At 69.0% G+C, this 105,427-nt stretch carries 107 protein-coding genes and 1 tRNA gene (1 of these 108 only partly in view); 62 read left to right on the plus strand and 46 right to left on the minus strand.

Annotated elements, in window-relative coordinates:
- The 5 genes in view from QSK30_RS06025 to QSK30_RS06045 are tightly spaced (at most 43 nt apart) and all read left to right on the plus strand, a layout consistent with a single transcriptional unit that may run on beyond the window.
- On the plus strand, window positions 1–293 hold the 3' portion of the coding sequence (locus QSK30_RS06025; RefSeq protein ID WP_285500218.1) for a hypothetical protein. It extends 7 nt beyond the left edge of the window; the window shows 293 of its 300 coding nt (coding positions 8–300); its start codon lies beyond the left edge, outside the window; its stop codon occupies window positions 291–293.
- Window positions 294–302: 9 nt separating this feature from the next.
- Entirely contained in the window at window positions 303–1,484 is a 1,182-nt protein-coding gene (locus QSK30_RS06030) for a transglycosylase SLT domain-containing protein (protein WP_285500220.1), read from the plus strand.
- Window positions 1,485–1,516: 32 nt separating this feature from the next.
- On the plus strand, window positions 1,517–2,692 hold the full coding sequence (locus QSK30_RS06035; protein WP_285500222.1) for a pyridoxal phosphate-dependent aminotransferase: 1,176 nt from the start codon (window positions 1,517–1,519) through the stop codon (window positions 2,690–2,692).
- Window positions 2,693–2,735: 43 nt separating this feature from the next.
- Window positions 2,736–2,909, plus strand: coding sequence for a hypothetical protein (locus QSK30_RS06040; RefSeq protein ID WP_285500223.1), 174 nt, complete (start codon window positions 2,736–2,738; stop codon window positions 2,907–2,909).
- A 42-nt stretch (window positions 2,910–2,951) separates the two neighbouring features.
- A complete protein-coding gene (locus QSK30_RS06045) occupies window positions 2,952–3,731 on the plus strand; it encodes a potassium channel family protein (RefSeq protein WP_285500225.1) in 780 nt (259 codons plus the stop codon).
- On the opposite strand, the gene QSK30_RS06050 is transcribed toward QSK30_RS06045, so the two are convergent.
- The gene (locus QSK30_RS06050) at window positions 3,697–4,734 is read right to left on the minus strand and encodes a threonine aldolase family protein (protein ID WP_285500227.1); all 1,038 of its coding nucleotides are present in this window, start codon (window positions 4,732–4,734) and stop codon (window positions 3,697–3,699) included. The two genes, QSK30_RS06045 and QSK30_RS06050, sit on opposite strands and share 35 nt — an antisense overlap.
- A 135-nt stretch (window positions 4,735–4,869) precedes the next feature.
- On the opposite strand from QSK30_RS06050, the gene QSK30_RS06055 reads away from it, so the two are divergent.
- The 9 genes from QSK30_RS06055 to QSK30_RS06095 all read left to right on the plus strand — a co-directional run bounded on the left by QSK30_RS06055 (window position 4,870) and on the right by QSK30_RS06095 (window position 11,656).
- Window positions 4,870–5,388 (plus strand): SigE family RNA polymerase sigma factor, encoded by a 519-nt coding sequence (locus QSK30_RS06055; protein ID WP_285500228.1) that lies wholly within the window; start codon window positions 4,870–4,872, stop codon window positions 5,386–5,388.
- Between the two features lie 17 nt (window positions 5,389–5,405).
- Window positions 5,406–6,170, plus strand: coding sequence for a hypothetical protein (locus tag QSK30_RS06060; RefSeq protein ID WP_285500229.1), 765 nt, complete (start codon window positions 5,406–5,408; stop codon window positions 6,168–6,170).
- Between the two features lie 59 nt (window positions 6,171–6,229).
- A complete protein-coding gene (locus tag QSK30_RS06065) occupies window positions 6,230–6,817 on the plus strand; it encodes a TetR/AcrR family transcriptional regulator (RefSeq protein ID WP_285500230.1) in 588 nt (195 codons plus the stop codon).
- 11 nt (window positions 6,818–6,828) lie between these two features.
- A complete protein-coding gene (gene purB / locus QSK30_RS06070) occupies window positions 6,829–8,271 on the plus strand; it encodes an adenylosuccinate lyase (protein WP_285500233.1) in 1,443 nt (480 codons plus the stop codon).
- Window positions 8,272–8,453: 182 nt separating this feature from the next.
- Complete coding sequence (locus QSK30_RS06075) at window positions 8,454–9,254, plus strand: ABC transporter substrate-binding protein (RefSeq protein WP_285500235.1); 801 nt, start codon at window positions 8,454–8,456, stop codon at window positions 9,252–9,254.
- The gene (locus QSK30_RS06080) at window positions 9,254–9,997 is read left to right on the plus strand and encodes an amino acid ABC transporter permease (protein WP_285500238.1); all 744 of its coding nucleotides are present in this window, start codon (window positions 9,254–9,256) and stop codon (window positions 9,995–9,997) included. Before QSK30_RS06075 ends, QSK30_RS06080 begins: the two co-directional genes overlap by 1 nt.
- On the plus strand, window positions 9,969–10,697 hold the full coding sequence (locus QSK30_RS06085; protein WP_285500241.1) for an amino acid ABC transporter ATP-binding protein: 729 nt from the start codon (window positions 9,969–9,971) through the stop codon (window positions 10,695–10,697). The genes QSK30_RS06080 and QSK30_RS06085 overlap by 29 nt, the downstream gene beginning before the upstream one ends.
- 18 nt (window positions 10,698–10,715) lie before the next feature.
- Window positions 10,716–11,534, plus strand: a complete 819-nt coding sequence (locus QSK30_RS06090; protein ID WP_285500243.1) for an MOSC domain-containing protein — start codon at window positions 10,716–10,718, stop codon at window positions 11,532–11,534.
- A 38-nt stretch (window positions 11,535–11,572) separates the two neighbouring features.
- Window positions 11,573–11,656, plus strand: a tRNA-Leu gene (locus QSK30_RS06095).
- Here QSK30_RS06095 and QSK30_RS06100 read toward each other — a convergent pair.
- From QSK30_RS06100 to QSK30_RS06120, 5 genes are all read right to left on the minus strand, one after another.
- Window positions 11,638–13,392: a recombinase family protein gene (locus tag QSK30_RS06100; protein WP_285500245.1), complete on the minus strand. Its 1,755-nt coding sequence runs from the start codon at window positions 13,390–13,392 to the stop codon at window positions 11,638–11,640. The two genes, QSK30_RS06095 and QSK30_RS06100, sit on opposite strands and share 19 nt — an antisense overlap.
- 255 nt (window positions 13,393–13,647) lie before the next feature.
- Window positions 13,648–15,414 carry a hypothetical protein gene (locus QSK30_RS06105; RefSeq protein ID WP_285500247.1) on the minus strand — a complete coding sequence of 589 codons (1,767 nt, stop codon included), beginning with the start codon at window positions 15,412–15,414 and terminating at the stop codon, window positions 13,648–13,650.
- 335 nt (window positions 15,415–15,749) lie between these two features.
- On the minus strand, window positions 15,750–15,962 hold the full coding sequence (locus QSK30_RS06110) for a hypothetical protein (protein ID WP_285500249.1): 213 nt from the start codon (window positions 15,960–15,962) through the stop codon (window positions 15,750–15,752).
- 174 nt (window positions 15,963–16,136) lie between these two features.
- Entirely contained in the window at window positions 16,137–16,838 is a 702-nt protein-coding gene (locus tag QSK30_RS06115) for a creatininase family protein (RefSeq protein WP_285500251.1), read from the minus strand.
- Between the two features lie 21 nt (window positions 16,839–16,859).
- A complete protein-coding gene (locus QSK30_RS06120) occupies window positions 16,860–18,134 on the minus strand; it encodes a helix-turn-helix domain-containing protein (protein WP_285500252.1) in 1,275 nt (424 codons plus the stop codon).
- Window positions 18,135–18,410: 276 nt separating this feature from the next.
- On the opposite strand from QSK30_RS06120, the gene QSK30_RS06125 reads away from it, so the two are divergent.
- The 5 genes from QSK30_RS06125 to QSK30_RS06145 all read left to right on the plus strand — a co-directional run bounded on the left by QSK30_RS06125 (window position 18,411) and on the right by QSK30_RS06145 (window position 21,168).
- Window positions 18,411–18,779: a helix-turn-helix domain-containing protein gene (locus QSK30_RS06125; RefSeq protein ID WP_285500253.1), complete on the plus strand. Its 369-nt coding sequence runs from the start codon at window positions 18,411–18,413 to the stop codon at window positions 18,777–18,779.
- A 217-nt stretch (window positions 18,780–18,996) separates the two neighbouring features.
- Entirely contained in the window at window positions 18,997–19,284 is a 288-nt protein-coding gene (locus QSK30_RS06130; protein WP_285500254.1) for a hypothetical protein, read from the plus strand.
- 524 nt (window positions 19,285–19,808) lie between these two features.
- Window positions 19,809–19,979, plus strand: coding sequence for a hypothetical protein (locus QSK30_RS06135; protein WP_285500255.1), 171 nt, complete (start codon window positions 19,809–19,811; stop codon window positions 19,977–19,979).
- Between the two features lie 401 nt (window positions 19,980–20,380).
- Window positions 20,381–20,647 (plus strand): hypothetical protein, encoded by a 267-nt coding sequence (locus QSK30_RS06140; protein ID WP_285500256.1) that lies wholly within the window; start codon window positions 20,381–20,383, stop codon window positions 20,645–20,647.
- A 122-nt stretch (window positions 20,648–20,769) separates the two neighbouring features.
- On the plus strand, window positions 20,770–21,168 hold the full coding sequence (locus QSK30_RS06145; protein WP_285500257.1) for a helix-turn-helix domain-containing protein: 399 nt from the start codon (window positions 20,770–20,772) through the stop codon (window positions 21,166–21,168).
- 209 nt (window positions 21,169–21,377) lie between these two features.
- Here QSK30_RS06145 and QSK30_RS06150 read toward each other — a convergent pair whose 3' ends face one another.
- The 5 genes from QSK30_RS06150 to QSK30_RS06170 all read right to left on the minus strand — a co-directional run bounded on the left by QSK30_RS06150 (window position 21,378) and on the right by QSK30_RS06170 (window position 27,818).
- Window positions 21,378–23,162, minus strand: a complete 1,785-nt coding sequence (locus tag QSK30_RS06150) for an ATP-binding protein (protein WP_285500258.1) — start codon at window positions 23,160–23,162, stop codon at window positions 21,378–21,380.
- A 730-nt stretch (window positions 23,163–23,892) separates the two neighbouring features.
- The gene (locus QSK30_RS06155) at window positions 23,893–24,924 is read right to left on the minus strand and encodes a glycosyltransferase family 4 protein (RefSeq protein WP_285500260.1); all 1,032 of its coding nucleotides are present in this window, start codon (window positions 24,922–24,924) and stop codon (window positions 23,893–23,895) included.
- On the minus strand, window positions 24,921–26,108 hold the full coding sequence (locus QSK30_RS06160; protein ID WP_285500262.1) for a glycosyltransferase: 1,188 nt from the start codon (window positions 26,106–26,108) through the stop codon (window positions 24,921–24,923). Before QSK30_RS06160 ends, QSK30_RS06155 begins: the two co-directional genes overlap by 4 nt.
- 51 nt (window positions 26,109–26,159) lie before the next feature.
- Window positions 26,160–27,179, minus strand: coding sequence for an IS630 family transposase (locus tag QSK30_RS06165; RefSeq protein ID WP_285500264.1), 1,020 nt, complete (start codon window positions 27,177–27,179; stop codon window positions 26,160–26,162).
- A 36-nt stretch (window positions 27,180–27,215) separates the two neighbouring features.
- Window positions 27,216–27,818, minus strand: a complete 603-nt coding sequence (locus QSK30_RS06170; RefSeq protein WP_285500266.1) for a hypothetical protein — start codon at window positions 27,816–27,818, stop codon at window positions 27,216–27,218.
- A gap of 979 nt (window positions 27,819–28,797) precedes the next feature.
- Between QSK30_RS06170 and QSK30_RS06175 the strand changes: the two genes are divergently transcribed.
- Window positions 28,798–29,274: a hypothetical protein gene (locus QSK30_RS06175; protein WP_285500268.1), complete on the plus strand. Its 477-nt coding sequence runs from the start codon at window positions 28,798–28,800 to the stop codon at window positions 29,272–29,274.
- Between the two features lie 93 nt (window positions 29,275–29,367).
- Here the strand turns inward: QSK30_RS06175 and QSK30_RS06180 are convergent, their stop codons facing one another.
- A complete protein-coding gene (locus QSK30_RS06180; RefSeq protein ID WP_285500270.1) occupies window positions 29,368–29,739 on the minus strand; it encodes a hypothetical protein in 372 nt (123 codons plus the stop codon).
- 332 nt (window positions 29,740–30,071) lie between these two features.
- Between QSK30_RS06180 and QSK30_RS06185 the strand changes: the two genes are divergently transcribed.
- On the plus strand, window positions 30,072–31,025 hold the full coding sequence (locus QSK30_RS06185) for a hypothetical protein (RefSeq protein ID WP_285500271.1): 954 nt from the start codon (window positions 30,072–30,074) through the stop codon (window positions 31,023–31,025).
- Here the strand turns inward: QSK30_RS06185 and QSK30_RS06190 are convergent.
- Genes QSK30_RS06190 through QSK30_RS06210 form a run of 5 tightly spaced genes read right to left on the minus strand, consistent with a single transcriptional unit; the run spans window position 31,022 to window position 36,783 of the window.
- The gene (locus QSK30_RS06190; RefSeq protein ID WP_285500273.1) at window positions 31,022–31,363 is read right to left on the minus strand and encodes an Imm50 family immunity protein; all 342 of its coding nucleotides are present in this window, start codon (window positions 31,361–31,363) and stop codon (window positions 31,022–31,024) included. The two genes, QSK30_RS06185 and QSK30_RS06190, sit on opposite strands and share 4 nt — an antisense overlap.
- Window positions 31,353–31,835 carry an Imm50 family immunity protein gene (locus tag QSK30_RS06195; protein ID WP_285500274.1) on the minus strand — a complete coding sequence of 161 codons (483 nt, stop codon included), beginning with the start codon at window positions 31,833–31,835 and terminating at the stop codon, window positions 31,353–31,355. The genes QSK30_RS06190 and QSK30_RS06195 overlap by 11 nt, the downstream gene beginning before the upstream one ends.
- The gene (locus tag QSK30_RS06200) at window positions 31,789–36,018 is read right to left on the minus strand and encodes a DUF6531 domain-containing protein (RefSeq protein WP_285500276.1); all 4,230 of its coding nucleotides are present in this window, start codon (window positions 36,016–36,018) and stop codon (window positions 31,789–31,791) included. The genes QSK30_RS06195 and QSK30_RS06200 overlap by 47 nt, the downstream gene beginning before the upstream one ends.
- Window positions 36,015–36,323 (minus strand): type VII secretion target, encoded by a 309-nt coding sequence (locus QSK30_RS06205; RefSeq protein ID WP_285500278.1) that lies wholly within the window; start codon window positions 36,321–36,323, stop codon window positions 36,015–36,017. The genes QSK30_RS06200 and QSK30_RS06205 overlap by 4 nt, the downstream gene beginning before the upstream one ends.
- Window positions 36,316–36,783 carry a YbaB/EbfC family nucleoid-associated protein gene (locus QSK30_RS06210; RefSeq protein WP_285500280.1) on the minus strand — a complete coding sequence of 156 codons (468 nt, stop codon included), beginning with the start codon at window positions 36,781–36,783 and terminating at the stop codon, window positions 36,316–36,318. The genes QSK30_RS06205 and QSK30_RS06210 overlap by 8 nt, the downstream gene beginning before the upstream one ends.
- 125 nt (window positions 36,784–36,908) lie before the next feature.
- Here QSK30_RS06210 and QSK30_RS06215 point away from each other — a divergent pair, with 125 nt between their 5' ends.
- Window positions 36,909–37,208 carry a hypothetical protein gene (locus tag QSK30_RS06215; RefSeq protein ID WP_285500282.1) on the plus strand — a complete coding sequence of 100 codons (300 nt, stop codon included), beginning with the start codon at window positions 36,909–36,911 and terminating at the stop codon, window positions 37,206–37,208.
- Window positions 37,209–37,554: 346 nt separating this feature from the next.
- On the opposite strand, the gene QSK30_RS06220 is transcribed toward QSK30_RS06215, so the two are convergent.
- Together QSK30_RS06220 and QSK30_RS06225 are read right to left on the minus strand one after the other, a co-directional pair.
- Window positions 37,555–38,700 (minus strand): serine hydrolase domain-containing protein, encoded by a 1,146-nt coding sequence (locus QSK30_RS06220; protein ID WP_285500284.1) that lies wholly within the window; start codon window positions 38,698–38,700, stop codon window positions 37,555–37,557.
- Between the two features lie 136 nt (window positions 38,701–38,836).
- Complete coding sequence (locus QSK30_RS06225; RefSeq protein WP_285500286.1) at window positions 38,837–39,301, minus strand: GNAT family N-acetyltransferase; 465 nt, start codon at window positions 39,299–39,301, stop codon at window positions 38,837–38,839.
- Window positions 39,302–39,506: 205 nt separating this feature from the next.
- Between QSK30_RS06225 and QSK30_RS06230 the strand changes: the two genes are divergently transcribed.
- A complete protein-coding gene (locus tag QSK30_RS06230; protein ID WP_285500287.1) occupies window positions 39,507–40,151 on the plus strand; it encodes a lytic polysaccharide monooxygenase auxiliary activity family 9 protein in 645 nt (214 codons plus the stop codon).
- Between the two features lie 127 nt (window positions 40,152–40,278).
- On the opposite strand, the gene QSK30_RS06235 is transcribed toward QSK30_RS06230, so the two are convergent.
- Window positions 40,279–41,355: a hypothetical protein gene (locus tag QSK30_RS06235; RefSeq protein WP_285500289.1), complete on the minus strand. Its 1,077-nt coding sequence runs from the start codon at window positions 41,353–41,355 to the stop codon at window positions 40,279–40,281.
- A 169-nt stretch (window positions 41,356–41,524) separates the two neighbouring features.
- Here QSK30_RS06235 and QSK30_RS06240 point away from each other — a divergent pair, with 169 nt between their 5' ends.
- Both QSK30_RS06240 and QSK30_RS06245 read left to right on the plus strand, forming a co-directional pair.
- Window positions 41,525–43,045 carry a M48 family metallopeptidase gene (locus tag QSK30_RS06240; protein WP_285500290.1) on the plus strand — a complete coding sequence of 507 codons (1,521 nt, stop codon included), beginning with the start codon at window positions 41,525–41,527 and terminating at the stop codon, window positions 43,043–43,045.
- Between the two features lie 57 nt (window positions 43,046–43,102).
- The gene (locus QSK30_RS06245; RefSeq protein ID WP_285500291.1) at window positions 43,103–44,119 is read left to right on the plus strand and encodes a DUF4034 domain-containing protein; all 1,017 of its coding nucleotides are present in this window, start codon (window positions 43,103–43,105) and stop codon (window positions 44,117–44,119) included.
- On the opposite strand, the gene QSK30_RS06250 is transcribed toward QSK30_RS06245, so the two are convergent.
- Together QSK30_RS06250 and QSK30_RS06255 are read right to left on the minus strand one after the other, a co-directional pair.
- Window positions 44,107–44,601, minus strand: coding sequence for a protein NO VEIN domain-containing protein (locus tag QSK30_RS06250; protein WP_285500293.1), 495 nt, complete (start codon window positions 44,599–44,601; stop codon window positions 44,107–44,109). The genes QSK30_RS06245 and QSK30_RS06250 overlap by 13 nt on opposite strands.
- 195 nt (window positions 44,602–44,796) lie before the next feature.
- The gene (locus QSK30_RS06255; RefSeq protein ID WP_285500295.1) at window positions 44,797–45,126 is read right to left on the minus strand and encodes a hypothetical protein; all 330 of its coding nucleotides are present in this window, start codon (window positions 45,124–45,126) and stop codon (window positions 44,797–44,799) included.
- A gap of 357 nt (window positions 45,127–45,483) precedes the next feature.
- Between QSK30_RS06255 and QSK30_RS06260 the strand changes: the two genes are divergently transcribed.
- Window positions 45,484–46,689: a S1 family peptidase gene (locus tag QSK30_RS06260; protein WP_285500297.1), complete on the plus strand. Its 1,206-nt coding sequence runs from the start codon at window positions 45,484–45,486 to the stop codon at window positions 46,687–46,689.
- A 107-nt stretch (window positions 46,690–46,796) separates the two neighbouring features.
- A complete protein-coding gene (locus tag QSK30_RS06265; protein WP_285500299.1) occupies window positions 46,797–47,744 on the plus strand; it encodes a helix-turn-helix domain-containing protein in 948 nt (315 codons plus the stop codon).
- A 10-nt stretch (window positions 47,745–47,754) separates the two neighbouring features.
- Here the strand turns inward: QSK30_RS06265 and QSK30_RS06270 are convergent, their stop codons facing one another.
- Together QSK30_RS06270 and QSK30_RS06275 are read right to left on the minus strand one after the other, a co-directional pair.
- Window positions 47,755–48,450: a DUF2334 domain-containing protein gene (locus QSK30_RS06270; RefSeq protein WP_285500300.1), complete on the minus strand. Its 696-nt coding sequence runs from the start codon at window positions 48,448–48,450 to the stop codon at window positions 47,755–47,757.
- Between the two features lie 50 nt (window positions 48,451–48,500).
- Window positions 48,501–49,382, minus strand: coding sequence for a phosphoribosylaminoimidazolesuccinocarboxamide synthase (locus tag QSK30_RS06275; protein WP_285500302.1), 882 nt, complete (start codon window positions 49,380–49,382; stop codon window positions 48,501–48,503).
- Between the two features lie 38 nt (window positions 49,383–49,420).
- Here QSK30_RS06275 and QSK30_RS06280 point away from each other — a divergent pair, with 38 nt between their 5' ends.
- Window positions 49,421–50,212 (plus strand): SAM hydrolase/SAM-dependent halogenase family protein, encoded by a 792-nt coding sequence (locus QSK30_RS06280; RefSeq protein WP_285500303.1) that lies wholly within the window; start codon window positions 49,421–49,423, stop codon window positions 50,210–50,212.
- A 245-nt stretch (window positions 50,213–50,457) separates the two neighbouring features.
- Here QSK30_RS06280 and QSK30_RS06285 read toward each other — a convergent pair whose 3' ends face one another.
- From QSK30_RS06285 to QSK30_RS06295, 3 genes are all read right to left on the minus strand, one after another.
- The gene (locus QSK30_RS06285) at window positions 50,458–52,215 is read right to left on the minus strand and encodes a S8 family peptidase (RefSeq protein ID WP_285500304.1); all 1,758 of its coding nucleotides are present in this window, start codon (window positions 52,213–52,215) and stop codon (window positions 50,458–50,460) included.
- A 185-nt stretch (window positions 52,216–52,400) separates the two neighbouring features.
- Complete coding sequence (locus tag QSK30_RS06290) at window positions 52,401–54,161, minus strand: S8 family peptidase (protein WP_285500306.1); 1,761 nt, start codon at window positions 54,159–54,161, stop codon at window positions 52,401–52,403.
- A gap of 129 nt (window positions 54,162–54,290) precedes the next feature.
- Window positions 54,291–54,935 (minus strand): MBL fold metallo-hydrolase, encoded by a 645-nt coding sequence (locus QSK30_RS06295; RefSeq protein ID WP_285500308.1) that lies wholly within the window; start codon window positions 54,933–54,935, stop codon window positions 54,291–54,293.
- A 50-nt stretch (window positions 54,936–54,985) separates the two neighbouring features.
- Here QSK30_RS06295 and QSK30_RS06300 point away from each other — a divergent pair, with 50 nt between their 5' ends.
- From QSK30_RS06300 to QSK30_RS06315, 4 genes are all read left to right on the plus strand, one after another.
- Window positions 54,986–56,461, plus strand: a complete 1,476-nt coding sequence (locus tag QSK30_RS06300) for an aldehyde dehydrogenase family protein (RefSeq protein WP_285500311.1) — start codon at window positions 54,986–54,988, stop codon at window positions 56,459–56,461.
- Window positions 56,462–56,475: 14 nt separating this feature from the next.
- Window positions 56,476–57,522 (plus strand): DNA-processing protein DprA, encoded by a 1,047-nt coding sequence (locus tag QSK30_RS06305; protein WP_285500313.1) that lies wholly within the window; start codon window positions 56,476–56,478, stop codon window positions 57,520–57,522.
- Entirely contained in the window at window positions 57,519–58,319 is an 801-nt protein-coding gene (locus tag QSK30_RS06310; RefSeq protein ID WP_285500315.1) for a hypothetical protein, read from the plus strand. Before QSK30_RS06305 ends, QSK30_RS06310 begins: the two co-directional genes overlap by 4 nt.
- Window positions 58,320–58,391: 72 nt before the next feature.
- The gene (locus tag QSK30_RS06315; RefSeq protein WP_285500316.1) at window positions 58,392–58,805 is read left to right on the plus strand and encodes a hypothetical protein; all 414 of its coding nucleotides are present in this window, start codon (window positions 58,392–58,394) and stop codon (window positions 58,803–58,805) included.
- Here QSK30_RS06315 and QSK30_RS06320 read toward each other — a convergent pair.
- Window positions 58,792–60,366, minus strand: a complete 1,575-nt coding sequence (locus QSK30_RS06320) for a GMC family oxidoreductase (RefSeq protein ID WP_285500318.1) — start codon at window positions 60,364–60,366, stop codon at window positions 58,792–58,794. The genes QSK30_RS06315 and QSK30_RS06320 overlap by 14 nt on opposite strands.
- A 49-nt stretch (window positions 60,367–60,415) precedes the next feature.
- Entirely contained in the window at window positions 60,416–61,408 is a 993-nt protein-coding gene (locus tag QSK30_RS06325; protein ID WP_285500320.1) for an NAD-dependent epimerase/dehydratase family protein, read from the minus strand.
- A 111-nt stretch (window positions 61,409–61,519) separates the two neighbouring features.
- Here QSK30_RS06325 and QSK30_RS06330 point away from each other — a divergent pair, with 111 nt between their 5' ends.
- The 5 genes from QSK30_RS06330 (at window position 61,520) to QSK30_RS06350 (ending at window position 66,284) form a co-directional block, all read left to right on the plus strand.
- Window positions 61,520–62,062, plus strand: coding sequence for a hypothetical protein (locus tag QSK30_RS06330; RefSeq protein ID WP_285500321.1), 543 nt, complete (start codon window positions 61,520–61,522; stop codon window positions 62,060–62,062).
- A gap of 222 nt (window positions 62,063–62,284) precedes the next feature.
- Window positions 62,285–62,524: a phosphoribosylformylglycinamidine synthase subunit PurS gene (gene purS / locus QSK30_RS06335; protein ID WP_285500322.1), complete on the plus strand. Its 240-nt coding sequence runs from the start codon at window positions 62,285–62,287 to the stop codon at window positions 62,522–62,524.
- A complete protein-coding gene (gene purQ, locus QSK30_RS06340) occupies window positions 62,521–63,192 on the plus strand; it encodes a phosphoribosylformylglycinamidine synthase subunit PurQ (protein ID WP_285500323.1) in 672 nt (223 codons plus the stop codon). The genes purS and purQ overlap by 4 nt, the downstream gene beginning before the upstream one ends.
- Entirely contained in the window at window positions 63,189–65,462 is a 2,274-nt protein-coding gene (purL, locus tag QSK30_RS06345) for a phosphoribosylformylglycinamidine synthase subunit PurL (protein WP_285500324.1), read from the plus strand. The genes purQ and purL overlap by 4 nt, the downstream gene beginning before the upstream one ends.
- A 3-nt stretch (window positions 65,463–65,465) precedes the next feature.
- Window positions 65,466–66,284: a hypothetical protein gene (locus QSK30_RS06350; protein ID WP_285500325.1), complete on the plus strand. Its 819-nt coding sequence runs from the start codon at window positions 65,466–65,468 to the stop codon at window positions 66,282–66,284.
- Between the two features lie 53 nt (window positions 66,285–66,337).
- Here QSK30_RS06350 and QSK30_RS06355 read toward each other — a convergent pair whose 3' ends face one another.
- The 6 genes from QSK30_RS06355 to QSK30_RS06380 form a co-directional block, all read right to left on the minus strand.
- On the minus strand, window positions 66,338–67,165 hold the full coding sequence (locus QSK30_RS06355) for a hypothetical protein (RefSeq protein WP_285500327.1): 828 nt from the start codon (window positions 67,163–67,165) through the stop codon (window positions 66,338–66,340).
- Window positions 67,162–68,493 (minus strand): alpha/beta hydrolase family protein, encoded by a 1,332-nt coding sequence (locus QSK30_RS06360; RefSeq protein ID WP_285500329.1) that lies wholly within the window; start codon window positions 68,491–68,493, stop codon window positions 67,162–67,164. Before QSK30_RS06360 ends, QSK30_RS06355 begins: the two co-directional genes overlap by 4 nt.
- Entirely contained in the window at window positions 68,490–69,281 is a 792-nt protein-coding gene (locus tag QSK30_RS06365; protein WP_285500331.1) for an ESX secretion-associated protein EspG, read from the minus strand. The genes QSK30_RS06360 and QSK30_RS06365 overlap by 4 nt, the downstream gene beginning before the upstream one ends.
- Window positions 69,282–69,800 (minus strand): WXG100 family type VII secretion target, encoded by a 519-nt coding sequence (locus tag QSK30_RS06370; protein WP_285500333.1) that lies wholly within the window; start codon window positions 69,798–69,800, stop codon window positions 69,282–69,284.
- A 70-nt stretch (window positions 69,801–69,870) separates the two neighbouring features.
- On the minus strand, window positions 69,871–70,740 hold the full coding sequence (locus tag QSK30_RS06375; protein WP_352231545.1) for a pentapeptide repeat-containing protein: 870 nt from the start codon (window positions 70,738–70,740) through the stop codon (window positions 69,871–69,873).
- Between the two features lie 51 nt (window positions 70,741–70,791).
- Window positions 70,792–71,595 carry a lysozyme gene (locus QSK30_RS06380; RefSeq protein WP_502871796.1) on the minus strand — a complete coding sequence of 268 codons (804 nt, stop codon included), beginning with the start codon at window positions 71,593–71,595 and terminating at the stop codon, window positions 70,792–70,794.
- Window positions 71,596–71,900: 305 nt separating this feature from the next.
- On the opposite strand from QSK30_RS06380, the gene QSK30_RS06385 reads away from it, so the two are divergent.
- The gene (locus tag QSK30_RS06385; protein ID WP_285500334.1) at window positions 71,901–73,991 is read left to right on the plus strand and encodes a putative bifunctional diguanylate cyclase/phosphodiesterase; all 2,091 of its coding nucleotides are present in this window, start codon (window positions 71,901–71,903) and stop codon (window positions 73,989–73,991) included.
- A 114-nt stretch (window positions 73,992–74,105) separates the two neighbouring features.
- Here the strand turns inward: QSK30_RS06385 and QSK30_RS06390 are convergent, their stop codons facing one another.
- Entirely contained in the window at window positions 74,106–74,516 is a 411-nt protein-coding gene (locus tag QSK30_RS06390) for an SRPBCC family protein (RefSeq protein ID WP_285500337.1), read from the minus strand.
- A gap of 60 nt (window positions 74,517–74,576) precedes the next feature.
- Here QSK30_RS06390 and QSK30_RS06395 point away from each other — a divergent pair, with 60 nt between their 5' ends.
- On the plus strand, window positions 74,577–75,176 hold the full coding sequence (locus QSK30_RS06395; RefSeq protein WP_285500339.1) for a CGNR zinc finger domain-containing protein: 600 nt from the start codon (window positions 74,577–74,579) through the stop codon (window positions 75,174–75,176).
- Window positions 75,177–75,285: 109 nt separating this feature from the next.
- On the opposite strand, the gene QSK30_RS06400 is transcribed toward QSK30_RS06395, so the two are convergent.
- Window positions 75,286–75,624, minus strand: a complete 339-nt coding sequence (locus tag QSK30_RS06400) for a hypothetical protein (RefSeq protein ID WP_285500341.1) — start codon at window positions 75,622–75,624, stop codon at window positions 75,286–75,288.
- Window positions 75,625–75,728: 104 nt separating this feature from the next.
- On the opposite strand from QSK30_RS06400, the gene QSK30_RS06405 reads away from it, so the two are divergent.
- Together QSK30_RS06405 and QSK30_RS06410 are read left to right on the plus strand one after the other, a co-directional pair.
- On the plus strand, window positions 75,729–76,607 hold the full coding sequence (locus tag QSK30_RS06405) for a helix-turn-helix domain-containing protein (protein ID WP_285500343.1): 879 nt from the start codon (window positions 75,729–75,731) through the stop codon (window positions 76,605–76,607).
- Window positions 76,594–76,836, plus strand: a complete 243-nt coding sequence (locus QSK30_RS06410) for a DUF397 domain-containing protein (protein WP_285500345.1) — start codon at window positions 76,594–76,596, stop codon at window positions 76,834–76,836. Before QSK30_RS06405 ends, QSK30_RS06410 begins: the two co-directional genes overlap by 14 nt.
- 19 nt (window positions 76,837–76,855) lie before the next feature.
- On the opposite strand, the gene QSK30_RS06415 is transcribed toward QSK30_RS06410, so the two are convergent.
- Window positions 76,856–77,401 (minus strand): type VII secretion system-associated protein, encoded by a 546-nt coding sequence (locus tag QSK30_RS06415; RefSeq protein WP_285500347.1) that lies wholly within the window; start codon window positions 77,399–77,401, stop codon window positions 76,856–76,858.
- A 189-nt stretch (window positions 77,402–77,590) separates the two neighbouring features.
- Here QSK30_RS06415 and QSK30_RS06420 point away from each other — a divergent pair, with 189 nt between their 5' ends.
- From QSK30_RS06420 to QSK30_RS06455, 8 genes are all read left to right on the plus strand, one after another.
- The gene (locus QSK30_RS06420; protein ID WP_285500349.1) at window positions 77,591–77,971 is read left to right on the plus strand and encodes a transcriptional regulator; all 381 of its coding nucleotides are present in this window, start codon (window positions 77,591–77,593) and stop codon (window positions 77,969–77,971) included.
- A gap of 92 nt (window positions 77,972–78,063) precedes the next feature.
- Complete coding sequence (locus QSK30_RS06425) at window positions 78,064–79,398, plus strand: PPE domain-containing protein (RefSeq protein ID WP_285500351.1); 1,335 nt, start codon at window positions 78,064–78,066, stop codon at window positions 79,396–79,398.
- Complete coding sequence (locus tag QSK30_RS06430) at window positions 79,398–80,210, plus strand: ESX secretion-associated protein EspG (RefSeq protein WP_285500353.1); 813 nt, start codon at window positions 79,398–79,400, stop codon at window positions 80,208–80,210. Before QSK30_RS06425 ends, QSK30_RS06430 begins: the two co-directional genes overlap by 1 nt.
- A 1-nt stretch (window position 80,211) precedes the next feature.
- Window positions 80,212–80,586, plus strand: coding sequence for a sterol carrier family protein (locus QSK30_RS06435; protein WP_285500354.1), 375 nt, complete (start codon window positions 80,212–80,214; stop codon window positions 80,584–80,586).
- Between the two features lie 165 nt (window positions 80,587–80,751).
- Window positions 80,752–81,063 carry a hypothetical protein gene (locus tag QSK30_RS06440; protein WP_285500355.1) on the plus strand — a complete coding sequence of 104 codons (312 nt, stop codon included), beginning with the start codon at window positions 80,752–80,754 and terminating at the stop codon, window positions 81,061–81,063.
- On the plus strand, window positions 81,063–82,352 hold the full coding sequence (locus QSK30_RS06445; RefSeq protein ID WP_285500357.1) for a hypothetical protein: 1,290 nt from the start codon (window positions 81,063–81,065) through the stop codon (window positions 82,350–82,352). Before QSK30_RS06440 ends, QSK30_RS06445 begins: the two co-directional genes overlap by 1 nt.
- Window positions 82,349–82,786: a hypothetical protein gene (locus QSK30_RS06450; RefSeq protein ID WP_285500359.1), complete on the plus strand. Its 438-nt coding sequence runs from the start codon at window positions 82,349–82,351 to the stop codon at window positions 82,784–82,786. The genes QSK30_RS06445 and QSK30_RS06450 overlap by 4 nt, the downstream gene beginning before the upstream one ends.
- Window positions 82,768–84,369 (plus strand): hypothetical protein, encoded by a 1,602-nt coding sequence (locus tag QSK30_RS06455; RefSeq protein WP_285500361.1) that lies wholly within the window; start codon window positions 82,768–82,770, stop codon window positions 84,367–84,369. Before QSK30_RS06450 ends, QSK30_RS06455 begins: the two co-directional genes overlap by 19 nt.
- Here the strand turns inward: QSK30_RS06455 and QSK30_RS06460 are convergent, their stop codons facing one another.
- The gene (locus QSK30_RS06460) at window positions 84,370–85,044 is read right to left on the minus strand and encodes a TVP38/TMEM64 family protein (protein WP_285500363.1); all 675 of its coding nucleotides are present in this window, start codon (window positions 85,042–85,044) and stop codon (window positions 84,370–84,372) included.
- A 118-nt stretch (window positions 85,045–85,162) separates the two neighbouring features.
- Here QSK30_RS06460 and purF point away from each other — a divergent pair, with 118 nt between their 5' ends.
- The 6 genes from purF (at window position 85,163) to QSK30_RS06490 (ending at window position 91,053) form a co-directional block, all read left to right on the plus strand.
- Window positions 85,163–86,695 (plus strand): amidophosphoribosyltransferase, encoded by a 1,533-nt coding sequence (gene purF / locus QSK30_RS06465; RefSeq protein ID WP_502871797.1) that lies wholly within the window; start codon window positions 85,163–85,165, stop codon window positions 86,693–86,695.
- 51 nt (window positions 86,696–86,746) lie between these two features.
- A complete protein-coding gene (purM, locus tag QSK30_RS06470) occupies window positions 86,747–87,835 on the plus strand; it encodes a phosphoribosylformylglycinamidine cyclo-ligase (RefSeq protein ID WP_285500366.1) in 1,089 nt (362 codons plus the stop codon).
- Between the two features lie 208 nt (window positions 87,836–88,043).
- The gene (locus QSK30_RS06475) at window positions 88,044–88,553 is read left to right on the plus strand and encodes a SigE family RNA polymerase sigma factor (RefSeq protein ID WP_285500368.1); all 510 of its coding nucleotides are present in this window, start codon (window positions 88,044–88,046) and stop codon (window positions 88,551–88,553) included.
- Window positions 88,550–89,374, plus strand: coding sequence for a hypothetical protein (locus tag QSK30_RS06480; RefSeq protein ID WP_285500370.1), 825 nt, complete (start codon window positions 88,550–88,552; stop codon window positions 89,372–89,374). Before QSK30_RS06475 ends, QSK30_RS06480 begins: the two co-directional genes overlap by 4 nt.
- 18 nt (window positions 89,375–89,392) lie before the next feature.
- Window positions 89,393–89,833, plus strand: coding sequence for an alternative ribosome rescue aminoacyl-tRNA hydrolase ArfB (arfB, locus tag QSK30_RS06485; RefSeq protein ID WP_285500372.1), 441 nt, complete (start codon window positions 89,393–89,395; stop codon window positions 89,831–89,833).
- A 155-nt stretch (window positions 89,834–89,988) separates the two neighbouring features.
- Entirely contained in the window at window positions 89,989–91,053 is a 1,065-nt protein-coding gene (locus tag QSK30_RS06490; RefSeq protein WP_285500375.1) for an NADH:flavin oxidoreductase/NADH oxidase, read from the plus strand.
- Window positions 91,054–91,173: 120 nt separating this feature from the next.
- Here the strand turns inward: QSK30_RS06490 and QSK30_RS06495 are convergent, their stop codons facing one another.
- Window positions 91,174–91,359 (minus strand): DUF3073 domain-containing protein, encoded by a 186-nt coding sequence (locus QSK30_RS06495; protein WP_285500376.1) that lies wholly within the window; start codon window positions 91,357–91,359, stop codon window positions 91,174–91,176.
- 196 nt (window positions 91,360–91,555) lie between these two features.
- Here QSK30_RS06495 and QSK30_RS06500 point away from each other — a divergent pair, with 196 nt between their 5' ends.
- The 3 genes from QSK30_RS06500 to QSK30_RS06510 all read left to right on the plus strand — a co-directional run bounded on the left by QSK30_RS06500 (window position 91,556) and on the right by QSK30_RS06510 (window position 95,548).
- Entirely contained in the window at window positions 91,556–92,446 is an 891-nt protein-coding gene (locus tag QSK30_RS06500; RefSeq protein ID WP_285500377.1) for a DUF8083 family protein, read from the plus strand.
- 472 nt (window positions 92,447–92,918) lie between these two features.
- Window positions 92,919–93,119 carry a hypothetical protein gene (locus QSK30_RS06505; RefSeq protein ID WP_285500378.1) on the plus strand — a complete coding sequence of 67 codons (201 nt, stop codon included), beginning with the start codon at window positions 92,919–92,921 and terminating at the stop codon, window positions 93,117–93,119.
- Window positions 93,116–95,548 (plus strand): substrate-binding domain-containing protein, encoded by a 2,433-nt coding sequence (locus QSK30_RS06510; protein ID WP_285500379.1) that lies wholly within the window; start codon window positions 93,116–93,118, stop codon window positions 95,546–95,548. Before QSK30_RS06505 ends, QSK30_RS06510 begins: the two co-directional genes overlap by 4 nt.
- A 59-nt stretch (window positions 95,549–95,607) precedes the next feature.
- On the opposite strand, the gene QSK30_RS06515 is transcribed toward QSK30_RS06510, so the two are convergent.
- The 3 genes from QSK30_RS06515 to QSK30_RS06525 are packed head-to-tail and all read right to left on the minus strand — an operon-like array spanning window position 95,608 to window position 98,049.
- A complete protein-coding gene (locus QSK30_RS06515; RefSeq protein WP_285500380.1) occupies window positions 95,608–96,558 on the minus strand; it encodes an asparaginase in 951 nt (316 codons plus the stop codon).
- 8 nt (window positions 96,559–96,566) lie between these two features.
- Window positions 96,567–97,145 (minus strand): RsiG family protein, encoded by a 579-nt coding sequence (locus QSK30_RS06520; protein ID WP_285500382.1) that lies wholly within the window; start codon window positions 97,143–97,145, stop codon window positions 96,567–96,569.
- Window positions 97,146–97,200: 55 nt separating this feature from the next.
- A complete protein-coding gene (locus QSK30_RS06525; protein WP_285500383.1) occupies window positions 97,201–98,049 on the minus strand; it encodes a beta-keto acid cleavage family enzyme in 849 nt (282 codons plus the stop codon).
- A gap of 98 nt (window positions 98,050–98,147) precedes the next feature.
- Between QSK30_RS06525 and QSK30_RS06530 the strand changes: the two genes are divergently transcribed.
- A complete protein-coding gene (locus QSK30_RS06530) occupies window positions 98,148–99,461 on the plus strand; it encodes a helix-turn-helix domain-containing protein (RefSeq protein ID WP_285500423.1) in 1,314 nt (437 codons plus the stop codon).
- 355 nt (window positions 99,462–99,816) lie between these two features.
- Here the strand turns inward: QSK30_RS06530 and QSK30_RS06535 are convergent, their stop codons facing one another.
- Window positions 99,817–101,211: an NsdA family TPR-like regulatory protein gene (locus tag QSK30_RS06535; RefSeq protein ID WP_285500384.1), complete on the minus strand. Its 1,395-nt coding sequence runs from the start codon at window positions 101,209–101,211 to the stop codon at window positions 99,817–99,819.
- A 452-nt stretch (window positions 101,212–101,663) separates the two neighbouring features.
- Between QSK30_RS06535 and QSK30_RS06540 the strand changes: the two genes are divergently transcribed.
- Entirely contained in the window at window positions 101,664–102,044 is a 381-nt protein-coding gene (locus QSK30_RS06540; RefSeq protein ID WP_285500386.1) for a hypothetical protein, read from the plus strand.
- Window positions 102,044–102,823: a helix-turn-helix domain-containing protein gene (locus QSK30_RS06545; protein WP_285500387.1), complete on the plus strand. Its 780-nt coding sequence runs from the start codon at window positions 102,044–102,046 to the stop codon at window positions 102,821–102,823. Before QSK30_RS06540 ends, QSK30_RS06545 begins: the two co-directional genes overlap by 1 nt.
- A gap of 9 nt (window positions 102,824–102,832) precedes the next feature.
- Here QSK30_RS06545 and ygfZ read toward each other — a convergent pair whose 3' ends face one another.
- On the minus strand, window positions 102,833–103,954 hold the full coding sequence (gene ygfZ, locus QSK30_RS06550; protein WP_285500389.1) for a CAF17-like 4Fe-4S cluster assembly/insertion protein YgfZ: 1,122 nt from the start codon (window positions 103,952–103,954) through the stop codon (window positions 102,833–102,835).
- The gene (locus tag QSK30_RS06555) at window positions 103,951–104,331 is read right to left on the minus strand and encodes a Fur family transcriptional regulator (RefSeq protein ID WP_285500425.1); all 381 of its coding nucleotides are present in this window, start codon (window positions 104,329–104,331) and stop codon (window positions 103,951–103,953) included. Before QSK30_RS06555 ends, ygfZ begins: the two co-directional genes overlap by 4 nt.
- A gap of 107 nt (window positions 104,332–104,438) precedes the next feature.
- On the opposite strand from QSK30_RS06555, the gene QSK30_RS06560 reads away from it, so the two are divergent.
- Window positions 104,439–105,281 carry an aminodeoxychorismate lyase gene (locus tag QSK30_RS06560; protein ID WP_285500391.1) on the plus strand — a complete coding sequence of 281 codons (843 nt, stop codon included), beginning with the start codon at window positions 104,439–104,441 and terminating at the stop codon, window positions 105,279–105,281.
- Window positions 105,282–105,427 lie beyond the last annotated feature (146 nt).

Consider the following 105,427-nt stretch of genomic DNA (forward strand, 5'->3'; position numbering starts at 1 on the left):
GCGCCAACTACAACCTGCAGGCCATCGAGCAGTGCCGCGCCGCCGTCGCGGGCCAGACCGGTCCGATGGCCGCGGCGGGCGACGACCTCCCGCGCGACGCCGACGGTGCGGTGTTCGGTGAGCTGCCCAGCTCGGCCGCGTTGGCCGCCGCCGTGCGGGCCCTGGCGCAGACCGCGAGCGACGAGCTCGACCGCGCGGGCGCGCTGCTGGGCAACGTCGACCGCGCGCTCGACTCGATCGGCCAGTCGGTGGTCAACAGCGAGCACGCGTCCACCCAGTCGATGACGGTGTAGGGGGAAACCGTGACTGCGAGGGATTCGGCGGCAGGTCTGGGCGGTGTGCCCGCGGAACTGGCCGAGACGGCGACCAAGGTCTACAAGGCGCAGCCCGCCGCCATCGGCGACCTGGGCGCGAAGTTCACCACGGCGGGCACCGCGAGCACGGAGGCGGCGGGCAAGCTCGACGGCTCGGTCAAGCAGCTCGACGGTGCCTGGCAGGGCACCTCGGCGGACGGGTTCGTGGCCTACATGGGCACGTTCGCGAAGGCGGAGACCTCGCTCAACGAGGCCCTCACCGCCGCGGCCAATGACCTGAAGACCGCGGCTACCGGTATCCAGGGCGCCCGCGACGCGCTGGAGGGCATCTTCGGCGAGCTGTACGACAACGCCCAAGGCTGGCTCAACGCCCACACGGACGCCACCGCCGACGAGAAGCGCGCCTACGTGGACGGACTCGCGAGTGGTTACCGAGGCCGCGTCACTGAACAGATCGACAACGCCGAACGCGCCGTGAGCACGGCCGTGTCAGCGCTGAATGGACGCGCGGGCGCGATCAGCCCCAAGTTCTCCGCGATCCCCGACCCGAACACCCAGGCCTTCACCCCGGCCCCCGGCAAGAAGATCGACTGGACCCCGACCCCGGCGGGCTCCACGGCACCGGCGACCGCCGAGCCCAAGGCCCAGTCCCCCGCCGACGCGGTTGTCGGCAGCTCCCAGGGCTCCCCCGAGGGCAGCTCTCAAGGTTCCCACGGCGGTGGGGGCGGCGGCGGTACGCACAGCGGCGGTGGGGGCGGCGGTCACAGCGGTGGCCTGGGTTCCAGCGGCGGCCCGCCCGCGGGCCCACCGCCCGGCAACGTCCAGGAGTGGATCAGGCAGGCCATCGCCGAGCTGCGGGCGCGCGGCATCAACGTCACCGAGGCCGACGCCCAGATCATCTGGGAGATCATCCAGCACGAGTCCGGCGGCAACCCCAACGCGATCAACAACTGGGACTCCAACGCCGCCAAGGGCACCCCGTCCAAGGGCCTCATGCAGTGCATCGACCCCACGTTCAACAGCTACGCCATCCCCGGCCACGGCAACATCTGGAACCCGGTCGACAACATCTGCGCGGGCGTCAACTACGCCATCTCGCGCTACGGCTCGCTGTCGAACGTCCCCGGCATCAAGGCCACCCACGGCGGCGGCGGGTACGTGGGCTACTGATCGCCGGACGACCCCGGGCCTAGTCTGGCCCCATGCACGCCCTGCTCAAGGTCGCCCAGCGCGCGAACGTCCAGCCCTTCCACGTCATGGACGTCGTCTCCGCCGCCCACGCGCGGCAGCGCACGCACGGTGACGTCATCTCCCTGGCCGCCGGGCAGCCGTCCACCGGGGCGCCGCAGGCCGTCCGGATCGCCGCCGCCGAGGCGCTGGGCAGCCAGACCCTGGGCTACACCGAGCAGCTCGGGATCCCCGAGCTGCGGGAAGCCCTCGCGGGCCACTACGCGAACCGCTACTCCCTGGACGTCGACCCGAGGGACGTGGTCATCACCACCGGCTCGTCCGGCGGGTTCCTCCTGGCGTTCCTGTCCGCGTTCGACGCGGGCGACCGGGTGGCCCTGGCCCGCCCCGGCTACCCCGCGTACCGCAACATCCTCAGCGCCCTGGGGTGTGAGGTCGTCGAGCTCCCCTGTGACGAGCGCACCCGCTTCCAGCCGACCGTCGAGATGCTCGACGAGCTCGGCCACCTCGACGGCCTGGTGGTGGCCAGCCCGGCCAACCCGACCGGGACCGTGCTCGCCGCCGCCGAGCTGGCCGCGATCGCCGGGTGGTGCGCCGAGCGCGGGGTCCAGCTGGTCAGCGACGAGATCTACCACGGCATCTCCTACGGCGCCGAGACCGCGAGCGCGTGGCAGTTCTCCCGCGAGGCCCTGGTCGTCAACTCCTTCTCGAAGTACTTCGGGATGACCGGCTGGCGCCTCGGCTGGTTGTTGGCCCCGCAGCGGCTGCACCGGGCGATCGACTGCCTGACCGGCAACTTCACCATCTGCGCCCCGACCATCTCCCAGCACGCCGCGGTGGCCGCCTTCGACGCCGAGACCTACACCGAGCTGGACGCGCACGTGGCCCGCTACGCCGCCAACCGCGAGCTCCTCCTCGGCGGCCTCACCCGGTTGGGGATCGACAAGATCGCCCCGGCCGACGGCGCCTTCTACGCCTACGCCGACGTCTCGCACCTGACGCACGACTCGATGAGCTTCTGCCAGCGGCTGCTGGCCGACACCGGGCTGGCCATCGTGCCCGGGATCGACTTCGACCCCGAGGAGGGTGGTCGGTTTGTCCGGTTCTCCTTCGCCGGGTCGGCGGCGGACATCCAGGGCGGGCTCGACCGGCTCGCCGGCTGGCTACCGGGAACGATTCCCGCTGAATAGACGTTGACCAGCAGAGAAAGCGTTTTCGGGGAGGACGACGAGCATGGTTCTCAAGGTCATCGGCGCGATCATCGTCATCTGGATCGCGTTCAGCGTCATCGGTTTCGTGTTCAAGGCGATCGGCACCCTGCTGATCGTGGCGGCGATCGCGACGGTGGGGGTCGCGGCCTACGGCGCCATCAAGGGCCGGGCGGCCAACCGGCAGATCCGTCGCTGACAACGCTGGTCAGACCGGGTGCGCCCGGGTGAGGATGTCGGCGTGTCCGACAAGCCCGCACCCGGCGACCGCCGGTACGACCCGCTCGAGCCCCGGCTCATGGCCTGGGAGTCGCGCACCGACCTGCCGTTGACCGGTCTGGCGCTGGCCTTCCTGGCCGCCTACGCCTGGCAGGTGCTCGACGGTGGCGCCTCGCCGACGCTGCGCTGGTGGCTGGAGATCTGGCTGTGGGTGGTCTGGGGTGTGTTCGCCGTGGACTACCTCGTCCGGCTGACGCTGGCGCACCGCAAGTGGCGGTTCGTCTGGCGCCACCTGTTCGACCTGGCCGTGGTGGCGCTGCCGATGGTCCGGCAGCTGCGCGCGCTCCGGTTGATCACCGTGTTCAAGGTGATCAACCGCCGGATCGGCAACAGCTTCCGCGGTCAGATCGGCGTCTACGTGGCCGGGACCACCCTGATGGTGGCGTTCGGCGCCTCGTTGGCGGTGCTCGACGCGGAGCGCAGCCACCCGGACGCCAGCATCACTACTTTCGGTGACGCGCTGTGGTGGACGCTGACCACGATCTCCACCGTCGGCTACGGCGACCGCTACCCGATCACCGTCGAGGGCAGGCTGGTCGCCGCGGCGCTGATGGTCGGCGGGATCGCCCTGCTCGGTGTGGTCACCGGCGTGATCGCGTCCTGGTTCGTGGAGAAGATCGCGGGCGCCGAGCAGTCCATAGAGGACACCACCCGGGGTGAGATCAGCGCGCTGCGCGCGGAGATCGCCGCGCTGCGCGCCGACCTGCTCAAGCAGCCGGAACCGGGTCCGACGCCGCGGTGACCCGGCGCAGTGCCTCGGCGATGTCGTGCGCGGGAACATCACGGTGGGTGACGAACCGCACCCCGCCGGGCACAGCCGTGGCCAGCACGCCGACCCGGTCGAGCGACTGCAGCGCCGCCCCGGTGTCCGGCACCGCGGCGATCACGATGTTGGTCTGCGGCCGGACGACCTGCCAGCCCAGCTCGGCCAGCCCGAGCGCCAGCGTGGTGGCGTTGACGTGGTCCTGGGCGAGGTCCTCGATCCGCTCCAGCGCCAGCAGCCCGGCCGCGGCCAGCACGCCGCCTTGGCGGACGCCGCCGCCGAGCATCTTGCGCACCCGGCGGGCCTCGGTGACGAAGGCCTTCGACCCGGCGACCAGCGAGCCCACCGGCGCGCCCAGCCCCTTGCTCAGGCACACCTGAACGGTGTCCACACCCACCGTGAGGGCCGCGGGCGGCACCCCCAGGGCGACCGAGGCGTTCCACAGCCGGGCGCCGTCGAGGTGCACCAGCAGGTTCGCCTCGCTGGCCGCGGAGACCAGCTTCGCGTGCTCGTCCGGCGGGGTGACCGTGCCGCCCGCGAAGTTGTGCGTGTTCTCCAGGCACAGCAGCCGGGTGGTGAGCGCGTAGTAGGGCGCCGAGTTCCCGGCGAACGCGCGGACGTCCTCGACCGACACCCGCCCGGGTCCCTCGGTCCACGGCAGTGCGTGCGGCATGCCCCCGGCCAGCCACGCCGCGCTGCCCAGCTCGGCCTCGAGCACGTGCGCGGCCGCCGAGGCCAGGAACCGGTCGCCCCGGCGCAGGTGCAGGAACAGCGCGATCAGGTTGCCCATCGTCCCGCTCGGCACCCACAGCGCCGCCGCCATGCCCAGCCGGGCCGCGGTCTCCTCCTCGAGTCTGCGCATCGTGGGGTCGTGGTCGAGCACGTCGTCGCCGACCTCGGCGGCGGACATGGCCACCCGCATCTTCTCGTCGGGCTGTGTCACGGTGTCCGAGCGGAGGTCGATCCGGCGTCCTGTGGTCACGATCCGATCACACCACAGTGGCCGGTGTTCGGCTGGTGGCGGGGGTGGCGTATGTCTCTGCGGTACCGGCGTGCAACCGTTAGGCGGGGCACGTCCGTCCCCTACCCGTAGACAAGACGAGCGGAGAGAGTCCGCGTGGACCAACGCGAGGAGCAGGAGTTCGCGGAGTACTTCGCAGCTCGGCGGGACGCCGTGCGAAGAACCGCGTACATGCTCTGCGGCGACTGGCACCGGGCGGACGACCTCGCCCAGACGGCGTTCGTCGCGTTGCACCGCCGGTGGCGCAAGATCCGGGACCGCGGGGCCCTGGACGCCTACGTCCGCAGGTCGGTGGTGCGGGCGATGATCGACGAGACCCGCAGGCCGTGGCGGCGGGAGCGGCACGTCGAGGAGGTGCCGGAGGTGGCCACCTCCGACGCCGAGGTCGGCGAGACCGTGGCGAACCGGTCGGCGCTGCTCGGCGGGTTGGCGAAGGTGCCGCCGCGCCAGCGCGCCGTGCTGGTGCTGCGGTTCCTGGAAGGGCTGGACGTGGCAGGCACGGCACAGGCGCTGAAGTGTTCGGAGGGGACCGTGAAGAGCCAGACCGCCCGCGGGCTCGCCACGCTGCGCTCCGTGCTGGGCGACGCCGTGGACGACCTGCGGTCGACTTCGTGACGGGGAGGTGGATGTAGGTGGACGAGCACAAGATCTCCGAGCTGTTCAACGACGCGGTCCGCGACGTGCCACCGCCCTCGTTCGGCGTGCCGGAGGTGAGCGCGGAGTCGGCGAGGTTGACCCGAAAGAGGAACGGTCTGCTGGCCGGATCGGCGCTAGGATTCGCGGTGCTGGCAGGGGCTGTCGTCACCGGCGTCGCGCTGTGGTCTGGACCTTCTGAATCGGGTTCAGGTAACGATTCGGCCGCGCTGGCGCCGATGTCCGTCTCGGAAAGTAACGGCGACCCTGCTCCGAACGAGGTACCGACTGACGCTCCGCGCATCGCGGAGCAGACCGACCCTGGCTCTCCGTCGTCGACGCCCAAGCAGGGGGGCTCGACGACCGGAGATGCCGGCACTAGTGCCGGCGGCACCCCTGGTGGGTGCGGATCAGCGGACCGGGAGCTCGCTGCTGCCCTCGCGGGCGAGCTCCCGTCCGCTGTTTCCCGGGGCGATGTGGTCGCGTCCCCGCTCTCGTGTCCCACAGGTTCCCGTTCGGGCGCCTTCGCGGTCGCCGACGGCCCGCGCAAGGGCCTGGTCTCGATCATGGTCACCCCCAAGGGCGTCGCCCCGATGCAGCAACCGCCGTGGGCCGACCGCCCGGCCTCCGAGGGCGTCGTGGTCCAGGCGAAGTCCGGTGCCACCATCGTGCTCGAGGTCGAGGCGGTCCCCGGTTCGGCGGCCCCGCCGATCGACGCCGGTGTGCTGCGCGACATCGGGTCGAAGCTGGCGCCGCGGTACTGATCGGCACCTGGCACGATTCGGCCCGACATGACTTCCGGAACCAGGGCACTCGGGGCAGCATGACCGCCAGCACCCCCAAGGGCGAGCGCCGCAGGCAGGCGCTGCTCGAGGCGGCCGCGCAGCTGCTCGTCGAGGGTGGCTTCGAGGCCGTGCGGCACCGCTCGGTCGCCGAGCGCGCCGGGCTGCCGCTGGCGTCCACCACGTACTACTTCGAGTCGCTCGACGAGCTGATCGGCGCCGCGCTGGAGTTCCACGGTCGCTCGGAGCTGGCCAGGGGCCGGGCCGTGCTCGACCGGCTGGCCGAGGCCCCGCGCGAGCTCGACCGGCTGGTCGAACTGGTCCTCGACCAGCTGCTCGGGCCCTCGGGCGCCAACGACGCCGAGGCCGTGCTGCTGCGCTACGAGCGGCTGGTGGCCACCGGGCGGCGGCCGTACCTGCGGCCGCTGATGATCGAGCTGGGCGTCGAGCTGCGCGCGCTGCTGCAGGAGACCTGCGCGCGGGCGGGCGTCGAGCTGGACAAGACGCGGCTGGAGCAGCTGATCGCGCTGGTCGACGGCGCGGTGGTCAACGCGCTCATCGAGGCCGACCCGGACCCGCGCGCGGCGGCCAGGCGGATGCTGCGGGGAGTGCTGGAAGAGCCCCGGTAAGCTGGGCAGACGTGACCGCCGCTGCTCAGAAACCCAGCATCCCCAACGTCCTCGCAGGCCGCTACGCCTCCGCCGAGCTGGCCCGGCTGTGGTCGCCGGAGGAGAAGGTCCGGCTGGAGCGCGAGCTGTGGCTGGCTGTGCTCACCGCGCAGGCCGAGCTCGGCGTCGAGGTCCCCGCAGGTGCGGTCGAGGACTACCGGCGGGTGCTGCCCGAGGTAGACCTGGCGAGCATCGCCGAGCGCGAGCGGGTCACCCGGCACGACGTGAAGGCCCGCATCGAGGAGTTCAACGCCCAGGCGGGCCACGAGCAGGTGCACAAGGGCATGACCTCGCGCGACCTGACCGAGAACGTCGAGCAGCTGCAGGTCCGCCGCTCGCTGGAGCTGGTGCGGGTGCGCACCGCCGCGGTGCTGGCCCGGCTGGCCCGGCTGGCCGCCGAGCACGCCGACCTGGTGCTGACCGGCCGGTCGCACAACGTCGCGGCGCAGGCCACCACGCTGGGCAAGCGGTTCGCCACCGCCGCCGACGAGCTGCTGGTCGCCTTCACCCGGCTCGACGAGCTGGTGGCCCGGTACCCGTTGCGCGGCATCAAGGGCCCGGTGGGCACCGCCCAGGACATGCTCGACTTGCTCGGCGGCGACGCCGACAAGCTGGCCGAGCTGGAGCGCCGGGTCGCCGAGCACCTGGGGTTCCAGGCGCACTTCGTCAGCGTCGGTCAGGTCTACCCGCGCTCGCTCGACTACGACGTGGTGTCCACTCTGGTCCAACTGGCGGCGGCGCCGTCCAGCCTGGCCAAGACGATCCGGCTGATGGCCGGGCACGAGCTGGTCACCGAGGGCTTCAAGCCGGGCCAGGTCGGCTCGTCCGCCATGCCGCACAAGATGAACACGCGCTCGTGCGAGCGGGTCAACGGGCTCGCGGTCATCCTGCGCGGGTACGCCTCGATGGTCGGCGAGCTGGCGGGCGACCAGTGGAACGAGGGCGACGTCTCGTGCTCGGTGGTCCGCCGCGTCGCGCTGCCGGACGCGTTCTTCGCCCTCGACGGGCTGCTGGAGACCTTCCTCACGGTGCTCGACGAGTTCGGCGCCTACCCGGCGGTGATCGCCCGCGAGCTCGACCGGTACCTGCCGTTCCTGGCCACCACCAAGGTGTTGATCGCCTCGGTGCAGGCCGGGGTCGGTCGGGAGACCGCGCACGAGGCGATCAAGGAGAACGCCGTCGCGGTGGCGCTGGCGATGCGCGAGCAGGGCGCGGCGCGCAACGACCTGCTCGACCGGCTGGCCGCCGACGAGCGGATCCCGTTGGACCGCACCGCGTTGGACGCGCTGCTGGCCGATCGGCTGCCGTTCACCGGGGTGGCCGCGGCCCAGGTGGCCGAGGTCGTCAAGCGGGTGGACGCGGTGCTGGCGCGGTTCCCGGAGGCGGCGGCCTACGTGCCGGGCGCCATCCTGTAGCGGGTCTGTAGCGGGGGTCACGCAGTTCGGTTCCCGCCATGTGAGAGAACGGCCGCTTCTTCGCTTCAGCGGCCGGGGGTGCATACCGTCGGTGACGAACGCCCGGGACGAACGAGGTCCAGACCGGACCGGTCCCGGGCGTGAACTGACGTGCCACCAGCACATGGAGCAGAGAAAGACTGATGAGAACCTCATTGCTGCGCGTAGTCGCGCTCGCCGTTGCCGGGATCACCGCCACGACCGCGCTGACCGCGTGCGGGAGTGACGACGCACCCGCGGGCGCCGCCCCGCAGGTGCTGCGCATCGGCACTCTCGGTGACGCCCCGCCGAACATCTACCAGGAGAACGGCGTCTACACCGGGTTCGACAACGAGCTGATCAAGGTGATCGCGGAGAAGGCGGGCCTGAAGACCGAGTTCGTCGGCACCGACTTCTCCGCGCTGCTCGGCCAGGTCGCCAACCGGACCTTCGACGTGGGCTCGTCGGCGATCGCGCAGACCGAGGAGCGGAAGAAGACGGTCGACTTCTCCGACCCCTACAACTACGAGTACATCAGCATCCTGTCCAAGAAGGGCTCCACGATCACCGACGTGAAGTCGTTGGACGGCAAGCGGGTCGGGGTGATCCAGGCAACGGTCGGCGACAAGTACCTGGGCACCAACGTGCCGGGCGCGCAGGTCGTGCGCTTCCCCAGCTACGACACCGCGATCGCGGGCCTGCGCACCGGCAGCGTCGAGGGCTGGGTGGTCGACCTGTCCATCGCCGAGAAGTACACGAAGGACGACCCGACGCTGGCGATCACCGGCACCATCGAGGCCAAGGACCTGCCGCACGGTTTCGCCGTGCGCAAGGGCAACGACGAGCTGCGGGCCAAGCTGAACGACGGCCTGCGCGCGGCGATCGCCGACGGCACCTGGCAGCGGCTGCACGACAAGTTCATCCCGAGCGTGCCGGTGGCCGACCGCTTCAAGCCCAAGTCCTGATGTCGGAGCTGCTCGACACCTTCCTGAACTGGGACTACATCGCGCAGGTCCTGCCCGACCTGCTGCGCACCGGCTTGGCGAACACGTTGGTGCTGGCGGGTTTCTCGGCGGTGTTCGGCACGGTGCTCGGGCTCGGGCTGGCGGTGCTGGGGCTGTCCCGGCACCGCTGGCTGCGCTGGCCCGCGCGGGTGTACACCGATGTCTTCCGCGGCCTGCCCGCGATCGTGACGATCCTGCTGGTGGGGCAGGGGCTCGCGATCGTGGCCAGGCCGCTGGTGGGGACGGACCCGTACCCGCTGGGCATCCTGGCGCTGAGCCTGATCGCGGCGGCCTACATCGGCGAGATCTTCCGCGCGGGCATCCAGAGCGTGGACAAGGGCCAGTCCGAGGCGGCCAGGGCGCTGGGCATGACGCACACCGCCACGATGGCCAGGGTCGTCGTCCCGCAGGGGGTTCGGCGGGTGCTGCCCGCGCTGGTCAACCAGTTCATCTCGCTGATCAAGGACTCCAGCCTGGTGTACTTCCTGGGGTTGCTGGCCTCGCAGCGCGAGCTGTTCCGGATCGGGCAGGACCTGGCGTCCAACACCGGGAACCTCTCCCCGCTGGTCGCCGCGGGCCTGGTGTACCTGGTGATCACGGTGCCGCTGACGCACCTGGTCAACTCCATCGACCGCCGCCTGCGCGAGGGCAAACCGGTGCCCGGAGGTGATTCCCTTGACGAGCTCGAGCCTGCGCGTGCGTGACGTGCACCTGTCCTTCGGTTCCCTGGAGGTCTTGCGGGGCGTCGACCTGGAGGTGCCGCGCGGCACGACGACGTGCGTCATCGGGCCGTCCGGCTCGGGCAAGTCGACCCTGCTGCGCGCGATCAACCAGTTGGAACGCCCGTCGCGCGGCGACGTGCTGCTCGACGACGAGAGCGTGATCTCGTCGGACCCGGACCGGTTGCGGCGGCGGATCGGGATGGTGTTCCAGCACTTCAACCTGTTCGGGCACCGCACGGTCCTGGACAACCTGGTGCTCCCGCTCCGGTCGGTGCTCCGTCTGTCCAAAGAGGAGGCTCGGGATCGGGCGCTGCGGTACCTGGGCGACGTCGGCCTGGCCGAGAAGGCCCCGTACCGCCCGGCCGCGCTGTCCGGCGGCCAGCGCCAGCGGGTCGCGATCGCCCGGGCGCTGGCGATGGGCCCGGAGGTGATGCTGTTCGACGAGGCGACCAGCGCGCTGGACCCGGAGCTGGTCAAGGGCGTGCTGGCGCTGATGGCGGAGCTGTCCTCGAGCGGGATGACCATGGTCGTGGTCACCCACGAGATGGGCTTCGCCCGCGAGGTGTCCGACCAGGTCGCGTTCATGGACCACGGGCGGGTCGTCGAGGCCGGGCCACCGGAGCGGGTGTTCTCCTCGGCGGAGAGCCCACGGCTGCGAAACTTCCTGGCGCAAGTGCTGTGACCGGGTAGTTTGGGTGGTGTGCCGACTGTCTCCGCGCTGACGTACTACCCGGTCAAGGGCTTCCGCGGCGTACCGCTGACGCGGGCGGAGGCGGTCGAGACCGGCCTGCGCGACGACCGCCTGCTGATGGTGGTCGACGCCGCCGACGGCACGTTCGTCAGCCAGCGCAAACTCCCCGCCATGGCCGCCGTCCAGGCGAGGGTGGTGGGGGGCGTGCTGGTGCTGGCGCTCCCCGGCATGCCCGACGCCGAGATCGAGATCACCCCCGACGGCCCCCAGCGCGAGGTCAGCCTGTTCAACAAGTGGTTCGGACCGGCGGTCGACCAGGGCGACGCCGCGGCCAAGTGGTGCACAACGGCCCTGGACCGCGACGTCCGCCTGGTCCGCGTCCCCCCGACCCACGACCGCCCGGGTTGGGGCACCCACCCAGGCAAGGTCGGCTTCGGTGACGCACACGCGGTCCTGCTGACCTCAGAGTCCTCTTTGGAGGGCCTGAACACCCGAATCACCGAGGCAGGCGCCGACCCGGTACCGATGGACCGCTTCCGCCCCAACATCGTCGTATCGGGCTGGCCCGACCCGCACATTGAGGACACGGTGCTCAAGCTGACGGTCGGAACGGTGGAACTGGGCTACTCGGTCCGCGCCATCCGCTGCGCGGTCCCAACAGTGGACCAGACGACGGGCGCCAAGCGCGGCCCCGAACCCACCCGAACCCTCGCGACCTACCGCCGAGACCCCGACTACCCCGGCGTCAGCTTCGGCGCCAAGTTCGCCGTCCTAACCCCGGGCACCCTGTCCGTGGGCGACGAGATCCAGGTAACCCACTGGCAGTAACCCACCCCCACGGGTTGTGTAGAATCGCCACAACACCGGTCCGGGTGGCGGAATGGCAGACGCGCTAGCTTGAGGTGCTAGTGCCCTTAACGGGCGTGGGGGTTCAAGTCCCCCCTCGGACACTCTCGTTAACCACACGGGGTGAGGCCGTCACATCGATGGCCTTTTCTGTGTGGTCGTACCGCAGTCGCAGCCGCAGGTCCGCGTACAGTTTGGCCAGGCTGGCAGGTCTCGCGTCGCCGATCACGCCGCTGACATCGCCGAGTGAGTCGATCATCGCGTAGACCTCGGCCTCGTCGATCGTCGCGGTCGTTGGAAGGTTCGCCAACTCGGCCCGTGCGGTCTGTCGTTGCGCATGGGCCTCGTTGACCGCCTCGACCAGCGCCGCGGGCTCCATCCCGGCGGCTATCGCGTCTTGGTAGCGCCGTAGCCGCCCCTCAGCGTCCGCAAGCCGCTTGCGTACCGCTTCGTGCTGGCTGTCCGGGTGGCCGTCTTGGGAGCCGAGCAGAGACCGGACGAGGTGGCCCACGTTGTCCCTGGCGAACAGGGTGCCGATCCACTCGTTCAACCTCGGAACGACAACGTCCTCACGCAAGTTCACCGTCTTCGGGTGACCGGCCAACGCAGGTGACCCGGGGGCCATCGTCCGCGCGATGCACCGGTAGTAGCTGCCGTCACGGATCGCCTCGCCCTGCATCTTCCGCTCACAGATCGCGCACCGGATCAACCCCCGCAGCAGGTACGTGCGCTTGCCCGTAGTCCGGGTCCGCTCCAACCTCGCGATCCCGGACATCCCACCCGCACCACGCGAACGGCGGACAAGCTGAGCCTGGGTGAACGTCTCCACCGACACGATCTCCGGATGAGCCTGCGTCCGCGACCGCACGACCCGATCCGGCGACGCCTTCCGGAACCGCGTCACATGCCCCGCGGCCACATCGTCCGGGTCCGCCAACATCTCGTGCTTGGCCGACCGACCGAACACCGCGAATCCCGTGTACTTCGGATTCTCCAGAATCGACCGAACCGTCCCACCCTGCCACCCATCGGCCAACCGGTGACGATTCTGCTCCGGCCGCAAAGCCGAAGGACACGGGATACCGTCGCGGTTCAACCCCGCAGCGATGGCCCGATCCCCGTTGCCTTCCACGTACTCCGCGTAGATCCGCCGAACCACCCCGGCCGCGACCTCGTCCACCTCCAGCCGCCGCAGTCGAAACCCCTCGGCCGCTTTGCGCGGGTTCGGATGCGGACCAGCATCGACCACCAGATAGCCATACGGGGTCCGCCCACCCTGGTGTCGACCCTCGTTGACCACCTGAGCGTCCATCGCAGCCCGCACCCGAGCCTGAACGTGCTGCCGCTCGGACTCGCTCATCCCCCCGAGCACGCTCATCAACATCTTGTGCGAGGGATTGCGCGGATCGAACCTCCCACCCAGCTCAGGAACCCACAGATCCACTCCATACGCGGCAAACCGTGGTGCGATCAGCGAGAACTGATTCCCGAACCAACACCGAGTGCCCTCACCCACCACCAGCGCGTCCCATGTCCGCTGAGGGTCCTTGAGCGCCGCGAGCAACTTGGAAGCGGCCTCCCGCCGCTCCCAAGGCACAGACCGCGACTGCCCGATGTCGAAGAACTCCGCTACCACCCGACCACCCAGCGGCCCCACGAACTTCTCCGCGTTACCCAATTGCCATCCGCGGGAGGTCTCAGGATCCTGGTTGTCCTCCGTCGAACACCGCCCGTAGAAGGCGAGCGCACCGATGCGATCGTCGGTCACATGGGCCGCGATCTCGATCCCCATCAGCTCATCGAGCGTCGCCCACGGGTTCCCGCTGGTCTCAGCAGTCATGGCCAGCACCTTCCGATGGCCCCGCCAGGGCCTCGACAGTGGTCAGCTCAACCAGTATGCCCAGCAACGTCCGACACGCCTGCGGATTCAACACAGGAGGGTGATCCGGAACCCGCACCACGACCGGATCCCTCGGCCCACCACACCGCCCCGCCAGCGAGGCACCTACCCGCCTACCGCCCTGGTCGGCGCCTGTCTCGGCAGGTCTGCCACCACCTCTACCAGCCTCTACCCGGTAGACCCCACGACGGCCGCTCATCGCGCACCACCGCCAGCCTGCAAGCCCGCCAAAGCGGCATCGATCGCACCCCGGCGATACCCGTTGCGGTTACGGCTGTCGATCTTCACCTGCCCCGGGCGCACATCCAACGGCGCCAGCAGCGCCGCCAAGTCCTCAGCCGTCCACCCCGCATACCGCCTGTCCACACCGGCCAACCTGGACAGCAGCGTGTCCGTCCACAACCGATCATCAGACCCGAAAGCCGCCAGGACATCCGCCACCCCGCCCCGGTCAACCTCCACCGCCGGTAGTTCCGCCAGCGCCCGCGTGTCCGCGTCGATGCGCGGCAACCCATGCGCAGCCCGGTGCGTCCCGTTGAGCCGCGCCCGCTCAGCCGGCACCAACCGGATCTTGTTCAAGATCGGATCGCGCGACCCCGCCGCGTGCACGTAGCAGACCCCGGCATCCTCCGGTGTTTCCCCCGTCGCGGGGTTGAGACGATCCGGCCGCCACCCCTCCGCGCCCATGTTCGCCCCGAGCACCAGGCGCACATCCGCGTGTCGGCACGCGTGCATGATCTTCAGCACGGTGATCTCCGCGATGGCCGCGCCCAACGCGTCTGATGTGGCCTCACTGGCGGCCAACACCAACGTGATCCGCGCCTTCCGGCCCAGCCGGATCAAGTCCACCGCGAGCGACTTCGCCCGATCCGACAACCGCGGGTACTCATCACAGAACACCACCACCGCCGGACGGTCTGCGGTCGCGTCCCACGCTTCGCCCATCCCCAAGCGCGACAACAGCTTCGGCCGCCCCTGAGCCATCGCCAGCGCCTCGGCGAACCCCGCCTCAATCCCCCGCTCGTCCCGCTCGCAGCGCGCGACAGCCCCGCCCAATGCCTCCAGACCGTTCCCGGCAGGGTCGAAGTCCCACACCACCGCGTCCACACACGCCGACACCGCGTCGGCGAGGGTCCGCATGGTCTGCGACTTACCAGCACCCGGGCCGCCGATCACCACGCCGTGCACCCCGTACAGCGAGAGCCGCAAATCCTCCCCACTCATCCGCACCCCCACCGGGTGCGCGTCCCGGATCGACAACGACCCCGGCCGATGATCAGGCGCGGGCGCCAACCCGGCGAACGGATCACGCTCGGCGAGCCGGAGCACCACCCGCGCCCGCCGCTCCCGATCCGGAGCAGCCAGCACCCCACCCGAGGGCAGATCCAACGTCGTCTCCAACTCGGCGACCTTGCCCACCAACGCCGCCGGAGTACCGCGCCGCAGGACAACAGCCGTCTCCCATCCCCAGGGCTGGCGCCTGGCCCCCTCCACAGACCGCAGCTCGATCCCCTCAGCCGCCACCGCCCGCGCCACACACTCAGCCGCCTGAGCACGGGTGTGGGCATCCGCGATCGGATACGGCTCATCCGGCGGACGCTCGACCGCAGGCGCGTCCCCCACCCCGGCAGGCCGCGGACGCCTCGACCGCCCGACCAGCGCGAACACCACCACGACAAGGCCACCTGCGGCCCACGCAACCAGCGGATACCTGTGCATCAGCACCCGCCCGCCGACCACCACGACCAGGCCCAACACCCCGAAGACCGTCAACCGCCGATAGGCCGTCCGCCGCCACGCGTCACGGGCGTTCTTCACCCGCCGCGCCCGCGCGCCCTCACCTTCCAGCTCGCGCACCAGCGGCCCGTACTCGCGATAAGCCAGGAGATACCGACCGATAATCCCGGCAAGCCACAGACCACCCAGCACAGCCAGGCCCATGGCCCGCAGCGCACCCGGCACACCCCGCAGGATGACCCACCGACCGCCGCTGACCAGCCCACGCCACCCCAGCCGCACCGCCCGCCCCGGCGCCACGAGAACAAGCCATCCGACGCCATCACGACACCACGGCCCCACTAGCCGCCACACCGGCCTGCCGACCTTGGCGAAAATTGCTGCCACTGCCCGCAGGCCCCGCTGAGCCAGGGTCCAACCCCGCCACCTGCGCATCGCTCGGCAGGCGATGACCGGGTACGCCAGGCCGGGCCAATAGGTCACCCACAGGCACCACACCCGCGCCAACCAGGCCACAGCCGACAGCCATGCCTGCGCCAGCGCGTCACGCGCCCGGCCTCTCATACGGCATCACCGGCACCGAAGAGGTAGACCGCCGCCTGGTCCACCTCACCCGCGTAGGCACTGGCGACCTCTACGACCCTCGCCGCTTCCACCGCGATCTGCCGATACAGCCACGCACCCTGACCGGCGTCACCGGCGACGTTCTCCAGTTCCTCCCCGAGGTAGCCCAGGTGGAACAGACGGCACTGCAAGATTTCCCAGCGTTCCATGATGGTTGTTCTCCGCTTTGTCGGTTCGAACCAGCGGATTCGCCAGCTCGTAGAACCGAGTAAACGGGTCGATCGACCACCATTTCAGGGAATACGCGCATGCCTTGTATGCGCGGCCAGAATGAACTACCAACGCATAATCATCATGCGCGCGAGGCATGCGCCGCGGCCGGGCTAGTCCATAAAGGCGTCAAGCAACGTAGAGAACGATTCAGTCAGAGAATCGAGCGCCCGATAGCCCTTCTCCGCGGTCGCCAGTGAAGGTCGCCCGATGATGCCAGACTTCGTGTACCCACCCATCCCGGTCAGGTGCAGGTGCGGCCGGTCAGGCGCGTCATGGTCGGCATCACGGTAGGTATCGCGAACCAACTCAGGATGCGTGTACAGGAGAATCGACGTCTCCCACTCACCGCCGTGCATGTCTTCGTCAGCCGTAGTCACCATGCCAGCAGCATCGCGGGCTGCGGCGATGTCGCTCTTTCCTGGGAACAGCGCCACCGATCGGCCGGAGACGTTGGCTTCCTGAGCGATATTGGACAGCACGTAGTTGCCACCATGTCCGTTCACCAGCACCAGTCGGGAAATGTCCGACCGTGCCAGCGATGCCCGAACATCAGCAATGACAGAAATGAGTGTCTGAGCGCTCACGCTGACTGTCCCGGTGAACCCTTCGTGCTCGTGCGAACAAGAGATCGTCACAGGCGGCAGGCGGAACAACGAATACCGATCCGCGATCCGAGCGGCGATCACTTCGGCCACAATCGTGTCGGTCGCCAATGGCAGATGGTCACCGTGCTGTTCGAAGCTGCCCACCGGGAGAACGGCGATCCGCGCACCGCGATTTGCCTCGTCAACGGACGTTGCCCCGGTGATCATGTGCACCCTCGTTCGCAGACTCTAAGACCTCAGCGATTTTACCAGGCGATCTACCTGCACCGATTCATCCTCGGCCCCGACGGCCCGCAACGCCGCAGGTACGCGGGCCAACTGACTGATGATCCGGTGAGAGCGCGTCTCCCTGGCGATGGCCGCAGAGTTGCGAGCCACCTGCACCGCATACTCGGCCTGCGACTCCACCGCATGCGCCAACGACAACCGCGCCAGGCATAGTCCCAGATCCCGCCGGAACTCGGCCTGCCAGCCGGCGAGTCCCTGCCGCAACGAGTCAATCGCCTCCTGCGGACGGCCCAACTCAACCCAGCACTGAGCCGCTTCCATCTCCAGATACTCGGGAGTGCAGTAGTGCCCCAGATCCACCACAGAATCCGTGCTCCGCTCCGCCAGCTTAAACGCCGCCGCCAACGCCTCGGCGCACCTGACAGCATCACCTTTCTGCGCATACGCGTGAGCTTGCTGCCGCAAGGCCAACGCTCGTAGACGTGGCGACAGCCGACCAGACTCCGACAACGCCGAGTTGGCCAACTTCAACGCCAAATCGAACCGCCCCGCATCAGTGGCGATGTTGCTACGTCGCATCAGGATGTACGAAGCGAGCGCTTCATCCTCCGCCTCCTGCGCGAAGTCCAGCGCCTCGCCCGAAGCTTGCATCGCACTGGTCAGCGATCCCGTGTCCTGGTAGATCCATCCAGCGAATTCCGCATATCGAGCACCGACACGTAGAAGCTGCGCCCTATCCTTACCGCGAGCGTCGCGCAACAGGTCCTCGATGAACCGTAGTTGTTGAGGGACGACCTGGACCAACGAATGCGGCCCAGCCAAGTTATCGGTGCTCGCGTAGAAGTCGAGGGTCTTCAACAAGCTGTCCGCGATCGCTGAACCGGTGTTGATGCTCGCCGCAGGAACCAGTGGACCATCCGGCAACACCAAGACCTCTTCCGACCGTGGCAGGGGTATCGAGTCGGTGTCATCCGGCAGCGAGAACCACAACAGGTCCGCCGGCATCTTCAACGCCTTCGCGTAGTGCACCAACTTGTCCATCGTGTCGACACGATTCTGCCCCGACTCGATACGACTCACTTGCGACTGCGTGACCGTCCCCAACCAGCGGCTCACCGTCTCCTGCGGCAACGGCTTGTGCCCATGTGCCGGGTGGTACCGGTACGCCCGAACCACCGCTCCCATGCTCCGGGTCGCGAACGCGTCTCGCATCTGGTCCGTGTGCCAGAAGTCCAACCCCAGGTCAGGCGCATGATCAGTGCCGATACCGCTCACCTGACGACACGGCGCGCACATGCTCGTGCGGCTGTCCCGGGCCAGCCTGCCCCCGCACCTCATGCAGTACCGGCCGGACATCCGTCCCCCTGCCGTTGCCACGCACAACCACCAGCTCACGCCGCTGCCAACCTCACCATAACCCCGGGTACTCGCCTATATGCGCGCTACGCATAAAAATCATGCGTTAGTGGTGCAACATCAACTTTTCGCCACTCCTAGCGTTCGAATTGAGTCCGCACCAGCGCGGACCGCACCAGCCGAACAGGACGGCAGATGCCCCACGACACCCAAGCCGTGCGCGACTACCGCATCGCACTCGGCCTCACCCTCACCCAGTGCCGTACCGACCGCGGCTACAGCTTCCGCGAACTCACCGAATTGACCAACATCCCCGAACAAACCATCCGCAGCTACGAGCGTGGCGGAACCCAGCCAACCCTAGATCGGCTGCTCACCCTCGCGCGAGCGTTGCGAACCCAACCGTTCGCGATCCTCATGACGACATCCGAGTACGTATTCCGCGCCAACGGGCGCTCGACTCAGCCTCTGGAAGTCATCTCCACAGACCGTCTGAGACTCCATGCCGTCCTGCTCTTCTGCGGCCTCACCCCCGACCAAATTCAGCCCTTCGAGGACCGCTGACCAGGCAAAATTCGCTCCGAGCCGATGCCGTACGTAGATCCAACTGCCCGACCGAGGACCGTTGGCATCTGCTGCTTGTAGCGCAACGCGGACACACCACCAAGACCACGTCGACCACCTGAGCGTCCGCTCCGGTCGGCCACATCGCAGCACCCGGCGCCCACCCATGCCCCGGCCCAGGCGCCGGGTGCTGCCTCTCGCACACAGGTAACTCAACATGACCACGACCTGCACCGCGGCCGTCACGACGCCACCACCCCCAGAGACCGTGTTCGTCTGCGGCAACCTCATCGACGTCGCTGTCTACGCCCGAACTCTTTCCGAGCGGGTCCTCACCGGCACTCTCACGAACGACGACGTCGACAACCTCGAACACGCCTACACCCTCGCCATCAATGCCTGTCGATGGCTCGCAGCCAACCCCACGAACCCTCTGACTCACCACCTCATTGAGCGAAAGATGGCTCATGGCGACCACACAAGCCCTCGCAGGCTACTCGGATGACGGCTGGAATGAGGAAAACGAACTCTGCGCAAACCTCTCGACGGCTAACCACGCCATAGCCCGCTACATCATTCGCCACCTCGACGCTGACGCCGGACGCAAAAGCCCCACCCCAGCCTCAGACGAACTCCAACTCGGGCGAGAGCTAATTGATCTCGGAAACCGACTCACGGCACGTGCTCGCGGTCGCGCCGCAGATTCCGTCTGGAACACATACGATTCAGCCAGGCCAGCAAGGGACCAAGACTAAAACTCGTCCAGCACCCGATTCCCGAAACAGAAACCCTCCTGAGTGCTGCAATCTGATCACGGAGTTGAAATCATGAGCGGCTTTGTGTGCCCAGGACATGCGACCAGTGGAGGCGCCATCGTGAGGTCGCCAGAGGAACCAGCCGAGACCGGTACACCGGTGTCCCCCTACGGCGGGGGACACCTTCGTCCTGGCCCAGAAGCCGCGGACCACCGCCGAGGTCCTGTGCACGGGCGTCGAGTCCACGTACTGGCCGGACAGCGTGCCCGCTCTGATGGACCACATGCGCGACCTGGTCGACTACACCGACCAGGTCATCGCCAGCCTGAGTGAGGTCCCACCACTGGGCAACGTCAACGCGATCGACGGCCTGGACTCCACGGCCTACTACGTCATGGAGGCCCTGCGCTGGCTCCAGGTCCACCAAGCCAAGCCGACCGCCTGACCCGCGCACAGGTCGGCCACATAGGCAGCACCCGACACCCAGCCCACCACCCACGGTGTCGGGTGCTGCCTCCCTACAAGACCTGCACCAGTACCCAGCTGGACACGTTCGCGCGCGACCCAATCAGCCCGACCAGAGCCCTCGACAGGGACCACGGGACACCACTGAGCCACCCGTCCCACCCCAGAACGCGCACGTAGAGCCGACCTTTGCCCGTCTCAGCCCGTCCGGCCCCGGCCACCAGCGCGGACACCGCAGGACACCCTCCACAACGCCACCCCGCGCAGCCCACACCGGGCTTAGCACTGACCAACCCCAACCGGACCGCAACCGACAAGTCCCTCGACCGATGCCCATCGGTTCACAGCCACCGACCCCACAGAACAACCCACGGAGAAACTATGAACCTGATGATGAGCGAAGGCGTCGCCGTCGACGTCTCCGTGATCGTGGACTTCTGCCCGATCACCTACACCCTGTACCCCGACACCGTCGAACTGGACTTCCACACCTCAACCGGCCTAACCATCACCCTCACCCCGGACGGCCTGAACAACCTCATCGACCAAGCGACCACCGCCCGCGCAGAACTCCACCAGTCGCACGCCACGGACCCCGACCACGAGTCACCAACGGAGGGACCCGACATCACCCCCTGCCTCGCCTGAGCCCCGGCAACCGCGCCTGACTAAGCCCCTGCACGTCGACCTCACTGAGGTCAACAGCAGGGGCAATGTCATACCCAGCCAACGTCATCTAGATCCACGTCAACAGAGCACCTGGAGGAACCATGCCGCAAGGATGGTCGGCTGTAGCAGAAGTCATCAACCACCGAATGAAAGCACTCGGCTGGCGACAGCGTGATCTCGCCGAGAAATCCAAACTCTCGCTAACAACGATCCGCGAACTACAAACCCATACGATTGAACGCAGTCGGAGCCCCCGCACCCTCCAAGCCCTCTCAACCACCCTCGGGCTCCACCCTGGCCATCTACAAGCCGTGCTCCAAGGTATGAGGCCGCCGACCTTGAACGAACGGCCCATAAACAACGACTATGTGACAACCCGTCTAGTCCAATTCGAAAGAATGATCGTGGGCAATAATCGGCGTCTCGAAGACATGCTTGCCCAGTTGGCAGTCATCACTGACGCCTTAGAACAAAACGGGGCATTGCGCGCCCATCTCTGAAAATGGCGTAGCCCGCAGAGTCTTGATGGTCTGGACATGCGCCCGAGAATATCTGCCCACAAATGTGCGAATCCATCATGCATTTTGTACACGCCATACAAACAGCTATACAAACTGCGCGTCTACCACCATCGACCCGCCATCTGGGCCCCTGTAATCTTTGCACGCTGTATCTAGGTGAATCTAGATAGGTGAGTTACCGAGCAAGCCTACGTGACCGAGTTGCTGGTCGTCAACGCTTCAAGCTTGTTGAGGACGGCCGCGAACCTCGCAAAATCCTCCGAGATGCCATTCTCGCAAACATAGTTGCAAAGTTTGGTTTTGTCCAGCGACTGAAATGTGTGAAAGTCGCCATTCGGCTTCCTTATTTCTCGTAGAGTCCACATATCTTCTGTAATGAGTCGCTCAGGCAAGAGGTTCTCCACCCCCGCCTGTATGATCTTGTTGTCGGCATTGGTCGGCATTGCACGCACGTACAGCTCGGACCCTAGGTCTTCGTCCTGCTTGTTCGTGTCATTATCGAAGAGCAGAACAACAGTCCTGCTCTTCAAGTAGGGATTACCTTTTAGTAACGTGGTCGCTTTATTGAGGGCCTCCTTGCCGGTATTGGATGCTTGCCCTGTCTCTCCCTTAGAACCCACCCACTGAAACTCCATCTTCTCAAGAAGTTCCGAACGTCCGAGCTTGCGTGCAGCACAAGTTAGATACTGCGGGTCAGTCTCCCCTTCACATAGAACAAGCACCCTTTTGCTGGCGCTGTTTGTTCTATCGAGCACGGCGGCATTAAAGGCTGACGTTTCACGCATTACGTCGAAGGCTTTCTCGAACTCCGAGAACGCTTCCGCTTGAATCGGATTCCCAGACGGCAGTTCAATTAGCGATACATTCTCCTGGTACGCACGCCCGATACCCAAGACAAACATTGGTGAATGGGCGGAGGCTAGGAACTGGACCTTTGGAAACATCGCCAGTAGTTGCGGCAAAGCTCGATATTGCAGATCGGTGTGCAGATGTGAATCAACTTCGTCGATAACGCAGATTGAGCGAATTGATGTACTGTGTGACCCATTAGTAGTCATATCGCCGTATCGCATCAGTGTGCCAAATATGCTTAGCAAAGAAGCTTGGCCTGTCGACAAGGAATTGAGTGGAAGTATTACATCGTTAAGGGCATATGCGAGATTCGGACTATTATGACGACTAAGATATGCGAACCTGGCCGTCTCGTCATTCATGATGATTTTCATCATGGCATTAAGCTGGGTAAAGGTCAGTTGCGACATTCGGGCGCTCGGGATGTTTCCGATGGCAACGTCATAGTAGTCATCGCCTATCCGAGCCGGCGCGAAGTCAACCCTCGCATCCAGGGCGACGGATAGGAGCCATGGAACGAACTCGTCGAGAGCCTGCTGAACATATATCGGTTTCCTGAGCTGATTTTTGAACCGCTGTGTGATGTTATGTCGAACTGGTGGAATGGAGTCTGAGTTCATCCAGTTGGGTAGTTCGAACCTGCTTGCGGGAATGTATAGAACTGAGCTTTCGTTGAGAACCTTTTCCACGGTTTCGGATGGCATAGAGAAGGTCTTCTGATCAACTTGTCCTAGAGGAATACCGGAACATCGTTCTGGAACCCCATCTACAAAATCTTGAGTCACATTCCCGGTAACCTCTTGGTACTCATAGCTGGCGCCGTTGTGCGTGAAGTTCAGGAACGCCAAGCTGGCGTCTTGTCCGTACTTGCGTACCTGAGACGAAATTACACGGAAATATGCTCTGCCTGCCGTCGTCGTTCGGGAAACATCGTGATAGAAGATGGATGCACATTCATAGAAGGCGTCGCCAACGATAGAGAGAAGATGAGTCTTTCCTGAACCGTTTGCACCTACGAAGATAACAGGAAATGGCACCTCCGTTTCCGGATCAACTGGAACGTCGTATTCGAACTCCGAAATCGGACCGATGTTCTTGATGTAGATCTGTCGCAGGTACATCGTATGTCGCAGTCTCCGTGTAATCGCGATTGAGTTTGAAGAGTATACGTGATGCACGATTGAGGTGCTACTCGAACGGCCCTCCCACTTGGACCGAGGTCGGCCTAGTAACAGAGTCAATAAGCCGTCACCGGATTGCACGGAAATCTCGATTTCGTAAGAGTGAAGGCTGTGACCTGACGAAGAAGGGGCGCCAACTCGAAAGTCAAGTTCTTCAGGTGCCCCGCGCACGGATCGACCTGGACAACCTCACAACAGGTCGAGCCGTGTGGCTAGTGCGAAACTCGCTCCTCGGACACGTTCACTACCCCTACCAGGCCGGATGGTCATCTCGGCCGTCCGGCCTTCGGCGTCGTAGAGCATTTGCGCGAAAGCAACATTCGCTTGCGGCTGCTGCCTTCCTCCACAGTCCATCGGCCCGACCGACCACGCCCCAGGCGCGGGTCAGCTTCTTGCGCAACCCGACCGTACCGGTGGCTAGAGAGATCGGGCCGTCCAGCAGAAGCAGCCCGACCCCGGCCACCCGGACAGCCGCGGCGACGCCAGCAACGCCCGCAGCAGCAACGTATCCCGCGCTGCCAGCCAGGCCAACATCAGATCGAGCGCGGGCTCGTACTTGTGGTTCCGCGCGTGATCGACACCGGAACGCGGCCGCCACCGCTCTTTCAGCACCACCGCTTCGTGCCATGGTGATGGTAGCGCGCATGATGATTCCCACGTTGTCTTCCGATCAAGCTTCGATGGAAGCTCGGTATCTTTTGTCAATCAACTCTTGGTAAAAGTCAGCCAATTCGTTCGCTGCTTGTGAGGATGAATGCAAGCTGGCGATCTCTCCTGATCGTCTCACCATCTCCAGATATAACGTCGGCTTGGTAAGCAGCCGCCGGATCTGTGTAGTGAACGACGCATCGGTGGCGGCGAGGTACAGGCCCGGGTATAGATGTCGATAGCAGTCGATATCCCGCAGTACAAGTGGCAGCCCTGCTGACGCGGCCTCAAGCACGGAGATAGGTGCGTGCTCCTGGTGACTAGGGTGAAAGTAGACGTCGGCGGCGGCATAGTACAGCTGCACGGTCGCCCTAGGGAGTTGACCTAGGTGAGTCACATTTCCCGGACCAGACCGGACGAGCTCGCGCATTTTCCGATAGTCTGCGGTGAGCGGCCCGAAAGGGAACCCTCCAACCCACAGAAAGCAAGCTTCGGGCACTTCTGTAGCGGCGTGGTGAAAAGAGTTTACGGCTTTGCGGGGTTGCACCTGTCCCACTGAAAGTACGATACATTCTTTATCGCCAATTCCAAGCATTGCCCGTGCCTGCGTGCGCGACGGAAGGACACGTGGGGAAATCCCAGTTCTGAGAACAATGATCTCGCTGGTCACACCTTCCCGCCGAAGTTCTGCTACCTGGCCGCCATTCAACGACAGGACGACATCTGCACGGTTGTAGAACCATCGCAAGTATGGTCGGAAAAGCGAGGCGAGCAGTTGACCTCCAATCACGCTGCCAACAAGTGAATCCGCAGTGATGTGAGCGGTCACCACACTCGAATTCGCGCGTAACAGTGCCGCCAGCGACACAGGACCAACTGTATGGATATGTGTGACGTCCGCTTGGCGAAGACCATTCGTGACAACCGACAGATCCGACAAGGTGCCCAATGCGTCAACGCTGTCGGCAAATGCCGAATGCACGCCGTGTCCTTGCACTGTAAAAGCGGACTCCGAAACTACGTTCACCGTGATAGGCGGGTTTTCAACGGTCACAGATAACCTTTCAATACTTGATGGTAGAGAATGGTCAGCTTGGCGCCTTGCCTCTCAATGGAGTGGCGAGCTGCCAGAGCCTTTCCAACTCGATTCGCTTGCGCTGCCCAGTTTCCATGTTGTCGTCGGTCAAGTGTCGACATGAGTGCGACAGCCAGAGCTACCGGATCAGGTAGGCAGAGGGTTGTGTTGCGCTTATCTGCCACCAAGCTTTGCAGCTTTTCATCAACCAAAACCAGAGGTAGTCCGGCATGAGCTGCTTCGTGCAGAACCAAGCCCTGCGTATCGGTCAGCGAGGGAAATACGAACAAGTCTGCACGAGCGTAGAGGTTGCCGAGGTCGTCGGGGCCCAGTTCTCCGGTAAGGATCAGATTCTGTGCACGGCGAAGGCGCCGTCGTATACCGCGCCCGCTCCGATAGTCGCCCGCCAGAACAAGTGTTGCGTTGGGTCTACAAATTCGCACGATGTCATAAGCATCCAGTAGCAGATCAATGCCCTTCTCGGGGGAAATTCGCCCGACATAGAGCAGCATCGGACCGCGAATCTTTAGGGTAGACTCCGAACTATAGACTGAGGGAACTACCGGGTCGACGCCGACAGGAACGATTCTTATCGGAGTATCTAATGGCAGTTCGCGAAGCTTCTTGGCAATCTTATACGAAGGTGCTACCACCAGGTCGGCCGTGCTAAGCAAAGCCACTGTGAAGCTATCAGATGTGTTAGCTTGACGCCCCAAATCGGGAGAGCTGCAGATCATACGAGCCACTTGATGCCAGAAGATCAACAGTGGCTTCATAAATCGATAATATTCCAGGTATGCTTTTACGTCGGTATGCCATGTAATAACTAATGGCGTTGCGGTACTGCGGGCGAAATGAATTCCAAGCAAGCTAACCGGTCCCCACCCATGGACATGCACGACGTTGGGCCTGAAACGCCGCAGAGCATTTAGGCACGAGTGAAACCCTCGGCCAATGGCTACATACGGATGAATCCCAGGTAACCGGAACGATGGAAGCAGGAACTCAGTCCCCCCCATACTGGGCGCCGCCTGCCCGGCGGGCGCCACAATGGCTACCTCATATCCTGTAGCTGTCAAGTAGTCCCGAAGCTGCTCTACCGCGATAGCGACGCCATTGCGGACTGGCTTGTAACTGTCAGTGATCAGAGCTATTTTTTTCATTATCTACTTCCAGGATACCAACAAGAAATCTTGGTAGTGGACGCTTATCGCTCACAGGAGGATATAGGCCAGGTTTGGATCCTTGAAGAATCCTCGAATGATCTCCGGGAATTCTTGTAGTCGTTGGAAGGCGTTGAGGACGGTTGATGTCATCTCGTCTCTTGTCTTGGCCGCGCTGCGTCCGACGTTGTGGGTCTTGATGTTCCGCCAGACCCACTCGTCCGGGTTGAGTTCCGGTGAATAGGCGGGCAGTCGGATGATCCGTAGCCTGCCCTCGGTGGATTCGACGTACTCCATGACGGCTTTCGAGTGGTGGTAGCCGACCCTGTCGACGACAAGCCAGACAGGCGCGTCGGTGTCGTGCAGGACCTGGGCGCAGAACCGGATGAACGCCGCACTGTTGAACGTGCCCTCGACAAGGTCGAAATGGATGTCATCGGCGGTGCTGACAGCGGAGACCATATTGATCGTGAACCGGTCGCCGGTCTTGACCACCGCGGGTGTCCTCCCGACCGGCGCCCACGTGGTGCCGGCGTGGTAGTCCGAGCGCACGGCCGCCTCGTTGGCGAAGAAGATCCTCGCGCCGGCCGCGTCGGCCTCCGCTCGTAACGCGGGGAACACGCTGGTCCGCCACCGGGCGACATCCTCACGACTCTGCTGATACGCCCGATAGACCGGACGCTGCGGCGACAAACCCATTCTCGCCAACAGTCGACCCACCGCCGGAAGACTCAACTCGACCTCGAACCGAGCCGCGATCAACCGCCGCACGATATCCCGCGTCCACAACGCGAACCGGAAACCGTGCATACGAGGGTCGCCACCCACGATCACCCCGTACAACTCGGCGACCTGCACATCAGCCAATTTCCGAGGACGACCCGACGCCCTCTTACCGCGAAGCGCACCCTCGCCCGCCGCCCGAAAATCCGCCACCCACTTGAACACCGTCGACCGACCGATACCCAACGCCGCCGCGATCACATCTGGACTCACACCAGATTCCACCTGCCGCACCACACGAATCCCCAACTCGTCCAAACCCGCACGCGGCAACCGCTTCCCACTCATCCCATCAGCATGCCACACAAAACACTCCAAGATCCACTAAGTTATGATCTTGTTAGTAGGAGCCCAGGAGTCTTCTGCAACTCGTTGGGCTTCATTTTCGGCCTCCGCGTTTTCTCGAATAGCCAATCTCACGCCGAAAAGTGCGAGTGCGAGAGTAGTGAGATACCCTATTAGTACGAGGTATCGGGTCAAACTCTGCTGCCACAATTGGAAAACCGCCCACCCGCCGCCGACTGCCGTACTCAACCAAATGATTCCGACAAGGCCAAGGGTCCAGATAACACTTGTTCGTCTTGCATATCCGGCGGCCACGCGGCTCTGACCAACGAGAAGGGGGTAGCCGAACTCTGTCTGCAACCGAGCCTCGAGCGCTTGACGGTGCCCGCTGTGCATTCCAGCGTCCGTGTAGATCTGGATCATATAAATCAGAATTATCAATATGGTGACCGGCAACGCGAGGAGGACAGTCTTCTGGTTTTGAAACAGGCCCAAGGTGAGCCCAATTCCTAAGAATGCGCCAGTCACTGCGACGAAACGCTCAGCCGCAGCGTGCCTTTCCGCAATTGCATCGCCGAGCCTAGCAGCCTCAGAAATCAATGCCTGCAGAGCAATCTTTTGCTTCTCTTCTTTGTCAATCAATATCACACCTCGCTTTCATTTCAATGCTTCGGCGATACACCTACTCGCCAACTCTGCCCGTCAGGCGAACGCGAAATAGCGTAACAGAGAATCTCAAATGCCGACCATGCATCGACGACTCCAAACAACCCTCCCAGGTTTTCTCTTCGACTAGTGAACGCCTGAAGATGAGAAATTTATTAGTTTCTCCTACAAATAGTTGATGGCCGGGTGTGTGGGTGCAAGACGGGCAGTGTCCATTTGCTGCCCGTCGTAAGTGCTGCTACCGGTGGACCCTACCACTGCCGATGATATATCATGGGTGGTGCGCTGTCAGTTTATGTTGATTTCACGTGCAGAAGGCTGTCACTGAGTTGGCCTGTTCGAACGGTTCACGGTCACTGGAAGAGTAAGCCCCGGCGACTGGACTTCTGCACACAACCTCCTTGGGTCCACGTCCGGCAAGCGCACCGAGGGGGGTTGGGGCGGCACGACGCGGCCAAATTGGCTGAGGTCGAGACCCGGGTGGCGCACGACTGCCCGAGGACCTTCGCGCGCTGTCTCTTGATGGCCAACGACTTCAGCGAGTCCGGTTTGCTTGGTCGGTACAGCCACGCCAAGCTCAAATGGGTTGAACCCCGAGGAGACCTGGCTAGAGCCGCTGTTCGAACAGAGCCCCGTGTACGCGGTCTGGCCGTCCGGCCGAGTCAAGCGTGTCAGTGGTAGTCCGTGAGGTGGATCAAGTTCGGCGAGAACGCAGGCAGTAACCTCCTTGTTGACCTCGATCCGGACGTGCACGGCTCACGCGGCCAAGTGATCGAGTAAGGCGGGGACTTCGGCGGCGCCCCCGTCTGGTGGCTGCGTCGGTGCGCGACATGGTGGTCGTTGCCGCCCAGCGGGAAGGGCGATACGAGGTGGCGGAGGGCGCGCTGTATCCCGAGGCGGCCTTCAACACCGGATCCATCGAACCGCACAGCACGGTGTTACCGGCGTGCTTACCGTGGTCGAGGATCCCTGGGAGGCTCAAGAGGCCTATCTCAACGGCGCGTTTGAAGCTGACCTCGCCGACCTGGCGCAGCTTTCTCGGCTGATGTCGCTTCGGGTGGACCGGGCGGGGCGGGTCGTCGGCGACGCGCGGCAGCTGCCCTTGCTGGAATTGTTGAGCGTCGACGCGGCTGTGGTGGAACTTGCAGGCACAGGCGATCACACCGCGCTGTGGGACCTTTCGTTGCGTGGGGTGCGGCACCCCGTGCCCTCCCCCGGCCTGCGTGGATTGACCCGGCTCGCGATCGCCGGCGTGGACGTACCGGATGTCGAATCGTTGCACGTGCCCAATGTCTTGGTCGCCGACGCCGACCAGGTCGACCCGCTGCTTCGCGGGCAAGCTCGAGCATCTGGATGCCTTGTCGATCGACGGCCGTTCCTCGCTGACCGACGTGGTGCGGCTGCGCGAACAACTCACCGGCGAGCAGACTGAGGTGCTGCACATAAGCGGAAGGTTCTAGCTTGAGCGGGGATGTCCACACCGGGGGCTGACTCCGACCGCGCCACGGTCCAGGAGATGGAAACACTAGCGTCGGCGCTTGCGCAGCGCTTTTGATCGACGGATGCCTGGGCGCCGGGTTCGGGGCATGGCCCGCAGGATGAGGGTTTCAGGTCGGGGCTCGGGCAGGAACCTGGACAGGCGGTCGCCCGCCAGGAAGCCGAGCGTCAAGGCTGCGCCCGGGATTCCCATCATCAAGGCGAACAGCAATCCGCTGTCGTGTCTGAAGGGGAAGTCCGCCGCCAGGACTTCAGTGGTGGTGCCGCCGGATGTGGTGCGGCCATCGTTGCGTAGCTGGACTTCGACGGTGCCGCGCAGCTCGTGGGCTGAATGGACCCGCTTGGTGATGGCCTCTTGTTCGCCGTCCCAACGCGCCAGCGCGTCGCAGGTCGTCGCCATCCACAGGTATGCCGGGCTACTCGAGCAAGACCGCACCTCGGCCGTGCCGGTGCGTTCGACGTTCCGTTCCGCCTAAGTTGTCAGCCCAGGTGTTGCACCGCGATGAACGCCCAGATCCCCGCCAGCATGAAGACGACACCCACCACGACGGCCGGCCCGATGCGCGTCTGGTGCACGCTCAATGTCCTCCTCCAGGTTGAACCCTCGCCGTAATCGGGCGAACTCAAGGTTGGTACTGCCGTGGTCTAATTGTTCTGCTGACAACAGAGATCGAGACCAACGGGTCCGCTGGCGGGTACCGACGAACCTGCTGGCGTCGACAAGGAGCGACTGTGCCTCGTTACGCCTACGTGTACGTCGGCCAACCGGCGCGTGCCAACTTCGGCGTTGGCATGGACAGCCTCACGTGGGGATGGAAAAAGGACTCGCACGGCAGTGAGGTCGACGCCGCGATGGCCGTTCTCCGGGACCCGCGGAACGCGAGTTACCTGGTCTTCGCCCAAGGGCTGCGGACATCGAACCCGCCGGTGGGATGGCCGCGGACACCCGCGGGTGATCCGGCGTGGACGAGGGCGTCCCTGGACGCAATCACCCTTGCCCGAGTCACCGGGCCGCTCCGTGAAGAACATGAGCCGCTGTGGTCGGATGACCTCTACCCGTTTCGGGTGTCATTGGGATCGGTCGTTGAGTTGCCTGCGCTCCCGCACAGCGCGTTGGCCCCCGAGGCGATGACCGCTGTCCGCAACGCGGCGCTGCGGCGTGGGTTGCCCGTGCTGGGGCCGGTCCCCGTCGACGATGTCGAGCTCGGCACCGATGACTCCGCCCAGTTCAATGCGCTGGTTCCCGACCGGCTGCTCAACGGCTTGGACGGTCTGGACGGCCTCGCGTTGGCGCTCGTTCGGCGGGAGCAGAAGTGGCTCAGGCGCCAGGTGTTCGGTGAAGCCCCCGCGATCCCCTGCAGCTTGTGCCACCGGGAGTTGCCGGTCTCGCTGCTGCGGCTGGCTCACATCAAGCGGCGGGCCGACGCGACGCCCGTGGAGCGCTTGAACGCGGCCAACACCATGCCCGCGTGCACCCTCGGGTGTGACGAGTTGTTCGAACGCGGCTACCTGCTGGTCGATGAGCAGGGGCAGATACACCGGAATGCCGCGGCCCCGACGGTGACGGTGGACCTCAACATCGCGTTGTCCGAACTCGACGGGCGGCACGTCTTCGGCTACCGCCACGCGTCCGCGTCGTTCTTCGCCGCTCACGCCGCCCGGCACACCACCGCTCGCGAGGGCTAGGGCGCTGCTAGGCGGAAGGTGCTGACGGCGAGCAACTCCACCGATCGGGCCGTGACCTCCGCCGACGTCGCCGGGCCGGTGAAGGTGGCTTCCACGCCGTCGGCGGTTTGGGTGACGGTGGCGCTGTCGATGGGGATGTGGCTCCACCCGCGCACCCGGAACTCGCTGACCCCCGTGAACGACAACCGCAGGCGGACGTGGTCGTGGTCCGGTTCGTCCGGGGAGAACGGGCGCTTGAGCGGGCCTTCGAACGATACCGACAGCTCCGCGCCGCGGTCGTCCCAGTGGAGGTTGATCAGGTCGAGGCCGGAGATCGCCTCGGTGAGGTCAGCGGTCATGGAACACCTCCGCGTCCGGGCCCGGGACGGTGGTGTGCAGGCGCCGGTCGAGCCTGTTCAGGAACGTGTGGCGGTCGTCGCCCTCGCGGTAGGCGCTGATCCTGGTGATCATCAGGGTGGCGCTCGAGGTGAAGGTCAAGTCCACGCCGCCGGTCACCGAGACTGAGAGGCGGTTGGCAGGCTGGTCGACGAGCCGCACGGATGCGGTCGCGGGGAGCGCGCTGCCCGTGAGGATCACGTCCTCGACGGCCAGGAAGCGCACGTGGCACTGCAGCCGGTCGAGGCCGTCCCACTCCGCGGGTGGGTTGTCCGGGAAGCGCGGCAGGTCCAAGCGCAAGCTCACGGTGGGGCCGAACCTAACCAGACGAACCTGGTGGACGACCACGTCCGCGAGGTCCGGGACCTGTTCGTAGAGGTCCCGGAGGTCACCACTGCGGACCGGAGTAGCCCGGTCGGCCCAGGTTGGGGTCATAGTAGTAATGCTCCTGCGCTCCCGGGACCTGGCCGTGCCGGGGGTCCTCGTAGGGCCGGACGTGCACGTGCGGGGGTTGGTTGCCCAGGCCGGTCGGGTCGCCGAAGTCGTGGCCGGTGTAGTGGTCCTGGAAGACGACGAGGTTGCCGTTCACGTCCTCGTAGACCTCCTCGGGGAACATCACCGGCTGGTGGTTGGCGTCCATGACCTGCCTGCCGTTGGGCGTGGTGGACGGGGTCAGGTAGGCGTCCAGGGGCTCGGCGCCCTCGGGTACTCCCGCGTCCCGCAACGCCTGCTGCTTGGCCTGTTCGCCGCAGATCAGGCCGAGGGGGTCGATCTGGCGGGTGGGGTTGGGGACGTAGGTGCTCGGGTTGGGCGCCGCGGCCAGGCCGAGCGGGTCCGGGCTCGCGTAGCGGCCGGTGTCCGGGTCGTAGTAGCGGTGCAGGTTGTAGTGCCAGCCGGTCTCGGCGTCGTGGTACTGGCCGGGGAACCGCAGCGGGCACTCGTCGTCGGCGGTGGTGGTGGTGCGGCCCCAGAGAGTGGCCCGGGCCCGCCAGGCGACCCCACCCTCCGGCGTGACCAACTCGGTGGGGGTGCCGACCTGGTCGGTGACGATGGCGTGGAAGCGGGCGTCCACCTGCTCCCGGGTCAACTGGCTGACCGGGGTGAAGGTGTTCGGCGCGTACTCCCAGGTGGTCGTCACCGCGGCATCGGTCTGCTCGACCAAACGCGCACCGTCCCAGGCGAAGGTCACCCGCGCGGTGACCGCCCCGCCCACGACGTGTTCTTTCGACACTCGCCGACCCAGCGGGTCGTAGCGGTAGCGCCATGTGCTGCCGTCCGGGGTGGTGACTGAGGTGAGGCGGTCCTCGGCATCCCACGTGTACCGCCACGAGCGGCGCTGACCGGAGAGCGTGCGGTGGTCGCGGGCGATCACCCGGCCCTGGGCGTCGTGGGTGTAGTGGGTGCGCGCCGTGGCGCGGAGCAAAGTGCCCGCGTACTGGTGGACACCGCCCGACGACGAGTTCGTGATGTTGCCCGCACTGTCGTACGAATAGCGTTGCACCTCAGCGCCGTGCACACCGGTGACACGACCGAGCGGGTCCAGTTCGAAGCGGCTGGTGCGATCACCATCCACCAGGCTGACCAAGATTCCGTCTGGCCGGTAGCGCATGCCGCGGTGAACCAGCCCGGCCGGGGTGGTGACCCGTTGGCCGACCAGCCTGCTGGTCGCGTCCCAGGTGCGGGCGACCACGACCGCGCCGACCTCGCGCCGGACCTCCTGGCCCGCCGCGTCGTGCTGGAACGACATGGTGTTGCCCCCGCCGTGCAGGGCGACCGGGTTGCCCACGGCGTCGAACTCCCAGGTCGACTCCACACCAGACGGGGTCCGTCGGGCGAAACGCCTGCCCGCCGCGTCGAAGGCGGACTCGACCACCCGGCCTTCGACGGCCTCGGTGACCACACGGCCCGCGGCGTCGCGGGTGAGGGTCAGCACCACATCCGGGGCGTCCGCGCGGATGATCCGGCCCTTGGCGTCGCGCTGGAAGGTGGTCGTGCCGTCTGGGGTGTGCTTGGCGATGACCTCTCCGGTGGCGTCGTACTCGAATCGCACTGTCTGGCCGACGCCGTTGGTGCGGGAGGTCAGGCGGTTCGCGGAGTCGTAGGTGTAGGTCAGTGTGCGGTGGTTGAAATCGGTCTCGCGCACGACATTCCCCGCGCCGTCGTATTCGTAGCGCCAGGTCAAGCCTTGCGGGTTCGTCACGCCGACCAGCCGCAGCTCGGTGTCGTAGGCGTAGGTGGTGCGTGCGCCGTCGGCGGTCGTCTTGGCGACGGGGGTGTCGAAGTGACCGACCTCGGTGGTGGTGAGCTGGCCCAGGGCGTCGAGGTGGCTCACCTGGTTGCCCTCTGCGTCGTAGCGCCAGCGGACGGTGGCGCCGTTGGGATCGGTGCGGAAGAGCGGCTTGCCCTCCACCGTCCACCCCCAACGGGTGGTCGCGCCGAGAGGGGTGACGGTCTCCACCACGCGCCCGAAGGCGTCGCGGCTGTGGCGTGTGGTCGCGCCGAGGGGGTTGGCGCTGGCCACCACCAAACCTGCGGCGTCGGTCTCGAACCGGGTGACGGCACCCACTGGATCAGTGATGGCTCGGATCGCGCCGCGGGGGCCGCGCTCGAAACGGGTAGTCGCTCCCGCCGGGTCCGTCTCGGCGACCAGGCCGCCGCTCTCGTCGTACTCGCGGACCCAGCGGGATCCGTCCCGGTCGGTGACCAAGACGGGCAGACCGTGGCTGTTGTAGACGGCAGAGGTAGCGCTGCCGTCCGGTCGGGTAACGGAGGTGGTGTTGCCCGCCTCGTCATAGGTGTAGCGCGTGGTGTGGCCCAGCGGGTCAGTGACCGCGAGCAGCCTGTCGTGGGCGTCCCACTCCCGCAAGGTCACCGCGCCGAGCGGGTTCACCTCGCGCACGACTTGGCCGAGCTCGTTCATCTCGTACCGGGTGCTGCCGCCCAGGGTGTCGGTGTGCGTGGTGACCCGGTCGCCGTAGTGGAAGGAGCCGTTGAGCGCCCCACCGGATCCGATCGTGGTGGTGACCCGGCCATCCGAGTCGTAGACGTAGCGGTACCACTGGCTGTTGCGATCGGTCCAGGAGGTCAGCTTGCCGTCGTCTGAGTGGGTGAACCGCAGGGCCTGACCGGAGGAGTTCACCGCCTCGGCGAGGTGTCCGCCGTCGTAGCTGTAGCGCATCACCGGGACTGAGCCCGCCGGGGTGACCGTGCTCAACCGGGTGACCAGACCGTCGGCTGTGTCGACCCGCACGCGGTAGCCGCCGGAGTGGTGCAGCTCCACGGGCGCCCCGTCGTCGGAATAGGTGATGGTGACCTCAGAACCACCCCGGTGGGTGATCGCGGCCAGGGGCTGGGTGCTGCCGGCTGTCCACTCAGGACCAAGTGGGGCGAATCGCAGCGTGCGGCCACCTTCCGGGTCGGTGACCTGATAGCCGGAGGCGGTGCGGCTGAGCTGGAAACGGGGTCCGTGATCCGGTGCGACGGACTCGCCGTCGGCGGGTACCGGGAAGCGCAGCAGCCTGCCGTCAGCCGTGGCCAGCCAGACCGCTGTGCCGGTCAGCTCGACTCGTTGGTCCAAAGTGGACGACCAGGACGATCCGAACAGGCCGCCCGCGCGGTAGCCCGACTGGTGGTGGCGGGCGATGACCAGCGGCAGGATTCCGGGCAGCTCCAAGTCGGTCTGCGAAAGCACCACCTCGCCGGTGGTGACGTCGACCGGGTCGTCCTTGCAGAACGGCCGCTCGGCGGAACTGGATGCCGAGCGCGGGTCGCCCGCCTTCGCCTCGATCCCGCCGCCGCGAACCTCGGGTGCGCCGGTGTGGGCCTTGGGGGTCCCGTGCGCGGTCGGCGTGTGGTTCGCACTGGTGCGGCGCAGGCCCTTGAGCTTGTCCGCGACTTTGGCGAACAGACCCTTGAGCTTCTCGAGTAGCGGGTTGACCTTGCGGATGGTGCCGGTGACCTTGGCGACCAACTTGGACACCTTCGCCATGGCGTTCGACACCGCGACGGTGACCTGCCCGACGACGACCGGAGTGGCCAGGCCGAGCGTGAACGCCTCCTCCAACAGCCACTGCACGCAGTTGCCGACCAGCCGGGCGATCAGGTCGCGCACTGTGGAGCGCACGGCGTCGACGAGGGCACCCATGATCGTGGTCGCGGTGGACAGGCCGCCCGCTATCGAGGACGCCGACGCCAGTGCGTCGGAGATCCCCGACGCACTGGCGCGGTACCCCTCGGCGGCGGCGCCCTGCCAGCCGGGCAGGTCGCGCGACAGCAGGTCGGCGTGGTCGCGCTGGATCGCGGCGAGCTCCTGGGAGACGTTGGACCAGGTCTGGCCGTAGGACGCGATCACCTCGGGTTTGCCCGCGAGCCAATCCAAGGCCTGCCGGAGTGGCTCGAAGTGCTCCATCAACCACCCCGCCCCGGCGGCGAACAGCGCGCCGAAGGGGTTTGCCACCGTGTCGGCGATGTCAGTGGCCAGTGCCACGGCCCCGAGGCCGCCCTCGACCCAGCTCCCCGACGAGAGGCCCTCGTAGGCGGCCGCGGCGTCCTCCGCGATGGGGATCCCCGAGTACGCCTTCGTAGTGCTCTCCGGTGCCGCTACCAGCGGGTTGCTCATTCGGCACCGCCCGTGAACATCGCGGTGTTGGTGTCCTCCGTGCCCGAGTAGCCCTGGGCGGCCTGCCTGAGGTTGTCGATGTCGTTCGCCACGGTGTCCACGCCCGCGGCGATCATGTCGCTGCCGAGGGACTCGAACGGGTCGAGCAGCCACGCGAAGGGCCTGCCCAGCACCCCGTAGGCGTCGTTGTCCATGCTCACCTGGCGCGCCGCGGACAACGCGGTCGACAGCCGCAGCTCGAGGTCACCGAGGTGCCCGGCGTGCGTGGTCAACTCGTTCCCGGTGACCTCCACCTGATCACCCACGTCCGTCACCGTCCGAGCGCCGGTAGATGCTCAGATCATCGAAGTCGTCCTCTTGCCGCGCGGTGTCGGCGCCGGGTGCCGGGGGTTGGGGGAACGACGACTCGGCCTGCTCCAGCAGGTGCGAGACCACGCCGTCGCCCGCCATGCCGTACTCCTGCGCGACCTGCGCCATCAACTGGGGCAGCTGTCCTTGCGCTGCCCGCAGGGTGTGCATGACCTGGGCCGACAACTCCGCCATCGACCCCGGCTTGGCGTTCTCCTCGATCCGGATGTCGGTGGGCAGGCCGCGCGAGTCGACGCTCACCGACACCGCCCCGTCGGCGGAGCGCGCGGTCGCGGTCAGCTGGGTCACCCGGTCGGTGACCTCTTTGACCCGGGCCAACCGCTCCTGTCCGCCGTGCTCCCAGTCCGCCACCATCGACTCGACGGCCGACAGCTCGGCACCCGCATCGCCAACCACGACAACCCCTTCCGCCAGGCCGCTCCAGGCTACGAGCACCGATCCCGCCGTGGCACCCGAACGGCCGAACTCCGGTCCGTCCGGGGACGGTTGTGCCGAGCAGCCGATGTCTCGATCATGGTTCGGTGCAGCTGGGGGATGGCGATGCGACGCGGGCCGGGGTGTCCAACCAGATCACCGGAGCGGTCAACGCCCCGGTGATCCAAACGGAGGTTGGCGATCGGCCCCTGTCGGGCCGAGGTGGAGTTACTGGTGAAGCCCAGTTGCTGCGCGGCGCACGACAACCCACGAAGAAGGTCGACATGGAGCCGTCCAGGTCTCGTTGGTGTTCACCGCTGGTTGTCGTCCAAGGACAAGAAGAAGACGGTGTGGTACTCGAGGTCCTTGCTCCGGTGGACGGTCAGCAACGCGCCGGCATCGGCTGACTCGAACTCCTCGAAGACCGAGTTCCAGTCGGGCGCGTCGGTGTGACCTGGGCCAAGCGGGCGGTAATGCCTTCAGCACGACGTCGAGGTCTTCGCCACGCCCACCGGACTGGGTGTACGTCCGCAGGTCCGCCAAGCCGACGAGTTTGGTACCGCACGCTATCTCGGTGCGGCTGTCGACCGCCATCCAGACCAACATCTAGTGCGGAACTGGCAATGATCTGGCCGGTATTTGGCCTGTTCGGCCAGTCATCGGCCATTGTTGGGCAGTTCCGGCGCGATCCCCCGAATCGCTGTCCTGGGTGGAGCTCCCGGTCCCGGCGGTTGCGCGCCGGGACCGGGTTGGTCAGCGGCGGCCGCAGAAGGCGGTTTCGAGGAACTTCAGGCCCGCGATGTTCTGCGCGGTCTGCTCTTCCTCGTCGCCGCGGGGTGTGTAGGAGAGGGCTACCTGACGGTCTTGGGTTCCCCAGAGTTGTGTGGTGAAGCCGAAAGTGCCGCCGTTGTGGCCCCAGACGGGGCCGCAGGTCAGTTGGGCGCGGGCCAGGCCCATGCCGTAGTCGAGGTCGTGCGAACCCGGGTCGGTTTGGTGGAGGGTGGTCATCTCTTGCCACTGCTGGGGGCGGAGGAGCTTGCCGTTGAGCAGTGCGCGCTGGAAGCGGAGCAGGTCGTCGGTGGTGGAGATGATCTCACCCGCGGCGCCTGCCCAGGACGGGTTGTGCTCGGTGACGTCGACGTCTGTCTGGGTCGTGCCGTCGATGGTGGTCCAGTAGCTGTGCGCGTGCGGGCCGGGGATCTTGGTCGACCGGCCCGGCACCGAGGTGTCGGTCATCCCCAACGGGCGCAGGATGCGCGCGCTGACCTCTTGGCCGTACGGGTGGCCGGTGACCTTCTCGATAATCATGCCGACCAGGGTGTAGTTCGTGTTGGAGTAGCCCCACTTCGTGCCGGGGGCGAAGTACGGGTCGTGTTTGACCGCCTTGGCCACCAGCGAGCGTGGGGTGAAGGTGCGGTTGAGGCCACCCTGGGCGACCCAGGTGCGGAACACCGCTGGGTCGTTGATGTCGGGGAACACCTCGGTGGACTCGTTGGTGGGGTCGAACAGGCCGGAGGTCTGGTCGAGCAGTTGGCGCACGGTGATGTTCTGTCCATTGGGGACCAGACCGGGCAGGTGCCGCTCGACCGGGTCGGCCAGGCTGAGCCGGTGTTCGCCGACCAGTTGCAGCGCAGTGGTGGCGACGAAAGTCTTGGTGACGCTGCCGATCCGGAACCGGCCGTCGCTGCGGACCGGGGTTTTCGTTGTGAGGTCAGTGGTTCCGGTGCTGCCGCGCCAGGTCTTGTCGCGGTCGCGGATCTCCGCGATCGCCGACACCGCGCGGGCGTCGGTGATGGCCTTGAGGTCTACCCGGCGGTTGTCGGTCGAGGCACTGGCCGCGGGCGCGGTGGCCGCTAGGCACGCCAGTGCGATGAGAGTGCAGGTCAAGCCACGTGACACGGGTCTTCCCTTCGGTGGGACGAACACGGGTTCGCCGTGGCTGAGCCTGGTCGTTCGCGGTGCGCGGCCTCATCGCTCCCGGTGATGACCACCCCTGTCCACCCGGAGGGGGAGTCCACATGGGACCGCGTTCCGCTTATGCGCGCAGGCGGTAGCGGAGGAAGCGGTGACCGTCGATCTCGGTCTCGCCGTCGGCGGCGTAGCCGAGCCGGTGCAGGGCGTGGGTGGGTGGTCTGCTCGACGGGAGCAGGACGGTGACCGACGCGCAGCCGACCTCGGCGAAGGTCCGGGTGACCACCTCGTCGTGCAGGCGCCTGCCCAGGCCCCAGGCTTCGCGACCCAGGACCAGCGCGATGTCGACGTCATCGCCCTCGGGTTGCGGGCCGCCCCAGCCGAGGAAGGTCTCGGCCGTGCGGAACGCCCACGGGCCGTAGCCGTGTTCGGCCCAGACCTGTTCCTTGGCGGCCACGAAAGCGGCGCACTCGCTCTCGTCGAAAGTGCCGGTGGAAAGCGGCATGTGCTTGCGGACCGACGGGCTGTTCATCAGCGCGATGATCGCCGCCGGGCTGATCCGGGGCAGGCGGGTGAACTCGATTTCCATGCGTTCCTCGCAATGCGGCTCGGGGTGGGGACGAGTGCAGCGGAGAAGTCCCGCCGGGTCAATGTCTTCGCGGGCTACAAACCGCACAGTCGAGGTGTCCGTTTTGATCTGTGGTTTGAAAGTCCCCCACTCGCGACGATTGGGGGTATCGCGGCGGCGGTCGAAGATTGATAATGGTCTAGACCTTTGACGAAGGGAGACTGTGATGGGACTCCGCCGCTCCGCCGCCGTGCTCGTGGCGCTCACCGGGGTGTTCGTGTCGATGAGCGCGGTGCTCGTGGCACCCGCCTACGCGCACGGGTCGATGAGCAACCCGCCCAGCCGGATCTACCGGTGTTTCACCGAGGGGCCCGAGAACCCCAAGTCCGCCGCGTGCAAGGCGGCCGTGGCCGTCGGGCAGAGCTGGCCGCTCTACGACTGGGACGAGGTCAACCTGGCCAACGCCAACGGGCGCAGCCGGGAGATCATCCCAGACGGCAAGCTGTGCAGCGCCGGTCGGGACAAGTACAAGGGGCTCGACCTGCCCCGGGCCGACTGGCCTGCGACGACGCTGCCGAGCAGTGGGGCGTTCACCTTCCAGTACAAGGAGACCGCCGCGCACCCGGGGACCTTCGAGCTGTACGTGACCAAGGCGGGCTACGACCCCACCAAGCCGCTCAAGTGGTCCGACCTCGAGGCGACGCCGTTCTACAAGCAGCTGAACCCGCCGGTCAGCGGTGGGGCGTACCAACTGCGGGCGACCCTGCCCGGTGGGCGCACCGGCAGGCACCTGATCTACGCGATCTGGCAGCGCCACTACCCCGACAGCGGGGAGGCGTTCTACTCCTGCTCGGACGTGATCTTCAACTGAGGTTCCCGGCCTGGTTCAACGATCCTATGTGTGAACAATAGGATTGTCCGATTGTTGAACAATACTACTATCCTATTGTTGAACAGAGCGGGCGCCGTGGGGAGTGGCTGGTCACTCCCCACGGCGCTCACTCACAGCCGATGCCGTCGCTGTCGTTGTCCAGGCCGTAGATGTCCCGGCCGATGACCCGCACCGGGCCCGCGACGTACGCCGGGCCGTTGCCCTTGCCGCCCGCGCAGTCGACGTCGCTGGCGATCGGGACGCAGCCGGAGTAGTTCGGGTCGCACCCGGACGGCGCGGCGGGCGGTTTGGTGGTGGTGGTGACGGGCTTCGGCGCGGGTGGCCGCGTCGTGGTCACCGCAGGGGGCGGGGCCACCGGCTTCGGCGGCGGTGCGACCGTGGTGGTGATCACCGGCGGCGCGACTGGCGGTGCGACCGGAACACTCGGCGCGACCGGAGCGGCGATCTCCGGTGTGGTCACCGGGTCGACCGTTGTGGTCGGAGCGACCGAGGTCGTCGTTGAGCTCGTCGCGGTGGTCGTGGACGAGGTGGTGGTGGGCGGCGCCGTGGTGCCGATGGCCGCGGTCGGCGCTGCCGAGTCCTTTTTGGACGCGATCGCCGCCACGAAGACCAAGGCGATGACCGCTGCCGCGATCCAGACAGGTTTGCGGATCGCGGAGGCACGGCGCGGAACCGGGGACGGGTGCGCCATCGGGACCGCAGTCGGGACCGAGGCGGCCGTCGGCGCGGGGATGGGGAACCTGGTCGGCGCCGGAGCAGGCATCGGCGCGGGCAGCACGGCGGTCGCCACCGGCGTCATCGGGGGGACCAGCGGCGTGGTGTCGGGGTCCCGCGGCAACCGCAGTACGACCTCCAAACCCTTGGGTCCCAACTGGACCACCGCCGCGCACCCCGGTTTCCCGCCACCGGTCAGCACCGACGTCACGAGCCTGCCGTAGCGCTGCGACATCAGGTGCGTGAGCTCGCCGACCCGCCTGCCGTCCAGCCGCACCTCGATCGCCTGGGCGCCCCGGTGCCTGCCCGACTTGACCGTGCACCACCCGAGCTCGGCGGCCACGGGTCGCTCTGCCCCTTCGGGCACCTGGTAGCGGCTGAGCGCGGACTGGTGGTGTTCCTCCCGGGTGACCACGACCTTCACCTCGGCGTCGAACAGCACCAACCCCGCAGAGGAGTTCTCGAACATCGGTCCTCCACCCTGGACGGTGTACGACTCTGCATCGGCTGAACGGCCGTGGCGTTACGTGCACCGTTTGGCACAGCGCGTCGCCAGGGCTTGGCGAGTCCCCGAGTCGTGGTGCACACTTCCCCATGCCGCATCGGGGGGTCGGCACTGGGGAGAGGTCACTGGGGTCATGCTCGTGTCGTTGCGCGCCGTCATCGCGGTGGCGATGTTGGTCGGGTTCTACCTGCTCGCGTTGGCGCTGGTGGGCGGCTTGGTCGCGCTTGAGGTGTGGGCGCTGAGCGCATCGGTGCTGGCCGGCGTGAAGATCGGCCTGTTCGTGGTGCCCGCGATCTTCGCGGTGCTCGCCGCGCTGGTCACCGCCGAACGCCGGGTCGACGAGGAACTCGCCGGGGTCGCGGTGACCCCCGAGCAGCAGCCGCGGCTGTGGGAGCTGGTGCACCGGCTGGCCGACGAGGTGGGCACCCGCGCGCCCGACGAGATCCGGGTGATCGCGGCGGTGAACGCCGGTGTGTCCGAGTCGACCAGGTTGTTGGGGCTGCTGGTGTTGCGCCGCCGGATGTATATCGGCGCGCCGCTGCTGATGTGCCTCACCGAGAAGCAGCTCGCCGCCGTCCTGGCGCACGAGCTGGGCCACTACGGCAACCGCGACACCCGGTTGGCGGGCGTGGTGGTCACCGGCCGCGACGCGCTGGTCCGACTGGTCGACGGGATGAACCCGGAGCACCTGCTGCAGAAGTTGTTCGCCAAGCTGTTCTTGGTCTACACCAAGCTCTACGTCCGGCTCTCCAGCGCGATCTGCCGCCGCCAGGAGTTCGCCGCCGACGCCGTATCGGCCCGGATCGCGGGCTCGTCGGCGACCGCGAGCGCCCTGCGCGAGATGCGTGTCATCTCGGTCGCGTGGCAGCTGTTCGTCGACCGGCACTTGACTGTCGCCTGGTCAGCGGGCTACCTGCCGAAGACCATGTTCGACGGGTTCGCCCTGCTGCGCGCCGCTCCCGAACTGCACCCGGTGCTAGAGGACATCCGCCAAGAGGATGCCGATGAGGACCGTGGTCCCTACGACTCGCACCCGCCGACCGCGGCCCGGATCGCGGCCATCGAGGCGCTCGACGCGCAGCCGGCCCGGGAGTGGGACGACCGGCCCGCGGTCGAGCTGGTGGACAACCCGGTGCCGCTCATGGACCGGTCGCTGATGCTGACCCTGGTAGCAGACGCCGAACGCAAGAAACGCGTCGACTGGGTCACCCTCGGCCACATCGGCGTGCGCCACCAGATCTTCCTCGACACCAAGCGCTTGCTGAACGCGGCGGCGAACGTGCTCGACCGCGATCCGAGCCTGGGCGCCGTCCTCGACGCGCTCGACGCCGACCGGCTCGCCGACCTGGCCCCGAACGACCGCAAACCAGGCGACCCGGTCGCAGGTGCCCGCGCCCGCCGGGAGCTGGCACGGGAGATCGTCAGCCAGGAGCTGACCAGGTTGGTATTGCTGGCTTTCGTCGACGCGCGCCACGCACGTTGGCACCTCGACTGGCGCGGCCAGGCCCACCTCGACGCGAGCGGGTTCGACCTGACCGAGGTCCCCGACCTGGTCGAGGCCGCCGTCGCCGAGCGACCAGACACCACCGGTCTGCGGGAGCTGCTGGCTGGCGCGGGCATCGCGGCGGACTTCCGCCCGGCCAGGCAGTCCTAACTGGAGGGTTAAATGCTTTCTTTTCTCAATCCCAAGAACCTGGTAATCCTGCGCAGGGTGCGACAAGAGGCACGCAGGCTCGGCGTCGCGCCTGCCGCGTTGCCGTCGGATGTGGTGGCCGCGCTGATGCTGCCCCAGCTCGACATGGCCAAGTGGGGACTGGTGCCCAACAGCGAGGTCAGCGCCGAGCGGTACGTCGACCCGTCGCTCCAGGTTGTCGTCACCGCGGCCCGCGAGGGCAACTGGGAGCCTGCAGCCGGACGCCTCGAGGAGACCTGGGGTGACTGGGAAGCAAGGGTTCTGGTCGTGCGTGCGCTTGCCGAGGTAGCGGTGCAGGACGACACGTGGCTGCGCGCGTGGCAGGCGGCCCGGCCGGACGACCCGGGGCACGCGGTGGTGCAGGCCCAAACGCTGGTGATCGTCGCCTGGCAAGTTCGCGGAGCCCAGCGCGCGGTGAACACGACTGGTGAACAGTTCGCGGGCTTCCACCGGGTCTTGGTCGAAGCCCGGTCGGCGGCGCTCACGGCGGCGGCCGAAGCGCCAGAAGATCCGACACCGTGGTCCATCCACGTCAACCTGGCTCGCGGATTGTCCTACCACCACGAGGATTTCGCGGCGGTGTGGGACCAGCTCATCGCCCGCGACCCACTGCACCACGTCGGCCACCTGCACGCTCTGCAGTACTGGTGCGCGAAGTGGGCGGGCTCGCACGACCTGATGACCGACTTCGCCACCCGCGTCGCAGCCACGTCACCCCGGCTGGCAGTGCTGCCGTTGATCGCAGCTTTCGAACACGACGACGAACTGTGGAGCAGCCCATCCGTGCTCACCGCGCTCGACGTGGTGCAGGCGCGGCTGGCGAGCGAGGACAGCAACACCATCCTGACCCGCAACGAACGCGGCTGGGTCATCCACACCCTGTTGCCCAACAAGCGTTTCGACGAGGCGGTTGTCCAGTTCCGCGCGCTGGGACCACATGCCGATGGCGAACCCTGGTCCATGCACGAGAAGCCGCGCCTGTGGTTCCTCAAGTCCAGAGTGGACGCTTGCAAGGGCGCCCGTCAGCGGGTGTAGCGGTAGGAGATCGGCTCCAGCGCCGTTTCTGCCACCAGCCACGGGTGCGTCACCTCCAGCACCCCACCGGACGCCCGCGGTGGGCTCGCCGCGTGGTCGAGGTGGATCCGGCTGACCACGACCAACATGGTGTGCGGGTGCTCGGACCGGTTGAGGTCGACCTCGTTCTTGGTCAGGATCACCTGCTCGCCTGCCGAGGTGGTGCCCTTGACCTCGACGAACAAGCGCTCACCGGTCCGCCGCGCGTCGAGGTCGTAGGACTCGGTGGCGCCGACGTCGCGGATCGTGAAGCCCTGCCTGATCAAGTGGTCCGACGCCACCCGCACGGCGTGCGACTCGATGGCGGTGCGCTCGGCTTGGCTCAGCCGAGTCCGCTGGCCCGCCCGCCGCCGCCCCGCCAACGCGGGAGGTGCCCAAACGACGCGAGCCGCGCAGGTCTTGCCTATCCGATGGGTGGTGCCCTGCATCAGCGTCAGGAACACCGCTTCGTAGTGCGCGTCGAATTAGGTACACGTCGTTCAGCTAGCGGGTGGCGACCAGCTTGCCAAATGCACTCTGGCCAGGGGATCTCGCGCGTTGCGCTTCCAGGACCGCGCGCAGGGCCTCGTGCACCACGGGGTGATCATCACAGGTCCGGCGCACCCGTGGGCGCCCGGAGGCGCCCATCGGGGCGGTCGCTACTGGCCTTCGGTGCCGGAGTTCCAGTGGTTCGTCTGCGGCTCGTTCTCCTGCGCCGGTTCACCACTTTCGGTGAGCAGGGTGTGCAGGTCGCTGCTCAGCCTGCCCAGGCGGAGGCCCGCCGTGTCGTCCGGCTGGTCCTGGGCGGCGTAGAGGTCGGCGCAGTCCTCGAAGGTGGTGAGGGCCTTGTCCGGGTCGGTGTGGTCGATGGCGACCTGGAGTGCGGTCAGTGAGAGGGAAAGGGTGACGTCGTCGTACTTGTTCTCCTTGGACTTCTGCAGCACCTGGTCCAAGGCCACCTGGAATCTCGCGATCCGCTCGTCGGGCACCGCGCACCTCCGCTTTCCTCGTCGCTTCTTCGAATCCGGGAGGCCGATGCTATGGCCGGTGGCGCGGCAGGCACGCGCTTTGCCCTTGAAGTGACGTGGAACTGTCGTGTCCCCGGTGGCCGCCTGCGCGGTGCTGATCACGTGCCGCGGAGGTGTTCAATGTCGGGTTCGCCGTCTGTGAAAAGCGGCTTCACAGTTGCTCTTGTCTGTGAACGGGGACAGGTAGGAGAGTGATTTCCCAGCGGTCGGGTGTCCCCCTCGGCCGCCCGGGGATTGGCGTACTGGTAATGCGCGGATAGGGCAGTTCGCGCATTCCTCCCCTGCGTGCGCCGACCCCGGTCGAGAAAGGCATGGTTTATGTCAACCAACCTCAGGAAGAGCCTCATCGCGGGCGCTGTCGCCTGTGCGGTCGTCCCGGCCGCACTCGTGGTCGGCGGGTCCTCGGCCACCGCGGCGCAGCCCAAGTACCAGCCGGAGATGGTGTCGGTGCTGGCGCAGACGCTGGGTGTGGACGAGAAGGCGGCCGTGGCGCGGCTGGACCGGGAGTCCGACCAGCAGCAGAAGCTCACCGAGCTGACCCGCGCCGGTCTGCGCACCGACGGGTCCTTCGTCGACGCGAGCGGCACCCTCACCGTCAACACGACCGACGCGGGGTCCGCCGCCAAGGCGCGCTCGGCTGGTCTCGCGGTGCGCACCCCCGCCCGCGGCGAGGCCGCGCTCAACCGCGTCCAGGCGGAGCTCGACCAGGCCGCCACCCGGCAGGTCCCCGCGGGCATCGCGGCCTGGAGCGTCGACGTGGCCGCCGACGTGGTCAAGGTCGAGGTCGCCGACGAGTCCCGGCCGCAGGCCAAGGCGTTCCTCGCCGACGCCGCCCGGTACGGGTCCGCGGTCCAGGTCGTGCGCACCGGCCAGCGCCTGCAGGCCCAGGCCACGGTGTACCCGGGCAGCAAGATGACCATCAACGGCGGTAGCGGCTACTGCTCGGTCGGCTTCGGTGCCCGCAACTCCTCCGGCGCGCAGTACCTGGTCAGCGCCGGTCACTGCATCGCGGGCCTGCCGACCCTCTACTACAACAACTCGCCGTTCGCCAAGGGCACCAGCACCCGCTACAAGCTGGGCACCCAGAGCGTGGACATGGGCGTGGCCCAGGTGACCTCGGGCAACTCGATCGCGGGCCAGGTCGGCACCTGGGGCGCGCAGGGCAACATCGCGGTGCGCGGCGGGACGCGCGCGGCCGTCGGCTCGTCGATCTGCAAGTCCGGCGCCACGACCGGCTGGACCTGCGGCACCATCAAGGCCTACAACGTCACGGTCACCTACGTCGACCGCAACGGCGGCCCGGACACCGTGGTCCGCGGGCTGGGCAGCTCCACCGTCTGCACCATGGGCGGCGACAGCGGCGGCGCCTACATCTCCGGCAACCAGGCCCAGGGCATGACCTCGGGCGGCCCGACCAACCAGCAGTGCACCTTCAACGGCGGCAACCAGAGTGGGAAGTCCTCCTACTTCCAGCCGCTGAGCGACGCGCTCTCGTACTACGGCCTCACCCTGATCACGGGCTGATTCCGATCACGCACCGTCGCCGCCACCCCCACAGGGGTGGCGGCGATGAGTGTTATCGGGTGATACTTCGTCCTCGCTGTACCGAGAACCGCGACGAAGTGAGAGCCGTGACCGCTATCCCGCAGCGGTCGGGCCGGACCGCCGATTCCGGTCCCGACGAGGTGCTGCGCAAAGAGACCTTCGGCGACGCGCTGCGCACCGCGATCCACCGGCGCGACCTCACGCTGGACCGCATCCGCAGCAGGCTGTCCGCCCGCGGCGTGGACATCAGCCTGGCCACGCTGAGCTACTGGCAGCAGGGCCGCAGCAGACCGGAGCGGGCGAAGTCGCTGCGCGCCCTGCGCGAGCTGGAGTCCATCCTGGACCTGCCGTCGAACACCCTGTTCGACCTGCTGGACCCGCCGAAACCGCGGGGCAGGCTGTCCGACGCCGCCAGTGAGGCCACGGGCCGTCGCCTCTACGGCGACGACTCACCCATCCGGGGGATATTGGGTGGCACCTTCGAGAACTTCAACGACGGCATCCTGCCGATGACCCTTACCCAGTCCTGCACCGTCGACGCGGGCCGCTCGCTGCGGCTGATCACCACGACCCAGGTGCTGCGCGCGGTGCGCGACGACCAAGACCGCTTCCTGGTCGTGCACGGCGTGGACGAGGGCGATGTGATGCCCACGGACATCCGCGTGCGCGCGGGGCGGCTGGGCGATGTCCGGGTCGACACGACCAACGGGTTCCTCGCGGCGGAGATCCGCTTCGGCCGGACCCTTGCCAAGAACGAGACGGTGCTGGTCGACTACGACACCGTCCTCGGCGAGAGCCCGGTCCCGTCCCGGCTGCACGAGCACCGGTTCCGGACCCCCGTGCACGGCATGCTCCTGCGCGTGCGATTCGCCGCCGAGGCGCTGCCGATCCGTTGTTACGGCTATTACCGCGACAGAGTCCCCGCTGCGCAGAAACAACGGCGCCGACTCATCGTGGACGCCTCCCAAACCGTCCACACCTTTGTCCCGAAAAGCCTCGTCGGCGTTTACGGGATCTCCTGGCAGTGGAAGTAGCCGGTGTTCCTCAGCCGACGGGAACCGCTATTGCGGCGGCGCGATAGGTCAGCGCGGTGGCGTCGTTCTGCAGGGCGACGTCGACCGCGTCCAGGAACGCCGTGCGGTAGCCGGGGCGGATGAGGTCGGTGGCATCGATGGCCAGCCGCAGGCACCCGCCGCGGCGGGTGGTGCGGGCGGCGGCCAGGACCAGGGCGAAGCACCGCCACGTCTCGGCGCGTTCGTGGCTGCGCAGCGACTGCACGCGCGCCCGCAGGTGGGTGCCCGAACTGAGGTCGCGGATGGACATCAGGTCCGCGCACAGGCGGAAACCCTTGCGCTCCAACGCGATCACCGTGCCGCGCGAGGCCATCCAACGCGGTGGCGCGAAGCCGTCGATGGGCAGGCCCTCGCGTTCCATCGCGGCCATCGCCGCGGTCAGCCGCAGCCCGGCCTCGTGCGCGGGCAGCGTGGAGAACTCCGCCCGGCGCGCCAGCGACACCGTCCGGGCGCGTGGGACGAGGGTGTGGTCGAAGCCGTGCATCAGGACGTCGTCGCCGGCGGCGTGCCGGGTGCGCACCCATTCGGTCGCCGCACCCGCGAGCCGCGGGGCGACCAGAAGCGACATCGGCACCGCGCGCCTGCCCAGTTCCTCGGCGAGATCGGCGCAGCGGTGCAGGGTCCGGGAGTCGATCCCGGACAGCGAGACCACCAGTCGTGCCGTCACCCCACCAGCACAACCGGCACGGATGACTACCAGGTGTCGCGGGCGGTTACTCAGCCGATCCAGTCGGCGAACTTCCGGCCGGTGACCAGCTCGTACGCCTGCACATACCTCGATCTGGTGGCCTCGACCACCGCATCGGGCAGCGGGGGCGGCGGCGTGTTCGACGCGCGGTCCCAGCCCGACTCGTCCGAGGTCAGCCAGTCGCGCACGTACTGCTTGTCGAACGACGGCTGCGCCCGGCCCGGCGCGTAGGTCTCCAGCGGCCAGTACCGCGACGAGTCCGGCGTGAGCACCTCGTCGCCCAGGACGACCTCGCCGTCCAGCAGGCCGAACTCGAACTTGGTGTCGGCCAGGATGACGCCGCGCTCGGCGGCGTAGGCGGCCGCCCGCTCGTAGACCGCCAGGGTCAGGTCCCGGACGCGGGCCGCGTGCTCCGGCCCGATCTCCGCGACGACCGCGGCGAAGTCCACGTTCTCGTCGTGCGACCCGAGCGGCGCCTTGGTCGCGGGCGTGAAGATCGGCGACGGCAGCCGCGACCCCTCCACCAGCCTGGGCGGCAGCGAGATCCCGCACACCGCGCCGGTCCGGTTGTAGTCGAGCGTGCCGGAGCCCGCGAGGTACCCGCGCGCCACGGCCTCGACCTGCAGCATCGACAACCGGCGCACGACCAGCGCCCGCCCGCGCACCTCCGCCGGGATCCGGTCGTCGTCCCAGGCCACCAGGTGGTTGGGCACGAGGTCGCCGAGCAGCTCGAACCAGAAGACGCTCATCGCGGTGAGCACGCGGCCCTTGTCCGGGATCGGCGACTCCAGCACGAAGTCGTAGGCCGAGATCCGGTCGGAGGCGACCAGCAGCAGGTGCTCGTCATCGATCGCGTGCAGCTCGCGGACCTTGCCCGCGGCGATCTTCGGGTAATCAGCCAGCGTTGCCACGTTTGTGCACCCTACGGCCAGTCCTGGACACTGGCGCCGTGGGGTACGACTGGATCTCCTTCACCACCGACTACGGCCTCGCCGACGGCTTCCCGGCCGCCTGCGAAGGCGTGATCGCGCGCACCGCCCCGACTGTGCGGGTGCTGCACGTGACGCACGACGTACCGCGGCAGGACGTCCGGCGGGGCGCGGCGATCCTGGCGCAGACCGTGCCGTACCTGCCCGTGGCCGTCCACCTGGCGGTCGTCGATCCCGGGGTGGGCACGAGCCGTCGCCCGATCGCGCTGGTGACGTCGAGCGGGGTGCTGGTCGGGCCGGACAACGGGTTGCTGATCCCGGCGGCCGCCGCGCTGGGCGGGATCGTCGAGGCGCGCGAGCTGACGGTGTTCCATTTGGACCCGGTGTCGGCGACGTTCCACGGGCGCGACATCTTCGCGCCCACAGCGGCGCGGATCGCCCTCGGTGCTGATCTTGCTTCGGTTGGGCCGCTGGTCGATCCCTCGTCCCTGGTCCGGTTACCGGAGCCGGTGACGGTGTTCGAGCCTGGGCGGGTCACCACTGAGGCCGTCGGGATCGATACGTTCGGGAACATCCAACTGGCTGTGCGTGATCTCGGGGTGGAGGTGGGAACCCGGGTGCACGCGCAGGTCGGGGACCGGTCGTTGTTGGCGGTGGTGGGGCGGACGTTCGGGGACGCGCCTGCGGGTGCGGCTGTGGTGCTGGTGGATTCGGCGGGGCAGGTGGCGATCGCGGTGAACGGGGGGTCGGCTGCTCGGCTGTTGAAGGCTGAGCCTGGGGTGCGGGCTGTGCTGCTCTTGGCTCGTCGCTGATCTTTGTTTTTCTGGGTTCTCCTGCCCTGGGGCTCCTGCATCCCATACGCAGCCCGTGTTTTGGCTGCGTATGGGATGCAGGGGCGGGTGTGGTCGGCAGGGGGTGTTGTGGGCTGCCGGGTGCGGTTGGTGTGGGTGGTGGTGGGTACTGGGCAAAGTGGACTGGAGGGCGGAAAGCGTCAGGCGCCCGGCTGGGGCCGGGCGCCTGAACTGTGTTGCTGTGACCGCGGGGTGTCGTGGTGCTCTTAGAAGGTGATCTTCCAGGAGTTGATGTAACCGGTGTCGTAGGTGGCGGTGTCCTTCGCGGACAGCTTCCAGGCGCCGTTGGCGGCTTCTGCTGAGCCGTCCACTGTGTACTGGGTGACGAAGTTCGCCGTGCCGTCGCCGGGGTTGGCGCGGACCAGGGTGTAGGTGCTGCCGTCCGGTGCGATCAGGGTCAGTTCCAGGTCGCCGCGGTAGGGGTGGACGATGTTGACGTCTACCTTCAGCGCGGCGGGGGCGTTGCCGGTCTGGTTGGCGATGGTGATCGTCGAGGTGGCGGCTGCGCCGTTGTCGGCGATCTGGACGTCGTCGGTGTTCTCCCACGGGCCGCCGGTGGGCGGCGGGGTGGTGCCCTGCACGGCCTGCAGCGCGTCGACGCGACCCTCACCGTAGAAGGTGTTCTTGGCGGTGGTGCCCTTGCAGCGGCTGTCGTTGCAGGCCAGGTCGTCGGCTTGCTCGGCGATCTTCGCCTTGAGGTCGGCCGGGGTGGCGCTCGGGTTCACGCTCTTGAGCAGTGCCGCGACGCCCACCACGTGCGGGGTGGCCATCGAGGTGCCCGACATCTGGCCGTATCCACCACCTGGCAGGGTCGAGTACACGTTGTCGCCGGGGGCGGCCACGTTGACCTTGTTCGCGAAGTTCGAGAACGAGGACTTGGTGTTGCTGCTGGTGATCGAGGCCACCGTCAGCGAGGAGTCCAGCTCGCCCGGGACGATCTTGCAGGCCGAGGTGACCGGGCGGCTGGTGGGCGTGGAGTCGTCCGGGCTGAGCGTGTCGTTGGACTTGTTGTCCAGGTCGGTGTTCTCGTTGCCCGCCGCGACGACGTTGAGGACGCCCTTGCCGGTGGCGTAGTCGGCGGCGCGCTTGACCGCCTCGATGATCGCGGCCTGGTCGACGTTGTCCGGGCAGTTGGCCCACCACGGGTCGGTCCAGTAGCTGTTGTTGGTGACCGCGAAGCCGTTGTCACCGGCGTACATGAAGCCGCAGACCACGTTCTCCGGGAAGAACAGCTGGGAGGTCGGCTCGGCCACCCGGATCGAGGCGATCTTGACGCCGGGGGCGACGCCGACCATGCCCTTGCCGTTCTTGGCCGCGGCGATGGTGCCCGCCACGTGCGTGCCGTGGTCGGCGACCGGGCGCCACGCGCCAGCGCGCGTGTCGGCCTTGCCGTAGGCGCAGGAGACCGACTTCGAGGCGTCGAAGTTGGGCTTGAGGTCGTAGTGCTGGTCGTCCACGCCGGTGTCGATGACGCCGACGAGCACGCTCGACGAGCCGGTGTTGATGTCCCACGCCTTGTCGGCGCCGATCTGGGTCATGTCCGGGCGCGAGGTCTCCGCCGCCGTCGGGGTGGTCTCCGACGGCAGGGTCGGGATCGCCGGGTTCGACGAGGCGGCGGGCACGTCGGAGGTGCGCGAGGCGCCGACCTGCTGCACGCCGGACACCGAGCGCATCTTCGAGGCGAAGTCCGCGGCGGTCGAGTGCGCCACGATCACGCCGATGGCGTCGTAGGAGGCGTACACGACGCCGCCGTTGCTCGACACCGCGGACTTGGCGCCGCTGGTGTTGTTGGGCGCGGTGATGACCAGGTAGGCGCGCAGGCCCGCGGCGGCCGCGGCCGACCGGTGGGTCCCGGGGTTGCCGGGCCCGGCGGCGGCGACGCCGGCCATGGGCATGATCAGGCCGACGCTGAGGGCGGCGATGAACGCCGTCCGCCTCAGCCCGGCGCGGGAACGCAGGAACACGGTGTCCTCCGAGCGGTCAAGGGGGCAGGGAAGCCCCTCTCGGAGGCAATGATGACCACAAACACCGCATTCTCGAATAGCTGGTGAAAAAAGGGGTCGGATGGCCCAGTTAAACCGCAAAAAATCGAAGGCCGCTCCCGGTGGGGAGCGGCCTTCGAAGAATTACAGGAAAGCGGTCCAAATGTCTAGAACGTCAGTTTCCAGGAATTGATGTACCCGGTGTCGGACCGGTAGGTGTCCTGGACCTTGAGGTTCCAGGTGCCGTTGGCGACCTCGGTCGAGGCGTTCACCGTGTAGGTGGCGACCACGTTGTCGGCCGAGTCGCTGGTGGAGGACGCCTTGAGCCGGTAGGTCGAGCCGTCCGGGGCGACCAGGTCGATCACCAGGTCGCCGCGGAAGGTGTGCACGATGTTGACGTCCACCTTCAGCGTGGCGGGCGCGTTGCCCGAGACGCCCGAGACGGTGACCGGGCTCTGCACGGCCGCGCCCGCGTCCGGGATGCTCACGTCGTTGGTGTTCTCGAAGACCTTGCCGGTCGGGGGCGTGCCGCCGCCGACGGCCTCCTTGGCGTCGACCCGGCCCTCGCCGAAGAAGTTGTTCTTCGCCGTGGTGCCCGCGCAGCGGCTGTCCGAGCAGGCCAGGTCGTCGGCCTGGGTGGCCAGCCGGGCGCGCAGCTCGGCCGGGGTGAGCGCCGGGTTCACGCTGGCCAGCAGCGCGGCCACGCCCGCGACGTGCGGGGAGGCCATCGAGGTGCCGGACAGGTTGCCGTACTTGCCACCGGGCAGCGTCGAGTAGACGTTGTCGCCGGGGGCGGCCAGGTGGACCTTGTCGGTGCCGAAGTTGGAGAACGACGACTTGGCGTTCGACGAGTTGATCGACGACACGGTCAGCACGCTGGGCAGCTCGGTCGGCACGCTCAGGCACGCGTTGGTGATCGTGCGGGTGGTCGGCGTCGAGTCGTTGGGGCTGGTCGTGTCGTTGGACTTGCTCGCCAGGTTGTAGTTCTCGTTGCCCGCGGCGGCGACGTTGAGCACGCCCTTGCCCTCGGCGTAGCCCGCAGCGCGCTTCACGCCCTCCAGGATCGCGGCCTGGTCGGCGTTGTTCGGGCAGTTGAACAGCCACGGGTCGGAGTAGTAGCTGTTGTTGGTGACCTTGAAGCCCTGGTCACCGGCGAAGACGAACGCGCAGATGGTGTTCTCGGCGAAGAACAGCCCGCTCGGGTCCTCGGCGATGCGCACCGAGGCCAGCTTGACCCCGGGGGCCACGCCGACCACGCCCTTGCCGTTCTTGGCCGCGGCGATGGTGCCCGCGACGTGCGTGCCGTGGTCGCCCTGCGGCCGCCACGAGCCCGCCCGGGTGTCGAGCTTGCCGTAGGCGCAGGAGGCCGACTTGGTGGCGTCGAAGTTCGGCTTGATGTCGTAGTGCTGGTCGTCCACACCGGTGTCGAGCACACCGACGGTCACCGACGGCGAGCCGGTGGTGACCTGCCAGGCCTGGTCGGCGCCGATCTGGGTCATGTCGACCCGGTTCGTCTCGGCTGCCGTGGGCGTGGTCTGCGCGGGCGCGGCCGGGATCGGCGGGTTGCTCGCCTGGCTGGGCACGTCAGTGGTGCGGGTCGCGCCGACCTGCTGCACACCGGAGACCGCGCGCATCTTGGTGGCGAAGTCGGCGGCGCTGGAGTGCGCGACGATCACGCCGATCGCGTCGTAGGAGGAGAAGACGGTGCCGCCGTTGGTGGCGACCGCGGTCTTCGCCCCGGACGTGGTGTTCGGCGCGGTGATGACCAGGTAGGCGCGCAGGCCCGCCGCGGCGGCGGTCGGCGCGACCGGCTTGGGCGGGATGCCGGGCGCGGCCTGGGCGGTGCCCGCCAGGCCGACCGCGACGCAGGCCCCGACGACGGCGACGGTGGCCGCCCGCCGGAACCGGGAGTGGGTACGCAGGAACACGGTGTCCTCCGACTGCTCGGTGGGGCTTTTCCCCGGCCGGCGGCCGGGGCGCAGGTCGCCCCAAACACCAGTCAAGACGGAAGAACTACGTGAACGGGACGCCCGAACGTAGGATCTTTGCGAAGTTCGTCAGCCGAGATCAATCGGTTCACCCTTTGTGGGTACCTCGACCCGAGCCCCTTCCGGGGCCAAATCGCTGAACCGCCGGTAGGCCATCCCGATCCCGGCCTGGCTCAGCGTCAGCTCGTGGATCGGCAGCGCCACCCGCGGCGCCACCGCGCGCAGGAAGTCGACCGCCTCGCCGAGCTTGAGCCAAGGCGCGCCGGTCGGCAGGCCCAGGGTGTCGATCTCCTGCTCGGGCACGAACAGTGAGTCGCCCGGGTGGTAGAAGGCGCCGTGGTCGACGACGTAGCCCACGTTGGGCGGCATCTCGATGTCCCGGTGGATGACCGCGTGCTCGCCGCCGACGACGTTGACCACCGCCCCGCCGAGCTCGACCGCGTCACCCGGGCGGACGGTGCGCGCGGCCAACCCGACCTTCGCGACGTCCGCCGCCGAACCCGGGTCGACGATCAGCTCGGCGTGCTGGTTGGCGGCCATCAGCGCGGGCAGCCGCTCGGCGTCGAGGTGGTCGTAGTGCTGGTGGGTGACCAGCACGGCGTCGAGGTCGCGCAGGTCCTCGAAGCCCTCCGACCAGACACCGGGATCGATGAGCAGCCGCGCGGTGGCGGTCTCCAGCAGGACGCACGAGTGGCCGAGATGTGTCACCTTCACGTCAGCGAGGGTATCGCCAGGAGGCCGTACCGGCGGGTAGCTTGGCGGGTATGACCACCGTCGCGGCCAAGACCTTCGACTCGCTCAACCCGGCGACCGACGAGGTCGTGGGCACCCACCCGGTGCACTCGGCCGAGGAGGTCGAGGCCGCCGTCGAGCGGGCCCGTGGCGCCGCCCTGTGGTGGGCGGGCCTGGGCTTCGCGGGGCGGGCCGAGCGGCTGCGGCGGTGGAAGGGCGTGCTCACCCGGCGCTCCGCGCAGCTGGCCGAGGTGGTGCACGCCGAGACCGGCAAGCCACACGGCGACGCCATGCTGGAGATCATCCTGGCCATCGACCACACCGAGTGGGCGGCCAGGAACGCGCGCAAGGTGCTCGGGCAGCACCGGCGGTCGTCCGGGCTGCTGATGGCCAACCAGGCGGCGACGGTCGAGTACCAGCCGCTCGGCGTGGTCGGGGTCATCGGCCCGTGGAACTACCCGGTGTTCACCCCGATGGGCTCGATCGCCTACGCCCTCGCCGCGGGCAACGCCGTGGTCTTCAAACCCTCGGAGTACACCCCCGGCGTCGGCCGCTGGCTGGCCGACTCCTTCGCCGAGGCGGTGCCCGAGCAGCCGGTGTTCCAGCTGGTCACCGGCTTCGGCGAGACCGGCGCGGCGCTCTGCCGAGCGGGCGTCGCCAAGATCGCGTTCACCGGCTCCCCCGGCACCGGCAAGAAGATCATGGCCGCCTGCGCGGAAACCCTGACCCCGGTGCTGATCGAGGCGGGCGGCAAGGACGCCCTGCTGGTCGACGCCGACGCCGACCTCGAGGCGGCCGCCGACGCGGCGGTCTGGGGCGGCATCTCCAACGCGGGCCAGACCTGCGTGGGCATCGAACGGGTCTACGTGCACGAGCGCGTCTACGACGAGTTCGTGGCCAAGGTCGTGGCGAAGGCCACCGCCATCCGCCCCGGCTTCGACGACGACGCGGCCATCGGCCCGATCACCATGCCGTCCCAAGTGGACATCATCCGCAGGCACATCGCCGACGCGATCAAGCGCGGCGGCCGAGCACTGGTCGGCGGAACAGACGACGCACGGTACGTGCAACCGACCGTGCTGGTGGATGTCCCGGAGGACGCGGAAGCGGTCCGCGAGGAGACCTTCGGACCGACGCTGACCATCGCCAAGGTCGCCACCATGGACGAGGCGATCGACAAGGCCAACAACTCCAAGTACGGCCTCGGCGGCTCGGTGTTCTCCCGCTCCCAAGGCCTCGACCTGGCCCGACGCCTGCGCACGGGGATGGTGGCGGTCAACTCCGTGATCAGCTTCGCGGGCGTCCCGTCCCTGCCGTTCGGCGGCGTCGGCGACTCGGGCTTCGGCCGGATCCACGGGCCGGAGGGCCTGCGCGAGTTCGGCCGCCCGAAGGCGATCACCCGCCAGCGCTTCCGCGCCCCGCTGGTCCTCACGACCTTCGCCCGCACCAAGAAGGTCGACGCCCAGGTCGCCAAGCTCATCACCCTCCTGCACGGCAAACGCCGCTGACCACTGTCGGGTGAATGCTCTCGCAGACCCTGGACATCGAACGTGCGTTCGATACCCTGGTGCTGTGGGAGGTGTGGATGAGAACGCTCGGTGGCGACCACGGCTTGGTCTCCCCCACGAACGGCGCACGACCTAGGCTGTCCGGCATGGGCGGCTGGGACGACGAAGAGCGCGCGGTGCTCGTGGCGCTGCTCCGCGTACGTCCAGACGGGATGTCCTGGCCGCAGATCGCCGCCGAGGTCGCCGAGCGTGGAAGCGCGCGTGCCCTGTGGGAGGAAACCAGGCCGCAGGCCCTCTTCGCGTCCGACGGCCCTGACGACGCTGAGCTGCTCGCGGCCGCGCGGGCCGAGGTCGACCAGTGGCGATCGGCCGACTTCGAGTTCCTGACCTTCCTGGACGACGGCTATCCGGCCCAGCTGCGCGAGGTCCACCAGATGCCGCCGGTCCTGTTCGCCCGGGGCACACTCGTGCCCGGAGAGTCGGCGGTGTCGGTGGTGGGATCGCGCGGTGCCTCGCCCGCCGCGCTGCGCACGGCCGCCGAGATCGCCTGCGCGCTCACCGCGGACGGCGTGACTGTGTTGTCCGGCCTGGCGGAGGGGATCGACACCGCGGCGCACGAGGCGACCCTGGCGATGGGCGGGCGCACGGTGGCGGTCATCGGGACCGGCATCACCAAGTACTTCCCGGCGGCCAACCGGGCCCTGCACGAGAAGATCGCCGCCAACGGCCTGCTGCTCTCCCAGTTCTGGCCGAACACCCCGCCGACGAAGCAGACCTTCCCCATGCGGAACGCGACCATGAGCGCCTACGGCCGAGCGACCGTCGTGGTCGAGGCGGGTGAGCAGAGCGGTGCCCGGATCCAGGCCAGGTCCGCGGTCGCGCACGGTAGGCCGGTTGTCCTCCTGGACGCCGTCGCGCGCGGGACGAACTGGGGCAGGCGGCTGTGTGACGAGCCCGGGGTGTTCGTGGCAACGGATGCCGCCTCGGCTCTCCGGCTGGTGCGCGATGTCCTCGACGAGTCGGCCCAGTTGGCCGAATTGCTCGCTATGGTCGGTGAATGACGGAGAACGCGGCCCGTGCGGCGTATCGCGACATCCTCCGGCAGCGCGTCGGCGCGTTCTTCCGCAATGTCCGCTATGGACCGCCCGGATCGCACTGCGCCAACTGCGGCGTGCCTCCGGTCGCGACGGGTTCGCTGTGCTCCCAATGCGGCAGGCAGCGCCAGCAGTTCGGTGACCGGTTGGCCTCGCAGGTTGTGCTCCTCGCCTACGTCAAGGGGTACGCGCCTGGTGGTCCGCACCAGTCGGCGCACACAGTGCGCGCGTACAAGCAAGAGCCTTGGCCAGTGCGCAAGTGCGCGACCGACTTGGCCTCGATGGTCAGCGTGGCCACCCGACTGCACGGGAACTGCATCGCCGACGCGCACGGCCCGTGTTCGGCCATCACGTTCGTCCCATCCGTTCGGCACCCGGGAACCGACCACCCGGTGGTGACCCTGGCTCGTCAGGTCTCGGGCCTGGGTGTGGATCGGGCGGCGCACGTCGTGCTCGGGCTGGGGCCGGGCAGCGACCCCGGTTACGACCGCACCGTCAGGGCCGACCGGTTTGAGCTTTCCGGTCAGAACCGGAGTCGCGTTCGTGGGCGGCACGTGATGGTCGTCGACGACACCTGGACCTCGGGAGCCAAGGTGCAGTCCGCCGCGGTGGCCCTGCGCGACGCGGGTGCCGAACACGTCACGGCATTGGTCGTGGGACGTTGGTGCGACTACCGGGCGCCTGACCACAAGGCGATGCTGGACTCGCTCGACACGCCGTACGACGCCCTTGTCTGCCCGGTGTCGGGTGGGACCTGTCCGTGAGTGATCACCCTTCTGCCGGGCACGGGGACGCCTCTTGATCACATAGCCTGTGGCGCCTGAGAGGGGTGCCGCATGGGGGAAGCCAGTACGGTCCTGTCGATCGTCGCGTTCGGGCTCGTGGTGGTCACCTATGCGATCGTTGACACCGCCAAGCGGGCGATGCGTCGTGGTTGGGTGCCGGATGAGCCCACGAACTACGACGGTGTGGGTGAGGAGATGGCCGCGGGCCTCGCCTACGTGCTCACCCCCGAGGTCCTCACCCTCCTCGGTGTGTGGATCTTCGGTATCGGTCCCGGCGACACGATCTTCACCATCGGCCTGGTCGTGGCCTCGGTCGGTGCGGTGCTCACGGTCCTGCACACTCTCAACCGCCTGCGCTACCCGCACCTGCGTGGTGAGACCGCGGTGGGGTGCACGACCATCCTCGCGGCCGTCGCCGGTATCGCGTTCAACCTCGACTGGCTGGGCTGGGTCAACCTCGTGTGATCAGGTCGGCTGCCTTCTCCGCCAGCATGATCGTCGGCGCGTTGGTGTTCCCGCGCGGCACCACCGGCATGACCGACGCGTCCACCACGCGCAGGCCGTCGACGCCGTGGACGCCCAAAGTCGGGTCCACAACGGACTGTTCGCCGACGCCCATCGCGCACGTGCCGACCGGGTGGTACAGGGTTTGGGTCCACGCCCGGATGTGGTCGGCGAGTTCGGCGTCGGTGAGGGTGCGCTCCGGTAGGTACGGCCGGTCCAGGAACCGCCGCAGTGGGGCGTGGGAGCCGATCTCCTCGAGCACCCGGCACGCCGCGATCTGGGCTTCCAGGTCCGCCGGGTCGGTGTAGTAGGCCGGGTCGATCAGCGGGCGCCAGTGCGGGTCGGCCGACGCCAGCCGCAGCGTGCCGCGGCTGGCGGGGGCGACCAGGGTTGTCGCGGAGGTGAAGCCGGGTGCGGTGGGTTCGCGCATGCCGTTGTCGTAGAACATGGTCGGCGCCACGTGGAACTGCATGTCCGGTGCGGACAAGCCGTCCCGGGTGCGCAGGAACGCGCCCGCTTCGCCGATGTTCGAGGTCAGCGGGCCTCGTCCGGTCGCCTGCCACTGGACCAGGCGCGCGGGGGTGGAGAAGTCGACCAGGTCGGTGGTGTCGCGGGTGGTCCAGATGACCGGCGCCGCCGGGTGGTCGTGCAGGTTGCCGCCCACCCCCGGCAGCGCCACCGCCACGTCGATGCCCAGTTCGCGCAGGTGCTCGGCGGGCCCGATCCCGGACAACATCAACACCTGTGGCGAGTTCACCGCGCCGCCGCTGAGCAGGACTTCGCGGTCGGCTCGGGCCTCGGTCGCGACGCCCAGGTGCTCGTAGGCCACGCCGACCGCGCGGGTGCCGGTCAAGATCACCCGGGTGGTGAACGCGCCGGTGCGGACCGTCAGGTTCTTCCTGTCGAGGGCGGGTCGCAGGTAGGCGTCGGCGGTGGACCAGCGCTTCCCGCGGCGGCAGGTGACCTGGTAGAGCCCCACGCCCTCCTGCTCGGCGCCGTTGAAGTCGTCGGTCCGCTTGAGCCCAGCGGCGACGGCGGCCTCGACCCAGGCGGTGGTCAGCTCGTGGGTGTAGCGCCGGTCCTCGACGTGCAACGGGCCGTCGGTGCCGTGCAGCGGACCGGCGAGCCTGCTGTTGCGCTCGGCCTTGACGAAGTAGGGCAGCACGTCGTCGTAGCCCCACCCGACGGCGCCGAAGTCGTCGCGCCAGCCGTCGTAGTCGGCGCGGTTGCCGCGGATGTAGATCATCGCGTTCATCGACGAACAGCCGCCGAGGCCCTTCATCCGGGGCCAGTACGCCGACCGGTCGCCCAGGTGCTTCTGCTCGACGGTCTCGTAGTTCCAGTCCCACTTGGTCTTGAACAGCGAGGAGAACGCCGCCGGGATCTTGATCTCGTCGGCGTCGTCCGCGCCACCGGCCTCCAGCAGCAGCACGCTCACGTCCGGGTCCGCGCTGAGCCGGGCGGCGAGCACGCAGCCCGCGCTGCCCGCGCCCACCACGATGTAGTCGAACGACTCGGTCATGGGGACCTCCCGGACTCGGCGATCCCCCAACATACTCCCGAGTAACCTCCTAGAGCGCGTCCAACACCTCGACTTCCTCCGCCGCGCTGAGCCCCGCTTTGCGCTGCCGGTCGACACCGAGTTCGCGCTCGTGCTCTAGCGTGCCCAGCACCGCGTCGACCAGGGCGCGCGGGGTCAACCCGGCCGCGAGCGCGGGCGCGGCGTCGCGCCCGGTCATCGCCGCGTGCGTCGCGGGCAGCCAGAGCGGCAGCGACCGTGGGCCCGCCCAGTGGTTGACCTTGAGCTCGGCGAGGTCGTCCGGGGTCACCGGGACGAACTCGACCTCGGCCCCGATGATGTCCGCGATCGAGGCGAGCAGGTCCAGCAACCCGACCGAGGGCCCGATCCCGTCGAAGACCCCCGTCGTCCCCTGCTCGGCGGCATCGATGATCCACGCCGCGAGGTCCCGCACGTCGACGAACTGGGTCCGCTGGTCCACGTCCGGGACCACGACCCGGCCACCCCGGGCCAACCGCTGCACCCAGTAGCCGAACCGGTCGGACTCGTCGCCCGGCCCGGTGATCAACCCCGCCCGGACGATGAACGCCTTCGCCCCGACCGCCGCCGTCACCGCGTTCTCGCTCGCGACCTTGATCGACCCGTACAGCTCGGGATCGGCCAGGTTCGCCTCCCGGGTGCCGTGCACGGCCTTCGGCGGCAGCAGCGGGTCGCCGACGCCGGTGGGCGGGGCGGTGTGGTCGGCGTAGGCGCTGATGGAGGAGACGAAGGTCCAGTGCCGGACCTGGTCGCCGAGCGCGTCCAGCGCCCGCCGGACCCACTCGTAGGAGATCGTCGCGACGTCCACGACGGCGTCGAACCGCTCGCCCCTGAGCGGGTCCAACCCGTCCTCGGCGTCCCGGTCCACTGTGATCAGACGCGCCCCCTCGGGGACGGCCCCGGCCTGCCCGCGAGCCGCGCACACAACGTCGTGGCCGCGCCGTACCCCCTCGGCCGCCACCGTGTGACCGAGGAACCGCGTGCCGCCGAGCACCAGAAGTCGCATACCCCACCCTGACGTGCCCGCCCGCCGCCCGCCACCCTTCTCGCCCCGAGCGAACACCGAACACCCGTTCGAGCGATCCAGGACCGGCTGGCAACAGCCGATCTGCCCAGGGTGACCTTGCACGTCTTCGTCGATGAATCCCGTCGAAACAAGCACTACCTGTTGGCCGCCGCCCTGGTTGAGCCCGGCGAGCTGCACCGCCTGCGAAAGCTCCTGCGCGGCATGCTCCTGCCCGGGCAGCGGGAGGTGCACTTCAAGAAGGAGACCCCGTCCAGACGGAAAGCCGTCATCTCTCGACTGGTCGATGAGCCATTGGAGGTGTGGATCTACCACGCCCGCTGCTCGCGTGGCGAGGAGCGGGCTCGGCGGCTGTGCGTTGCCCAGCTGATCGAGGATTCGCTCGACATCCAGGCGCAACGCCTGGTCTTGGACAGTCGGGCTGTTCGTGACGAGGATGACCGCTTCGTCATCCGCCGCGCGCTCGGGAAGTGGCCACGGGCCACCGGGCTCGTCTACGAGCACCTGGACAGCACCAAGGACGAGTTGCTGTGGATCGCCGACGCGGTGGCCTGGTGCTACGGCGCGGGCGGGGACTGGCACCGCCGGATCGAACCGATCCTGGCCAAGATCGTGGACCTGCGTGACAAGCCGTAGACAGCGCGAAGCCCGGCCGCCGACCGTCCGGACGGGGACCGGGCTCACTTCCCTGGCTTACGGGCCAGAGCTGTCACCAGCATATCCCGCACCCGCCCCCCGCTCCACCCCGTTCACCCCTTCGAGGGACCCGAGCCGCAGGTCACCGCGGGTCGCGGGGTGAACGCCCAGGTCAGGTACGCTTCCGTGGTACCGGCCTCTCGAACTCAGGAGCAGCCTGCCGTGGCCCGCGTTGTCGTCGATGTCATGCCCAAGCCGGAGATCTTGGACCCCCAGGGCCAGGCGGTGGCGCGCGCGCTGCCCCGGCTCGGGTTCGCCGGTGTCTCCGATGTCCGCCAGGGGAAGCACTTCGAACTCGAGGTCGACGACTCCGTCGACGACGAGACCCTCGCCAGGATCGCCGAGGGCTTCCTGTCCAACCCCGTGGTCGAGGACTTCGTCGTGCGGCGGGTGCAGTCGTGAGGATCGGCGCGGTCACCTTCCCCGGCACCCTCGACGACAGCGACACCGCCCGCGCGATCACCGCCTCGGGGGCCGAGGCCGTGTCCCTCTGGCACGGTGACGCCGACCTCAGGAAGGTCGACGCCGTCATCCTCCCCGGCGGCTTCTCCTACGGCGACTACCTGCGCGCGGGTGCCATCGCCCGGTTCGCGCCGGTGATGGGCGAGATCATCGACGCCGCCCGCAAGGGTTTGCCGGTGCTCGGCATCTGCAACGGCTTCCAGGTCCTCTGCGAGGCGGGCCTGCTCCCCGGCGCCCTGCTGCGCAACGCGGGTCTGCACTTCGTCTGCAAGGACCAGTGGCTCAAGGTGGAGAACAACACCACCGCGTGGACCAGCCGGTACGACGCGCGGGCCGAGATCATCATCCCGGTGAAGAACATGGACGGCCGCTACACCGCCGCCAAGTCCACTGTGGACGAGCTGGAGGGCGAGGGCCGCGTGGTGTTCCGCTACAGCGGGAGCAACCCCAACGGCTCCGACAACGACATCGCCGGGATCGCCGACCCGACCGGGCGGATCGTCGGGCTGATGCCGCACCCCGAGCACGCCATCGACGCGCTCACCGGCCCGTCCGACGACGGCCTGGGCATGTTCCTCTCCGCGCTCGACTCGGTGGTGGCCGCGTGATCGACTCCGTTGACAACGCCAAGGCCACGCCGGAGCAGGCGCAGCCGTTCCGCGAGCTGGGCCTCAAGGACGACGAGTACGCCCGCATCCGCGAGATCCTCGGCCGCCGCCCCACCGACGCCGAGCTGGCCATGTACTCGGTGATGTGGAGCGAGCACTGCTCGTACAAGTCGTCCAAGGTGCACTGGCGGCACTGGTCGGCGAACACCACCCCGGAGATGCAGGCCAAGATGCTCGCGGGCATCGGCGAGAACGCCGGTGTGGTCGACATCGGCGACGGCTGGGCGGTCACCTTCAAGCTGGAGTCGCACAACCACCCGTCCTACGTGGAGCCCTACCAGGGCGCCGCGACCGGCGTCGGCGGCATCGTCCGCGACATCATGGCGATGGGCGCCCGCCCGCTGGCCGTGATGGACCCGCTGCGCTTCGGCGCCCCCGACCACCCCGACACCAAGCGCGTGCTGCCCGGCATCGTCGCGGGCGTCGGCGGCTACGGCAACTGCCTCGGCCTGCCCAACATCGGCGGCGAGGTCGTGTTCGACCCGTCCTACCAGGGCAACCCGCTGGTCAACGCGCTCTGCGTCGGCGCGATGCGGGTCGAGGACCTGCACCTGGCGCACGCCTCGGGCACCGGCAACAAGGTCATCCTCTTCGGCGCCCGCACCGGTCTCGACGGCATCGGCGGCGTCTCCGTCCTGGCGTCGGAGACCTTCTCCGGCGACGAGGGCGGCACCGGTCGCAAGAAGCTGCCCGCGGTCCAGGTCGGCGACCCGTTCACCGAGAAGGTGCTCATCGAGTGCTGCCTGGAGCTCTTCGCCGAGGGCATCGTCGTCGGCATCCAGGACCTCGGCGGCGCGGGCCTGTCCTGCGCCACCAGTGAGCTGGCCAGCGCCGGCGACGGCGGCATGCACGTCGAGCTCGACCGGGTTCCGTTGCGCGCCAACGGGATGACCCCCGCCGAGATCCTCTCCAGCGAGTCGCAGGAGCGGATGTGCGCGGTGGTCAAACCGTCCGATGTGGACGCGTTCATGCGGGTGTGCGCCAAGTGGGACGTGATCGCCACCGAGATCGGCGAGGTCACCGAGGGCGACCGCCTGGTCATCACCTGGCACGGTGAGACCGTCGTCGACGTCCCGCCGCGCACCGTGGCGCACGAGGGCCCGATGTACGAGCGCCCGATCGCCCGGCCCGCCGACCAGGACGAGCTGGTCGCCGACACCCCGGACCGGCTCGCCCGACCGTCCACACCGGACGAGATCAGGGCCGAGATCGTCCGGATGGCGGCGAGTCCGAACCTGGCGTCGCGGCGCTGGGTCACCGAGCAGTACGACCGCTACGTGCGCGGCGGCACCGTGCTCGCCCAGCCCGCCGACGCGGGCATGATCCGGGTCGACGAGCAGACCGGCCGCGGCGTCGCGCTGGCCACCGACTGCAACGGGCGCTTCGTCAAGCTCGACCCGTACACCGGCACCCAGCTCGCGCTCGCTGAGGCCTACCGCAACGTCGCGGTCTCCGGCGCCACCCCGCTCGCGGTCACCAACTGCCTCAACTTCGGCTCGCCCGAGGACCCGGCGGTCATGTGGCAGTTCGAGCAGGCCGTGCGCGGTCTCGCCGAGGGCTGCAAGGAGCTCGGCATCCCGGTCACCGGCGGCAACGTCAGCTTCTACAACCAGACCGGCAGCACCGCGATCCTGCCCACCCCGGTCGTCGGCGTGCTCGGCGTGATCGACGACGTCCGCCGCCGCATCCCCACCGGCATCGGCGCCGAGGCGGGCGAGACCCTGCTGCTGCTCGGCGACACCCGTGATGAGTTCGGCGGGTCCGAGTGGGCGAACTTCGTGCACGGCCACCTCGGCGGCACCCCGCCGAAGGTCGACCTGGCCAGGGAGAAGCTGCTCGCCGACATCCTGGTGGCGGGCTCGCGCGACGGCATGATCTCGGCCGCGCACGACCTGTCCGACGGCGGGCTCGCGCAGACCCTGGTCGAGACTTGCCTCATCGGCGAGGTCGGCGCCCGGGTCTTCCTCGACCCCGACCAGGACCCGTTCGTCCAGCTGTTCAGCGAGTCCGCCGGTCGGGTGCTGGTGGCCGTGCCCCGCTCGGAGGAGCTGCGCTTCACCGAGATGTGCACCGCCCGCGGCCTGCCGTGGCGGCGCACCGGCGTGGTCGACCCGGAGTCGACCTCGCTGGAGATCCAGGACATCGGCGACCTGCCGCTGGCCGAGCTGCGCGAGGCGTGGGAAGGCACCCTCCCCGCGCTGTTCGGCTAGCCAGTGTCCACTGAGGACGAGGAAGCGCGCGTCGTCCACCACGGCGACGCGCGCAACGTCGTCCAGGCCGGGCGGGTCATCGGCAACATCACGGTGACCACCGCCCGCTGGTCCACCCGCACCAGGCTCGCGGCGCTGGGGGCCGTCGTCGTGCTCGGCACGGCGGCGGCCCTCTACTTCGCCTTGCGACCGGAGCCGCGCCAGTCGGTCAGCGTGATCGCCCAAGTGACCTCCGGCTCGTGCGCGGGTGGCTGGGTGGTGCCCGACACGGACCAACCGGTGCCGCTCACCGGTGGCCCGGCCAATCGGCCGCCGGGAGCGGTGCAGGCCGACAAGGGCATCGTGGTCGTCACCGTGCAGGGCGATCAAGAGAAAACCGTTGTGCTGCAAGAGATGCGGGTGGATGTCGTGGCGCGTCACCCGGCCATGATCGGCGTCTTCCTGCCGACCCCGTGCGGCGGCGACCTCACCCCGCGCACCTTCGAGGTCGACCTCGCCAAACCCGCCCCCGCGGCAGTGGGAACAGCGGGCAAGAGCGGCGGCGAGGACATCCCGGCGCCCAGCTTCCCCTTCACGGTGAGCGAGACCGACCCGGAGCAGCTGGAGATCTCCGCCCGCAGCACCACCGAGGACGTCGAGTGGCGGCTACGCCTGGTCTGGACCTCCGGAGACCAGCGCGGCGAGTCCGTTGTGGACGATGCTGGCCGACCGTTCCGCACCACCGCCAAGTCCGCGGTGAGCAAGGACTACTGCGTCGACTGGACGATCAACGCGTGGGCACCCCGCGGTCGGCCGACCAACCCCTGCCCGCCGATGGACTAGTGGCTCGTCGCGGAACGTCACTCATTACCCAGCCGACGTCGCGTGACACACCACTAGCGCACTGGCACGCAGGCCTTGTTCTCCAGGGTGAGGTCGATTTGGCCACCCGCCTTGAAGGTCATCGTCAGCTCGGTGCCGTTGCCCTGCCGGGCTTTGAGGTAGTCGGGTTGCGCTGGGCGTTTGTCCACCTGCCAGTCGGCGCCCAGCGCTGCGGCCACCGCCGCCTTCGCCGCCGCGCTGTCCATGCCTATGGGTAGGTGCGTACTCGATGCCGCGTACCAGCTCACGCCCGCTGGTTTCTGGGGGCAGGTGGACAAAGTGGCCCCCGGTGCGTCGCGGACGTCCCCGGAAGCCGGGTACGTCTTGAACGGCTTTTCCTGCCGCAGCGCCGAATACACGTCATCCGCGGCGACCACGGCGGGCTTGAAGCTCCTCGACACCGCCGCCGCCTGCGCGTCTGACAGGTCCGGCCGCACGTCGACGGCCAGCTCTTGGCCGCGCTCGGCCACCGAGCACTCGGCCTGCTCGGCCCGCACCTTGTCCCCGCGCAACGCCACCCGCGTCTTGTAGGGCCCGATCAGGAAGACGTCGAAACCGGCCGCTTCCTGCGGCTGCCAACCCAGCTTGACCGCCTTCGCGCGCAGCTTGGTCGCCGACCCGCTCGGCAGCGTGGCGTCGGCCCAGACGACCACGTTGCTCGCGTCCGGGTCGTCCATGACGCTGCCGCAGGTGGCCGCCTGGAAGGCCGGTTTCACCGTCGGGTCGACCGCCGCCAGCAGTTCCGTGACCACCTCGCTGACCGCGGGCGGCACCGGTGCGGGCCTGGACTCCGCGCAGCCCGCCACCAGCAGAACCGCCAGCAAGCCCAGTAGCAGTCTCACTTCTGGCGCTCCACTTTGTACTGGTGGGTCTCCACCGACACGCCGCTGAAGAAGATCCCGGCGCTGTCGCGGAACCGCACCACCGACGGGTCCGTGCTGCCGTCGAGCTGTCGGGCCGCCTCGGTGTAGTTGCCGTTGATGGCGTGGTTGCCGCCGATGGTGCCGCTCTGGTTGTCGAACTTCACCGTGGTGCGGTTGTCGCTCGCCGGGTTCTCCGCCGCGTCCAGGTGCGGCACGATGTCGCCGTTGTTCTCCAGCGACAGCATCTGCACCCGCTCGGGCACCTCGATCCCGCCCACCGGCGACCCCGCCGTCACCACGTGCGTGACGTTGTAGCCGTCGGCCAGCAGCGGGTCGACCGACCGCGCCGCGACGATGCCGCCCTGGCTGTGGCCCACCAGCATCAGCGGCGCGTCCTTGGGCACCCCGGCGTCGCGCAGTGCCTGCTGGATGCCCTCCTGCAGCACCGTCGGGTTGCCCGCGATCGCGTCGACGTTGGTGCCGAAGTCGTTGGCGCTGCCGCCGTCCTGCCCCGGCAGGTTCCACACCTTGGTGCCCGGGATGTCGACGATGTAGGCGACCGACCCGTCGGGCTGCGTGACCGCGCGGATGTCGATGTTGGCGTCGGTGCCGTTGCGGTGGTCCAGGCCGTTGAACAGCTCACCCAGGTTCGACGGCGGGTCCACCGCGATCGGGTCGCGGTCGAGCCCCAGGTCGCTGAGCCGGGGGTCGCCGTCGGGGTAGGCGGCGGCGACCAGGTCGGTGAGCGTCGCCAGGTCGGTGGGCAGCCCGAGCGCGCTGAGCGCACCGGGCGTCATGCCCAGCACGGTGTCGATCATCCCGGGGTGCTCGACCAGCCACTTCTGCCAGTCGCCGTCGTAGTTGAACGCGATGTCCGCGCCGATCGCGGCGACTGTCCCGGCTGCCACCGCCGCCCCCGGCGGGGTCACCACGGCCACGCCCGCCAGCCACCGGGACGCCTCCAGCGCCTTGGCGTTGAGGTCGTCGGCGAACTGGTACGCCTGGTTGGTCGCGCGCAGCGTCAGCCCGCGCAGCCCGATCGCCGCCGAGGTCGCGGTGAGCCCGCTCGGGCCGTCCAGCGCGCCGAGCATCGCCCCCTCGAAGCGCGCCGCGCCCACCGGGTTCAAGATCGCCGACGCCAGCAGGTCGGGGTCGGCGAGGTACTTGTGGCTGGTCACCGCGATGCCCAGGGTCTCCCCGGCCACGTCGTCGGTCAGCACGCCCATCGCGGCGAGGTCCTCGTAGAACGCCTCGCTGCCGCCTGCGCCACCGGCGACGCTGAGGTTGCTCACTCCAGGCCCGGTCATGCCAACGCCTCCGCCACGTAGGGGGCCACCCAGACCCCGAGATCGGCCCGCTCGACCGGCACCAGTTCGACCAGCCTGCGGCCCGCGCCGCTGGCCGCGGGCTGGATGCCGATCCAGCCGGTGTCGCTGTGCAGCCAGGTCAGCTGCGCGTTGCGCACCTCGCCGCCGACCACCGCGGTGACCAGGACGCGCAGCACGCCGTCGGTGCGCCGGACGACGTCGAGCGCCAGCTCCGCCTCCGCCTTGGGCAGCTTCAGCTCGGCCAGCACGTACCCCGGCGCCTCCGGGTCGGCCTCGCGCAGCAGGTCGGCCACGCCCAGCTCGTGCAGCGCCGCCAGCGGGACCACGCCGCGCAGCGGCTCCTGGTCGTCGTCGCCGTCGAGCGCGGAGCCGATCCCGGCTTCCTCGGCGGGCACCGCGCGCACCAGCTCGCGGCCCAGCTCGACCGCGGCGAACAGCGAGAGCTCCACCCCGGCGTCGGGCAGCAGGAACAGCGACGCGCCCAGCTCACCGGCCACCACGTGCAGGCTGCGCGACCCGCGCGAGCCCGCGGTGGCAGTGGTGTCGACCATCAGCCGCGGTCCGGCGACCACCCGCAGGTTCGCCGCGATCGACGGGTGCACGTCACCGTCGACCAGCACACGCTTGGCCGCGAGGTCACCCACGTCGGCGATGTCGGGGGCGGGCGCCCAGTCCGGCGGCATGCTCAGCCCCAGGTCAGCGACCAGGTAGGCGTATTCGGCCGCGGTCAGCGCGATCCGGTGCGCGGCGGGAACGGTGGACGTCATCTACGCGACTCCTTGCGCCTGCATGTACTGCCCGACCTCGAGCCACTGCTTGTCCCCGGCGGCCGGGAGGCTGTGCGGCTGGTACTTCCAGCCCTCCCACGGCGGCCGCGGCGGCTGCGGGGAGTCGCCGCCGAAGCCCAGCGCGCTGCCGACCGAGTCGACCATGTCCGAGACCGCCTTGTTGAACCGGTCCACGGCCTGGTTGAACCGGTCGATCGCGTTGTTGAACCAGTTGACCACGGCCTCGGCGATCCGCTTGATCGCCGCGATCAGCTCGCGCACCTGCTGGGCGTGCTGCCGCAGCAGCGCGGCGGCCTCGTCGAGCTTGGTCGCGGTGCCGTCGAGGGTCTTGCGGTCGCCCGCCACGGTCTCCCGGCAGCGCTCGGCGGCGATGGACTTCCAGCGCATCGCGCGCGCCTGCTTGTCCATGTCCGCGCCGTGCTTGCGCACCTCGTCGGCCCGCTGCTCGATCTGACCGGCCAGCCGGTCGAGCTCGTCGGGATCGCCGTAGAACGCCATCTCCACCCCCAGCTAGCGGGCCACCGTCACGGCAGCTTTTGACGGCACCCGGCCGGTTCCGGTTCCACGGTCACCGGACCCAATCGTGGAACCGGGCGCCGCTGAACTTGCTCTCGCCGCGGAACTCGGTCCGCTGGACGCGCAGCGGCCCGCGGAAGATCACCCCGCTGAACCACGCCCGGCGGTGGAACACGGTGTCGTGCATGTGCAGGATGCCGTCGTTGACCATGCCGGTGAGCCACGCGTCGCCGTACACCTGCGATCCCCACAACGCGTTCGAGCTGTGCAAACGCGCGTAGCGCATGGTCAACTCGCCGATCGACCGCCCGGAGAGGTCGAAGTACTCCAGTTCGGCGCCGGTCAGGTCCAGGTCGTAGTGCGGCTCTTGGCCCGCGGGTGCCAAGAGGTCTGAGATGAGCCGTTGCGCGGTCTTGCGCACCTGGTAGTCCCCGTCTTCGACGGGGGCGCGCAGGTAAGAGCACAGGACGTCCAAGACGGTCTGCGTGTAGTACGGACGTGCCCGCGCGAGACCGGTGAGAACGTGCAACGCGCCTACCCGGACCTGAGCGGCATCGTTGCCCAAGAGCTCGACGGCCTTGGCGAACCGCTCGTCGGCCACCCGTTCGCGGTCGAGGTCCGTGCGGGTGTTCTCCAACTCTTGGCGGCGCTCCTCTACCCGGCGCCTGCGGTCGTTGAGCCAGAGCGCGTAGAGCGCGATCACCGCGCCGCCGGCAAGACCACCGGTCTTGAGCGCTTCGCCGCGGTTGGCGTTGGGCTCGGTCAGCAGCCACCCGGCCACCGCGCCCAGCAGACCGATGGAGGTCAAGAGCGCCACGGCCAGCCACAGCCGGTCCTTGGGCTTGCGGATCACCGAGACGATGCCGACGATGACACCCGCGACGAGGAAGACGAGTCCGGTGATCAGGAAGGCCAGGCTCACCGGCCGGAACCTACCGCACCCGGGGCGGCACCCCTGGGCGCGGCGGGCGGGTCAGCCGGTGGCCAGGACCCTGAGCCGGTCGGGAGTGCCGTTGAAGTAGTCCTGGTCGAGCGGGGTGGAGGTGTACTGCCAGAACGTCCACACCGGCCAGTTGTTCGGGAGGGTGCCCACGGTCGAGGAGTAGCGGGCGACCCAGAGGGGGTTGGTGCCGGAGAACGTCTGCGCGGTGCCCACGCACTGCGACCACCAGTTGGTGCTTGTGTAGAAGACGGCGTCGCGGCCCGTGCGGGCGCGGTAGGTGCCCGCGAACTCGCGGATCCAGGCAGCCATGTCCGGCTGGGTCTTGCCGTAGCAAGTCGGGCCGTAGGGGTTGTACTCAAGGTCGGCGACGCCCGGCAGCGTCTTACCGTCGCGCGACCACCCGCCCCCGTTGCTCACGAAGTAGTTCGCCTGCGCCGCGCCGGAGGACTTGTCGGGCAGCGCGAAGTGGTACGCGCCGCGCACCATGCCCACGCTGTACGAGCCGTTGTACTGCTGGGCGAAGTACGGATTGGTGTAAGAGGTGCCCTCGGTCGCCTTAACGTAAGCGAACCGTTTGCCCTGGTTCCACCAAGAGGCCCAGTTGACGTTCCCCTGGTAACTGGCCACATCCATGCCGGACACCGTGGCGGCCGGGGCTATCGGGACCGGCCCGCGCTCAGCACCCTCGTGCAGTCGGATCTGCGAGCCCAACTCGTGGTTCATGATCCGGTCGGCCCGCTCGGACGCGCTCGCCGGGGCGGCGAGGAAGGCGGTCGACAGGACCGTGAGGACGGTCGTCAGGACGGGTCTGGCGCAGTGAGCTGTGGAGTGCATGGGTCGCCCTTTCCGAGTGCCCGGATGATCGGGAGCCTGTACAGGGGGTAGCCGCTCGTGTGTCGATTGTGATCGGATAACCATCAATTTGTCACGCTGTTGCGTGAATTCCTCACTAGATCGGGGGTGATCTGGGGTAACGACTTCCGCTGTGGTCGGGAAGTCCCCCACGGCCGACACCTGCGCGTGACCAACCGGCTGCGCTATGTCAACTGAGGACTTCTCCGGCCGCAAACACGCATCCGGGCTGGCTACCTGGCGTTGAACAGGCGAGACTTTGCGTGGACATCGGGGAAGGAGAGCGGGTGGGCGGACCCGACGCGTTCGCGCGCATGTGGGCCACTGTGCTCACCGAAACCGGCTACGTGGCCATGGACCACCGTGGGCTCGTCGACCAGGTGCGCGAATACACGGAGGTGCTGCTCGCCGCCCTGCGCTCGCCCCGGTTCAACCCGGTGCCGGTCGAGGGTGTCGGCGCCGGCCTGGTCGCGCTCCGGCTCACCGCCTCGCGCGCGCTGGCCACCTCGCTGCAGCTGATCGGCGAGGAGCTGCTGCGCGTGGTCGACACCCCGGACCTCAAGGCCGAGCGGCTGCCCGCGGTGCAGGGCGCGTTCGCCAACGGGTTCGCCACCGCGATGCAGTACAAGATCTTCCGCGACCAGGAGGCCATCCGGCGGGCCGCCCTCGACGCCCGCCGCGGCGCCGAGTCGGCCCTGCTCGCCAGCGAGGCCCGGTTCCGCGCGATGTTCGACCAGGCCGCCGTCGGCATCGCCATCGCCGACGCGCGCGGCGTGCTGGTCGAGGTCAACACCGCGCTCGCCACCATGCTCGGCTACCAGGTCCGGCACATGCGCGGCATGAACGTCAACGCGCTCCGCTTCCCGAACGAGCCCGCCGCCATGCACCAGCCGCTGCTGGAGATGAGCGTGGGCGAGCGCGACCACTACCGGATGGAGCGGCTGCTGCGCCGGTCCGACGGCACCCCGCTGTGGACCGACCTGTCGGTGTCGCTGGTCCGGGACGAGACGGGGGTCCCGCAGTACCTGGTGGGCATGTTCGAGGACATCACCGAGCGGCACCTGCTCGAGGACCGGCTGCGGCACCAGGCCAACCACGACCCGCTCACCGGCCTGGGCAACCGGGCGCTGTTCACCGAGCGGCTCAGCGCCGCGTTCGCCTGCGGCGGCGACACCCGGGTGGGCGTCTGCTACCTGGACCTGGACGGCTTCAAGGTCATCAACGACAGCCTGGGCCACGACATCGGCGACGACCTGCTGGTCGCGGTGGCCGCCCGGCTCGACGACCTGGTCACCGCCCCCGGGCGGATGGTCGCCCGGATGGGCGGCGACGAGTTCGTCGTGCTGATCGAGCGCAGCGCGGGCCCCGACGAGCTGGTGGCCCTGGCCGAGAAGATCCTGGCCGCGCTGGCCGAACCGGTGCCGATCGGCGGCCACCGGCTCTCGGTCTCGGCGAGCATCGGCCTGGTGGAGCGCGCCGTGGTCGGCGCCACCCCGGCCGAGACCATGCGGGACGCGGACGTGACGCTGTACTGGGCCAAGGCGGACGGCAAGAACCGTTGGGCCGGTTACGATCCCGAGCGCAACGCCCGCGAGGTAGCCCGGTTCACGCTCTCGGCGCGGATGCCCGCCGCGGTGGAGAGCGAAGAGTTCTATGTGGACTACCAGCCGATCGTGCGGCTCAGCGACAGCAAGCTGGTCGGGGTGGAGGCGCTGGTCCGCTGGGCGCACCCGGAGTTCGGCAGACTGGGGCCCGACCAGTTCATCGGGCTGGCCGAGGAGACCGGGTTGATCGTCCCCTTGGGACGGTGGGTGCTCCGCGAGGCGACCCGGCAGGCCCGCCGCTGGCACGACGCGTACGGGAGCCGGGCGCCGCTGGTGAGCGTCAACCTGGCGGCCCGCCAGACCGAGGAGCCGAACCTGGTCGCGGACGTGGCGACGATCATCAAGGCGGCCAACCTGCCGCCGTCGAGCATCCAGCTGGAGCTGACCGAGAGCGCCATCATGGGCACCACCGGCGGCCCGCTGCAGGCGCTGCACGACCTGGCGGACCTGGGCATCCGGATCGCGATCGACGACTTCGGCACCGGGTACTCGAACCTGGCCTACCTGCGGCACCTGCCGGTGCACGCGATCAAGCTGGCGGGCTCGTTCATGGAGGGCCTGCGCGACGGGGCCGAGGCCGATCCGGCCGACGCTCAGATCGTGACGACGCTGGTGGCCCTGTCGCACGCGCTCGGGCACGAGGTGATCGCCGAGGGCGTCGAGGACCCGGGGCAGGCGGAGCAGTTGCGCGCCATCGGTTGTGACAGCGCGCAGGGCTGGTTGTTCGCCAAACCGGGCCGGCCCGAAGAGATCGAGCGCTGGCTGGAGGTCTGACCGGCAGGCGGCTCACCGCTGCGACTGCGTCATCGGGCGGTCACATTCGTCGAGCCCGCCGATTCACCGCGGGTCGGGCTCGGTGGTCGGTTCGGTCAATTCGTTCGGGGCGGTTCACTGGGTCGGCTGGGGCAAGGCGGCGATCACACGGTCCAGCACGGCGCGCCAGTGGTCGCGTTGCCGGGCGCGTTCTTCGGCGTCAGCGAGCCATTCCTGGTGGAACCGCAGGGTGGTGTTGGCGCCCTTTGTAGACAGTGCTACTTGGACAGTGGTGTCGTGGTCCCAGTCCGCCGGGCGCCAGGTGAGGCGGACGCGGTCGTTCTCGTGGTAGCTGCGGACTTCGCCAGTCGTGCCGTCGGCGGTGGTGTAGCGGGAGCCCTTCTCGGGCTGGAGGTCGGCGCCCGCACCGAGCCAGATGGCGGTGCCCTCGGGGCTGGAGATGAAGCGCCACAGGTGTTCCAGGGCGTACGGGAGCGTCTTGGAGACGCCGATGTTCCACCCCACGTCTTTGGTTTGACCCACCATCCGCGCACCCTCCCGCTGTAACCGCTTTAACCGGTAGATGACACCGACTATAGTGGTTACATGCGGGTCCTCACCAGCCCTACCGGCACGCGATACACCTTCGACCCGGGCAGCCCGGCGGTCGAACTCCTGCTCAGCGGCGGCCCGGGCCGGTATGAGAGGTGGGAGGTGCTGCACGAGCCCGCCGACCTGCGCACCTGGCTGGCGGACTCGATGCTCGGGGGCATGGCGCCGCTCACGGACCTGCGGATCCGCCCGGCGGAGCTCGCCCGGGTCAAACACGTCCGAGACGCCCTGTGGGATGTGCTGGTCGCGGTGGCCCGCGGTGAGGAGCCGGTGGGGTCGCACATCGAAATCCTCAACCAGGCGGCGGAATCCCCACCCCGCCCCCGCGTAGATCCAGACACCGGCGCCCGCGAGTGGGTGGGCCCGGTCACCGGAACCCAGGTGCTCGGCGCCCTCGCCCGGGACGCGCTGGATATCCTGAGCACGGGTCGCCGATCGCGGATCCGCGAGTGCGCGGCCGGGGATTGCCACTTGGTCTTCGAGGACACCTCAAGACCGGGCAACCGCCGCTGGTGCTCCATGCAGCGCTGCGGGAACCGCAACAAGATCAATAACTTTCGGGCCCCGGCCGGTCCGGAGATCGGTCAGGGGTAGGGCGAGAGGTTGGAAACAGGGCGAGACGTCGGCCGGGAAGTGGGCGGGGCGAGGGGGCAGGCGAGAGTTCGGCCGAAGAGGTCCGTCGAGAGTTGGGTCAAGGGGTCGGTCAGGACTGATCGTCGGCGTCGGACCGTGCGGGGGTGAACTGGCCGTCCGGCTTGGTGATCATCAGGAACAGCCGGGTCACCGTCGGGCACGGCCACTCGCCACCGCAGGTGTCGGTGTGGTCCTCGTCGCCGGTGGTGTGCGCGACGATCATGTCCCGCACGGTCTGGCTGAACTCGATCACGAGCGCGCGGAGCACCTCGACCTCGCTCTCGACCCACGTGGTCCGGTCCTCCACCCAGTACTCGACCGCCTCGACGCGCTCCAGCAACAAATTGCGTACGTAGTCTTGCGAGGCGACGAGGACGGGGTTCGGGGAGTCGATCTGCATCTGGGTCATGACAACAACCCAAATGGGGTCCCGACGGTCAAGCTAGCGGAAAACATTAGCCCGATCGGGTGGCAATTTCCCCTTGCCCGACGGTCCATCGGTATCAGTGTCACATGGACTACAGGGAGCCCACAATCCGCAGTCGCGAACTGGGCGAGGGACTGCGCGCGGCGATGGTGGGGGCGGGTCTCAACGGCAAGCAGATCGCCAGGGTGCTGGACTGGTCGGAGAGCAAGGTGTCGCGGATGTTCCAGGGCACGCGAGGCGTGTCCGAGGTGGATGTCGCGATGTTCCTCGGCGTCTGCGGCGTGGCGGGCGAAGAGGGTGAACGCTTGCTGGGCTTGTGCAAGGAGCGGGACACGAAGAGCTGGTTCCAGCAATACGGATCCCGGCTACCCAAGCAACTCCGCACTCTCATGGATCACGAAGAGCAAGCCGAGGCAATTGCTCAGTTCGAGCCGATCTTGGTCCCAGGTTTGCTGCAAACAGCCGACTACGCCAAGGCGGTCATCCAACGCATCGTCAACGTCCCGCGCGATGAGATCGAAGAGCGGGTGATCGCTCGGCTTGCGCGGCAGCAGAAGCTGAAGCGTGACAGGGCGGTGAGCTGCACCTTCTACCTCCACGAGTTCGTTCTCCGCCTGCCGGTGGGAGGCGCCGAAGTGATGTCCGGCCAACTGCACGAGCTACTGAGGCAGTCGGTGCGCAACCACATCTCGATCCGGATCGTGCCCGCAGACTTCGGCGCTCACGCCGGCACTGCCGGCACCTTCGAGCTGATGGAGTTCAAAGGGCGCCACAAGCCGGTGGCCTATATCGAGAGCGAGACCTCATGCTTGTTCATGGAGCAGGCCGCAGAGATCGAGGCCTACCGGGCGATCCTCGCCGAGCTAGCTGTCACGGCGCTGGGTGAGCAACAATCGAGGGAGCTGATTGCCAACCTGGCAACCGAGCTCTATGCCGATCGGGAGGACAACGATGAGCGGGCCTGAGCCGGACGTCCTGGACAGGATCGTCTGGCGCAAGAGCAGTTTCAGTGCTGGCAACGGCGGATGTGTAGAGGTGGGGTGGCGGAAGAGCAGTTTCAGCGCGGGCAGTGGCGCTTGTGTCGAGGTCGGTCCCAGCGCCACCGGGGTGGCTGTGCGGGACTCCAAGCAGGTCGACAGCCCACTCCTCTCCTTCCCCACCCCCGACTGGCGCTCCTTCCTGACCTCCCTCTAACCCACCCTCAACCCACCCGCTACACCCGCGCCAGGTCCGCCGCGGGAACGACCGCCGTGATCGGTCCGCTCGGGTTCACCACCAGCGGGTGCCCGTGCAACATCCGTGCCACGTCTCGTCCGCGTACCTCTCGCCACCCCGGCCACGCGGGCGGCACGTGCGCGGGCGAGGTGCACACCGGCACCATCACGCGTCCGTCGCGGTTGCGGAAGCCGGTCACCTCCCGATCCCCTGACGACCTCGCGAAGATCAACAATTCCGCCGCCAGCAACTCCGGGAGCAACTCCTGCTGTTCCAGGTGCCTGGTGAAGATCAGCTGGATCGCCTTCTCCAACCGGTTGGTCGCCACCGGCATCCGCAGTGCCGTTGGTGACGGGCGGTAGTCATCATTGGCCCGAAAGCCGTCACCGATGTCACCCCGCTCGTCCACCGGGTACGCCCCCACCACCGCCCACGGGGGCAGCTCGTCGTGCGGCCCGAACTCCGGGTCGATCACGTACAACCAGCTGTTCGGGTTCGACCGGGCGCTGGCCCGCATGTCGAGGGTGATCTCCGGACGCTCCATCGACGGCTCCCTGTCACGAGACGGTGACGGCATCCTAGGGCCCGCCGCTCACCTTGGGTAACCGAACTGCTCCGCAGTGCTCACGTCCAAGAATCCCCACGTGATCGGGCAATACCCCGGAACCGTTCCGCGTTGTCGCCCATCGGAGCTAGAGTCGTCACAAAAGCACAGGACCAGGGGAGTCGAACGGTGTTTCTAGCCGATGGCGGCGGGGGGAGTTCCGCACCGGAACCCGCCTTCGCCGGAACCCAGACCCTGCGGGTCGAGCCGTCCGCCATCCCCGGCGCGCTCGCCGCCTTCCGCGCGGCGCACGCCCGGGTATCCGAGAAGGTCACCGCGCTCGACGGCCTCCAGGTCCCCCGCTGGGCCGACGACCCGGTGAGCGGCGAGACCGCCACCGACTTCGTCCGGCGCACCAACGGTGGCGCCGCCGACTCCGCGATCACCTGCCTGCGCGGCTACCAGGACCAGCTGCAGAAGGCGATCGACGCGCTCGCCGAGGCCGAACGCGGCTACCAGCTGACCGAGGGCACGAACTCGGCGATGTGGGGCAAGACCCACCAGGGCTGACCGGCCCGCACCAGCACGTCAGTCACGTCCCGCTCGTCCTGCAGAGCTTGTAGAGCTTGTCCGGCACAGCACCTACCCGAGGGTGATCAGTTATGGCAATGCACCGGTGGTGCGGGTACGACCACCCCACCCTGCACAAGATGATCAACGGCGGGCCCGGCCCGGCCGCGTCGACGCCGCAGACCGAGTACTGGGACGCGCTCAACGCCGAGCTGGCCGACATCGACGCCGAGCTCAACGCCAAGCTCGCCACCCTGCAGGCCAGCTGGGAGGGCGGCGCCGCCGACCAGGCCCACGCCGGTCTCACCCCGCTGCAGGCCTGGGCCACCGACGCCCAGACCGGCGCCACCGGCATGCGCGCGTCCACCGAGTTCCAGGCCGACATGATCGCCCGGGCCCGGTCCGAGATGCCCGAGCCGGTCAAGGTCACCACTCCGGCCCCCTCCGGCTGGGACAAGCTCGCCGCGGGCGCCGCGCTGCTCACCGGCAACCCCGGACCCGCGGCCGTGGTCGCCGGTCAGGCGCAGGACCACGAGGCGCAGGAGTCCGCGCAGGACGAGGCCTCGCAGAAGGCCGTCGACACGATGGAGTCCTACCAGTCGAGCAGCCAGTTCAACACCGACACGCTCGGCACCTTCGTGCCGCCGCCGGACGTCGTCGTCTCCACCCCGCCGCCCTCGGGCGGGGTCGGCTACGAAGTTGGCACCTACGGCGCGAACTTCTCCGGCGCGCACGGCAACACCGGCACCTCGGCCGCCAACTTCTCCACCTCGCACGTCACCGTCACCGGTGGTAACAACCATGTCGCCCCGGCGGGCACCGGTGGTAGCCACTTCGTGCCGACTGTGACCACCGGCGGTCACCCGTCGCCCACCGGCTACACGCCGCTCGCGGGCGGCACCACACCTTCAGGTTTCACGCCGTTCGAGGGCGGGGCCAAGGCGCCGATCAAGTTCGACCCGATCACCACCAACACGCCCACCGGCACCGGTGGTCCGGGTGGTGGCGGGCAGTTCACCGCCAACGGTGTCGGCGGCTTCTCCGGTCAGCTCTCCGGCGGTGTCAACAGCGCCGAAGGCTTGCGCGGCGGCGGTTCCACGGGCGCCAGGGGCGGTCTGGGCACCGGCGCGGGCTCGCCCGGCGGCTCCGGCGCGACCGCGGGGGCCGAGGGCAACCGCGGCCAGGTCGGTCGCGGCGGCATGTCGGGCGCGGGTGCGCTCGGCGGTGGCGGCGAGAACGTGATGGGCACCCGTTCCGGCGCCTCGGCCACCGGCCGTGGCGGGGTCGGCGCCGGTGGCGCGGGCACCCGTTCGGGCCAGGAGTCCGACGAGGAGGAGTACGAGACCGCCAGCTACCTGGTCGAGACCGACGACGTCTTCGGCGACGACCGCGCGGTCTCGCAGGCCGTCCTCGGCGCGGACGAGTGATGCCGTTCGGGGCGGTCGAGGTGGCCAGCGAACCGGTCTCGCTCTCCGCGCTGGAGTTCGACGTGCTCTGGGAACACCTGGCGCCGGGCACCATGCCGCTGGTGGTCAAGGTGCCCTCGCCGGGCAAGACCTACGAGGAGCGCGCCGCGCTGACCGACCGCGTCTGGGCCGGTCTCGAGGCGCGTGGTCTCGGTCGCAAGGTCGACGTGCACCCGGAGATCGAGCACCTGTTCGCGATCCTGGCCCGGCCCGACCGCGAGGTCGACGGCCGCACCTGGATCGGGCGCGGCGTCCGGCTGCTGGCGTGCGCGCTCGGCGAGAACGACGGCGCGCTGGCCGTGCTCAGCGACGACGGCACGATCCGGCTGAGCCGCACCTCGCCCGCCGGCCTGCCCGCGGCCGCGGTCGGCGTGCTGCCGGTGGTGAACGCGGGCCCCGGCCAGTCGATCACCTTGCGCACCAACGACTTCGAGTCCGCCGCAGCGGCGGCCGAGGGCACCCAGAAGGGGTTCGAGAACGCCCTGCGGTCGCGCGGGGTCCGGGCCGAGGACGCCACCGCGCTCACCGAGATGATCACCGATGTGCTGGGCACCGGCAACTTCGGCGCCGCCGCCCGCGACCGCCTGGACCGCCGCGTCCGCGCCGACCGCGTGGTGTCGTTCTTCGACACCGAGCACGGCCGCTACGTGCAGGTCCGCCGGGCGGCACCGGACAAGACCCTGTGGACCACCATCTCCCCCGCCGACAACCGGCGGCTCGTGCAGCAGGTCGAGGACGTCCTCGCCGACGTGGTCCGGGGCACCGAGGACTAGCTTGCCGCGCAAACCCGTTGACCCACGAGAACTCCGCGAGGCCGTCGCCGCCGTCCTGCCCTGGCTCGACGGTGGCCCGCAGCCCGCTCGCCCGGTGTTGGCCGCCGCCGTGCGGCTTAGCTTGCGCACACTGGAGAACGACGTCCCCGGCCACACCGTCGAGGTCCGGGTGCCGCCGTTCGCGGCGGTCCAGTGCATCGACGGTCCCCGGCACACCCGTGGAACTCCACCCAATGTTGTGGAGACCGACCCCCGGACGTGGCTGGAACTGATCACCGGCGCGCTGCCGTGGGCGACGGCTGTGGGCGACGGCCGGGTGACGGCGTCCGGCTCCCGCGCCGACCTGTCGAGCCTGCTGCCGATGCTGCGCTACTGACACCCGGGCTACTGCTACCTGGGCTACTGGCACCTGGGCTACTGGCACCCGGTTGTCCCCGATCAGCTGTTGTCCCCCGATCGAGTGAGCTGCCGGCAATCCGGCCGTGTGCCGTACGGGGCTGCCTAGGGTGGGGCCGTCACGCTGGCGCGACCTGGAGGTTGGGTGTCCGGATACGGGGTGGTGATCGCCGCGCTGCGCAAGTCGGCCGGGGCGGTGCGCAGCGCGGGTGAACAGGCGGCGGTGGTCGACCTCGCCGGGACCGTCGCGGGCGTGCCGGGCGCGCTGGCGGGGAGCCGGAGCGCGGCCTCGGCGTCAGCGCTGTCGCAGGCTTGGCGCACCCAGGTGCGGGAGTGGAGCAATTCCGCGATTGCCCTGGGGGACAACATGTCCGGGGCGGCGGGCCGCTACGAGAAGAACGAGCAGGAGGCCAAGGAGAACCTGACGCTGTCCTGGCCGGGGTCGAGGTTCTTCTGATGCCCACCTACGGCGAGGTGCGCACCTGGCAGTCGGGTCCGCTCGACGAGGCGGAGCAGCAGCTCAAGGCGCGGTCGGACAGCCTACTCGGACTCGCCGACGAGCTCGACGCCTCGGCCAAGCCCGCGGGCTGGCACGGTCTCGCGGCGGACGGGGCGATGGCCGAGCGCGGCCGGGTCACCGATCGGATGGAACACCTCGTCGCGGGCGTGAACGCCGCCCGGTCGGCGCTGATGGTGGCGGCCGACCGCGTCATCGAGCTGCGGAACCTGGTGTCCGACACCGAAGGCGTGGCGAGCGCCCACCGCTTCGCCATCGACCACAGCGGTTCCGTCGTCGACCACGGGCCGCCGCCGGAGACACCCGCCAACCAACGGGAAGCGGTGCAGGCGGAGCGGAACCGGATCAGGACCGAGCTGGTCGACCGCGTCGGGCAGATCATGCGCTACGCCAACGACATCGACGGCACGCTCGCCGGCGTGCTCGACCAGGTCGCGCAAGGCAAGATCAGCGACGGCGGCGCCACCACCCTCGCCGACGCAGCGAAAGCCGGTGAGCCGCTGGGGATCCCAGGCGCACCACCGAAACCGCCCACCGACGCGGGCGCGGGCAAGCACGGCGTCGACCCCTGGTACACGACCGCCGACGACCGGTTGATGCACGGACTCGCGGGTACCGCGGCGGACGGCGCCGAGACCCTCGGCATGACCCACGCGGCGGCGAACCTGCGGCACTACCTCGGCAACAGCGGCGACCCGATGACGGTCAACCCGGACGAGATGACCCGCGACGTCAGCGGTTTCCGCACCCAGGTGGACAAGACCACCGCGGCCGAGATGCGCAGGCTCGCCGCCGAAGCCGCCGCCAACGGGACCTACGGCAAGCCGGTACAGTTCAGCACCGGCTGGAAAGGCCACTACATCACCAAGAGCGCGAGCCAGGACTGGTTCTACGCGATGGGTGGTGTCCAGTACGCCGTGACCGGCGTGGCCACCGTGCACCCGCCGGACCACCCGGGAGGAGAGCCGCGCGTGGACGTGCAGTACCAGACCCACGTCTTCGACCGCTACAACTGGGACGGCGGCAAGTCCACCACCATCGGCCCCATCACCATCACCGACGAGTCGATGGCCGAGATGCACCGGGCGGGCGTGGCGCAGGAGTACGACATCTCCGGCACCGGCGGCGTCAAGCACTACACCGGCCCCGTCCCGGCCGCCGGCGAACTCCCACCCCCACCCGACAACCGCGACGGCCAGCGCGGCGACCCGGGCCGGTCCCGGCGGTGAGGCTGCTCGCCCTGGTGATCGCGATCTGCGCGATGACGGCCTGCTCGACCCCAGCACCGCAGGAGGACAGGATGACCCAGCCCGCCGCACCCGAGGAAGCACTGCGGTTCGGCGGGATCAGCCTCCCACCGTCCGGCCGCGTGCTGGGGGTGGAGAACGAGGCGGGCATCGACGAGCTCTACCGGGTCGTCGTGGGCCTACCGGCGGTCGACGTCCCGGAGTTGTTGTCCGACTCGGGTTTCACCGTGCCGCTCACCCCGGACGCGGGGCCGTTCCAGGACTCCGTCAAGGGATTCGACCTCGCCGCCGGGAAGTCCGTGCGCGCGGGCGAGGATACCCACCAGGTCGGCGGCCGCACGATCACCAGGCAGCTGGCGGTGGACGAGACCGACCCGATCACCGCGACCGTGCACCTTTGGCTCTTCACGACGTGACCGGCGCGGGTGAGTCCCTGAGCGAGATGAGCCCGCTGGAACAGCAAGTGGTCGACGCCGCCCGCCGTGGCGTGTGGGCTGAGCCCAGAACCTCGGTGGGCGTGGCGGAACTCGCGTCCACCGAGGATGCCGGGCTCTGCGTGCGGGCCGAGCTGATCCGCGAACTGCTCATCGGCCGCCACGGTGAGCTGGACCCCCACGGGCTGCGGGTGCGGGGTGTGCGGATCCTCGGGCAACTGGACCTGGAACACGTCACCGCTGTCGTGGGCTTCGCCCTCACCAGGTGCGCGCTGCCACAGGGGTTCACCTGCTGCTCGGCCCGGTTGCAATGGGTTGACCTGCGCGGGAGTTCGCTGTCGGGGTTGACCGCCGACGGCCTGCGCACCGACGACCGGCTGTCCCTGGAAGGTGCCACTCTGCGTGGTGCGGGCGAGTTGGGCGCTGTGCGGTTGATCGGCGCTCACATCGGCGGTCAGTGCGACTTCGAGCGCGCCACGATCGTGAACGACACCGGACCCGCCCTGTGCGCGGACCGGATGCGCACCGGCGGCAGCCTGTTGGCGGAGGGCGTGATCCTGCGCGGGGCCGGCAAGTCGAGTGCTGCGCAGTTGATCGGCGTCCAGATCAGTGGCCAGTGCGACTTCGAGGGAGCCACGGTCGTCAACAGCGCCGGACCTGCGCTGTGCGTCGACCGGATGCGCACCGACGGCAGCCTGTTGTTGGCGGGCGCCACTGTGCTCGGTGCGGGTGAGTTGGGCGCTGTGCGGCTGCTCGGCGCCCAGATCGGCGGCCAGGTGAATCTCGCCGGGGTTCAGGTGGTCAACGAATCGGGTCCACTGCTGGTGCTGAGCGAGGCGCGGGTGGACGGCATCCTGACCATGCCCGCGCCCGTGGTGTGCCCGGAGGGCAGCGTCGCCGTTCGGTCGGGTGACTGCGCGGCTGGTCAGCGGCAGGTGTTCGTGCATGGCCTGGAGTTCGCCCGGTTGGACCGGGTGTCGTGGCGGGAGTGGTTGCACCTGCTCGTGCACCACACCCCCAAGTACGCGCCGCAGCCCTACCAACAACTCGCGGGCGTCGAGCGGATCTCGGGCCACGACAACAACGCCCGGCAGATCCTCATCACCCAGCAGGACGACCTACGCCGTCGCGCCCCCGAAGCCCTCGGCGGAACCCTGGCGCGCTGGCGGCACCGGCTCTGGGGAGTGGTCGGGCGCTACGGGTACCGCGCCCACCGCCTGGTAACCGCCTTGGTGCTCACCCTCACCGTCGCCGGGGCCCTCGGGTACCTGGCCGGGCAGGTAACGACCCGGCCCGGTCACCTCGCCGCCGAACGGGTCCTGCCCGCCACCGCCCCGAGCACCGGGCCGGGGACGGCGTGTTCCACCGCCGAACTCATCGGGTTGGGCATCGACCGCGGCCTCCCGCTGGGCGCCACCGGCCTGCGCGCCCGCTGCGACCTGGCCACCGACACCCGCTGGGGCCAGGCGTTCACCTACGCGATCTGGGCGCTGCAAGCCATCGTCTGGGCGTTGGCCACCCTCGCCGTCGCCGCCTACACCGGACTCGTCCGCAAACCAGCCTGATCAACTCCGGGGCGGGGCGGCCGAGACCGCCGCGTGCTCCGGCGCTGGGCGGTTGCGGCGCAGCACGACCACCAAGCCCACCGCGCCGATCACCGCCAGGACGCCGTAGACCGCGAGCAGGGCGGGCGGGGTCGTGCCGGTCAGGGCGTCGCCCAGGACCACCGCGGCCGTGGTGCCCGGGAGGCTGCCGATGATCGTGCCCAGCAGGTACGGCCGGAAGTTGATCGTGGACAGTCCACACGCGTAGTTCATCGGTGCGAAGGGGACCATCGGCACCAGTCGCAGTGAGGTCACCGCGGCCAGGCCGCCGGTGGACAGGCGGGCGTTGACCGCGCGGACCACGCCGCGCTCGAGGTGGGGTTCGATCCAGCGCCTGCCGAGGCCCCGCGCCAGGTAGAACGCCACCGTCGCTGCCACCGCCGTCGCGGCCATCGACACCACGACGCCCCACGGGCCGCCCAGCAGGAGGCCCGCCGACAGGTTGAACACCGTGCGCGGGATCGGCGGGATGGTCAGCAGCGCGTAGAGCACCAGGAACAGCACCGGCGTCGCCCAGCCCGCGCCCGCCGCCCAGGTGCGCACCTCGACCGGGCTCGGGATCGGGATCAGCGAACCCACCGCCACCACGGCGACGAGGGCACCCAGAAGGATCAACCACGCGGTACGTCCGGCCACCCGACCACGGTAATGGCAACGCCCCGCGGGTGACGCGCCCCACCATCGGATGGCGGGTGCCGCCCGGAGCAGCACTTACACTTGGGTGCAGCCTCACTCCATCCCAGGGAGCGCATCGGTGGCCGACCAGTTGTCAACTGGCCTTTTTCCGCACTCCGACCAGCCAGAAGCCGAACCCCGCGAAGAATGCGGAGTGTTCGGGGTCTGGGCCCCAGGTGAGGAAGTGGCGAAGCTCACCTACTACGGTCTGTACGCGCTCCAACACCGTGGGCAGGAAGCGGCTGGCATCTCCGTCGCGGACGGTAACCAGATCGTCGTGTTCAAGGACCTCGGGCTCGTCAGCCAGGTCTTCGACGAGCAGGTCCTCGTCTCGCTGCGCGGCCACGTCGCCGTCGGGCACTGCCGCTATTCCACCACCGGGTCGACCACCTGGGAGAACGCCCAGCCGACGTTCCGGACCACGGCCACCGGCAGCGGTCTGGCCCTCGGCCACAACGGCAACCTGGTCAACACCGCCGAGCTGCGCGACCGCGCCAAGGCCCTCGGTGTGATCGGCCGCTCCGGCGCCACCACCGACTCCGACCTGCTCGCGGGCCTGCTCGCCGCGGGCGCGGCCGACAAGGGCATCGAGCAGGCCGCGATGGAGCTGCTGCCCACCGTGCGCGGCGCCTACTGCCTCACCTTCTCCGACGAGTCGACCCTCTACGCCGCCCGCGACCCGCACGGGGTGCGCCCGCTGGTCCTGGGCAGGCTCGAGCGCGGCTGGGTGGTGGCCAGCGAGACCGCCGCGCTGGACATCGTCGGCGCGTCGTTCGTCCGCGAGGTCGAGCCGGGCGAGCTGATCGCCATCGACGCAGAGGGCCTGCGGTCCAGCCGCTTCGCCAACCCCGAGCCCAAGGGCTGCGTCTTCGAGTACGTCTACCTGGCCCGCCCGGACACCACGATCGCCGGCCGCGGCGTGCACGCCACCCGGGTCGAGATCGGCCGCAAGCTGGCGGGCGAGTTCCCGGCCGAGGCCGACCTGGTCATCCCGGTGCCCGAGTCCGGCACGCCCGCGGCCATCGGCTACGCCCAGGCCAGCGGCATCCCGTACGGCACCGCGCTGGTCAAGAACGCCTACGTCGGCCGCACCTTCATCCAGCCGTCGCAGACCATCCGCCAGCTCGGCATCCGGCTCAAGCTCAACCCGCTGCGCGACGTCATCCGCGGCAAGCGGCTCGTCGTGGTCGACGACTCGGTGGTGCGCGGCAACACCCAGCGCGCCCTGGTCCGGATGCTGCGCGAGGCGGGCGCGCTTGAGGTGCACGTGCGCATCGCGTCGCCGCCGGTGCGCTGGCCGTGCTTCTACGGCATCGACTTCGCCTCCCGCGCGGAGCTGATCGCCAACGGCCTCGACCTGGACGGCATCCGCCGCTCCATCGGCGCCGACACGCTGGGCTACGTCTCGCTGGAGGCGCTGGTCGCCGCCACCGAGCAGCCCCGCACCCGGCTCTGCTCCGCCTGCTTCGACGGCGAGTACCCGATCCCGCTGCCCGAGGACGCGCTCATCGGCAAGCACCTGCTCGAGGGGCTGGCCAAGGGCGTCACCGGCTCCGCCGAACCGGTGCACTCCGCCGGGTACGGTGCCGAGGACGCGCTCCGCCGTCCGTGACCAGCCCGTCCGTGACCAGCCCCTCCGGGACCCTCCGACCTGATTCGAGCCATGACTGAGACCAGCTCATCCGAGTCCACCGCCAACGCCACCTACGCCGCGGCGGGGGTGAGCATCGAGGCGGGCGACGAGGCCGTCGAGAAGCTCAAGCCGTGGGCCGCCAAGGCCAACCGGCCCGAGGTGCTGGGCGGCATCGGCGGGTTCGCGGGACTGTTCAAGCTGCGGCTGGACCGGTGGAAGGAACCGGTGCTGGCGTCCTCGACCGACGGCGTCGGCACCAAGATCGCCGTCGCGCAGGCCCTGGACATCCACGACACGGTCGGCGTCGACCTGGTCGCCATGGTCGTCGACGACCTGGTCGTCTGCGGGGCCGAGCCGCTGTTCCTGCAGGACTACATCGCCGTCGGCAAGGTCGAGCCGGACAAGATCGCGGCCCTGGTCAAGGGCATCGCCGAGGGCTGCGTCCAAGCGGGCTGCGCCCTGCTCGGCGGCGAGACCGCGGAGCACCCCGGGCTGATGTCCGACGGCGCCTACGACCTGTCGGCCACCGGCGTCGGCGTGGTCGAGGCCGACCAGGTGCTCGGCCCGGACCGGGTGCGCCCCGGTGACGTGCTGATCGGCATGGCGTCCTCGGGGCTGCACTCCAACGGTTACTCCCTCGCCCGGCACGTGCTGCTGCAGATCGCCCGCATCCCGCTGTCGGGCCACGTCGAGGAGTTCGGGCGGACGCTGGGCGAGGAGATGCTGGAGCCGACCCGGATCTACGCCAAGGACTGCCTGGCGCTGATCGCCGAGACCGAGGTCCGCACCTTCGCCCACATCACCGGCGGCGGCTTGGCGGCGAACCTGGCCCGGGTGATCCCGCACGGCCTGCACGCCCAGCTGGACCGGGGCACGTGGAGCCCGCAGCCGGTGTTCTCGCTGATCGCCCAGCGCGGCCGGGTCGACCGGGTCGAGATGGAGCGGACGTTCAACATGGGTGTCGGCATGGTCGCGGTGGTCGCGCCCGAGGACGTCGACCGCGCGCTGGCCGTGCTCACCGCCCGGCACGTGCCGTCGTGGATCCTGGGCGAGGTCCGCCCCGCCGAGGACGCCGACGCCCCGCGCGCCGAGCTGCGGGGCGACCACCCGCGCTTCTAGCCCTCCCCGCGTTCGCGATCGCTCAAAGATCCCCTTGTTCACCCGGTGAACAAGGGGATCTTTCACACGTAGGATTGTTCAACGATTGAACTGTTCACACGGAGAACATGTGAACTATCCGATCGTTGAACTCCCGGGCTGATTTGGCGATGAGGCAACCTGAACCGGAGGCGGCCCGTACCACTGGCTGACCGAGGGAGGTGCCGAGGTGCCCGACCGCGACGCGGAGTTCGGGGAGTACCTGGACAGCCGGGCCGTCGTCATGCGCAGAACAGCCTTCCTGCTCAGTGGTGGTGACTGGCACCGCGCGGAGGACCTCGTGCAGACGACGCTCGCGAAGATCTACGTGGCCTGGCCCCGGCTCAACCGGGAGAACGGGGTGGACGCCTACGCCCGCAAGGTGATGGTCCGCTCCGCCATCGACGACTCGCGACGCGCCTTCCGCCGCCGGGAGAACGTCGTCGAGTACCTCCCCGAGGTCGGCGTCCCGCCCGCCGGGGTCGACGACGCCGTCGACGTCCGGCGCGCGCTCGCCCAGCTCCCCCCGGGGCAGCGGGCCGTGGTGGTGCTCCGCTACTGGGAGGACCTCTCCGTCGCCGAGACCGCCCACGCGCTCGGCAAGAGCGAGGGGACGATCAAGAGCCAGGCCGCCAAGGGCCTGGCCACGCTGCGCAAGCTGCTCGCCGGTGGCCGCGTCCTGCTGGAGGGCCCCCGATGACCGACGACCTGCACGACCTGCTGGGCAAGGCCTTCGCCGACGAGCCCCCGCTGACCATCGACCGCGCCGCTGTCCTGGCCGACGGCAAGCGCAGGCTCCGCAGGCGGCACACCCTCGCCGCCGGTGGTGTGGCCCTCGCGGTCGCCGTCGCCGTGGTGGGCACGTCCGCGCTGGCGGGCGGCGCCTTCGGCCTGGACCCGCCCGACGAGATCCAGCCCGCGGAGCGCACCGCCGTCCAGCTGACCCCGACGCCCCGGTCGGCCGGGCCGTCGTCCACCGTGACCCAGGCACCGGTCGTGGTCACCACGAAGACCCCGCCGACGTCGGCGTCGGTCACCCACAGGCCGGAGCTGCCCAGCCTGGCCATCCCCCACGAGACGCGGGCGCGCCTGTCCGACGCCATGCAGTTCGCTCGGATTCCCTGGCCGAGCGGGGTCGGCCTGCGGCCCGGTTTCGCCGACTCCGCGAACTGGTACGAGTTCGACGGCCAGGGCGCCTTGGCCGCCGAGCTGGTGACCACGCGCGGCAGCCGCCAGCTGAGCGTGCAGGTCGCGGCCACCGCCGACGGCCCCGCGATCACCCAGTGCGGCAACCCCAAGACCGTCCCGGACTGCGACTACCGGGAACTCCCCGACGGCACCCGGCTGGAGGTCGCGACCGTGCCGTCGAACAAGGAGCTCGCGCAGGTCCTCGCCGCCCGACCGGACGGGACGACCGTGCTGGTGATGGAGTACTCCGGCGGGCGCGAGGACCGCGGGTCCCGGGTGCTGCCCGAGGACGTGCTGGTCGCCATCGCCACCCTGCCCGGGCTGAAGCGGTAATCGCTTGCCCGGGTTGGCATGCTGGTGGGCGTGCCCGACGACCTGGTGGTGTCCCGAACGCTGGTGATCCCGGCGACCGAGCTGCGCGAGCGGTTCTCCCGGTCGTCCGGTCCCGGCGGCCAAGGCGTGAACACCGCCGACAGCCGGGTCGAGCTGTCCTTCGACGTCGAGCGCTCGCCCTCGGTCGCCGACCACCTGCGCGTCCGGATGCTCGCCCGGCTGGGGAACCGCCTGGTCGACGGCGTGGTCACCATCGCGGCGAGCGAGTTCCGCGCCCAGCTGGCCAACCGCGCCGCCGCCCGTGAGCGGCTGGCCGCACTGCTCCGGCAAGCCGCCGAGCCGCCGCCACCGTCCCGGCGCGGCACCAAGCCGTCCCGCGGGGCGCGCGAGCGCAGGCTCACCGACAAGAAGCGGCGCGCCCAGACCAAACAGGGCCGCCAGTCCCCTCGCGACGAGTAGCCGCCCCCGCGCCGCGTGAACGGCCGGCGCCGACTGGATGAACGCGCTGAGTGAGCGCGGGCACAGCGGGAACACGGGCCAACCGGCGCGCGCTGAACCTCTTGCCATGCCGAGGTTCGCCCGCGCGCGAACCACCCCCCGTCGGAGGAAAGCCCGTGAGCCTGCTCTTCAGCCCGTTGACGTTGCGATCGGTCACCCTGCCCAACCGGGTGGCGGTCAGCCCGATGTGCCAGTACTCCTCGACCGACGGGCTCCCGGACACCTGGCACCTGGTCCACCTGGGCTCGCGCGCGGTCGGCGGCGCGGGCCTGGTCCTGGTCGAGGCCACCGCGATCGAGGCCATCGGGCGGATCTCGCCGGACGACACCGGCATCTGGTCGGCCGCGCACGTCGAGGCCTGGCGCCCGATCACCGAGTTCATCAAGGCCCAGGGCTCGGTCCCGGGCATCCAGCTGGCGCACGCGGGCCGCAAGGCCTCGAGCTACAGCCCGTTCGGCGGTGGCAGGCACGGCGTGCCCGACAGCGACGGCGGCTGGACCCCGGTCGGCCCCACCGACGTGCCGTTCATCCCGGAGTACCGCACCCCGCAAGCGCTTTCGACCGCCGAGGTCGAGACCCTGGTCGAGACGTTCGCCCAGGCCGCGCGCAACGCCGTCGAGGCGGGCTTCGAGGTCGTCGAGGTGCACGCCGCGCACGGCTACCTGCTGCACCAGTTCGTCTCGCCGCTGTCCAACACCCGCACCGACGCCTACGGCGGGGACTTCGCGGGTCGGGTGCGCTTCCCGCTGGAGGTCACCCGGGCGGTGCGCGCGGCGGTCGGAGAGGACGTGCCGGTGCTGGTGCGCGTCTCGGCGACGGACTGGACCGACGGCGGCCTGACGGTGGACGACTCGGCCGAGTTCGCCCGCGCGCTCAAGGAGGCGGGCGCCGACCTGATCGACGTGTCCACCGGTGGCAACGCTGCGTACGCCAAGATCGAGACCGGCCCCGGGTACCAGGTGCCCTTCGCCGACGCGATCCGGCGCAAGGCCGAGGTGGCGACCGGTGCCGTCGGCGAGATCACCGACCCGCACCAGGCCGAGCGGATCCTCGAGGACGGATCGGCTGACCTGGTGCTGCTGGCCCGTGAGCTGCTGCGCGACCCGTACTGGCCGTTGCGCGCGGCAGCCGCACTGGGTGCGGATGTGACCCCGCCGATCCAGTACGCGCGGGCGTTCTAGACCTCGGGGGTTCCAGACCGCGCTGTAGCGGCCATCCCGGCACGCGGGATGGCCGCCACAGCGGAGGTGAGGGGGTGTTCGGCGTAGGGGTCTAGCACCCGGGAGCGCTGGACCCGGGATTCATCGCCGGTAGTCGTCGTACTCGTCGTCGGACGAGTCGTCCAAGCGGTCACCGTTGTCGTGACCGTCGTCGGATTTGCCGCCCGACAGCTCTCGCTGCAGGGCGTCGAAGTCCGTGGCGTGTGAGCTGTACTTGAGCTCCCGGGCCACCTTCGTCTGCTTGGCCTTAGCTCGGCCGCGCCCCATGGCTCGACCCCCTCGCGCAGTGACGGGGCGGCCGGGGGAACGGCGGCCCCGTAGATGTCGACAGTTGATTCCTGCTAAGTACCGTACCGTGCCGAAGGGGTTCGATGCGACGCGGCACGGTGTGCAGAACCTGACATCACCGAGAACACCCTCGCCCGGGCACCCGCACCGTTGCGGTCCGTGAAACCATGGGTGGGTGCCTCGTCCGTTCGTCGCCTACCTGCGGGTGTACGAACCGTTGTCCGCGTTCGCCGAACCGCTGGCCGGATTGCTGCGCAGCGCCATCGAGGCCGGTCGCCTGGACCACGCCGACGCCGGGATTCGCGAGCGCGAGGTGTGGCTCAAGTCACAAGCGTCGGACCCCGCGGCGATCCTGCCCGGCGAGCTGCCGGACGGTCGGCCCACCCCCAGCTCGATCCGCGACGTCCTGGTCCTCGACCCGGCCGCTGTCCCGCTCGACCAGGCGACCCTGGCGCCGGGCCCACTCGTGTGCCCGCTCGACCTGCGCGCCCGCTCGGCCGCGGCGATGGTCGGTTTCCTCGCCACCTCGACGCCCACCCTGCGCGAGGCGGTGCTGTCCACCTCGCCCGAGCAGGTCCGGCAGAAGGCGACGAGCGTCCTGGGCGAGCTGCCCAGCGGTGCCGTGCACGTGGTGTCCACGACCTGGACGGTGCCGCTGCCCTGGTTCGCCCTGGTAGACCCGGCCCGGCGGCACGTCGTCCTCGCCACCCGCGAGGACCCCAAGCGCCAGGTCTTCTGGCGCACCGCCATGGGCGACGCGCTGCGCCGGGTGGAGCGCGCCCGCTCGCTGTCCGCGCAGACCTTCGGCGAGTCCGGCCCCACCAAGGTCCTCGCCGACACCGCCCGCTGGCTCGGCAACTTCGACCCGGGCTCCGCGGTCGAGCTCGACTACGGCGGCCTGGTCCAGCTGCTCTCCGACGAGGAGCTGGTGGACGACTCGTCGGCGCAGGACGTGCACGACATCCTCGACGCCATCGAGCACTCGGCCCCCGACGAGGTGGGCGACCGCTTCGAGCGCCTGCGCGACTTCTGGGGCGAGCTCGCGGTCCGCGAGCAGATGAACTGAAGCGGGTGGGGCGGGCCGGGCCGTTGCAGCGGTGGCCCGCCCCCGGCTGGGCTCGTCCGGACCACTGGGCGAGGAACCTCCGGGCCGCCGGTCATGCCGGCGAGCCAGGCTCCAGTGTCAGCGCGGGACCGGCTCCACGCCACCGTTTCCCGTTGCGTTTCGTTGCGTTGCGCGGCTGTGCAAGATCGCTGACCTGCTGAAACGTCGACGGCGTCGGCCGGACGGGGGTACTGGCCCGCGAGCTTGCCGCCGCTGGGTCGCAAGATCGCGTCGCGGGCTCCCGGTGTTGCGCAACGCCAGGAGGCAAGCGGGCGAAACGTAAGTGGACCCCGCAACGGTGTGTGGTGTGTCAGAACTGGGTTGGTCACCACCGAGGAGGGCCGGGTTGCAGCCCGCGCTCCGGAGTTCACCCCCGCTGGTGGCCGTCCACTCGGACTCTCGTCCGGACCCATGGTGTGAAGGAGTGCTCGCAATGATCGTGCGCAGGGAACCCGATCGGCGGTGGCCGCGACCGCGGCTGTACGTGCTGGTGGTCATCCTGGTCGGGATGGCCGCGCTGGTGCTGGCCGGGCGCTCGCCGGAGACGGCGGTGGCCCTGGTGAGCAGTGGGGCGCTGCTGGCCGCCGAGGTCGCCGACCGCCTGTTCGGGTCCGCCCGGGCGGTGGCCGGATGACCGACGACCAGCACGGTCCGACCGAGTGGATCCCGGCTCCACCCCGGCCCGAGCGCGCCGAGCCGGCCGCCCAACCGGCCGCCCAGCCGCAGCCCGCGGACTTCCAGGACCAGCTCCAGCTCTTCGCCGCCGAGCTGCTGAGCCTGCGCACCCAGCGCGGGCTGACGCTGGACCAGCTGTCCCGGCGGGCCAACTACTCCACCGCCCAGCTGTCCCGGGCCACCCGGGGCGACCGGCTGCCCACCTGGCAGGTCACCGAGGGCTACGTGCGCGGCTGCCAGGAGGAGGGCGACGAGAACGCGGTCGCCGCCACCGTGGCGCGGTGGCGGTGGAAGTGGGAGACCCTGCACGCCGCGGCGGCCGCCGCCGCTGTCGCCCCACCGGTGCGCGAGGACGAGCCGCGCCCGGAGGACGAGGGACCCGTCGTCGGGGTCGTACCCCCGCCCGGTGGCGGGGAGCCGCCCGGTGATGATCGAGTGCCCGGGGGCGGCGGGGAGGAACCGCCCGTGCGCAAGAGCCGGGTGCGCCCGGTGCTCGTCGCCGTGATCGGTGTGCTCGCGCTGGGCTTGGTCGCATGGCTGGCGATACGCGCGATGGGGTCCGGTGACGATCCCGACCCCGGCAAGCCGGGCGCGGTCTTCGTGCCGTGGGTCTCCGCGCTCCAGCCGTGCGCGGCGGGCGATCGGCGGGAGACGCTGACCGTGGCGGCGTCCGCGGACAAGTCGAACGTGCTGACCGGGCTCGCGGCGAGCTACCAGCCGCACCTGGTCAACGGCACCTGCGTCGAGGCCAAGGTCGTCCTGGCGAACTCCGGCATCTGGATGGACCGGCTGGCCCAGGGCTGGGACGAGGCGAGGTGGGGACCCCGGCCCGACGTGTGGAGCCCGGCGTCGTCGATGTGGCTGCCGCTGGCCCGGGCCAAGGCCACCGACGCCGCCCGGGCCGCGCTGCCCACCGGCGACGACTTCGAGTCGATCGTGACCACGCCGCTGGTGATCGCCGTGCCGCGCACGGTCGTCGACAAGATGAAGTGGGCGGGCACCGAGCTGGGCTGGCAGAAGCTCGACGAGCTGGCCCGCGACCCCGCGGGCTGGGCGGGCAAGGGCGACCAGGGCCTCGGCCCGTTCAAGCTCGGCAAGACCAACCCGACCCAGTCCAGCTCCGGGCTCAACGCGACGCTGGGCCAGTTCCTCGGCCTGTCCCCGGGGCGCCCGCTGGACGAGTCGGTGCTCACCGACCCGGCCAACCAGCGCTCGATCGAGGCGGTCGAGAAGGCCGTCGAGCACTACGGCGACACGACCCTGACCTACCTGGCCAACCTGCGGGAGAACGACGGCACCACCGCGTCGTACCTCTCGGCGATCACCATCGAGGAGAGCTCGATGGTCGCCTACAACGAGGGCTACCCGTGCGGCGCGGCCAGCCCGGGCGACCGCTGCCGCAAGGGCGCGCGCCCGGCGGTCCCGCTGGTCGCGTTCTACCCGCCGGAGGGCACCTTCTACTCGGACCACCCGTTCATCCCGATGCCCGGGATCAGCGACGCCAAGGCCAAGGTCGCCGCGGACTTCCTCGGCTACCTGCACTCCAGCCAGGCGGCGGAGAAGTTCGGCGAGTACGGCTTCCGGACCATCAACCCGGACCGGTCCGCCGCGCCGAGCAAGTTGGTCACCGCGGCCAACGGCGCCCGCCCGGACGCCCAGCTGCCCGCCACCATGCCCCGGCCCAGCGGCGCCACGCTCAAGGCGGCGCTGCAGGTGTGGCAGAAGGTGCGCAAGCCGGCGAACGTGCTGCTGGTGATCGACACGTCCGGGTCCATGGGCCCGCCGACCCCTGCCGACCAGAACGGCTACCCGCCGGGCTACGCGGGTCCGTCCAAGCTGGACCGGGTGAAGGGCGCGGCCGAGGTCATCATGGGCGAGGGCACCTTCACCGACCGCGACCGGGTGGGCCTGTGGAACTTCTCCACCCGGCTCAACGGCGAGGCCGACTACAAGGTCGACGTGGAGCTCGGCGCCCTCGGCGACGCCGCGGCGGTCGGGACCCGCCGCGCGCAGATCCGCACGGCGCTGGCCAACCTGAAGCCGGTGGGCGCCACCGGTCTCTACGACACGATTAACGCGGCGGCCGACCACCTGAAGGCGCACTACGACCCCGGTGCCATCAATGCCGTCGTCGTCCTCACCGACGGGAAGAACGAGGACACCAACCAGCAGACCGACAGCGCTTCGCTGATCACGACGCTGGGCGCGGAGAAGGTCAGCCCGGTCCGGGTCTTCGCCATCGCCTACGGCGACGGCACGGACTTCAACCGCGACGGGGAACCCGGCGAGCTGCAGAAGATCGCCCAGGCGAGCCACGGCGCCGCCTACGACGCGACCGACCCGGCGTCCATCGAGACGGTGTTCACCAACGTCCTGTCCAACTTCTAGAGAGCAGACGACAATAGGCGCCCCTCCGCGGAGGGGCGCCTGTTGTCTTTCCAGTGTTGTTAGTGCAGCTCGTCCAAGAGGCCGTCGGTCAGGCGGGCGGCGCCGACCGGCACGCCACCGCCTAGGACGTCGTGCTCGGCCTTGTCCTCGAGCTCGGGGGCGTCGTAGCCCAGGGCCCGCAGGACGCCGACCAGGATCGGGGTGCGCGGGCGGGGCGCGCCGTCGTCGATCTTCATCGCGACCGCGGTGCCGTCGGCCAGGACCATCGCGTGCACGCCCTCGGCGCCGCCCTTGACCAGCAGCCCGGGGATCGCCTGCATCAGCTCGGTGTCGTCGCGGTTCGTGCCGCCGACCAGGTGCGGGTGGGCCCGCATCGCGTCGGCGACCCGGCGGCGGCGGGTGCCCGGCTCGGCCAGCACCAGCCGGGTGTAGCCGGTGGCCAGGCCGGTCAAGGTCAGCGCGAACAGCGGGGCGCCGCAGCCGTCGACGCCGATCGAGGTGATCCGCTCGCCGGTCATGTCCTCCACCGCCTCGGCGATGGCGACCTGCGCCGGGTGCTCCGGGTCGAGGTACTCGCGCACGTCCCAGCCCTGCTGGGACGAGGTCGCCACCATTGCCGCGTGCTTGCCGGAGCAGTTCATCGCCGCCGCGCGCTTGCCGCCACCACCGGCGATCACCCGGTTGCGGGCGGCCAGGTTCATCGGCCAGTCCGGCGGGCAGCCCAGGTCGGACTCGGCCAGGTCGTTCTTGGCCAGGATGCCCAGGACCTGCTCGACGTGCTCGGTCTCGCCGCTGTGCGAGGCGCAGCCCACGGCGAGGTCGGCGTCGTCGGGCAGGTCGAGCCCGGCCCGGAGCAGCCCGAGCCCCTGCAGCGGCTTGTTGCACGACCGGGTGAAAACCGGCTCGTTGACCTCACCGAGGGCAAGCCTGATTTCCCCGTCCGGGGCGAGCACGACGACGGACCCGCGGTGGATCGACTCGACGAACCCCGAGCGCAGGACCTCGACCAAGACCGGGTTCAGCGTGACTCTCCCTCTGACCGTTTGCCCCGCTCGGCGGCCAGCAGGTCGTCGACCGACGCGCTGCCCGCGCGGTACCGACCGCCGATCTCGTCGTTGAGCAGGTCCATCACCTTCTGCACCTCGCGCCTGCGCTGGGAGACCGAGGCCTCCTCCCGCTGGTAGGTCTGCAGGGCCAGCGCGAGCCGTTCGTCGGGCAGCGAGCCCACGTCGGAGAGGTCGGCGTCGGAGACCAGGGCCTCCACGTGCCGCCGGTGCGCCTCCGCGCGCGAGGGCTCCATCGTCTGGTAGCGCCCGGAGCCCATCGCCGGGCCGACCGCGTTGTCGGCGAGGATCACCGCGAGCTGGTCGACGACGGACGTGGACTCACCGGTCGCGCGCCTGCGCTGCTCGGCGCGGACGATGTCGATCCGGCCGTGCAGCAGCCTGCGCAGGTAGGACAGATCGGTCTCCTCCTGCGCCGCGTCGTCCCGGCGGGCACGAACCTCGACGAGGTCCAGCCCGGCCAGGCCCTCGACGTACTCCGGCGACAGCACCCTGTCGATGCGCCTGCGCCCACCCGGGCGGACTTCGATCACGGGCACATCCTCCGCCACTCGGTGCTGGATCGCCATATCTTGACGACAACGATGCTCAGCTCGCCACCCCCAGAAGTACCCTCGACTCGTCCGGACCAATCGGCGGCCGCTGCGCGATCCGGGCCAGGCCGGACGCCCGGGCCACGAGCTGGGCGTTGTCCTTCACCCGTTCGCCGCGGGCGTAGGAGATGGTGTCCTCCATCCCCACCCGAACGTGCCCACCGGCGGACAGGCTCGCCAGCAGCACCGGCAGGCTGGTCCGTCCGACCCCGGTCGCCGAGAACGTGGCCCCCTCGGGGATGAGCCGGAGCGCGGCGGCGAGGGTCTCGGTGTCACCCGGCATCCCGCCCGGGACACCCATCACCAGGTCGAGGTGCACGTGCCCGCCCGCGGGCAGCCCGTGCTGGTCGAGCAGGCGGCGCAGCGTGGTGAGGTGGCCGAGGTCGAAGATCTCGTACTCGGGCACGATCCCGCGCTCCTGCATCCGCTTGTGCAGCTCGACGATGAACTCCCACCGGTTCAGGAAGACGTCGTCGCCGAAGTTGACCGTCCCCATCGAACACGACGCCGAGTCCGGCCCGGCGTCCAGCACGGCCAGCCGGTCGGCCTCGGGATCGGTGACCGCCCCACCGGTGGACAGCTGCACGATGAGCCTGGTGTTCTCGCGAACGGCGGCCACCGTCTCCTTGAGCCTGCCCAGGTCCAGGGTCGGCTTGGCCTCGTCGTCGCGGATGTGCAGGTGGATCATCGCGGCCCCGACCCGCTCACAACCCCGCGCGGTCTGCACCAGCTCGTCCAGGGTGACGGGGAGATTGGGGACGTCGGCCTTGGTGTGCTCGGCCCCGGTGGGCGCGACCGTGATCAACGTGCCATGGCTGCCAGGACGGGTCGTCGACGATGACATGCCGCGATCCTGACACACATCCAGGCACGTGAAAGCCCCTCGTGTTGGTCTCGGCCAGTCCGGCCTCCGCCGAGGGCGCGGTGCGGATCTTGACCACGGTGCCGCCGATCACCACCTTGGTCGCGACAGCCTCCCCGGAAGTGCCGGTACGTAAACTGGGCGCAGCATCATCGGCGAAAGGTGTCCGTGCCATGGCATTCGACGAGCTTGCCGGATTGTCGTTCGGTGCCCGGTTGAAGGCGGTTCGGCAGCGCGCGGGCAAGACGCGTGCGGTGGTCGCCGGCCTGATGGGCTATTCCGAGAGCTGGCTCAAGTTCGTCGAATCCGGCCGCATCAAGCCGCCGGGGTTGCCTGTCCTCGTCCGCTTCGCCGAGGTGCTGGGCGTCGCGGATCTCGTTGAGCTGACCGGGAACCAGCCGATCGCCATGTCGGTCACCGGCCAGGCCGGGCACGAGGCGGTACCCGGGGTCCGGGAGGCGATCGAGGCGCCGCTGCTCGCGCCGGAAGCGGCAGTTGTGCCGAACGTGTCCACGTTGACCGCGCGGGTGGTCGACGCCTGGGCCCTCTGGCACACCTCCCCGACCCCGCGGGCCTCGGTCGGTGCGGTGTTGCCGCGCATCATCACCGACGCCCGGATCGCCTGCCGCACGTTGGACGGTCTGGACCGGCGCCAAGCGCACGCCGCACTGTCTTCTGCCTATGCCTTGTCCGAACAACTGCTCGCGTGGGTCGCGGACAGCTCACTGCTGTGGTTGGCCGCCGACCGGTGCATGACCAGCGCCGAGCAGGCGGACGACCCGATCGCGCTGGCGACCGCGGCCTGGGTGGTGGGGAACGTCTGGCGCTCGAGTCGCACCGATGAGGCGTTGGAGTTGGCCCACGACGCCGCGTCCCTGCTGGAGCCCCGGCTCGACACCAGCCAGGAGGCACGTGCGCTATGGGGCGCGGTCCGGTTGCACGGGTCCATCACCGCGGCCCGGATGGGCCGGGAAGGCGACGCGTTGCGCATGCTCGACCAAGCGGGCGAGATGGCCGGCCGCATGCCCACTGGCTACGCGCACCCCGCCACTCTCTTCGGCGGGGCCAACGCCGCGCTGACCGGGGTCAGTGTGCACGTCGAGCTGCGGAAAGGCGCCAAGGCGGTAGAGGCGGCTGAACTGGTCGACCCCGATACGGTGCCTTCGCTGGATCGGCGGGCCCGGGTCTGGCTCGAAGTCGCCCGTGGCTACCAGCAGCGCAAGGAGAGCACGGCGGCCTTGCACGTCCTGCAACGTGCGGTGGGCACCAGCCGGGAGTCCATGGCGTGCCACCCGCTTTCCCGTTCGCTTGCCGCCGAATTGGCCACAAAGGGCGGCGCACTGGTCGAGCGTGAGGCTCGGGTGCTCGCGGCCACGCTGGACGTCACCATTTAGCAGGCACCTTTCGTACCCGTTCGCGTACGGGGTGTGTATTCGGCGGTGTGTGGTGCGCGGGAGTTGTTGCCTGAGTCGTTGTTCGCGCCGTCCAATCCGGTGTGTCGGGGGTGTGTGGCGCGGGTTCGGCCGGCGCCGCGTGAGGTGCGGCGGTCGTGGTGGGGGCGGCTTTGCGGGCGTGTGGCGGGTGGTCGGTGATGGATCGGTGTGACGGTCGTGCCATGGCTGCCAGGACGGGTCGTCGACGATGACATGCCGCGATCCTGACACACATCCAGGCACGTGAAAGCCCCTCGTGTGCCGGAGCTCGCGACAGCGCTGTCCCGCACCTGAGCTCGGGGCGCCTGCCTTCGGGCTAGGCGACGGCGGTCAGATCGGTGCGGATGCGGCGGGCGAGGTCGACGACCCCGGCTTCGTCCTTCCAAGGCAGGCAGCGGTCGACGAGGTCGCGGGCGTAGTCGACCGCGCGCGCGGAGGCGACTCGGGTCAGGACGTCGACGGCGCGGTTGCCGTGGTGGAGTGCGGCTGCGAGGTCCGGCGCCGCTCCCTGCAGGTGGGTGCTGGCCACCACGATGAGCCGGAGTCCGTGCGATCGGGCGAAGGCGTCGACGGGGATGGCGGCTTCGGCGTCCCAGCGCCGTGCGGGTGCGGGTAGGCCCAGGTCTCGGTGGACCTCCACGGCGTCGGCGGCGAGCCGGCTGTGGGTGTAGAAGTCGATCCAGTCCGGGTCGTCACCGGTTTCGCGGTCCGCTCGGCGGATCAACAGGTCCGAGGTCGACAGTGCCCTACCTGCTGCCCGCGCACTACCCGCGCGGGCGTGCGCACGTGCCTCGATCAGCTTGAAGAAGGCCAGAACACGTGGTGTCGCGGTGGTCTTCGCCCGTTCGAACGCGCCGAGGCACATGTCGATCGCGTCGTCGTGGAAGCCGCGCAGTGATGCTTGCAGTGCCGCGCAAACCAGCACGTAGCCACCAAAGGGGACATCCCCGGCCGCTCGGGCCAACCGCAGCGCCTGGATGTAGTGCCGCTGCGCGGCGGCGTGCCTGCCGGTGTCGAACGCGGTCCAGCCCGCGAGCCGGGAGAGTTGGGCGGTGGCGGCGAACAGCTGCCTGCCGGTCCGGTCGGTGTAGCGCCCGTGCAGCAGAGGTGTGGCCTGCTCGCGCAGGCAGTCCACGACAGCACTGGAACGCCAGTTCCCACCCCCGAGACGTGAGTCCCACCGGCGGGCGTCGTCCGCGGCGGCCAACAGGTCGGCCACATCCGCCGCGCCGACGTGCCTGGTGGCTCCCACCTGGGCAGCGTGCGGGTCTGCGGGGGACGTGAGCCATCGCCGGATCGGCGTGGCCCAACCGGCCATCGTCAACCCGGTCGTGGCGAGGAAGTCTCGACGGTCCACCACGCTCCAGTAGTGGGTCGCACCCCTCACCGCCAAGGGCAGCTCGTGGGGGAAAGCCAGCCCCACGTCCAGGTCGATGTCCTCGACCCGCATCCCGATCTCAGCCAGGGTCACCGGCCTGCCGAGACGTTCACCGAGCGCTTGGGCGATCAGGGATCTGATCACTGGTTCCGGCATGATCCCACGTCGGGTCCAGTTGGCGACGCTGGTGTGCGTGTACGCCGTGCGCTTGTCCACTCCGGCGGCCAGCTGGTTGACGCGCATGGCCAGGCTCTTGCTGCTCGCCCCCGACTGGGTGATCAGGCTTCCGAGCAATGTGTTGGGCTTGCTTGCGCTCTGCTCCGACCTCGGCATCGCGTCACCTCCGGAGACCGTCACCTGTCACCCACGGTAAGCCAAAGGCGTCTGCAGCGTGAACGCGTGACGTGATCCGTGAGCCCCCTGCGTGAGCCTGCCCAAACCGGCCGAAAGGCCGTTTGCTCGCAGATGTCTAGCTCAGGAGGAGAGGCTGCGGTGGCTGGTGAGTTGGCGGTGTTGCCGATGACGTTCACGGATGGTCGGGATCACTTGGTGGCTGAGTCGTTGGTGGCGACCGGTGGTGTGCGGGGTGTGTATTCGGCGGTGTGTGGTGCGCGGGAGTTGTTGCCTGAGTCGTTGTTCGCGCCGCCCAATCCGGTGTGTCGGGGGTGTGTGGTGCGGGTTCGGCCGGCCCCGCGAGAGGTGCGGCGGTCGTGGTGGGGGCGGCTGTGTGGGCGTGTGGCGGGTGGTCGGTGATGGAGCGGCTCGAAGGTGGGGTGGGGGCCGCGGTGGCGGTGGTGGAGTTGTTGCGGTTGGCCGCGTTGGCTGGGCATCACTTGGCGGTGCACTCGTTGCCGGTGCCGTCGGGTATGGGGGTTTCGTTGATTGGTGGGCGGGCTGATCGGGTGGAGATCGGGGTGTCGGTGACGCCGTTGTCGGCGATGGCTGCGGCGTTGATGGCCTGGCACGAGACGTTGGTCGGGGCGTCTGCGATGTTGTTGGGGGAGACGGAATCCGATGGGCCGCGGGTGGAGATCCACGGTGAGTTCGGGGGCGGGACGCCGGTGCGGGTGGTGGCTTATCCGGATGAGGGTGATCTGGTGGGGTTGCGGGATGTGATCTGGATGGGGCCGCGGGTGTTGGCGTGGCTGCGTGCGGCGGCGGGCTGATGTCGACGAGGTTGGGTGGTTGGGTTCTGGGGGTGGAGTTGCGGCGTCTGCACCAGGCGGCCGGGTTCTCCCAGCGGGGGTTGGCGGCGGCGTTGGGGTGGGACCCGTCGAAGCTCTCGCGGGTGTTGGCGGGGTTGCGGGTGCTCGGCGAGGCGGAGTTGTTGCTGGTGTTGTGGGTGTGCGGGGTGCAGACCGCGAGGGAGCGTGACCGGTTCCGTTCGCTGGTGGCGCGGGCGTGTCAGTCCCGGTGGTGGCAGAGCCGTGACGACACCGATCTGAGTTTCCGGGTGGCTGATGTCCTGGAGGACCAGGCGCGGGCCATTCTCTGCCACGCGCCGACCACGGTTCCGGTGCTGCTGCGAACCACCCGATACGCGCAAGCGTTGCCCCAGACCGAGACCGCGACACCGGGGTTGTTCGACCGACACAGGCCACCGCGGTGTGCGTTCCTGGTTGGGGAGCGGGCGTTGACCCATCCCGGGCCGATGCCCTCGATCATGCGCGGCCAAGCCCGCCACCTCGCCGCACTGGCCCAGCAGGGGTCCATACGGGTGGTGCCTGAAGCGCAGGCGTTCGGTTGGGAGGGCTCGTTCCGGATCCTCGACGTCCCAGATCTTGGTCGGACTGTTCAGGTCGACCAACCGAAGTCGACGCTTTTCCTGCACGACAAGGAATCCGTCGACACCTATGCGGCGCTCGCCCGCAATGTCATGGCTGTCACCCTGGATGAAGAGCGGACGCGTGAGCGCTTGGCGGAGCTGGCGGGTGCCGTGCGGTGAGGCCGGTGCTCAGCCGCGCAGTCCCTGCGCGGCCGCGCGGCCCAGGGCCGGGGTGTCCGGGGGGATGGAGTCCGGGTCGATGGCCGCCTGCGTGGTCTCCTCGCCGCTGCGGATCACCAGCGGGGTGCCCGGTTCGACGGACCGCTTGATCAACGCCAACGCGATCGGACCCAGTTCGTGGTGCTGGACAACCGATCCCACGCGGCCGACCGCGCGTTCGCCCGCGTACACCACATCTCCCGTGTCGGGGAGCACGTCCGAGGCCCCGTCCAGGTGCAACAGCAGCATCCGGCGCGGGGGCCTGCCGACGTTGTGGACCTTGGAGACTGTTTCCTGCCCGCGGTAGCAGCCCTTCGCCACGTGCGCGGCGACGTGGACCCAATTGACCTCGTGCGGGATGGTCTTCTCGTCGGTGTCCACGCCCATCCGCGGGCGGGTGGACTCGACCCGCAGGGCGTCGAAGGCGAGGCTGCCCATCGGGCGGGCGCCGCCCTCGGTCAGGCGGGTCCACCAGGTCACCAGGTCGGTGCGGGGCACCAGCAGGTCGGCGGCGTCGTGGCCCGGCCACGGCATCCGGCGGACGATCACGTCCTCGCCCACCGCCACCGCGTACAGGCCGGTCGGGACCGGGAGGCCCACCTTCGCCAGCAGTTCCGGGGTCTCCGGGCCGACCAGCGACAGCACCGCCCGCTCCGCCGAGGCGTCCCGTGGCTCCACTTTGGACCAGAAGACCATCGACCCCAGGTACTCCAGCAGCGACACCTTCCCGCCGCGCGCACCCGTCGCGAGTGCCCCGTGCTCGGTGTCCAGCCAGACCGTGTCCCCGGCGTGCGCGACGAGCATGTGCGCGTCGACCCGGCCCTGGCTGTCGAGCACCAGGGCCTCGGTGCCCGAGCCAGACAGCAGACCCGTCACGTGCTGCGAGATCACCAGGTGCAGCCACGAGAGCCGCTCCTCGCCCGGCACCGCGATCACCGAGCGGTGCGAGCGGTCGACCACCGCCACCTTGCGCGCGGCGGCCCGCTGCTCGGCGAACGGGTCGCCGAAGTGCCAGGGCACGCCCTCGTCGACCGCGCCGTCGGGGGCGCGCACGGCGCCGGGCAGGTCGAGGATCGGGGAGCGGTCGGTCACGGGGTCTCCTGGGCGCAGCTCTGGCACGTTCCGGACAACGCGAGGTGCCCCGCGTCCAACTCGAACCCGTGGGCGGTCCGCAGCACCGCGGACAGCTCGTCCATCACCGAGCGCGGTGACTCGTCGACGTGCCCGCAGCGGTGGCAGACCAGGTGGACGTGCTCGTGCTCGTGCACCGAGTACTTGGGCGCGCCGTGGCCGAGGTGGGTGTGCCGGACCAGGTCCAGCTCCTCCAGCAGCTCCAGGGTGCGGTAGATGGTGGTGATGTTCACCGTCGGCGTGGCGCGCTGCACGTGCTGGCACACCTGCTCCGGTGTGGCGTGCTCCAGCTCGAGCAGCGCGTCGAGCACCAACTGCCGCTGGGGGGTCATCCGCATGCCGCGTTCGTGCAGCGTGGCACGCAGTTCGGCGCGCCTGCGCGAGGTCGGATGGGCGGTCTCCACCCCGTCAATGGTAGGCCGTCGCCAGGCGTAGGGTGCTGCGCATGCGCGTGCTGGTGATGTTGGACGGGACCCTCGCTGATCCGGACGCCCCGCACCTGCGGGTCGACGACCTCGGGCTGATCCGCGGCGACGGCGTCTTCGAGACCGTCCTGGTCGTCGACGGCGCGCCCCGTGAGCTGGGCCCGCACCTCGACCGGCTGGCCCGGTCCGCGCGGATGCTCGACCTGCCCGAGCCCGACCGCGCCGCCTGGGAGCGGGTCACCCGGGTGGTGATCGACGCTTGGCCCGAGCCCGGTGAGATGGCGCTCAAGCTCGTCTACACCCGCGGCCCCGAGTTCGGCGACGGCACGCCCACCGGGTTCGCGCTGGGGCTGCCGCTGAGTCCCAAGGCGCTGCGCAACCGCGAGTCCGGCGTGAGCGCGGTGACCCTGGCCCGCGGCTTCGACCCGGACATCGTCGAGCGCGCGCCGTGGCTGCTGCTGGGCGCCAAGACCCTCTCCTACGCGGTGAACATGGCCGCCATGCGGCACGCCGAGGCCCGGGGCGCCGACGAGGTGATCTTCTTCGCCGCGGACGACTCCGTGCTGGAGGGACCGACCTCGACCGCCGTCCTGGTCAACGGCCGCACCCTGCGCACGCCCCCGCCGAGCAGCGGGATCCTGCCCGGCACCACCCAGGGCGCGCTGTTCCGCGCGGCCGACCGGGCGGGGTGGACCACCAAGGTGGAGCCGTTCTCCCGCGCGGAACTGGCGCGCGGCGACGGGCTCTTCCTGGCCTCCAGCGTCCGCAAGATCACCCGAGTGCACACCCTCGACGGCATCGCCCTGCCGGACTCGGGCGCGCTCGGCGCCGAGCTGAACGCGCTCTACGAATCGGAGTACTGAGCCCTGATACTGAGCCCGGCTAGGGCCTGTATCGAAGTCGATCAGAGCCATTCGTTGATCGCGGCGACATAGACGGTGGCTTCGTAGCGCACGGCCAGCTTGTCGTACCGGGTGGCCACGGCACGGTGGCGTTTGAGCCGGTTGAT

It is taken from the genome of Actinokineospora sp. NBRC 105648 (assembly GCF_030269645.1).
Taxonomy (GTDB): Bacteria; Actinomycetota; Actinomycetes; order Mycobacteriales; family Pseudonocardiaceae; genus Actinokineospora.

Coding starts and splice junctions, on each gene's coding strand:
- QSK30_RS06165 (WP_285500264.1), bottom strand. CDS start 27,179: ATGAGTGGGAAGCGGTTGCCGCGTGCGGGTTTGGACGAGTTGGGGATT.
- QSK30_RS06065 (WP_285500230.1), top strand. CDS start 6,230: ATGACCGCCAGCACCCCCAAGGGCGAGCGCCGCAGGCAGGCGCTGCTC.
- QSK30_RS06445 (WP_285500357.1), top strand. CDS start 81,063: ATGCCCACCTACGGCGAGGTGCGCACCTGGCAGTCGGGTCCGCTCGAC.
- QSK30_RS06415 (WP_285500347.1), bottom strand. CDS start 77,401: ATGGAGCGTCCGGAGATCACCCTCGACATGCGGGCCAGCGCCCGGTCG.
- QSK30_RS06430 (WP_285500353.1), top strand. CDS start 79,398: ATGCCGTTCGGGGCGGTCGAGGTGGCCAGCGAACCGGTCTCGCTCTCC.
- QSK30_RS06535 (WP_285500384.1), bottom strand. CDS start 101,211: ATGCCGAGGTCGGAGCAGAGCGCAAGCAAGCCCAACACATTGCTCGGA.
- QSK30_RS06145 (WP_285500257.1), top strand. CDS start 20,770: ATGCCGCAAGGATGGTCGGCTGTAGCAGAAGTCATCAACCACCGAATG.
- purM (WP_285500366.1), top strand. CDS start 86,747: ATGACTGAGACCAGCTCATCCGAGTCCACCGCCAACGCCACCTACGCC.
- QSK30_RS06260 (WP_285500297.1), top strand. CDS start 45,484: ATGTCAACCAACCTCAGGAAGAGCCTCATCGCGGGCGCTGTCGCCTGT.
- QSK30_RS06230 (WP_285500287.1), top strand. CDS start 39,507: ATGGGACTCCGCCGCTCCGCCGCCGTGCTCGTGGCGCTCACCGGGGTG.
- QSK30_RS06315 (WP_285500316.1), top strand. CDS start 58,392: ATGGGGGAAGCCAGTACGGTCCTGTCGATCGTCGCGTTCGGGCTCGTG.
- QSK30_RS06075 (WP_285500235.1), top strand. CDS start 8,454: ATGAGAACCTCATTGCTGCGCGTAGTCGCGCTCGCCGTTGCCGGGATC.
- QSK30_RS06395 (WP_285500339.1), top strand. CDS start 74,577: ATGCGGGTCCTCACCAGCCCTACCGGCACGCGATACACCTTCGACCCG.
- QSK30_RS06225 (WP_285500286.1), bottom strand. CDS start 39,301: ATGGAAATCGAGTTCACCCGCCTGCCCCGGATCAGCCCGGCGGCGATC.
- arfB (WP_285500372.1), top strand. CDS start 89,393: ATGCTGGTGGGCGTGCCCGACGACCTGGTGGTGTCCCGAACGCTGGTG.
- QSK30_RS06160 (WP_285500262.1), bottom strand. CDS start 26,108: ATGAAAAAAATAGCTCTGATCACTGACAGTTACAAGCCAGTCCGCAAT.
- QSK30_RS06080 (WP_285500238.1), top strand. CDS start 9,254: ATGTCGGAGCTGCTCGACACCTTCCTGAACTGGGACTACATCGCGCAG.
- QSK30_RS06240 (WP_285500290.1), top strand. CDS start 41,525: ATGCTCGTGTCGTTGCGCGCCGTCATCGCGGTGGCGATGTTGGTCGGG.
- QSK30_RS06150 (WP_285500258.1), bottom strand. CDS start 23,162: ATGTACCTGCGACAGATCTACATCAAGAACATCGGTCCGATTTCGGAG.
- QSK30_RS06110 (WP_285500249.1), bottom strand. CDS start 15,962: ATGGAACGCTGGGAAATCTTGCAGTGCCGTCTGTTCCACCTGGGCTAC.
- QSK30_RS06140 (WP_285500256.1), top strand. CDS start 20,381: ATGAACCTGATGATGAGCGAAGGCGTCGCCGTCGACGTCTCCGTGATC.
- QSK30_RS06360 (WP_285500329.1), bottom strand. CDS start 68,493: ATGACCGGGCCTGGAGTGAGCAACCTCAGCGTCGCCGGTGGCGCAGGC.
- QSK30_RS06525 (WP_285500383.1), bottom strand. CDS start 98,049: ATGTCATCGTCGACGACCCGTCCTGGCAGCCATGGCACGTTGATCACG.
- QSK30_RS06115 (WP_285500251.1), bottom strand. CDS start 16,838: ATGATCACCGGGGCAACGTCCGTTGACGAGGCAAATCGCGGTGCGCGG.
- QSK30_RS06545 (WP_285500387.1), top strand. CDS start 102,044: ATGTCGACGAGGTTGGGTGGTTGGGTTCTGGGGGTGGAGTTGCGGCGT.
- QSK30_RS06370 (WP_285500333.1), bottom strand. CDS start 69,800: ATGGCGTTCTACGGCGATCCCGACGAGCTCGACCGGCTGGCCGGTCAG.
- QSK30_RS06125 (WP_285500253.1), top strand. CDS start 18,411: ATGCCCCACGACACCCAAGCCGTGCGCGACTACCGCATCGCACTCGGC.
- QSK30_RS06195 (WP_285500274.1), bottom strand. CDS start 31,835: ATGACCCCAACCTGGGCCGACCGGGCTACTCCGGTCCGCAGTGGTGAC.
- QSK30_RS06560 (WP_285500391.1), top strand. CDS start 104,439: ATGCGCGTGCTGGTGATGTTGGACGGGACCCTCGCTGATCCGGACGCC.
- QSK30_RS06300 (WP_285500311.1), top strand. CDS start 54,986: ATGACCACCGTCGCGGCCAAGACCTTCGACTCGCTCAACCCGGCGACC.
- QSK30_RS06130 (WP_285500254.1), top strand. CDS start 18,997: ATGACCACGACCTGCACCGCGGCCGTCACGACGCCACCACCCCCAGAG.
- QSK30_RS06425 (WP_285500351.1), top strand. CDS start 78,064: ATGGCAATGCACCGGTGGTGCGGGTACGACCACCCCACCCTGCACAAG.
- QSK30_RS06135 (WP_285500255.1), top strand. CDS start 19,809: ATGGACCACATGCGCGACCTGGTCGACTACACCGACCAGGTCATCGCC.
- QSK30_RS06410 (WP_285500345.1), top strand. CDS start 76,594: ATGAGCGGGCCTGAGCCGGACGTCCTGGACAGGATCGTCTGGCGCAAG.
- QSK30_RS06200 (WP_285500276.1), bottom strand. CDS start 36,018: ATGAGCAACCCGCTGGTAGCGGCACCGGAGAGCACTACGAAGGCGTAC.
- QSK30_RS06180 (WP_285500270.1), bottom strand. CDS start 29,739: ATGGCGACGACCTGCGACGCGCTGGCGCGTTGGGACGGCGAACAAGAG.
- QSK30_RS06510 (WP_285500379.1), top strand. CDS start 93,116: ATGACCGACGACCAGCACGGTCCGACCGAGTGGATCCCGGCTCCACCC.
- QSK30_RS06235 (WP_285500289.1), bottom strand. CDS start 41,355: ATGTTCGAGAACTCCTCTGCGGGGTTGGTGCTGTTCGACGCCGAGGTG.
- QSK30_RS06505 (WP_285500378.1), top strand. CDS start 92,919: ATGATCGTGCGCAGGGAACCCGATCGGCGGTGGCCGCGACCGCGGCTG.
- QSK30_RS06320 (WP_285500318.1), bottom strand. CDS start 60,366: ATGACCGAGTCGTTCGACTACATCGTGGTGGGCGCGGGCAGCGCGGGC.
- QSK30_RS06100 (WP_285500245.1), bottom strand. CDS start 13,392: ATGACTGCTGAGACCAGCGGGAACCCGTGGGCGACGCTCGATGAGCTG.
- QSK30_RS06325 (WP_285500320.1), bottom strand. CDS start 61,408: ATGCGACTTCTGGTGCTCGGCGGCACGCGGTTCCTCGGTCACACGGTG.
- QSK30_RS06190 (WP_285500273.1), bottom strand. CDS start 31,363: ATGACCGCTGACCTCACCGAGGCGATCTCCGGCCTCGACCTGATCAAC.
- QSK30_RS06040 (WP_285500223.1), top strand. CDS start 2,736: ATGGTTCTCAAGGTCATCGGCGCGATCATCGTCATCTGGATCGCGTTC.
- QSK30_RS06555 (WP_285500425.1), bottom strand. CDS start 104,331: ATGCGGATGACCCCCCAGCGGCAGTTGGTGCTCGACGCGCTGCTCGAG.
- QSK30_RS06495 (WP_285500376.1), bottom strand. CDS start 91,359: ATGGGGCGCGGCCGAGCTAAGGCCAAGCAGACGAAGGTGGCCCGGGAG.
- QSK30_RS06390 (WP_285500337.1), bottom strand. CDS start 74,516: ATGGTGGGTCAAACCAAAGACGTGGGGTGGAACATCGGCGTCTCCAAG.
- QSK30_RS06480 (WP_285500370.1), top strand. CDS start 88,550: ATGACCGACGACCTGCACGACCTGCTGGGCAAGGCCTTCGCCGACGAG.
- QSK30_RS06310 (WP_285500315.1), top strand. CDS start 57,519: ATGACGGAGAACGCGGCCCGTGCGGCGTATCGCGACATCCTCCGGCAG.
- QSK30_RS06405 (WP_285500343.1), top strand. CDS start 75,729: ATGGACTACAGGGAGCCCACAATCCGCAGTCGCGAACTGGGCGAGGGA.
- QSK30_RS06305 (WP_285500313.1), top strand. CDS start 56,476: ATGCTCTCGCAGACCCTGGACATCGAACGTGCGTTCGATACCCTGGTG.
- QSK30_RS06365 (WP_285500331.1), bottom strand. CDS start 69,281: ATGACGTCCACCGTTCCCGCCGCGCACCGGATCGCGCTGACCGCGGCC.
- QSK30_RS06400 (WP_285500341.1), bottom strand. CDS start 75,624: ATGACCCAGATGCAGATCGACTCCCCGAACCCCGTCCTCGTCGCCTCG.
- QSK30_RS06035 (WP_285500222.1), top strand. CDS start 1,517: ATGCACGCCCTGCTCAAGGTCGCCCAGCGCGCGAACGTCCAGCCCTTC.
- QSK30_RS06380 (WP_502871796.1), bottom strand. CDS start 71,595: ATGCACTCCACAGCTCACTGCGCCAGACCCGTCCTGACGACCGTCCTC.